Genomic DNA, 100,009 nt, shown 5'->3' with positions numbered 1-100,009 from the left:
AACGGTATTGGGAACTTCAAAGCCGTCTTTCTGTGGTTGAACCCAGACGACCAGATTGGATTTGGAGATATCGATGCCGACCCAGGAAATCATGGCAAAACCCTCTTACACTCAGAAGTGAGAGTGCTCTGGCTTTGCCCACGCTTGTGATTCGAGTGGCGCTCGTCCAACTGTTCGGGCTTATGGGCCAGAGTAGAAAGGTGGATGGCAGCTTTGCTCCCACTCGTGCTTCAAGCACCGCGGACTCACAGCTTGCCATCCACCCCTCTCACCTCAGAGTTTATTCCCTTACTCAGACACAAGCGGACTTGCTCGCGAAAGGGCCCTCATATTCAACTTACCTGTTGAATGACACACCGCTTTCGCGAGCAAGCCCGCTCCCACAGGGATTTGTGTTTGCCACAGGCATTGAGGACATTGGAGGCTCATGAACAAAACCATCGCGATCGTGGTGTTCCCCGGCGTGCAGGCGCTGGATGTCAGCGGGCCGATGGATGTGTTCGCCGAGGCCAACCGGTTTCTGCCGCCCGAGGATCACTACCAGCTGGAGGTGATCGGCCTCGAACGTGGGCCGATGGCTTGCTCCAATGGCCTGAACCTCAGCGCTCACCGACACTTCAGCGAAGCGCACGATGCTTATGACCTGCTGCTGGTGGCCGGCGGGCCGCAGTTACCGTTCATGGATTTCGGCAAGCCATTCGACACCTGGCTGCGCGAGGCCTGCACCCGTGCCCGGCGCTTTGGCTCGATCTGCAACGGCGCGTTCATGCTGGCGCGGGCGGGACTGCTGGAAGGGCGCACCGTGACCACCCACTGGAACGATGCCGAAGCCTTGGCACAGTTGTGTCCATCGACTCAAGTCGAGGCCGATCGCCTGTACGTCGAGGACGGTGCGCTCTACACCTCGGCCGGGGTCACCGCCGGGATCGATCTGTCGCTGTACCTGCTGGCCCGTGATTGCGGCGCTGAAGTGGCGCTGAGCGTGGCCAAGCGGCTGGTGGTGTTCACTCAGCGCTCGGGCGGGCAATCGCAGTTCAGCCCGTTCCTCACGCCGCATGCGGAGCCGACGTCGGCGGTGGCGATGGTGCAGTTGTACGTGCTGGCCAACCTCACCGGCGATCTGACGATTGCCGATCTGGCGAACGCGGCGAACATGAGTGCGCGCAATTTCTCCCGGGTGTTCGCCCGTGAGACTCGGGTCACCCCGGCAGAGTTCGTCGAAAGTGCGCGAGTGGATGCGGCGCGGGTGCTGCTGGAAAGCACCACGGCACCGCTGAAGACCGTGGCCTATCAGTGCGGGTTTCGCGATGCGCAGCACATGCGCAGTGTGTTCAATCGGCGGTTGGGGGTGACGCCGCGGCAGTTTCGGCTGAATTTTGCGTTGATGCTCTGAGAGATGTGTTGAGTTGGCGGGCCCGATCGCGAGCAGGCTCACTCCTACAATTGGAATGCGTTACCTGTAGGAGTGAGCCTGCTCGCGATAGGGCCCATCCGGCTAACCGAGAACTATTGGGCAGCCCGCGCCGGCAACAGCTTCAAGGTACTGCGCGTATTGGCCGTCACCTCTTCCTCGCTGAAGTGCGCCTGCACATACATCCCCTCGACGTATTCCTCGGCCTGATCGTCATAGTGGCTGTCGAACGGCACACCGCTCTGGCCGACCGGGTTGATGGTCAGGCTGTGCGCCGGGTCGGCGAAGTCGACCAGCCGCCGCGTCGAAGGCCCGTAAGTCACCGGCCACGGCGCCGGGCCGAGCTTGGCCGAGAGGTTGTTCGGCACTTCGTGGCTACCCGGCGCGGCGAACGGCCCGACGTTGAAGATGTGATCCAGCGGCTTCTGCTGACCCAACGGATGACCGTGGGTCAGGGTGTGCGCCGTGCCCCATTGCCAGTCGGACGTATTGTCGCCGAGGGTCTGTTTCAGGTGCGTCATGCTCGCCTGCCACGCCGCTTTGACGATGTCGGCGCGAGTCTCCTTGTCCGGTGTGTTGCGGTTGTCCCACCACGGTGAATCGGCGTTCGCCGCCAGTCGCGGCAGGGCGGCATCGATCACCCGGGTCGACAGCAGGGTCTCGAAGAAATCGTTGCCCAGCTCATCACGCATCGCCGCATCGGCGAGGTCGTAGAGGAACTGGTTGAACACTGTGGCGTTGACCGAATCCAGCGGATAGTCGCCTTGCCACTGCGCCAGTTGCTCGACCAGTTTCAGCTGCGCCGGATCGCTCACCACTTCCCGCAGCACCGGCAGCAATGGCGCCAGGGTACGCGGGCCATAACCGGTGGTGGTGCCCAGTTGCAGCTTCTGGTTGGCCTCGTTGCTCCACTTCAGGTTCTTGTCGCTGAGCTGGCGGTTGAGCTGCTGGCCGCGATCGGCGAGGTTGTAGTAACCGGGGATTTCCATTCCGGTCGGCGACAGCGGCTGGAAGTTGGCCGAGACGATGTAGCCGCGCGCCGGGTTTTCTTCCTGCGGGTTGGCGCTGAACGGGTAGTAGCCGTCCTTGTCCGCCTGATTGCTGCTGCCGTCGAGGATGAACTCGGGCTTCACCCCGGCCGGGCGTTTCGGCAACAGCGCCGAGGCCCACCAGGCGATGTCACCCTTGGCGTTGGCGTAGACGATGTTCAGCCCCGGCGCCTGCACCTTGGTCGCAGCGGCGCGGGCCTTGGCCAGGGTGTCGGCGCGGTTGAGCTGGTAGAAACCTTCGAGGATCGGGTTCGGTGTTTCGAGGAACGCCCACCACATGGCGATCGGTGTTTTCCCGGCGGCGGTGCCGAGGGCGTCGTTGACGATCGGGCCGTGGGGCGACTGACGCAAGGTCAGCATCACCGGCGCCTGGCCCTTCACGGCGATCTGCTGCTCGGTGCTGACCAGATCAGTCCACTGGCCGTGGTACCAGACCTGATTCGGGTTGTCCGGGTTGACCTTCTCGGCGATCAGATCCAGATCGTCGTTCTGGAACATGGTCAGGCTCCAGCCGAAATCCAGGTTGTGCCCCAGGAATGCGAACGGCACCAGCGCCTGATGATGGCCGTAGAGCTCAAATCCCGGTGCCGACAGTTGCGCCTCGTACCACACCGACGGCACCGAGAAGCGAATATGCGGGTCACCGGCCAGCAGCGGTTTGCCGCTCTGGCTACGGCTGCCGGCAATCACCCAGGCGTTGCTGCCTTCGAATTGCGGCAGGCCGTTTTCAATCAGCGCCTGCTCGCTGAGGCGGGCTAGGGCATTGAGGTCTTTCCAGTCGCCGGCGGCGAGGGCCGGGGTCTTGTTGGCGTGATCTTTGGCGAGTACGCCTTTGGGCTGCCAGTCGAGGTCGAAGACGTTGAGGTAATCGGCGCCGAGTTGATCGCGCACGTAGGTCAGCAGTGGCTCGGTGCGAAACGCCGCGGCAAAGCTGTAGGCCATGTAACCGGCGACGCTGATGCTGTCTTCGGCGGTGAACGGCCGCTTGGGGATGCCCAGCACGTCGAACTCGATCGGCGCGGCGTGGCTGTCCTGATATTGGTTGATGCCGTCCAGATAGGCTTGCAGGGCCTTCCACGCGGGTGACTGCTTATCGATACTGGCGACATAACGGGCGGCGCGTTCGCGGATACGCAGGCTGCGGAACAGTTTGTCGGTGTCGAGCAACTTCGGCCCGAGCACTTCGGCCAACTCGCCGCGGGCGAGGCGGCGCATGGCTTCCATCTGGAACAGTCGGTCTTGAGCGTGCACGTAGCCGAGGGCGCGATACAGATCGGTTTCGTTTTCGGCGCGGATGTGCGGCACCCCGCGTTCGTCGTAACGCACGGTCACCGAACCCTGCAGATTGCGCAGCTCCACCTGGCCCTGACGCGTCGGTTGCTTGCTATAGACGTACCCGCCGACTCCGGCGAGCAGGACAACGATGAGCAAGGCAAGAACGGTGAAGACGCGTTTCATGGTGACTCCTTGTGCATGCGGGATTGCCGCCCGTCGGGCTGCAAACAATTAGCACAGACCTTCCGTGCCGTGCATCGCTGTCCTCGAAAAGTCCGGAATGCCTTACTGCGCCAGCACCGGCCACGGGCAATAACAACCGACCGCCAGGGTGTGCGTGGCGTTGACCGGGCGATCTTCGGTCAGGGCATTGAGGATCGGTTCGATAAAACTGTTGCTGGAGTTGCAGGTCAGCCCTTCGCTGTAGGGGCCGAAGTACGCCAGTTTGCCGCTGCGATCCCAGATCGCCACCGCGGGGCTGGCCGGGATCTGCTCGGAACCGGGCAATACCGCGATGGTTTTCAGATTGCTCAGGGTGGCGGGTAACTGGCCGTGGGAGCCGGCGCGCTGCACGGCGAAGAATTCCACACCGCGCGCGCCGTACTGCTCGACCATCTCGGTCAGGTGCTGTTGATTGCCGACGTTGCACGGGCAGGCCGGGTCCCAGAAGTGCACGAGACGGATTTTGCCGGGGCCGGCCAGTTCATCCGGCAGGCGCAACGGATCACCGGAAAACACCGCGGTGTGCTGACTGAACGCGCGCAGATAGCGCCCCTGAAACCAGTCGTACGCCGCCCACAGCACCCCGGCACACACAAGCGCGAGCAGGCTGGCAAACAGTGCGGTGCGGTAGGGCGAGCGCATGGTTTTTCGATCCTCGAAGGGGGCTAGCTTGCCATGCTTGCCGCAACAGATGAATATCGCAGGCCGATAAAGTCTGTTTACCGCTTTGGAATACCCGCATGCCTGACACTTTCGATGCCGATCATTTACGCGCCAGCCTCAAGCCTTTGGCCCAGTGGCAGCCGTTGTCGGACGAGGCGAAAGCGTATCAGCGGTTTTATAAAACCGACTTCCCGGAGCGTGATGTCTGGCGCGGCATGGGCCGCTTCGAGGTGGACGGTTACGAGCTGGTCAGCCATTGCTGGTGGCCAGAGAAGGTCAAGGGCACGCTGTTTCTGCTGCACGGTTTTTACGATCACACCGGGCTGTATCGGCATGTGATCGAGTGGGCGCTGGATCAGGATTTTGCCGTCATCGCCTGCGACTTGCCGGGTCATGGTTTGTCGAGTGGGCCGCGGGCGAGCATTCGCGACTTCTCCGAATACCAGGACGCCTTGCAGGCGTTGTTCGCTGAAGCCAGTTCGATTGCCCTGCCGCAGCCCTGGCACCTGTGCGGGCAAAGCACTGGCGGCGCGATCGTCGTCGACCACGTGCTCAATCATGGCGAGAACAGTCCGGCGCAGGGTCAGTTGATTCTGCTGGCGCCGCTGGTGCGTCCGCGCGCCTGGGGCTGGTCGCAGCTCAGTTATTACCTGCTGAGGCCTTTCGTGCGGGGCATCGCCCGGCGCTTCAGCGAGAACTCCAACGACCCGGATTTCCTGCCGTTCCTGCAGGCTGATCCGTTACAGCCCAAACGCTTGCCGACCGCGTGGGTCGGTGCGCTGTCGCGCTGGATCATCCGTGTGGAACACGCGAAAAAAAGTCCGCGACGGCCGCTGATCATTCAGGGGCAGGCGGATATGACCGTGGACTGGCAGCACAACTTGCAGGTGCTGAAGTGGAAGTTCGACCGGCCGCAGATTCTGCTGCTGCCGGAGGCGCGGCATCATCTGGCGAACGAGACGCTGGAAATGCGCGAGGAGTATTTCGAGTTTCTGAACAAGAGAATCAGGGGGCGGAATCTTTAGCGTCTGTTAAGGCCTCTTCGCGAGCAGGCTCGCTCCCACAGGAGACCGCGATCACCTGTGGGAGCGAGCCTGCTCGCGAAGGCGGCCCTTCAGGCAATAGAAATTACTGGCCAAGGTTCGAGGAGCTTTGCCCCACCGCCAACCCCGCCCGAATCGCCGCCAGCGCCGCCTGGTAATACGCCTTGCCCTCGCTGGACTCGGCGAAGGTCGCGAACTGCTCCAGTTCGTCATCCGACAGATCGCGATAAACGTAAAGCAGCGTGTTGTTCAAATCGGCACCGATCTGCTCCATCAGTCGCTGGCGCTGGCCGTTCAACATGCCTTGCGCCTGACCGCCGCCGAGCAGGCCGGGGATCATCGAGCTCAAACTGTCCGCCGCCACCCCGGCAATCGCCAGGCTGACCTCGGCACCGGCCTCGCGCGCCGGCAGCGCTTGCGCCAGATGGCCGATGATCAGCAGGCGGCTGTCGCTGGCCTGCATCTTCGGCAGGCCCTTGGCGTTCTTCGCCAGTTGATCGCGACGGGTGGCGAGCAATTCAGCGGCGACAATTTTTTTGCCCAGCGGCGATTGAAAGAACGTCAGCGCCGGTTGTGGATCGGCCAAGTGCTGGCGCAGTTGCGCTTCGGCACGCTGATCCATGGCCTGGGGGGCGAAGCGCTGGTTGCTGTTGTTGACCAGGGCTTGAAACACCGCCGGCGGCAGGTTGTTCTGGTAGCGCTGCTGCGCGGCACTCAGGGCATCATTGAAATGCGCACGTTGATCTGGCCAGCCGGCGATCTTGTACAGCTGATCGTGGCCGTCCGCCCAGGCGGGCAAAACGCAGAACATCAACAGTGAAAAAAGCAAACGGCGCATAGGGACTCCTGTCAGCAGCGGACTATTCTCCGTGCGGTGCCGGGACTTGTCGAGAATTCGTAGCAAGCCGCTGCGTGGCTCTGTCGGATTTCCTGCCGCCGGCATACTATGCGCGCCATGCAAATATCCTCTGAACACCCGCTGCTGTTACGCATCGTCGACGACCTGGCCGAACACGGCTGGTCGCAGCAGAACATTTTCCTGCCCGCAGGTTTGACCCGCGAGCTGGCGGCCGAGTGCCGCAAACGTGAGGCCGAGGGTGAACTGGCGCCGGCAGCGGTAGGCCGTGGGCCGTTTTCAGAGATTCGCGAGGGTATTCGTGGCGACCACATCCAGTGGATCGACCCGGGCCAGGCCGAGGCCAGCGACCGTTATCTGAACCTGATGGACAGCCTGCGCGAGGCGCTCAATCGCGGGCTGTTCCTCGGGCTCGAGGATTTCGAGTGCCACTTCGCCCTGTATCCGCCGGGCGCGTTTTACCGCAAGCACGTCGACCGTTTTCGCGACGATGACCGGCGCATGGTTTCGGCGGTGGTCTATCTCAATGACGCGTGGCTGCCGGAAGACGGCGGTCAGTTGCGCATGTATCTGGACGAAGACCGGGTCCACGACGTGCAACCCACCGGCGGCTGTCTGGTGGTGTTCCTCTCCGGTGAGGTGCCGCATGAAGTGCTGCCGGCGCACCGCGAACGCCTGTCGCTGACCGGCTGGTTCCGCCGCCGTGGCAACGAGCCGTTCTGATATGCAGAAAATTCTGGTCAGCCGCTGCCTGTTGGGCCACCGCGTGCGTTACGACGGCGGAGCCAGCGGGCCGTTCGATCTGCTCGAACAGTGGATCGCCGAGGGCCGTGTAGTGCCGCTGTGTCCGGAAGTGGCTGGCGGTTTGCCAACCCCGCGTGCAGCGGCGGAAATCCCCGGCGGGCAGGGTGCCGAAGTGCTCGATGGCAAGGCGGCGGTGATCACCACCGAGGGCGAGGACGTCAGCGCGCAGTTTCTCGATGGTGCGCGGCAGGCGCTGGCGCTGGTGCAAAAGCACGGCATCCGCGTGGCAGTGCTCAAGGCCAACAGTCCTTCTTGCGGGAATTTGCTGACCTATGACGGGACGTTCAGTGGCGTCAAAGTCTCTGGCGAAGGCGTGACGGCAGCATTGCTCAAGCGCCATGGTGTGCAGGTCTTCAGCGAGCTCGAACTGCCTGAAGCCGCAGTGGCCCTGACCCAGCTCGACTGAAAGCCCCCCACAAAGCCCATGTGGGAGCAAGCCCCCTCCCACAGGGTTTATGTGTTCATTTGGGTTCGGTGAACCACTTTTGCGACAATGCCGCCAAGCGTCCATCTGCCTTGATCCGCTCCATCGCGCTCGCAAGACTGGCCTGAAACGCCGGATTACCCTTCTGAAACGGAATCGCCAACTCCACCGGCACCGCGGCCTTCGGCTTCTCCTCGGTCAACGCCTGTACCAGCACCATCGGTCGCGGCTGCTCATCCTTCTTCGCCAGCAGCTGCGAATCGACCTTGCCGTAAGGCTCGCTGACGTCGAAACGATCCTTGAGTTCAGGTGTCAGTGCTATGTGGTTGAGCGCAACGTCGTACTTGCCGCTTTCAACGCCCTGGAGCAGGTCGGCTTCGTCGGTGACGATGAAGTCGGCGCGCACATCCAGCTCGTTGGCCAGCAGTTGCCCAAGCTCGACCTCGAACCCCGTGAGTGTGTCGCCATCCTTGAAATTGAAGGGCGGTGTATTAGCCTCAAGGGCAATGCGCAACTCGCCACGGTCGTTGACGTCATCAATCAGTTCGGCGTGAGCCAGAGGGCTCAGAAGGGGTAGCAGGCAGATCAGGCCAGGCAGAAAGCGCATGGTCACTCCTTTGAAATCATTATTGCGATGCTCTGAGTCAGGCTCGCTTTGCTATGGTTGTCGAGTGCCTTCGACAACGAATGGTCATGAAGTTGTCATGACCGCGCGGATTTTACGGAAAAACTGGAGAAGAGAATGAAAACGTTTATGTCACGAGCAGCCTTGGCTGGCCTGTTGATGGGTGTTTCAGTGCTGGCCAGTGCAGCGACCCCGGCACCCAAGGGCGCCGAAGTGTTCATCGTTTCTCCCGAAGACGGGGCCACGGTTTCTCAGGAGTTCAAGGTCAAGTTCGGGGTCAAGGACGTTGCGCTGGCACCCGCCGGTGACGTCACCAAGAACACCGGGCACCATCACCTGCTGATTGATGCCAAGGAAATCGTTCCGGCCGGTTCCGTCGTGCCGACCGACGCCAACCATATGCACTTCGGCAAGGCGCAAACCGAGGCCACAATCAAACTGGCCCCGGGCAAGCACACCTTGCAACTGGAGCTGGGCGACAGCGGCCACATGGCGTTCGATCCGCCGATCGTGTCGAAAAAGATCACCGTCAACGTCGAATGACGTTTTCGCACGCATGAAAAAGGGAGCCCGAAGGCTCCCTTTTTTTGTCGCTCAGCGTCGGATCAGAACAACACGCGGCTACGGATGGTGCCGTTGACGTGTTGCAGTTTCTCTTGCGCCAGCTCCGAGTACTCGGCGTCGACGTCGATCACCACGTAACCGACTTTCTCGTTGGTCTGCAGGAACTGACCGGAGATGTTGATACCGTTTTCGGCGAAGACCTTGTTGATCTCGCTCATCACACCCGGGATGTTCTCGTGGATGTGCAGCAGGCGGTGCTTGCCAGGGTGAGCCGGCAGGGCCACTTCCGGGAAGTTCACCGACGAAACGGATGTGCCGTTGTCGCTGTACTTGACCAGTTTTTCCGCCACTTCCAGACCGATGTTGGCCTGCGCTTCGGCAGTCGAGCCACCGATGTGCGGGGTCAGGATCACGTTGTCCAGGCCACGCAGCGGGCTTTCGAACTCTTCGTCGTTGGAGCGAGGCTCCACCGGGAACACGTCGATGGCCGCGCCGATCAGGTGCTTGTCCTTGATCGCGTCCGCCAGGGCGTCCAGCTCGACCACGGTGCCGCGCGCGGCGTTGATCAGGATGCCGCCCTTCTTGATGGCGCGGATTTCCTTCTCGCCGATCATCCACTGGGTCGCAGCGGTTTCCGGAACGTGCAGGGTGACGATGTCGGACATGCCCAGCAGCTCGTGCAGGTTGCCGACCTGAGTGGCGTTGCCCAGCGGCAGCTTGGTCACGGTGTCGTAGAAGAACACCTGCATCCCTAAACCTTCCGCCAGAACCGACAGCTGAGTACCGATCGAGCCGTAGCCGACGATGCCGAGTTTCTTGCCACGGATCTCGAAGGAGTTGGCTGCGGATTTGATCCAGCCGCCACGGTGGCAGGACGCGTTTTTCTCCGGAATGCCGCGCAGCAGCAGGATCGCTTCGGCCAGCACCAGTTCCGCGACGGAGCGGGTGTTGGAGTACGGCGCGTTGAACACGGCGATACCGCGCTCGCGGGCAGCACTCAGGTCAACCTGGTTGGTGCCGATGCAGAAACAGCCGACCGCGACCAGCTTCTTCGCGTGATCGAAGATCTCTTCGGTCAGTTGGGTGCGCGAACGAATGCCGATGAAGTGAGCGTCAGCGATCTTTTCCTTGAGCTCGGCTTCCGGCAAGGAGCCTGTCAGGTATTCGATGCTGGTGTAGCCCGCCGCCTTGAGGACGTCGACAGCCGATTGGTGGACGCCTTCGAGAAGAAGGAACTTGATCTTGCTCTTATCGAGAGAAGTCTTGCTCATCTGCGTAAACCTGTATCCCGGAGAAAAATGGCAGGAAATGGTCAACAGACATTGACCTGGACGACAAGAAAGCCGTCACCGCAGAACTGGCCTTGGGCACTGGCCTGCGGGGTCGGTATGCTAGCATAGCCACCCTGCTAAACACTCATTCCTGCGACGTGAAGCGTCTTCAGGATGACCATGAATTGTTCGAGAGTTCTGTCGATGACCAATCCTGCCCTGATTGATGAACTGAAGACCCTGGTCGAGCCTGGCAAGGTCCTGACCGACGCCGACTCCCTGAACGCGTACGGCAAGGATTGGACCAAGCACTTCGCGCCCGCGCCAAGCGCCATCGTGTTTCCCAAGACCATCGAACAGGTGCAGGCCATTGTCCGTTGGGCCAACACCCATAAGGTGGCGCTGGTGCCATCCGGCGGGCGCACCGGGCTGTCCGCCGCCGCCGTCGCCGCGAATGGCGAAGTGGTGGTGTCGTTCGACTACATGAACCAGATTCTCGACGTGAACCTCACTGACCGCACCGCCGTGTGTCAGCCGGGCGTGGTCACCGAGCACCTGCAGAACGTCGCCGAAGAGAACGGCTTGTATTACCCGGTGGACTTCGCCTCCGCTGGTTCGAGCCAGATTGGCGGCAATATCGGCACCAATGCTGGCGGGATCAAGGTGATTCGCTACGGCATGACCCGTAACTGGGTCGCCGGCCTGAAAGTGGTTACCGGCAAGGGCGATGTGCTGGAGCTGAACAAAGACCTGATCAAGAACGCCACCGGCTACGATTTGCGCCAGTTGTTCATCGGCGCCGAAGGCACCCTCGGCTTTGTGGTCGAAGCGACCATGCGTCTGGATCGCGCGCCGAAAAACCTCACTGCGATGGTCCTCGGCACCGCCGACTTCGACTCGATCATGCCGGTGCTGCACGCCTTCCAGGGCAAGCTTGATCTGACCGCGTTCGAATTCTTCTCCGACAAGGCATTGGCCAAAGTGCTGGGGCGTGGCGACGTACCTGCGCCGTTCGAAACCGGCTGCCCGTTCTACGCGCTGCTGGAATTCGAAGCGACCAGCGAAGCAGTGGCCAACACGGCGCTGGAAACCTTCGAGCATTGCATTGAGCAGGGCTGGGTACTGGACGGCGTAATGAGTCAGAGCGAAACCCAGCTGCAGAACCTGTGGAAGCTGCGCGAGTACATCTCCGAGACCATCTCGCACTGGACGCCGTACAAGAACGACATCTCGGTCACCGTGTCGAAAGTCCCGGCATTCCTGCAGGAAATCGACGCGATCGTCGGCGAATACTACCCGGACTTCGAAATCGTCTGGTTCGGCCATATCGGCGACGGCAACCTGCACCTGAACATTCTCAAGCCGGATAATCTGAGCAAGGACGAGTTCTTCGCCAAGTGCGCGACCGTCAACAAGTGGGTGTTCGAAACCGTCGAGAAGTACAACGGTTCGATCTCCGCCGAGCACGGCGTGGGCATGACCAAGCGCGACTACTTGACCTACAGCCGTTCTCCGGTCGAAATCGAGTACATGAAAGCGGTCAAAGCGGTGTTCGACCCGAACGGCATCATGAACCCGGGCAAGATCTTCGCGGTTTGATTGGCAATCCCCTGAATCAATGAAGGCAGGAGTCGGTAAATGAGCTATCAGCACCAGTACGTCGACGGCACGCGCATTCACTTCCCGATCGGGAAAGTGGTGTGCATTGGCCGTAATTACGCCGAACACGCCAAGGAACTGGACAACCCGGTGCCTACCGAGCCGTTGCTGTTCATCAAGCCGGGCAGTTGCGTGGTGCCGCTGGAAGGCGGGTTCAGCATTCCGACCGAGCGCGGTTCGGTGCACTACGAAGCGGAAATCGCCGTGTTGATCGGCAAGCCGCTGTCGACCAAGCCGAGCCGTGAAGAAGTGCTGGATGCGATCTCCGGTTTCGCCCCGGCGCTGGACCTGACCCTGCGTGACAAGCAGGCCGAGCTCAAGTCCAAGGGCCTGCCGTGGGAAATCGCCAAGTCGTTCGACGGAGCGGCGGTGATTGCCCCGTTCGTGGTCGGCAGCACTTTCCCTGACCTGACCGACATCGGCATTCGTCTGACCATCAACGGTGAAGTACGCCAGGACGGTAACAGCAGCGCGATGCTCAACCCGATCGTGCCGATGATCCAGCACATGGCCGGCTGCTTCTCGCTGCAGGCCGGCGACGTGATCCTCACCGGCACGCCAGTGGGCGTCGGCCCGCTGAATGTCGGCGACGACATCGTGCTGGAACTGGTTGGCGCGAGCAGCTTCAGCAGCAGCGTTCGCTAACCGCGAAACCGTAACACCCTGTGGCAGCGAGCCTGTTGTGGTGAGGGGATTTATCCCCGATGGCCTGCGCAGCAGTCCCAGTTTTTGGGGCCGCTTCGCAGCCCATCGGGGATAAATCCCCTCACCACAGTGCTCGCTCCCACATCGCTTTGTGGTGTCCTGAAGAAGGTTGGCGGCACACGCCAATCCCGCCATTTGCCGTTTTTTTCACATCCTGTCCGGATAATTCCTCGCATTCTGGCGTCTGAGCCGGCCTCTTTGTGCTATTACCCTTAGCCTGAATTTTCGGAACGCGTCCCTGATGTCAGCTCACACTCAGCTCAATCCTCCTCGTCGCTCACGTTTCGCCCTGCGCTGGTATGTCTGGCTGTTGCTCGTACTTGCCGTCGCGTATGGCCTGGCGTTTGCCATGCATTGGGACGACCGTGGCCTGCTGTGGCTGCGCGAGCGCTTCGAGAGCCAGACCGAGCAAAAGGCGAGTATCTGGCTGCCGGACTATCGGGCGGTGATCGATGGCAAACTGCTGCCGGGCATGGAAAAGGACGAGGCCTCGGACCTGTCCTACAACCCGCAGACCAAAACCCTGTTTTCGGTGATGGGCAAGAATCCGTTTCTGGTCGAACTGACCCTGCAGGGTGATGTGCTGCGCAAGATGCCGCTGGTGGGCTGGAGCAATCCGGAGGGCGTGACCGTGATGGAAAACGGCCTGATGGCGATCGTCGATGAGCGCGAACACCTGCTGAGCATCGTCAAGGTCGATGCCAACACCCGCGAGCTGAATATCGCCGACTTCCCGAAATACGATCTCGGTCCGTCGAAAAACCAGAACAAGGCATTCGAAGCAATCACCTGGGATCCGCACAATCAACAGCTACTGCTGGGCGAAGAGCGTCCGCCGGCGCTGTTTACCTGGAAGAGCGACGGCAGCCAGATCCTCAAGGGCGACAAGCAGAAGCTGGCCAGCGATGAACTGGATATCCGCAACCTGTCGGCGCTGGCGATCGACCCGCGTACCGGCCACACCCTGGTGCTGTCTGCCGATTCGCATCTGTTGTTGGAGCTGGACGAGAAGGGTGAGCAGGTCAGCTTCATGACCCTGCTTGGCGGCTTCAATGGTTTGAAGGACACCATCCCCCGCGCCGAAGGCGTGACCATGGACGACGCCGGTACGCTGTACATGGTCAGCGAGCCGAACCTGTTCTATCGCTTCGAAAAGCAGAAATAACCACCTTTCACTAATCCTCATGTAGGAGCTGCCGCAGGGTTGTCTTGTGGCCTGAGGCAAGTGGCCATTAAGCTTCAGTTCAGACAGGCGTGATATTTCATCCGCCTGTTTTGATCCCGAGCCTGCCTGAATGCGTCGACTTGCCCGCCCCAAGCCCCTGTTTATCATCCTGTCGGTTGTTGTCCTGATCGTGTTGATCGCGATCGGCCAATACCTGCGCCTGTTCGAGCGCGCCTGGTTCAATCTGCATACCTTGTGGCAGCCGTTGAGCAGCGAGGCCATTGGTCTGGATCAATACCGGGTCGAGGTCGAGGCCAGGATCATCGACGGCCTGAACGACGATGTCTCGGCGCTGACCTACGATCCGGTGCGCAAAAGCCTGTTCACCGTGACCAACAAGAATGCCGAGCTGGTCGAGTTGTCCCTCGACGGCAAAATCCTGCGGCGCATCGCGCTGATCGGCTTCGGCGATCCTGAAGCGGTGGAGTTCATCAGCGCCGACACCTATGTGATCACCGACGAGCGCCAGCAACGCCTGATCAAGGTTCATCTTGAGCGGGACACCACGTTCCTTGATGCGGCGGACGCTGAACAGATGACTCTGGGCGTGCACATGAGCGGCAACAAGGGCTTCGAAGGCCTGGCGTACGACTCAGTGGGCAAGCGTCTGTTCGTCGCCAAGGAGCGCGATCCGATGCTGATTTATGAAGTGCACGGATTTCCGCACTTCAATCCGGAAAAGTCCTACGCGGTGCACGTGATCAACAACCCCAAGCGCGATGCCGGGATGTTCGTGCGCGATCTGTCGAGCCTGCAATACGACGAGCGCAGCGGCCATTTGCTGGCGCTGTCCGACGAGTCGGGGCTGATTCTGGAACTGGACGTGGACGGGCGGCCGTTGAGCACATTGTCACTGAACAAGGGGCGGCAGGGTTTGCAGAAGAGCGTGCCGCAGGCCGAAGGCATTGCGATGGATGACGACGGGACGTTGTATCTGGTGAGTGAGCCGAACTTGTTCTACGTCTTCAAAAAGCCTGCGCAAAACTGACTGACACCCAAAAAACCAAATGTGTGGGAGCGGGCTTGCTCGCGAATGCGGTGTATCAGACAAATTAATGTATCTGACACACCGCATTCGCGAGCAAGCCCGCTCCCACAGGGGGTAATGCATTTGCCTGCAAGAGTGTGGGCAGTCTCGGCTTACTCAGCCTTCAGCGTCTTCACACCTTCGCTGGTACCCAGCAACAGCAGATCCGCCGGACGCGCCGCGAACAGGCCATTGGTGACCACGCCGACGATCGCATTGATCTGCGCTTCCAGCTCCACCGGGTTGGTGATCTGCAGGTTGAACACGTCGAGGATGATGTTGCCGTTGTCGGTCAGCACGCCTTCGCGGTACACCGGGTCGCCGCCCAGTTTCACCAGTTGGCGGGCGACGTGGCTGCGGGCCATCGGGATCACTTCGACCGGCAGCGGGAATTCGCCCAGCACCGGCACCAGTTTGCTGGCGTCGGCGATGCAGATGAAGGTCTTGGCCACGGCCGCGACGATCTTCTCGCGGGTCAGGGCCGCGCCGCCGCCCTTGATCAGGTTCAGGTGCGCGTCGCTCTCGTCGGCGCCGTCGACGTAGAACTCCAGGTCGCTGACGGTGTTCAGCTCATACACCGGAATCCCGTGGCCCTTGAGGCGCGCCGCAGTGGCTTCGGAGCTGGCAACCGCGCCATCGAATGCGCCCTTGTGCTGGGCCAGTGCATCGATGAAGCAGTTGGCGGTGGAGCCGGTGCCGACCCCGACGATGCTCTTGTCGTCGAGTTTCGGAAGGATGAAGTCGACGGCGGCCTGAGCCACTGCCTGTTTGAGTTGATCCTGGGTCATGCGGGCTCCGGAAGCGGGCAAGGTGAGTGCGGAAAGGCCGGCATTATAGCCGCAAGCCGGGCTAAAACCTCCTGATTCGTGTGGTCGCACGGGCAAAAGCCGGGTTAGACTCGTCGGTCCCGCCCAATCGCCAGTGATGCTTTCCGATGCTCGAACAGTACGTCAAAAAGATCCTCACCTCGCGCGTTTATGACGTTGCCGTAGAAACCCCGCTGCAGAACGCTCGCCAGCTCTCCGAGCGGCTGGGCAATGACATTTGGCTCAAGCGCGAAGACTTGCAGCCGGTGTTCTCGTTCAAGATTCGCGGCGCGTACAACAAGTTGACCCAGCTGACTGACGAAGAGCGCGCCCGTGGCGTGGTCACCGCGTCGGCGGGCAACCATGCGCAGGGTCTGGCGCTGGCGGCGAAAGTGCTAGGCGTGAAAGCGACCATCGTGATGCCCAAGACTACTCCGGAGATCAAGGTCGAAGGCGTGCGTTCGCGCGGCGGCAAAGTCGTGCTGCACGGTGATTCGTTCCCGGAAGCCTTGGCGTACTCGCTGAAACTGGTCGATGAAAAGGGCTACGTCTACATCCACCCGTACGACGATCCCCACACCATTGCCGGGCAGGGCACCGTGGCGATGGAAATTCTGCGTCAGCACCCGCAACCTCTGGACGCGATCTTCGTGCCGGTCGGCGGCGGCGGGCTGATTGCCGGTATTGCGGCGTACGTGAAATACCTGCGTCCGGACATCAAGGTCATCGGCGTCGAGCCGGACGACTCCAACTGCCTGCAAGCGGCCATGGCCGCCGGCGAGCGCGTGGTGCTGCCGACCGTAGGCATCTTCGCCGACGGCGTGGCCGTGGCGCAGATCGGCCAGCACACCTTCGACATCTGCAAGGATTACGTCGACGAAGTGATCACCGTCAGCACCGACGAGATCTGCGCGGCCATCAAGGATATTTACGACGATACCCGCTCGATCACCGAACCTGCCGGCGCCTTGGGCGTGGCCGGGATCAAGAAGTACGTCGAGTTGCGCGGCGTCAGTGGCCAGACCTTCGTCGCCATCGACTCCGGGGCCAACGTCAACTTCGATCGCCTGCGCCACGTCGCCGAGCGCGCCGAGCTGGGCGAGGGTCGCGAAGCGATCATCGCCGTGACCATCCCGGAGCAGGCCGGCAGCTTCAAGGCGTTTTGCGAAGCGATCGGCAAGCGCCAGATCACCGAATTCAACTACCGCTACAACACCGGCAGCGAAGCGCACATCTTCGTCGGCGTGCAGACTCACCCGGAAAACGACCCGCGCAGCGCACTGCTGGCGAGCCTGACCGAGCAGGGCTTCCCGGTACTCGACCTGACCGATAACGAATTGGCCAAGTTGCACATCCGCCACATGGTCGGCGGCCACGCGGCGCACGTGATCGACGAAGTGGTGTTTCGCTTCGAATTCCCGGAACGTCCGGGCGCGCTGTTCAACTTTCTCAACAAGCTCGGCGGGCGCTGGAACATCTCGATGTTCCACTATCGCAATCATGGCGCGGCGGATGGTCGTGTCGTCGCAGGCCTGCAAGTACCGCATGACGAGCGTCATCTGGTGCCGGCGGCACTTGAAGAAATCGGCTACCCGTACTGGGATGAAAGCGAGAACCCGGCCTATCAGCTGTTTCTTGGCTGAGCGGCTACGCTGATGGGCAGGCCCTGAGGAAATCGAACAATGGAAACGTTAACTGCCCTGAAAGCCGCGCACATGGTCGCCACTGTAGTATTGCTGGCTGGTGCGCTCGGGTTGGGAGTCTGGGTTTTTCTGGCGCGCCGCAAAGGTGATGCAACGGCTGGCAGCCGCACCTTGCAACGGCCACGGGTGTTCATCTGGCTGTTGATGGGCCTGGCGTTGTTGAGCATGCCGTTCACCGGCTGGGGCATGGTGCATCTGGTCGGCTGGCCGCTGGGGCAGACCTGGCTGCTGGCCTCCAGCGTGCTGTACACCGTGGCGGCGCTGGCGTGGTTCTGGTTGCTGGTGCGGTTGAATCGCTTGCGCAAGGCGCCGGGCGGCGTTGGCAGGTTCACTTTTGCCTTGGCGTTGTTCAGTGTTGTCTGCTTTATCGCCATTGCCGGGTTGATGGGCGCCAAGCCTGTTTAAGGCTTGAGACCGCGTCGAGCCCATTCGGGAGCAAGCCCCCTCCCACATTGGATTTGTGTTGTGAACACCATCCCCTGTGGGAGCGAGCCTGCTCGCGAAGGCGTAATCAGCCGCGCAACGAAATCACCGGCCATCCGCGCTTCTCGGCCTCGGCGCGCAGATTCGGATCTGGATCCACCGCCACCGGGTTCGCCACCTGCTCCAGCAGCGGCAGGTCATTCATCGAATCGCTATAGAAATAGCTGTCATCCAACGAATACCCAGTCTCCTCCAGCCAGCGATTCAGGCGCGTCACCTTGCCCTCACGGAAGCACGGAATGTCGGTGCTGCGCCCGGTGTAGCGGCCATCGACCATCTCGCACTCGGTGGCGATCAGGGTTTCGACGCCCAGGCGCACCGCAATCGGCGCGGTGACGAAGCGGTTGGTGGCGGTGATGATCACCAGTTTGTCGCCGGCGTCGCGGTGCTGTTTGAGCAGTTCCAGCGCCTTGGGCAGCACGATCGGCTCGATGCAGTCGCGCATGTAGTCGTTGTGCCACTGTTCAAGCACGGCCATTTCGGTGCGGCCGAGGATTTCCAGGCAGAAGTTCAGGTACGCGGCGTTATCCAGTTGGCCGGCCAGGTAATCCTGGTAGAACTCGTCGTTGCGCTGCTTGTATGCAACCGGGTCGAGGAAGCCGCGTTCGCACAGATAGTCGCCCCAGGCGTGATCGCTGTCGCCGCCCAGAAGGGTGTTGTCCAAATCGAATAGAGCCAGGCGCATTGCAGTTACCCGCTGAAAAGTCAGTAAAAAGGCGACAAGAATACGGTCTTTTCACAAGAGTGCACATAAGGTAGGAACCTTCGTTGCCGCCTTATCAAGCTTTGTGGAACAATGCGGCGACATGCGTTTGCGAGGTTGTTGCCGTGATCGACCCCGATGGTTTCCGCCCTAATGTCGGGATCATTCTGACGAATGACGCCGGCCAGGTGCTATGGGCTCGCCGTATCAATCAAGATGCCTGGCAGTTTCCACAAGGGGGAATCAACCCCGAGGAGACGCCGGAAGACGCCTTGTACCGCGAGCTGAACGAAGAAGTTGGCCTGGAACGTGAAGATGTTGAAATACTGGCCTGTACCCGGGGCTGGTTGCGCTATCGTTTGCCGCAACGTCTGGTGCGTACCCACAGCCAACCGCTGTGCATCGGCCAGAAGCAGAAATGGTTTCTCCTGCGCCTGATCTCCAACGAGCAGCGGGTGCGGATGGATTTGACCGGTAAACCGGAGTTCGATGGCTGGCGCTGGGTCAGTTATTGGTATCCGTTGGGCCAGGTGGTGACATTCAAGCGCGAGGTGTATCGACGCGCCCTCAAAGAGCTTGCCCCGCGCCTTTTAGCGCGCGACTGACGACGGAGTTCGACCCCGAGCCATGCTCAATACGCTGCGCAAGATCGTCCAGGAAGTTAACTCCGCCAAGGATCTCAAGGCGGCGTTGGGGATTATTGTGTTGCGCGTCAAAGAGGCCATGGGCAGCCAGGTCTGCTCGGTCTACCTGCTTGATCCCGAGACCAACCGCTTCGTCCTGATGGCCACCGAGGGCTTGAACAAGCGCTCGATCGGCAAGGTCAGCATGGCACCCAACGAAGGTCTGGTGGGTCTGGTCGGCACGCGTGAAGAACCCCTGAACCTCGAAAACGCCGCGGATCACCCGCGCTACCGCTACTTCGCCGAAACCGGCGAGGAGCGCTACGCCTCTTTCCTCGGGGCGCCGATCATTCACCACCGTCGAGTCGTCGGCGTGTTGGTCATCCAGCAGAAAGAACGCCGCCAGTTCGATGAAGGTGAAGAAGCCTTCCTCGTGACCATGAGCGCGCAGCTCGCCGGCGTAATCGCCCACGCCGAGGCCACCGGGTCGATCCGTGGCCTGGGCCGTCAGGGCAAGGGCATTCAGGAAGCCAAGTTCGTCGGCGTACCGGGTTCGCCGGGTGCGGCGGTCGGTACTGCGGTGGTCATGCTGCCGCCGGCGGATCTGGACGTGGTGCCAGATAAAACCATCACCGACATCGACGCCGAGCTGGCGCTGTTCAAGACCGCCATCGAAGGCGTGCGCGCCGACATGCGCGCGTTGTCCGCCAAGCTCGCGACCCAGCTGCGCCCGGAAGAGCGTGCGCTGTTCGACGTCTACCTGATGATGCTTGACGATGCTTCGCTGGGCAGCGAAATCACCACCGTGATCAAGACCGGCCAGTGGGCTCAGGGCGCACTGCGTCAGGTGGTCACTGAGCACGTCAACCGTTTCGAACTGATGGATGACGCCTACCTGCGCGAGCGTGCGTCGGACGTCAAAGACCTCGGTCGGCGCCTGCTGGCCTACCTGCAGGAAGAGCGTCAGCAGAACCTGGTCTACCCGGAAAAAACCATTCTGGTCAGCGAAGAGCTGACGCCGGCGATGCTCGGCGAGGTGCCGGAAGGCACGCTGGTCGGTCTGGTGTCGGTACTCGGTTCGGGTAACTCCCACGTCGCGATCCTGGCCCGGGCCATGGGCATTCCGACGGTGATGGGTCTGGTCGACCTGCCGTACGCCAAGGTCGATGGCATCGAGGTGATCGTCGATGGCACCCGTGGCGAGGTCTACACCAACCCCAGCGATGTGCTGCGCAAGCAGTTCGCCGAGGTGGTCGAAGAAGAGAAACAGCTGGCGCTGGGCCTCGACACCCTGCGTGATCTGCCGTGCGTGACCCTCGATGGCCATCGCATGCCGTTGTGGGTCAACACCGGCCTGCTGGCGGACGTGGCGCGGGCGCAGAAGCGCGGCGCCGAGGGTGTCGGCCTGTACCGCACCGAAGTGCCGTTCATGATCAACCAGCGTTTCCCGAGCGAAAAGGAACAACTGGCGATCTACCGCGAGCAACTCGCCGCGTTCCACCCGCAACCGGTAACCATGCGCAGCCTGGACATCGGCGGTGACAAGTCGCTGTCGTACTTCCCGATCAAGGAAGACAACCCGTTCCTCGGCTGGCGCGGGATTCGCGTGACCCTCGACCACCCGGAAATCTTCCTGGTGCAGACCCGTGCGATGCTCAAGGCCAGCGAAGGCCTGAACAACCTGCGGATCCTGCTGCCGATGATCTCCGGCACCCACGAACTCGAAGAAGCCCTGCACCTGATCCACCGGGCCTGGGGCGAAGTGCGTGACGAAGGCACCGACGTGCCGATGCCGCCGATCGGGGTGATGATTGAAATTCCGGCTGCGGTGTACCAGACCAAGGAGCTGGCGCGGCAGGTGGACTTCCTGTCGGTCGGCTCCAACGACCTGACCCAGTACCTGCTGGCGGTGGATCGCAACAACCCGCGAGTGGCCGACCTCTACGACTACCTGCACCCGGCGGTGCTGCAAGCCCTGCAAACCGTGGTCCGCGACGCGCATGCCGAAGGCAAACCGGTGAGCATCTGCGGCGAAATGGCCGGTGATCCGGCAGCGGCGGTGCTGTTGATGGCGATGGGCTTCGACAGCTTGTCGATGAACGCCACCAACCTGCCGAAAGTGAAGTGGATGCTGCGCCAGATCAACCTGAGCAAGGCCAAGGATCTGCTGGCGGAGCTGATGAAGATCGATAACCCGCAAGTGATCCACAGCTCGCTGCAACTGGCGCTGAAGAATCTCGGGTTGTCGAAGATGAATCCGCCGGCGGTCAACAAGGCCCTCTGAAAGGCTGATGGCCCCTTCGCGAGCAAGCCCGCTCCCACAGGGATTTGTGTCGATCACAGAACCAATGTGGGAGCGGGCTTGCTCGCGAAGGCGTCAGTCCCGCTACCGCTAAACCTGAACCTCCACCTCACCCAAATGCCCGCCATACGGCCCGAAACTGCGCTCGACCATCCGCCGCGTGCCGTCCGCCTGCACGATCAACGCCGTACTCGCCCGTGTCCCGTAACTTTGACTGGCAATAAACACACTCGACAGCAGTGATTCAGTGGCCAGCCCGACCCCGGTGTCCGGCAATTCGTTAAACGGCGCGGCCTGAGCATCGCCCAGCAGTTCCAGCAACCGCGCAGGCTGCGGATCATCCAGCACCGCACTCAGTGCAGCCTTGGCCTTGAGCAACTTCGGCCACGGCGTATCCAGCCCGGCATTCGACAGCCCGTAAACCCCGGGTTGGAGCATCACCGGCTCAGACGTCCGCGCATTGAAGTGCCACAGCTCGTGGGCATTGCCCAGCAGCAGGTTGAACCCGGCGTACTCCGGCGCGCGACCGGCCACATCGCGCAAATAATCATCAATCGAAGCATCACCCGTGAGAAACCGCGCCACCAGCTCTCCCCGCGACTTGCGCGCCGGCGGCTGGTGCGGATCGCGGATATTGGTCAGCGCGGCGAAGCGCCCGTTGGCGCCGATCCCCAGCCAGGTGCCGCCAGCCTCAAGATCGCGGCCGGCATGTACGTGCGGCGCGTCGGTCCATGGCGCCAGCGGCAGGCTCGGGCGGGCGTAGAACTCGTCACGGTTGGCCGCGACGATCAGCGGCTGGGCATGGCCCGGGCGCCAGGCGAAAACGATCAGGCACATAAGGTGGTCCTTGTGTGTTTTCTGTTCACTCTACGCAGTCGGCGTCCGTGCATCCATCGTCAGTGGAGCCAAAGGGCATGCATCCGTTACCATGCCGCTCCGGTTTTGGGGATGCGTCTGGGAGACGGTCATGGAATTTCTGCTCTATCTGGCGTTGGGCGCCTGTGCGGGCGTGCTGGCCGGGCTGTTCGGGGTGGGCGGCGGGATCATTATTGTCCCGGTGCTGGTGTTCAGTTTTACCTTGCAGGGATTCGATCAGTCGATCCTCACGCATCTGGCGGTAGGGACATCGCTGGCAACCATCATCTTCACTTCGGTCAATGCCGTACGTGAACACCATCGACGTGGTGCGGTGCGCTGGCCGATCTTCATGTGGATGACCGTGGGCATTCTGCTCGGCGCCGGTTTTGGGGCGCTGACGGCCGAGGCGATTTCCGGGCCGAACCTGCAGAAGATCATCGGCGTGTTCGCCTTGGTGATTGCCGTGCAACTGGCGCTGGAAGTCAAACCCAAGGCCAGTCGAACGGTGCCGGGCAAACTCGGTCTGACCGTGGCCGGCAGTGTGATCGGCTGGGCCTCGGCGATTTTCGGAATCGGCGGCGGTTCGCTGACCGTGCCGTTCCTGGCCTGGCGCAGCGTGCCGATGCAGCAGGCGGTGGCAACGTCGTCGGCCTGTGGCTTGCCGATTGCTGTGGCGAGTGCGTTAAGTTTCATGATTCTGGGCTGGCATGATCCGCTGTTGCCGCCGCATAGTCTCGGTTTTGTCTATTTGCCGGCGCTGCTGGGCATTGCCCTGACCAGCATGGTGTTCGCCCGTCTCGGCGCGCGCCTGGCACACAGATTGTCGCCGCGCTTGCTGAAACGGCTGTTCGCCGCTTTGCTGTTCTGCGTGGGCCTGAATTTCCTGCTCTGATCCGCTGGGTCAGAACGGGCCGCAATCCTGGCTTAATCCTGAGGTGGCAGCGTCGCCCGGGAATTTTGGTTTCAACTCTAACGAGGAGTCGCAATGCTGCCTTACCCGCAGATCGACCCGGTGGCCCTGGCCATCGGTCCGCTGAAAATCCACTGGTACGGCCTGATGTACCTCGTCGGCATCGGCGGCGCATGGCTGCTGGCGTCGAGCCGGCTCAACCGTTTCGACCCGACCTGGACCAAGGAGAAGCTCTCCGATCTGGTGTTCTGGCTGTCGATGGGGGTGATTGTCGGTGGACGTCTGGGTTACGTGCTGTTCTATGATCTGAGCGCCTACATCGCCAACCCGACGCTGATTTTCGAAGTGTGGAAGGGCGGTATGTCGTTCCACGGCGGCTTCATCGGGGTGATGCTCGCCGCGCTGTGGTTCGGCAAACGTAACGGCAAGACCTTCTTCCAATTGATGGACTTCGTTGCGCCGATGGTGCCGATCGGTCTGGGTGCCGGGCGAATCGGCAACTTCATCAACGCCGAGCTGTGGGGCAAGGCCACCGACGTGCCGTGGGCCATGGTGTTCCCGCCGTTCAGCGATCCGGCGCAACTGCCGCGTCACCCGTCGCAGCTGTATCAGTTCGCGCTCGAAGGCGTGGCGCTGTTCCTGATCCTGTGGCTGTTCTCGCGTAAACCGCGTCCGACCATGGCCGTATCCGGCATGTTCGCGCTTTTTTACGGCATTTTCCGTTTTATTGTCGAGTTCGTCCGCGTTCCGGACGCTCAACTGGGCTACCTGGCCTGGAACTGGCTGACCATGGGTCAGGTGCTGTGCGTACCGATGATCGTCGGCGGTCTGTTCCTGATCTGGCTGGCCTATCGTCGTGCGCCGGCAGCGCCGCTCGCGCCGACCGCTTAAACTACGAACCCCGGCGCGCGACGCCGGGGCTCAAAGGACACAGGTAACTCATGAAGCAATATCTCGAACTGGTCTCGCACGTCATCCAGAACGGCACCAAACAGGCCAACCGCACCGGCATCAACACCATCAGCTTCCCGGGTGCGATGCTGCGTTTCGATCTGCAGGAAGGCTTTCCGGCGATCACCACCCGCAAGATGGCCTTCAAATCGGCCATCGGCGAGATGTGCGGTTTTCTGCGTGGCGTGAACAACGCCGCTGAATTCCGTGCGCTGGGCTGCAAGGTCTGGGACCAGAACGCCAACGAAAATGCGCAATGGCTGGCCAACCCGTTCCGTCAGGGCGAGGACGACCTCGGCGAAATCTACGGTGTGCAATGGCGCAAATGGCCGGCGTACAAGCAGATCCCGCTGAGCAACACCGCCGCCATCGAACAAACCCTGAGCAATGGCTACAAGCAGATCGCCCAGGGCGAAGAAGACGGTCAGGCCTACGTGGTGCTGTACAAAGCCATCGATCAGGTGCGCCAGTGCGTCGACACGATCATCAAGGACCCGGGCAGCCGCCGCATCCTGTTCCACGGCTGGAACGTCGCCCAGCTCGATGAAATGGCCCTGCCGCCATGCCATCTGCTGTACCAGTTCCACCCGAACGTCGAGACCAAAGAGATCTCCCTGACCCTGTACATCCGCTCCAACGACCTGGGCCTGGGCACGCCGTTCAACCTCACCGAGGGCGCCGCCCTGCTAAGCCTGATCGGGCGCCTGACCGGTTACACGCCGCGCTGGTTCACCTATTTCATCGGTGATGCGCATGTCTACGAGAACCACCTGGACATGCTCAACGAACAGCTCAAGCGCGAGCCGTTCGCCATGCCGAAACTGAAAATCTCCGACCGCGTGCCGGAGTTTGCCAAGACCGGTGTGTACCAGCCGGAGTGGCTGGAGTTGGTAGAACCGAGCGATTTCTCGCTGGAAGGCTATGAGCACCACGCGCCAATGACCGCGCCGATGGCGGTCTGAGCCGTTGCACAAAACCCCTGTGGGAGCGAGCCTGCTCGCGAAGAGGGCGTGTCAGTCATAGAGATGTCGACTGATACACCGCTTTCGCGAGCAGGCTCGCTCCCACATTGGGTTCTGTGTAAGCCTCAGTGGCCGTGACTGCGGCCGACATGCGAATGCTCAACCTCCGTCGCCACAACCCCGCCACTCACCTCCAGCCGCTGCAAGATCCCGCACTGATCCGCCCCCGGCCCTTCGCCACAGCGTTGGCGCAGGTCGAGCAGTTGTGTCTGCAACGCCAGCAACCCGTCAATCCGCGCTTTCACATGCTGGATGTGCTCGTCGATCAGCGTATTGACGCTTGCACACTGATCCTGCGGGCTGTCGCGCATGGCCAGCAGGCTGCGGATTTCTTCGAGGGTCATGTCGAGGGTGCGGCAGTTGCGGATGAAGGTCAGGCGTTCGGCATGCGCCTGGGTGTAGACGCGGTAGTTGCCGTCGCTGCGCGCCGGCTCCGGCAGCAGGTTTTCGCGCTCGTAATAGCGGATGGTTTCCACGGCGCAGTCGGTGAGTTTGGCCAGTTCTCCGATCTTCATGACGGCAATCTCCAAAAGGGTGCTTGACCCTATAGTGGCTACAGGGTCTTTACTTGGCAACAGGCACCTTCATGGACGCGACCCGATGAGCGATTCCCAGCACACCCACAAGCCCGGCGACGGGCACGATCATAGCCACAGCCATAAATTGCAGCCTGTGCATAAGCACGAACATGGCGGCGATTCCTGCTGCGGGTCGAAAGCCGCAGCATCGGCACCGGTTCATTCGCACGAAGATTCTTGCTGCTCGTCGACAGCTGCCGCGCCTGCGTTGGTGCAACTGAGCGAGAAAACCAGCGCTGACGCCCGACTGAGCAGTTTCCGCATCGAAGCGATGGACTGCCCGACCGAGCAGACGCTGATCCAGAACAAACTCGGCAAACTGGCCGGTGTGCAGCAGCTGGAATTCAACCTGATCAACCGCGTGCTCGGCGTGACCCACAATCTGCCGGACACCGCGCCGATCACCGAGGCGATCACCTCGCTGGGCATGCACGCCGAGCCGCTGGAGGCGGGCGTCGAAGCCCCGGCCCCGGCGCCGGTAAAAAAACACTGGTGGCCCCTGGCGCTGTCCGGCGTCGGTGCGCTCGCCGCCGAGGTGATCCACTTCACCAACGCTGCACCGACCTGGGTGGTGGCGATCATTGCGTTGGTGTCGATCCTCAGCGGCGGCCTGACCACCTATAAAAAGGGCTGGATCGCCCTGAAAAACCGCAACCTCAACATCAACGCGCTGATGAGTATCGCGGTGACCGGTGCGGTGCTGATCGGGCAGTGGCCGGAAGCGGCGATGGTGATGTTCCTGTTCACCGTGGCCGAGCTGATCGAGGCGCGCTCGCTGGATCGTGCGCGCAATGCCATCAGCGGCCTGATGCAGATGACCCCGGAACAGGCCACGGTGCAGCAAGCCGACGGCAACTGGCTCGAACAAGAGGTTAAAAGCGTCGAACTCGGCGCCCGCGTGCGGGTAAAACCCGGCGAGCGCATTGCGCTGGACGGCGAGGTCGTCAGCGGCAGTTCGACCATCGATCAGGCGCCGATCACCGGTGAAAGCCTGCCGGTGGAGAAAACCGTGGGCGACAAAGTCTTCGCCGGCACCATCAACCAGGCCGGTTCGCTGGAATACTCGGTGACTGCGGCGGCGAACAACTCGACCCTGGCGCGGATCATCCACGCCGTCGAACAGGCTCAGGGCGCACGGGCACCGACTCAGCGCTTCGTCGATCAGTTCTCGAAAATCTACACCCCGGTGGTGTTCGTCCTGGCGCTGGCGGTGGCGATCATTCCGCCGCTGTTTATGGGCGCGTTGTGGTTCGATTGGATCTACCGTGCGCTGGTGTTGCTGGTGGTGGCGTGTCCTTGTGCGCTGGTGATCTCCACCCCGGTGACCATCGTCAGCGGCCTCGCGGCAGCGGCGCGCAAAGGCATTCTGGTCAAGGGTGGCGTGTACCTGGAGGGCGGCTTCAAGCTCGACTATCTGGCGCTGGATAAGACCGGCACCATCACTCACGGCAAACCGGTGCAGACCGATTACCTGTCGCTCGACCCGACCGCCGACGCCAGCGCTCCGGCAATCGCCGCCGCACTGGCGGGGCGCTCCGATCACCCGGTGTCGCTGGCCATCGCCAATGCGGCTGTGGATAAAAACCTCGCCGTGCTGACTGTGGATAACTTCGAAGCGCTGGCCGGTCGTGGCGTGAAGGGACAGGTCAACGGCCAGACCTATCACTTGGGCAACCATCGTCTGGTCGAGGAGCTGGGCCTGTGCTCGCCGCAACTGGAAGAGAAGCTGTTTGCGCTGGAGAAACAGGGCAAATCCGTGGTGTTGCTGCTCGACAGTTCTGGTCCGCTGGCGCTGTTCGCCGTGGCCGACACGGTCAAGGAATCCAGCCGCGAAGCGATCCGCCAATTGCACGCGCTGGGCGTGAAAACCATGATGCTCACCGGTGACAACGTGCACACCGCGCAGGCGATTGCCGCGCAGGTCGGCATCGATCAGGCCAAGGGCGACTTGCTGCCAACCGACAAGCTGCAAGCCATCGAAGCGCTTTATGCACAGGGTCATCGGGTGGGCATGGTTGGCGACGGCATCAACGACGCCCCGGCACTGGCCCGCGCCGAGATCGGTTTCGCCATGGCGGCCGCCGGCACCGACACCGCGATTGAAACCGCCGATGTCGCCCTGATGGACGACGATCTGCGCAAAATTCCCGCGTTCATCAGCCTGTCGCGTGACACCGCGAGCATCCTGAAACAGAACATCGCCTTGGCACTGGTGATCAAGGCTATCTTTCTTGGGGTAACCTTCGCCGGACTCGCCACCATGTGGATGGCGGTGTTCGCCGACATGGGCGTGAGCCTGCTGGTGGTGTTCAACGGTTTGCGCCTGCTGCGCAAATAAACGATGAGGGATGGTTGTGCTGAGTGCCGAGCTGAAAGCGTTTTATATGGTCGCCCGCCTGGGCAGCATTACGCTGGCGGCGAAAAAGCTCGGCCTCAGCCAACCCACCGTGACCACGCAGATTCGTAATCTGGAAAGTCAGTACTCGGTGGAGCTGTTCTACCGTGGCGGCCGACGCTTGAGTGTCAGCGACGAAGGCGCGCGGTTGCTGCCGATGGTCAAGGCGCTGTTGCAGCAGGAGGCCGACATCGAGTTCTTCCTGCGCAACAGCGGTCAGGTGCAGGGCACGTTGCGCATCGCTGCCACTGCGCCGTATTACATCCTCGATCTGGTGAAGACCTTCCGCGAGCGTCTGCCGCAGGTGGAAGTATCGGTGGAGATCGGCAACTCGCAGCAGGTGCTCGAAGCGCTGGAGGATTACCGGGTCGATGTCGCGGCGTCGTCGCAGTTGCTTGAGGATGCGCGGCTGATTCGCCGGGTGCTGGGCAGCGATCCGCTGGTGCTGGCGGTGCATCGCAACCATCCGCTGGCGGCGCAGGAGCATGTGGCGTTGAGTGCGCTGGCCGGGCATACGTTGTTGATGCGCGAGTCGGGTTCGACCACCCGCCGTTTGACCGAGGAGTTGCTGGAAAGCGCCGGGGTCAGTTTCGGCCCGTTGCTGGAGATCGGCAGCCGTGAGTCGATCCGCGAGGCGGTGTTGCGCAACATCGGCATCAGCATCATTGCCCGCCAGGAAGTCCCGCACGATCCGCAATTGCGGGTGCTGACCATCGAGAATGCGCCGCAGATTCCCGAGTACCTTTACTGCTTGAAAGAAAGGAAGGGCGCGCGGTTGCCGGCGGCCTTCCTCGGCTTGGCCCAAGAGATGTCTCCGGCCTGAGATCTCCATCTATCTTGCTGGCCTCATCGCGAGCAGGCTCACTCCTACAATGGAATGCGTTCCCCTGTAGGAGTGAGCCTGCTCGCGATGGCGCCAGTCCAGACACCGAATGACCTGAACCAAAATCCCCGAATACCACTATCAGCCGTTTTTGCCCTACTGCCACATGACGGACGCATTACAACTCTAGGATTGGCCCCATCAGCTTGATGAGGTCTGTCCATGAATCCTGCAATCGCAACTGCCCTGACCAACCCCGGTGCGCCGATGAAAGTGCGCGGCGTGCAGAAGCGCTTCGGCGCCTTCACCGCACTGGACAATGTCTCGCTCGATGTCGCGGCCGGTGAGCTGGTGTGCCTGCTCGGCCCGTCGGGCTGCGGCAAGACCACCCTGCTGCGCTGCATCGCCGGTCTGGAAAAACAGGACAGCGGCGAGTTGTACCTCGGTGACCGCGACGTTTCCCACCTCGCACCGCAAGCCCGGGACTACGGCATTCTGTTCCAGTCCTACGCGCTGTTCCCCAATCTGACCGTCGAAGCGAACATTGCCTACGGCCTCGCCGGCAGCGGTCGCGACGAAGTCCGTCGCCGCGTCGGGCAGATGCTGGAACTGGTCGGCCTCACCGGCAGTGAGAAAAAGTACCCGGGCCAGTTGTCCGGCGGCCAGCAACAGCGGGTTGCCCTGGCTCGTGCCCTGGCCCCGGCGCCGTCGCTGCTGTTGCTCGATGAACCGATGTCGGCGCTGGACGCCCGGGTACGTGAGCATCTGTGCACCGAACTGCGCCAACTGCAGCGCAACCTCGGCATCACCACCCTGATGGTCACCCACAATCAGGACGAAGCCATGCTGATGGCCGACCGCATCGCCGTGATGAACAACGGCCGGGTCGAGCAGTACGCCACCCCGCAGGAAATCTACAACCGCCCGGCCACGCCGTTTGTCGCCGAGTTTGTCGGGCAGGGCAACTGGCTGCCGTTCCAGCGCAGCAGCGCCAGTCACGCCCGGGTTGGCGGGATGGATGTGCGTCTGGCCGATGGTAGCGTCAGCGGCGCCTCGGGCCGACTGTTCTGCCGTCCGGAAGCAATCAGCGTCAATCCGTTGGTGCACGAAGAAAACCTGTTTCCGGCGAAAGTCCGTGAGATCACCTTTCTCGGCAATCGCTGCCGCATGAGCTTCGAACTCGACCAATTGCCGGGCCACGCGCTGCTTGCTGAACTGGCGCCGGAAGCCATGCCACGCCTTGGCGCCCAGCAGATCATGGTCGCCTTGCCACCGCGCAGCCTGCAGGTGTTTGCCTGATGAGCGCGAACATCGCACTGCCGCTACCGCACAAGCAAGCGCGGCGAGTGTCCGGGGCCGAGGTCGGTGACCGGATCTTCGTCCTCGGCGGCAAACTCCTGCTGCTGTTGCTGCTCGGTATCGCCGTGCTGCTGCCGTTGCTGGCGATCTTCTGGCGTGGCTTCAGCAGTGAGGCCGGGCAGGGCGGTGGCTGGCTCGCCGCTAAGGAGTTGGTGAGCAGCGCGAATTTCCACTGGCTGCTCGGCAACAGCCTGAAAGTTTCCCTCAGCGTCGCGGCCATCGTCGTACCGCTGGCCTACCTGTTTGCCTACGCCCTGCAACGCACACTGATTCCGGCCAAGGGCATTTGGCGCGGGATTTCCCTGCTGCCATTGATGGCGCCGTCGATGCTGCCGGGGATTGCACTGGTCTATCTGTTCGGTAACCAGGGCATGCTGCGTGGATTACTTTCGGACAACATCTACGGCTTCTGGGGCATTGTGCTGGGTGAGGTGATCTACACCTTTCCCCATGCGTTGATGATTTTGTTGTCGGCGCTGTCGCTGGCCGATGCGCGGCTGTTTGATGCGGCGTCGAGCATGGGCGCCAGTCCGGCGAAAGCCTTTCGCAGCATCACCTGGCCGGCGACCCGGCAGGCAGTGTTCGCCGCGTTCTGTCTGGTGTTCACCCTGACCATCACCGATTTCGGCGTGCCGGTGGTGGTCGGTGGCGACTATCAAGTGCTGGCACTGGAAGCCTACAAAGCCGTGGTCGGTCAGCAACAATTCGGACGCGGGGCGTTGATCGGCATGGTGCTGTTGCTGCCGGCGCTGTTCAGCTTCGGCGTCGATGCCTGGTTGCGTCGGCGTCACGGTGATTCCATGAGCGGCCGCGCCCAGGTGTTCAAACCGGCGCCGTCGAAATTGCGTGATGGCTGCTATCTGGCGATTGTTTTGTTGATCAGCGCGGCGCTGCTGCTGGTGTTCGGCATGGCAGTGTTTTCGTCGCTGGTGAAGTTCTGGCCGTACAACCTGTCGCTGTCGCTCAATCACTACCAGTTCAACGAGACCGCCGGCGGTGGCTGGCTGGCGTACAGCAACAGCTTGAAGATGGCGCTGGGCACGGCGCTGATCGGCAGCGTGCTGATCTTCACTGGCGCTTACCTGATGGAGAAAACCCGCAGCCAACGCGGCCTCAACCTGACGTTGCGCATGCTCAGTTTCGTGCCGATGGCAGTGCCGGGGCTGGTGCTCGGTCTGGGTTACGTCTTCTTCTTCAACCTCAGCGGCAACCCGCTGCACGTGCTGTACAGCACGATGACCCTGCTGATCGTCTGCACCATTGCTCACTATTTGACCACCGCACAAATGACCGCAACCACCGCGCTGCGCCAGCTCGACGCCGAGTTCGAGGCCGCCGCGCTGTCGCTCAAGGCCCCGCTGTACCGCCACTACCTGCGCGTCACCGTGCCGATCTGCCTGCCGGCGCTGCTGGACATCGTGCGCTACCTGTTTGTCTCGGCGATGACCACGGTGTCGGCGGCGATCTTCCTCTACAGCCCCGACACCATCCTCGCGGCGGTCGCGGTGCTGAACATGGATGACGCCGGCAACGTCGGCGGTGCGGCGGCGATGTCGACCCTGATTCTGTTCACCTCGGCAGGCGTGTCCTTGCTGCTGGCGTGGACTTCGCGCGGCTTGCTGCGCCGTTCCCAGGCCTGGCGGCAAACCGCGCCCGGTCACTGATTGACGACTTATCCCTACAGCCTCAACTCACCGACAGGAAAACGATCATGTTCAAGCCTATGGCTCTGGCCGCTGCTGTGCTCGCTACTTTCAGCCTGAATGCCTTCGCGGCAAAAACCGAGTTGACGGTGTATACCGCCCTCGAAGCCGAGCAACTGACCGCTTACAAAGCCGCGTTCGAGAAGGTCAACCCGGACGTCGAGATCAAGTGGGTGCGTGATTCCACCGGGATCATCACCGCCAAACTGCTGGCCGAAAAGGCCCGTCCGCAGGCTGACGCGGTGTGGGGCCTGGCCGCTTCGAGCCTGGCGATCCTTGATCAGCAGGGCATGCTGCAAAGCTACGCACCGAAGGATCTGGGCAAGATCGGCGCGAACTACCGCGATGCTGCCAACCCGCCAGCCTGGGTCGGCATGGACGTGTGGGCCGCGACTATTTGCTTCAACACCGTGGAAGCCGAGAAGCAGGGCTTGAGCAAACCGGTGAGCTGGCAGGATCTGACCAAGCCTGAGTACAAGGGCAAGATCGTCATGCCGAACCCGGCGTCCTCCGGCACCGGTTTCCTCGACGTCAGCGCATGGCTGCAAACCTTCGGTGAGAAACAGGGCTGGGCCTACATGGACGGTCTGCACCAGAACATCGGCCAGTACGTTCACTCCGGTTCCAAGCCTTGCAAATTGGCGGCGGCAGGCGAATTTCCGATCGGCATTTCCTTTGAGTATCCAGCCGTACAGCTGAAGCGCCAGGGCGCGCCGCTGGACATTATTCTGCCGAAGGAAGGCCTGGGCTGGGAGATCGAAGCGACGGCCGTGATCAAAGGCACGCCGCATGAAGAAGCAGCGAAGAAACTCGCGGACTTCTCCGCCAGCGCCGAGGCGATGGATCTGTACAAGGAGAACTTTGCAGTTCTTGCGCAGCCGGGTATCGCCAAGCCACAGACCGAACTGCCGGCCGACTACGAGCAGCGCCTGATCAAGAATGACTTTGCCTGGGCCTCGAAGAACCGCGACGAGATCCTGACCGAATGGCGCAAGCGCTATGACGGCAAGTCCGAGAAAGTTGTCGCCAAGTAAGATCTTTATCGACTGACAGGGCCTCTTCGCGAGCAAGCCCGCTCCCACATTCGACCGAGTTCCACCGAAAGGAATGCGATCAAACTGTGGGAGCGGGCTTGCTCGCGAAGGCGGTCTCCCATTCAGGGAAAATCTCCATGACTCAACACAAAGACCTGCTGATCGTCGGCGCCGGCATCCTCGGCCTGTCCCACGCCTACGCTGCCGCCAAACGCGGCCTCAAGGTCAGCGTTTTCGAACGCACCGCCACGCCCCTTGGCGCTTCGGTGCGCAACTTTGGTCAGGCGCTGGTCACCGGTCAGCCACCGGGGCCGATGCTTGAACTGGCCAAGGCCAGCCGCGAGATCTGGCGCGACTGGGCGCAACTTGCCGGTCTGCAGCTCAAGCGCAACGGCTCGTACCTGTTCGCCCGCAGCGAAGCCGAAGAACACTTGCTCGAAGCTTTCTGCAACGGCCGCGCCGTGGAGCACGGGTACAACGTCGCTTTGCTGCGTGGCGCCGCCCTGCGTGATCTGTATCACGGTCAGTTCAGCCACCACCGCGCGGCGCTGCACGGCATGGACGATCAACAGCTGTACTCGCCTGAAGCGATTCCGGCGTTGATCGACTATCTGCGCCGCGACCTCGGCGTCGAGTTTCACTTCTCGACGCTGGTACGCGATGTCGAGCCGGGGTACCTGCACAGCACCGCCGGCAGCTTCACGGCGAAGCAGATCATCGTCTGCTCCGGCCACGATTATCAGACCCTGCTGGCCGAGCCGATTGCCGCGCTCGACCTGCAGATCTGCCGCCTGCAAATGCTCCGCGCCAAACCGCAGATCGAGCTGAATCTGCAACACGCCTTGCTCACCGGTCTGAGCTGCGTGCACTACGGCGCCTTCGCCGATTTGCCGCAAGCGGCGGCGGTGCAGGCGCAGATCCTGCGCGAACAACCACATCTGCACGACAACGGCATTCACCTGCTGATCAGTCCGACGCCGTATGGCGAGCTGATCATCGGCGACTCGCACCATTACGGCAGCGATCCGTCGCCGTTCAATACCGAGCAGGTCGACAACTGGATGCTGGAGCTGGCCGAACAAACGCTGGGCTGCAAGGTGCAAGTGGTCGAGCGCTGGCAGGGCGTCTACGGTGCCCGTGGGCCGGGACCGTTTTCGTTGCTGCGCCCGGCACCGGGGCTGAGTGTGGCGCTGATGCACACCGGCGTCGGCATGAGCGTCGGCCCGGCACTGGCCGAGCGCAATGTCGCGCAGTGGCTGGAGGAAATGTGATGGCGGGGCATGCGCAAGTCGTTGACCGGGTGTTTGCGCTGTATGAACGCTTTGGTGCTAGTGATTACATCGGCGAGCCGGTGTCGCAGATCGAGCACATGTCCCAGGCCGCGCAGTTGGCGATGGCTGAAGGGTTTGATGATGAAGTGGTGCTGGCAGCGTTCTTCCATGACATCGGTCATTTGTGTGCCGAAGGTGCCGAGAGCATGGGCGGTTATGGCGTGGTCAGCCATGAGCGATTGGGTGCGGACTACTTGCGTGAGGCGGGTTTTAGTGAGCGTATGGCCCGGCTGGTGGAATATCACGTGCAGGCCAAACGTTATCTGACGCTGCGTGAGCCGGGGTATTTCGAGCGCTTGAGTGAAGCGAGTCGCCGCACGCTGGAGTATCAGGGCGGGGTGATGAGCGAGGCTGAGGCGGATGTGTTTGAGCGGGATCCGTTGTGTGCCGTCAGCTTGCGCATGCGCCAGTGGGACGAGCTGGCCAAGGAGAGGGCGGTGCCGGTGATTGACCTTCAGGTGTTGAAGGAGAAAGCGGCGCGGCTGCTGGCTGCGTAATCCATGTCACCGAGTCGCGCCATTCGCGAGCAGGCTCGCTCCCACAGGGTTTTGTGTTCTGACCACGATCCAATGTGGGAGCGAGCCTGCTCGCGAAGAGGCCAGATCAGGCGCTACAAATCTGCAGCCAGAAACTCAATCTGCTCCTGCCGCTCCGCCTGATTCAACTTCGCATGCGGATTGAGCGAAGACCACTGCGGATGCGCCCGCGCCTTGCTCAGCGCATCCGGCAACTTGCCTTCACGCCAGGTCTTGTCCTGCGGGGTGGCGACCTGAACCGCCTCCATCGCCGCATGCCCGCGCTGATCGAGCGCCAGCAACAGTTGGCGCTGACGCAACGCCAGCAGCCGCAACACCCCGTCATCCACGGTCAACTCCCGCTGGCCCCTGATCTTGCCGAGCAGGCGGCTGCCATAACTGCGCGCGGTTTGTAGCGCACCACCGGCAATCGCACCGGCCAAAGCCGCCGCACCGAGGGTAATCCCGCCGACCAGCAAATCCACGCCAGCCCCGGCAGCGGCACCGGCCGCAATCCCGCCGCCCACCCGCACGCCGAGTTGCTTCAGGGTTTCCGGGTTGAACAGATCATCGCCCCAACGCCCATCCAGCAGCGGCAAGTCACTGGCCGCCGCGTCCTGCGGGCGAAACGCATAGAGCTTGAGCAACGCTTCGACGCATTTCTGTTCACGCTGGCGCACGGCTTTGCGCAGTTCGCTGATCGCTTGCTGTTCCTGCTCGGCCTCGCTGACCACGCTGCGTCGGCAGGCGGCGCAGTCGATCAGCAATTCGGCGATCAAACGCGCCGCACTTTGTTGGCGGGCGAGGCGCTGGGCCTGTTGATCGGCGATCAAGCGCTCCAGTTGCGGACGGGCGTTTTCCAGCAGCAGCGCAAGGCTTTCGTACAGGCGCCGCTCGCCATCTTCCGGCGGCGCAACGCTGTCGAACCGCACCAGTGCATGCAGGCCGAGCCGCGCCAACGCTTCGCGCCAGTCCGGCTCGCGATGGTTGGCGCTGCTGACGAAATTCAGCACCGGCAGCAGTGGTTTGCCGCAACTGGCGAGTACTTCGAGTTCGTCGCGGTACTTGGCCAGCACCGGTTCGCGGGCGTCGATCACATACAGACCGGCGTCGGACGCGAGTAGCTGTCGCAGGACTTTCGCCTCCTGTTCGAAACGCTGACGTGCTTCGCTGCCGTCGAGAAACCGCGCCAGTCGCGCCGGGCCGTCGAGACGTTCGCCGGGGCGCTCCAGACGCTCAAGGAAATCCAGCAGGGCGATGGCGTCTTCCAGCCCCGGCGTGTCGTAGAGATCGAGCAACGGCTCGCCGTCCACCGACAACCGCGCACCCTCGACATGTCGAGTGGTGCTCGGCCGGTGCGAGACTTCGCCGAAGCCGACGTCGCGGGTCAGGGTGCGCAGCAGCGAAGTCTTGCCGACGTTGGTGTGGCCGACCACCGCGAGTTTCAGCGGCGCTTTCCGGGCATCAGTCATGACCGCTCTCCAGCCAGTTCATCGGCGCGCAATCGGCGAACGGCAACTCCAGTTGTTGCAGCGCAACGTGCCAGTCGCCGAGACGGGCACTGTCCAGCGCTTCGCCGGGCGGTGCTTGCAGCAGCCAGACCCGGGTGGCGTTGGCGTTGCGCGCCAGTTCGGCGATCAGCGCGAGGCTGCCGCGATCCGGCGAGCGTCGCGGGTCGCAGGCGATCAGCAGGCGCGCCGGAGGGAAACGGCTGAGCTGTTCGAGCAGTTTGTGCCGTGATTCGCGGCTGTCGAGGATTCCGGCGTTGCTCACGGTTTTCGGCAGGGCCGGTGGCCACGGGCGCTGATCGTCGAGTTCGATGGCGACCAGCAAAGCACCCTCGCTGGTCTGTTCGCTGACGCTGCTTTCGACCCGATGCAACTGCGCAGGCGCGGCGTCGTTGATGCCGAGGCGTTCGCTGGTCGGCATCAGCCGTTCACGCAACTGGGCGTAACCGGGCAGGTTCAGGTCCAGCGTCAGCGCGGCTTTGCCGCGACTCCAGCGCCAGAAACACAACAGCGCCAGCAGCAGACGCGGCAGTACGCCGTAGACCACCAGCACGCCGACCAGCCAGGTTGCCCAGGCCTGTCGCGCGCTTTCGATATCCAGCGCTGCGCCGCCGCTGGCGCGGATCATTTCTACGGTCGGCACGTTGAAGCCGAGCAGCGCCGGCAGCGCGCCGAGGGCTTGGGTCAGGTTGATGAAGGTGTCGGCGCCGAGAATCGTGGTTTCCCAGACGAAGCCGTAGCGCCGGGTCGCCATCAGTGTCAGCAGCAACAGCAGGGCGCTGAGCATCGCCAGCAACCACAGACCGTTGACCAATGTGCCGAGCGCCCAGCGATTGAGTTTTTTGCGTTGCAGCATCAGCAGCAGGGCCGGCGCGAGTTGCGCGGCTTTGGCGTCGCGGGCGAATTTTTCGCTGAGCCACAGCCACAAGCGGCCGAGGGTGGCGCCGTGTTCTCCGGCAAAGATCAGCCCCAGTGCCCAGCTCAGTAGCAGAATCAGGTTCAACCCGAGCAGGCTGCCCAAGGCCCAGAACACATTCACCGGTGACTGGCTCAGCGCGGCGAAGGCCAGACCGGCGCCGCTCAGCAGCGCGAAAATCACCAACAGCACCAGCGCCAGACGCGCGCCTTGCAGCCAGTGCCTGAGTGCTGCGCTCAGCCCGTCGCGCTCGGCCAGCCACACGGCGCGGCGCTGAATACGGCCCGGCAGATCGCCGCCGGCCGCGCGGGCCAGACGATTGGCTTCCAGATCTTCCAGGGGGCCTGCGTGTTCTTCGCGCAGGCGGATGGTTTCAGTCAGCCAGAGGTTTTGCAGTGGAGTCAGTTCAGTCACGCGCCATTCCGTTGCTCGATTGAGCAGTGAGCATAACCGCTGTGGCGCTTATCGGGTCAAGCGAGGCTCTGGTATCCTCGCCGGCATGACTAAATCACTCCCCCTCAGCCTGATCGCAGCCCTCGGTGAAAACCGCGTGATCGGCGTCGACAACAGCATGCCCTGGCACCTGCCGGGGGACTTCAAATACTTCAAGGCCACGACCCTCGGCAAGCCGATCATCATGGGCCGTAAGACCTGGGACTCCCTCGGCCGTCCGCTGCCGGGCCGCTTGAACATCGTGGTCAGCCGTCAGCCGGATCTGCTGCTGGAAGGGGCGGAGGTGTATCCGTCGCTGGAAGCCGCGGTGGTTCGCGCCGAGGAATGGGCGAAAGCGCAGGGTGTCGATGAGTTGATGCTGATTGGCGGCGCGCAGTTGTATGCGCAAGGGCTGGCGCAGGCCGATCGTCTGTATCTGACCCGAGTGGCGCTGAGCCCGGAAGGCGATGCGTGGTTTCCGGAGTTCGATCTGAACCAGTGGAAGCTGGTGTCGAACGTGTCGAATCCGGCTGAGGGCGATAAGCCCGCGTACAACTTCGAAGTCTGGGAAAAGGCTTGAATTGTGGTGAGGGGATTTATCCCCGATGGGTCGCGCAGCGACCCCGTGCTTTGGGGCTGCTACGCAGCCATCGGGGATAAATCCCTCGCCACAAGACCGTGTTGCTGTCAGGCCTGAGCCAGCTCCGCATGCTCATCCGCATCCAGCAGTGCTTTATCGGTCTGCTGCATTACTTGGCTGGTAATCGCACCGGCAGTGATCGAACCACTCACGTTCAACGCCGTACGACCCATGTCGATCAGCGGCTCAACCGAAATCAGCAGCGCAACCAGTGACACCGGCAAACCCATCGCCGGCAGCACGATCAGTGCCGCGAACGTCGCGCCGCCACCGACCCCGGCCACACCGGCCGAGCTCAGAGTGACAATCGCCACCAGTGTCGCGATCCACAGCGGATCCAGCGGGTTGATGCCGACCGTTGGCGCAACCATCACCGCCAACATCGCCGGGTACAGACCGGCGCAACCGTTCTGGCCGATGGTCGCACCGAACGAGGCGGCGAAACTGGCGATCGACTGCGGAATGCCCAGACGACGGGTCTGCGCTTCGATGCTCAGCGGAATGCTCGCCGCGCTGGAACGGCTGGTGAACGCGAACGTCAGCACCGGCCAGATCTTGCGGAAGAACCGCAGCGGATTGATCCCGGCCGCCGACACCAGCAGGCCATGCACCACGAACATCAGGCCCAGGCCGAGGTACGAGACCACGACGAAACTGCCGAGCTTGATGATGTCCTGCAGGTTGGAACCGGCGACCACTTTGGTCATCAGCGCCAGCACGCCGTACGGGGTCAGCTTCATCACCAGACGCACCAGACGCATCACCCAGGCTTGCAGGGTGTCGATGGCGTTGATCACTTTCTGACCTTTCTCGGCATCATCCTTGAGCAGTTGCAGCGCCGCGACCCCGAGGAAAGCAGCGAAGATCACCACGCTGATGATCGAGGTCGGCTTGGCGCGGGCCAGGTCGGCGAACGGGTTCTGCGGAATGAACGACAGCAGCAACTGCGGCACATTCAGGTCGGCAACCTTACCGGCATAGTCGGTCTGGATGGTTTGCAGGCGGGCCATTTCCTGCGTGCCGGCGACCAGGCCTTCGGCGGTGAGGCCGAACAGGTTGGTCAGGCCGATACCGATCAGCGCCGCAATCGCGGTGGTGAACAGCAGGGTGCCGATGGTCAGGAAACTGATCTTGCCCAGCGACGAGGCGTTGTGCAGACGCGCAACCGCGCTGAGGATCGAGGCGAACACCAGCGGGATCACGATCATTTGCAGCAGCTGCACGTAGCCGTTGCCGACCAGATCGAACCAGCCAATCGAGGCTTTCAGTACCGGGTTGCCGGCACCGTAAACAGTGTGCAGGGCAACACCGAAGGCTACGCCGAGCACCAGCGCGAGCAGGACTTTTTTCGCCAGGCTCCACGTCGTGTGGCGGGTTTGCGCCAGACCGAAGAGCAGGGCGAGGAACACCAGCAGATTGAGGATCAGCGGCAGATTCATGAAGACTCCGATAAGACTTGTGCCAGTCGCCTTCGGGGGCAACTGCGAACCGGCAAGCCTAACAGTTTGATTTCCAATGAATTAATACCGAAATCGCAGGTTGTCCGTCGTTTTTGGAATAAGCGCTTGTCGCTCTCGGCAATGCAACTGGCGTTGAGGAGACGTAAGCGGTCGCTGACAGACGAGGACTGTCACACTTATTTGTTAGCGTCGATGTCTTTCAGTCAGGGAGAAAACGCCGATGAAGTTCGCACCGAAAATGCTCGCTGTGGTTCTTGGATTGGGCTTGGCCGCTCACGCATTCGCCACCGACCTGAAGCACTGGCCGGCGGATCAGGCCAAGGCACTCGACGCGATGATCGCGGCCAACGCCAACAAGGGTAACTACGCGGTGTTCGACATGGACAACACCAGCTACCGATACGACCTTGAAGAGTCTTTGCTGCCGTTCATGGAAAACAAGGGCCTGATCACCCGCGACAAGCTCGATCCCTCCCTGAAACTGATGCCGTTCAAGGACACCGCTGACCATAAGGAAAGCCTGTTCAGTTACTACTATCGCCTGTGCGAAGTCGACGACATGGTCTGCTACCCGTGGGTAGCGCAGGTGTTCTCCGGCTTCACTCTCAAGGAACTCAAGGGCTACGTCGATGAGCTGATGGCGTCGGGCAAACCGGTGCCGGCCACTTACTACGAAGGCGACGTAGTGAAGAACATCGATGTGCAGCCGCCGAAAGTCTTCACCGGCCAGGCCGAGCTGTACAACAAGCTGATGGAGAACGGCATCGAGGTTTACGTGATGACCGCCGCCTCCGAAGAACTGGTGCGCATGGTCGCGGCCGATCCGAAGTACGGTTACAACGTCAAACCGCAGAACGTGATCGGCGTGACCACGTTGCTGAAAAACCGCGAAACTGGCGAGCTGACTACTGCGCGCAAGCAGATCACCGCCGGCAAGTATGACGAGAAGGCCAACCTCGGCCTCGAACTGACCCCGTACCTGTGGACCCCGGCAACCTGGATGGCCGGCAAACACGCGGCGATTCTGACCTATATCGACGAGTGGAAAAAACCGGTGCTGGTGGGCGGCGACACACCGAGCAGCGACGGCTACATGCTGTTCCACGATGTGGATGTAGCCAAGGGCGGCATTCACTTGTGGGTCAACCGCAAGGACAAATACATGACTCAGTTGAACGGCATGATGGCCAAGCATGCGGCGGCGCAGGCCAAGGAAGGGTTGCCGGTGACGGCGGACAAAAACTGGGTGATCGTTAAACCCGAGGAAATCCAGTAAGCCCACAATCCTTGTGGGAGCGCAGATTCTGGATGCACTGACAGCCCCCTGTGGGAGCGGGCTTGCTCGCGAAGAGGGAGTGTCAGGCGGGAGATTTTTTGACCGGTAGACCGCTTTCGCGAGCAAGCCCGCTCCCACAGTTTTGATCTTCATTGTTTTTGGATCAGGCAAAAAAATGCCCCGCACTTTGGCAGGGCATTTTTGTTTTTGCGATTGACGCTTACAGCCCGTCGAGCATCGCCTTGTTACGCACCGCACCCTTGTCGGCGCTGGTCGCTAGCAGGGCGTAGGCCTTCAAGGCAGTGGTCACTTTGCGTGGACGCTGCTCGACCGGTTTCCAGCCTTTCTTGTCCTGTTCGACCCGGCGCGCAGCCAGTTCTTCATCGCTGACCAACAGGTTGATCGAGCGGTTCGGGATGTCGATCAGCACTTTGTCGCCGTCCTGCACCAGACCGATCGCGCCACCGGCCGCAGCCTCTGGCGAAGCGTGGCCGATCGACAGGCCGGAAGTACCGCCAGAGAAACGACCGTCGGTGAGCAACGCACAGGCTTTGCCCAGACCTTTGGACTTCAGGTACGAGGTCGGGTAGAGCATTTCCTGCATGCCCGGGCCGCCTTTCGGGCCTTCGTAGCGAATGATGACGATGTCGCCTTCCTTCACTTCGTCGGCGAGGATGCCGCGCACCGCGCTGTCCTGGCTTTCGAAGATCTTCGCGTTGCCTTCGAAGACGTGGATCGACTCGTCGACGCCGGCGGTTTTCACCACGCAACCGTCGAGAGCGATGTTGCCGTACAGCACGGCCAGGCCGCCTTCTTTCGAATAGGCGTGTTCGAAGCTGCGGATACAGCCGTTTTCACGGTCGTCATCGAGGGTTTCCCAACGGGTCGACTGGCTGAACGCGGTCTGGGTCGGGATGCCCGCCGGGCCGGCCTTGAAGAAGTGGTGCACGGCTTCATCGTCGGTCTGGGTGATGTCCCACTTGGCGATGGCTTCTTCCATGCTGCGGCTGTGCACGGTCGGCAGGTCGGTGTGCAGCAGGCCGCCACGGGCCAGCGAACCGAGAATGCTGAAGATGCCGCCAGCGCGGTGCACGTCTTCCATGTGGTACTTCTGGATGTTCGGCGCGACCTTGCACAGTTGCGGCACGCTGCGCGAGAGACGGTCGATGTCGCGCAGGTCGAAATCGATCTCGGCTTCCTGGGCGGCAGCCAGCAGGTGCAGGATGGTGTTGGTCGAACCGCCCATGGCGATGTCGAGCATCATCGCGTTCTCGAACGCCTTGAAGTTGGCGATGTTGCGCGGCAGCACGGACTCGTCGTTTTCGCCGTAGTAGCGCTTGCACAGCTCGACGATGGTGCGGCCGGCCTGCAGGAACAGCTGCTCGCGGTCGCTGTGGGTCGCGAGGGTCGAACCGTTGCCCGGCAGTGCCAGGCCCAGGGCTTCAGTCAGGCAGTTCATCGAGTTGGCGGTGAACATGCCGGAGCACGAACCGCAGGTCGGGCAGGCGCTGCGCTCGTACTCGGCAACCTTCTCGTCAGAAGCGCTGGAGTCGGCGGCGATCACCATGGCGTCGACGAGGTCGAGGCCGTGGGAAGCGAGTTTGGTCTTGCCGGCTTCCATCGGGCCGCCGGAAACGAAGATCACCGGAATGTTCAGGCGCAAAGCGGCCATCAACATGCCCGGGGTGATCTTGTCGCAGTTGGAGATGCAGACGATGGCGTCGGCACAGTGGGCGTTGACCATGTATTCGACAGAGTCGGCGATGATCTCGCGGCTCGGCAGCGAATAGAGCATGCCGTCGTGCCCCATGGCGATGCCGTCATCCACGGCGATGGTGTTGAATTCTTTCGCTACGCCACCGGCGCGTTCGATTTCCCGGGCAACCAGTTGACCGAGGTCTTTGAGGTGCACGTGGCCCGGCACGAACTGGGTGAAGGAGTTGGCAATGGCGATGATCGGCTTCTTGAAGTCGTCATCTTTCATCCCGGTGGCGCGCCACAATGCGCGGGCGCCGGCCATGTTGCGGCCGTGGGTGGATGTTTTCGAGCGGTAATCTGGCATGGAGCACTCCGGGCGGCTAATCAGGTATCAAAAGGGAGTGAGCTTCTATTGACGTCTGGAACACTCAGAAATGGCCGTGTGTCCTGGATGTTGCCGATGACTTTGCGGGATCGCCGCTTGCCTCAGCCTGAGCTCATAAACCCGCCGGGGGATGAATGGCGATGAATCAGCCGATTCTACACCGCTGGCGTCTGGAGGGAATGGCGCAAAGTGTTGTTCCAGTGCCGACGGTGCGTATGGCATGACGACCGGCAGGCTCAATCGCTGCCGAAGGGCGTGACCGCGCCGTTCTCGATAATGCTGGCGCGATGGCTGATCCGCTTGTTCAGCGCCAGCGCGATGCAACTGAGCAGGACAAAACAGTAGCCGAGGGTGGCCTGCAGGTTGCCTGGACTCAGGCTGATCAGCGCACTGATCAACCCGCCGCAAATGAAGATGATCGTGCTACCGGCCGAGGCCGAAGTACCGGCGTTCTCCGGGAACAGGCCCATGGCGCGTGAGGTGGCGGCCGGGCGTGCAATGGTGGTGCCGGCGGTGCAGATCAGCATCGGGATCAATACCGTGACGGGCGAGAGTGCGAAGTACTGCGACAGTAATAGCATCACCAGCCCTGCCAGCAGAATCAGGCCCAACCCGGCCACGATCTGTTGCGCAGAGCTGATGCGCCGGCTCAACAGCGTGGCGGCAATCCCGCCGGTCACATACGCCGCACCGTAGATCAGCAGGATCAGTGAGAAGTCATAGGCTGAGAGCTGCAACTGATCCATGAAGATCAACGGCGAAATGACGATGAACGAGAAGTGGCAGGCGAATGCGAAAGCCGAAATCAGCCAGTAGCCGACGAACTCGAAATCCCCCAGCACTCGCCGGTAGGCGCTGAGAAAGTTGAGCGGTGTGCCTTTGGCGGCTGGCCGACCGCCGTCCAGAAACAGCCAGGCCTTGAGCAGCACCACCGCCGCCAGTGCGATGAACAGCCAGAAGCTGCCACGCCAGCCCAGGGTCGCCTGCAGAAAGGTTCCGGCCAGCGGTGATATGGAGATGAAGATCCCGGTGGCGGTCACCATCAGGATCCGCAGGCGATCGCGCTCTGCGCCCTCGAACAGATCCTGCACCAGCGCCTGTGACAGGACGAAACAGCCACAACCGATGGCCTGCACGATGCGAAAAGTCATGAACAATGTGTAGTCGCTGGTCATTACGCAGCCGATGGCGCCGAGGATCGAGACAGCCATGCCGGCGAGCAGTAACCCCTTGCGCCCGATGACGTCGGACAACGGCCCGATCAACAGTTGGGCAAAGGCAATACCCACCGCGAACAGGCTGATCGACAGGGCGATGTCAGTCGGGGTGCTGGCGAAGTGTTCAGCCAGCGCCGGGAACGACGGCAGCAGGACGTCCAGCGGAAACACCCCCAGCAGCACCATGGCCAAAAGCAGGCTGATCGCCCCGCGTCGTTGTCGGGTCGTTACCACCGTTCTTCCTTCAAGCATCGATCAGTCCTGCCTTGGCGAAAAGTTTGCGGTTGTTGGGTAGCGCGAAGAATCCGGCTTTTTCGAGTGCAGCAAGCGTAGCCGTGGCTCCGGATCGGGCACGCTGGCGGCTGGCCTGTACGTTGGTCAGGCTGTCGAGGATTTCCTTGATCGCACCTTCGCCAATGCCGGCGCGGCGCAGGCTTTGGTGCAGCCATTGCTCGTCGACTTCGAAGAAGGTCGCCAGGGTCTCCAGCAAGGTTCTCGCCGCAAAGGCGCGCTGGCGGCTGTTCAGGGTCAACCAGAGGTAGTGAAAGACCTCGGAAAAAAAACGACTGTGGCGCGCTTCATCAGCGAGGTGGTCGCGCAGCATGTCGTTCACGCTGCTGACCAGCGTTTCCCGACACACATCCAGCAACTCCCGGGCAATGATGGTTTCGGAGACGAAGCCGAGCAGAAACCATGCCAGCGGGCGTTTGCTCTCCGGCGTTCGGGCGATCTGACCGGTCAGGCGGGTGATACGCAGCGGCATCTGTGGACGACCGGTGAAACCATGCAGTTCGGCGATCTGTTCGGCCAGATGATGGGAGAACAATGCGTGATAACCCTCGTCGGTATAGAGCTGCAGCGCGGCGGTTTTCATCCTTGACGGAATGTGCGCGGGCAACTCACCGTGGACGATGGTTTCCACGGCGCGGTTGACGATGCGGTGTTCCAGCAGCGTGGTGTAGTCGAGAAAGTGCACCAGGTGGTTGGCAGCCAGCCGATGCATGACCTTGCTGCCTGCGGCTTCGATCGCCGGGTGGGACAGATACGGCAGGAATGCCGGCGGAAACCAGAAGCGGGTTTGCAGTTGCAACTGCAGGTCTGCCGGCAACTGGTAGTCGTGCCGGCTGGTGCGTACCGAAGCGTGGTTGTTCCAGTCGCCGAGGGTGAATCGAAGTGCCCAGGACTCTGGCGCTTCGGGCTGATCCACGGTTGATGTGCTCATTTGCGCGTCTCCTGCAACAGGTCGCGCATTTCTTGACACATCGCCTGACCGTCGCTGGCGCCGCAGCCGACAAAGAACAACGGTTGTTCAGCGCTGCCTTCGAGTTTGAGCAGGGCTTCGACCTGGCGGTCGGCGAATGCCCCGGTCAGCCACGTTCCCAGGCCCAGCGCTGTGGCCACCAGTTGAAAGGTTTGCGACAGATGACCCGCCTCGACAAACGCCATGCGATAGGCGCGTGAGTGTTCATACTTCCACCAGAGCTTGTCGAAACGAGCGGTGATGAACAGGCCCAGCGGCAGGTTATTGATGAAGTGCTGACCCGCCAGCAAATGGCCGAGCGCGGGTTCGGGCAATGGATTGACCCGGCTGAGTGCATGTTCTGCAGGGTGATAGGCGTAAATGCCCGGTTCCAGGCCCTCGATATTGCGTGCCAGAAGAAATCCTTCACAGGCATTCAACCCGCCACCTGAAGGACTGCTGCGACGGGCGCCGAGGCCTTCGGCGATGCTCTCGTCGCGGTCATTGTCGCGATGGCGAAGAAAGCCCAGCGAGAGGTACAGCAGTGTACCGACGTCATTGAGGGTGATCGCTGCGCCAGTAAAGGAGCGGCAGGTTTTTCTCAGGCGCAGGACATTGCCCAAGCTGGCAACGGTCAGGGCCGCGGAGGCGGGCAGGGCGATTCGAGGTTCGTCTTGAGGTGTCGACCGATCTAGTGCGGGGGCCGGTGTAGTCAGCACCGCGTTGCAATGGTTCAGGTATTGCCTGGACCACTCGTGAATATTCTGGGGTATCTGTTCGCAGGGAATGTTCTGGGTGCCAATATGATAAATCTTCGACAATTCATCCCAGCCCCATGGCGGAGTGTCTATTTTTGCAACGGTTAATATGCCCGCGTTCAGAAGTTGTGAGTCTATGATGTTGCGTCTGTCGAACTGTTCCGGGTTGTTGATAAGTTGTGCAAGTCGACAAGAGTAAGTCAGGTCAAGTTCATGTTGGGTGTGGTCTTTATAGTTCCAGACTATTTGTCCGGGCGTGCGCGGCAATATGAATAAATAGGGATTGATATGCATGTTGTGTTCATCGCTCTGGAACGGGTCGGAAGAACGCTGGGGTGCCGGCACTCCTCAGCGTTCTGGCTCACTTAGCGGGCTTTAGGCGCAACCAGGAAGGCCAGGTTTGCGATTTGGTTGGTTTCCAGAGTAATTGCTTTCATAAGTATGAACTCCTTGTTCATTGAGAGTGAATGTCACCGTCGTGGTGACAACTTAATAATAGGTTGTAATGAATTATTGGCAAGCGATACTTGGGTAGGAAATTTCTATTAATTTTGTCGGAGTGGGCGTGCTGCAAGGGCAAACTTGTAAGTATTAGATGTTGAAATGTAATGCGCAGGGAAATGTCCTGCATGCATGTAGGAAGTTAGTTGTAGGAAAGAGGAAGAAATTCGACGACATTGCATCGCCGTAAAGCCAACGGGAAGCCCGCAGGCTCCCCGTTTTATGGGCCGATCAGCTGTTTGGCAGCAGGCGGCAGGTGATGCTCTTGATGTAGCGAGTCTCGGCGATGGCCGGGTGTACCGGGTGGTCCGGGCCCTGACCGCCGCGCTCGAGCATCTGGATGTTGCGGTCCAGGTGACGGGCGCTGGTCAGCAGGATGTTCTGCAGATCGTCTTCCGGCAGGTGCATGGAGCACGAAGCGCTGACCAGAATGCCGTCCTTGGTCAGCAGGCGCATGGCTTGCTCGTTCAAGCGGCGGTACGCGCCTTCACCGTTCTTCATGTCTTTCTTGCGCTTGATGAACGCTGGCGGGTCGGCAACGATCACGTCGAAACGTTCTTCGCTGGCCTTGAGTTCCTTCAACGCTTCGAAGACGTCGCCTTCGATGCAGGTCATCTTGTCGGCGAAGCCGTTCAGCGCGGCGTTACGCTCGACGCCGTCGAGGGCGAAGCCCGACGCGTCGACGCAGAACACTTCGCTGGCACCGAACGCCGCAGCCTGCACGCCCCAGCCACCGATGTAGCTATAGAGGTCGAGGACGCGTTTGCCTTTGGCGTAGGGGGCGAGGCGGGCGCGGTTCATGCGGTGGTCGTAGAACCAGCCGGTTTTCTGGCCACCAATGACCGGCGCTTCGAACTTCACGCCGTTCTCTTCCAGTGCGACCCATTCCGGCACCAGGCCGAACACGGTTTCGACGTAACGGTTGAGGCCTTCGGCATCACGGGCGGCAGAATCGTTCTTGAACAGGATGCCGCTTGGCTTGAGCACTTGGGTCAGTGCAGCGATCACGTCATCTTTATGCGCTTCCATGGTCGCCGAGGCGATCTGCACCACGAGGATGTCGCCGAAACGGTCGACCACCAGACCCGGCAGCAGGTCGGAGTCGCCATAGACCAGGCGGTAGAACGGTTTGTCGAACAGACGCTCGCGCAGCGACAGGGCCACGTTCAGGCGGTGCACCAGCAGCGACTTGTCCAGCGCCAGCTTGATGTCACGCGACAGCAGGCGCGCGCAGATCAGGTTGTTCGGGCTCATCGCGACGATGCCCAGCGGCTTGCCGCCCGCGGCTTCGAGGATCGCCTGATCGCCGGCCTTGAAGCCGTGCAGTGGCGTGGCGGCCACATCGATTTCGTTGCTGTAGACCCACAAGTGGCCGTTGCGCAGGCGACGGTCGGCGTTGGCTTTGAGGCGCAGGCTAGGCAGGGACATGACGTCGCTCCGGAAAAAAGAGCGGGAGTATACCGTGTTGCTCGGCCTGATTGGCTGGTGAGTGGACATGTGGCAAGTCATTGCCGGTGGAAGACATTACCTGTGGCGAGGGGATTTATCCCCGATCGGCTGCGCAGCAGCCGCAAACCCCCAACGCAGTTTTCTGACTGACCGCGTGAGTCGATCTGGGACAGCTGCGCTGTCCATCGGGGATAAATCTCCTCACCACATAAACTCACAAGCCCACAGATCAGGCAGAGAGCGCGTCGATCAACTCACGGTTGAACGCTGGAATATCGTCCGGCTGACGGCTGCTGATCAGGTGACCGTCCTTGACCACTTCCTTGTCGACCCAGTTGGCCCCGGCATTGACCAGGTCATCCTTGAGTGTCTTGAAACTGGTCATGGTCTTGCCGTTGACCAGCCCGGCGGAAATCAGCAACCAGCCGCCATGGCAGATCACCGCAATCGGTTTGCCGGCGGAGGCCCCGGTTTTCACCAGATGCTGGGCGTCCTGGTCGATGCGGATGGTGTCGGAGTTCTGTACGCCGCCCGGCAGGACGATCGCGTCGTACTGCTCGCTGCTGGCGCCTTGAAAGGTCTGATCGACCTTGAAGTCATCCGCCGGTTTGTCGTGGTTCCAGCCTTTGACCTTGCCGGCCTCGGCCGAAAGGATGTCGACCTGGGCGCCGGCCTGCTCCAGTGCTTGCTTGGGCCCGGTCAGTTCGACCTGTTCGAAACCGTCTGTTACTAAAATGGCGACGCGTTTGCCAGTGAGGGAAGTAGCCATCGATAAGCTCCTGAGTCTGCGGGAAATTACCGCCGAGCCGGTGCTTGATTGTCCGGTCGGCGTTACAAAGTCCGAAGCCTGAGCGTGAATGAAAGTTCCTGACAATTGCCCACTGGTGTGTCGTCCTGCGGTTTTTAGAGGTTAGAATCGCCGCCTGTCCCAGAGTGTGTACTTATGTCCCAAGAGCTGACCACCGAACAGATTCAACAATCCCTGCAAGGCATCAGCGTGCCCGCGCAGCCGCAGATCATGGTGGATCTGCAGATGGAGCAGTACATGCCCGACCCGGACCTGGAGGTGATCGCCAAGCTGATCGCCCAGGATCCCGGCCTGTCCGGTTCTCTGCTGAAAATCGTCAACTCGCCGTATTACGGCCTGAGCAACAAGATCACTTCGATCCAGCGTGCGGTGAATCTGTTGGGCAGCCGTTCGATCATCAACCTGATCAACGCGCAGTCGATCAAGGGCGAGATGAACGATGACACCATCGTCACCCTCAACCGTTTCTGGGACACCGCCCAGGACGTGGCGATGACGTGCCTGACCCTGGCCAAGCGCATCGGCACTCAGGCCGGCGACGAAGCCTATGCCTTGGGGCTGTTCCACGACTGCGGCGTGCCGTTGATGCTGCAGCGCTTCCCCAACTACATGTCGGTACTGGAAAAGGCTTACGCCAATGCCAGCGCCGAATGCCGGGTGGTGGACACCGAGAACGCCGAGTTCAATACCAACCACGCCGTGGTCGGCTACTACACCGCCAAGTCGTGGCGCCTGCCGGAACACGTCAGCACGGCGATCGCCAATCACCACAATGCGCTGGCGATCTTCAGCGACGAATCCTCGCGCAACAGCCAGATGAAGAATCTGCTGGCGATCCTGAAGATGGCCGAGCACATCTGTGCGTCTTATCGGGTGCTGGGCAACCAGACCGAAGACCACGAGTGGAACAGCATTGGCCCGCTGATTCTCGATTACGTGGGCCTGTCGGACTACGATTTCGAAACCCTCAAACAGACGATCCGCGACCTCGGCGCGCATTGATTCGAGAACGCCATGCCTGAATTGCCGGAAGTCGAAACCACCCGCCGGGGCATTGCTCCGCACCTGGAGGGCCAGCGCGTCAGCCGGGTGATCGTGCGTGACCGCCGGCTGCGCTGGCCGATCCCTGAAGACCTCGATGTGCGCCTGTCCGGGCAGCGCATCGTGCTGGTCGAGCGGCGGGCCAAGTATCTGTTGATCAATGCCGAAGTCGGCACGTTGATCAGTCACTTGGGCATGTCGGGCAACTTGCGGCTGGTGGAAGTCGGGTTGCCGGCGCTCAAGCATGAGCACGTCGATATCGAGCTGGAATCCGGTCTGGCGTTGCGCTACACCGATCCGCGCCGCTTCGGTGCGATGCTGTGGAGTACCGATCCGCTCAATCACGAACTGCTGATTCGCCTCGGGCCGGAGCCGTTGACCGATCTGTTCGACGGCGAGCGCCTGTTCCAGCTGTCGCGTGGGCGTTCGATGGCGGTCAAGCCGTTCATCATGGACAACGCGGTGGTGGTAGGCGTCGGCAATATTTACGCGACCGAAGCGCTGTTCGCCGCCGGGATCGATCCGCGCCGCGAAGCCAAGAGCATCTCCCGCGCGCGGTATCTGAAGCTGGCGATCGAGATCAAACGCATCCTCGCCGCAGCCATCGAGCGCGGCGGCACCACGTTGCGGGATTTCATCGGCGGTGACGGGCAGCCCGGCTACTTCCAGCAGGAACTGTTTGTCTATGGTCGCGGTGGTGAACACTGCAAGGTCTGCGGTACTGGCCTGCGGGAAGTGAAGCTGGGGCAACGGGCCAGTGTGTTCTGTCCGCGCTGCCAGACCTGAGGCAAAAATCTGAAAAAGTCCTACGGTCTATAGTGAGTTGTCTCACTGTTCAGCCCGAAGGATCGTGCCATGAAGTCCTTGCAAGTCCTGTTTGCCGCACTGCTGCTGTGTTCCAGCCTGGCCGTTCAGGCCACGGAAAACGGCAGCGGTGATCCGCGCTACACCATCCAGAACCCTCCCGCCTACGCCATGATCGGCGATTTGCTGATTGCCCGACCTTTATTGGTGGTGGCAACGGTGCTGGGTGCGGGGGTGTTTGTGGTGTCATTGCCGTTTACCGCGCTGGGTGGCGGGGTAGGTGATGCGGGGCAGGCGCTGGTGGTGGATCCGGCGAAGGCGGCGTTTGTGCGGTGTCTGGGGTGTACGGGGGAGGGGTTTGAGCAGCGCGAGTAAGCTGATCCGAGATCAGCGGTGTTACTGATGGCCTCATCGCGGGCAAGCCCGCTCCCACAAGGATTTCGGTGTTCACACGATTTGTGTATCACCACACAACCCTGTGGGAGCGGGCTTGCCCGCGATGGCGTCGGAACAGGCGCTGAAGGACTCAGGCCTTGCCGGTAATCTTGCGGTACTTCTCCATCAACTGTTCTTCAGTTTCCGGATGCGCCTCGTCCAGCGGAATGCAATCCACCGGGCAGACCTGTTGGCACTGCGGCTCGTCGTAGTGGCCGACGCACTGGGTGCACAGGTTCGGGTCGATCACATAGATCTCTTCGCCTTGGGAAATCGCGGCGTTCGGGCACTCGGGTTCGCAGACGTCGCAGTTGATGCAATCGTCGGTGATGATCAGGGACATGCTAACTCCAGCCGGGGCGGCAGGCCCGGGCGCTATAAATCAATGCGCGCAATTGTGCCGCATTGGCGCCCGCAGTGCACGCGGGCGCCGTTTGAACGGTCGTTACTTCTTGAAGCGCAGGGTCAGGGCATCGGCCACGGCCGGGTGCACGAACTTGCTGATATCGCCGCCCAGCGCGGCAATTTCCCGCACCAGCGTCGAGGAAATGAACGAATAACGCTCGGACGGGGTGAGAAACAGGCTCTCGACGTCCGGGGCCAACTGGCGGTTCATGTTGGCCAGCTGGAATTCGTATTCGAAGTCCGACACCGCACGCAGGCCACGAAGGAACACATTGGCGTTCTGTTCCTTGGCGAAATGCGCCAGCAGCGTCGAGAAGCCGACCACTTCGACGTTGGGAAGGTGTTTGGTGACCTCGCGAGCCAGCTCAACCCGTTGTTCCAGCGGGAACAGTGGGTTTTTCTTCGGGCTGGCGGCGACCGCAATGATCACGTGATCGAACAGGCGCGAGGCGCGTTCGACCAGATCGCCATGCCCTTTGGTAATAGGGTCGAAGGTACCTGGGTACAACACTCGGTTCATCGCGTCGTCCTGGCGGGAGTCCGTTGGGGAGTCGGATGGTATCGCAGCCGTCCCGGTCGGCCAAGTCGCCTGTTGGGTAAGAAAGCACTATAGACGACGCGATAAACCGGTTTTTTCACGGATTTCTCAGCCGATCGGCGAGGGCAGTCGCCAATTGTGCTGTCAGCCCATACACCGACAATTGCGGGTTGGCGCCAATGCTGGTGGGGAACAGCGAGCCGTCGTGAATCGACAGATTGCTCAGTTGATGATGCCGGCCAAGGCTGTCGGTGACTGCGTTTTTCGGGTCTTCACCCATTGCGCAACCGCCCATCACGTGGGCACTGCCCAGCCGCGTGCGATACAGCTCAAGGCTCAGAACGTTGATCAGCGTGCGGGCTTCGGCCAGGGTTTTCACGTAGCGCGCATCGGCGTGCATCGGCATTACGGCTTTGGCGCCGCCGGCAAACTGGATCTCGGCCATGCTGTGAAAGGCGCGGCGCAGGCCCTCCCAGGCATAAGGCGAGACTTGATAGTCGAGCACCGGCGAGCCATCACCGCGCAGTTCGACACTGCCGCCGGGGCTGTCCGGGTGGAAACCGTCGCGCAGCAACGCGAGCATCGCGTGGGTGTGCGGCAGGTCGGCCATGTGTTCGGCATTCTGCTGGCCGAAACCGCCGAGCAAGGTCGCGGCCAGTGCCGGTTGCAGCGGTGGCACTTCGAGTTTGTAGCCCATCGGCCCACTGGTGCCGTCCTTCCACTGGAAATGATCCGAGTAGATCGACTGCGGCGCGCCGTAGAACGGGTTGATCACCTCGTCGAAACGCCCGGCGGACATGTTCACCAGATGCAGGAACGTGCGTTTGCCGAGGCGCTGATGCGGATCCGGTGCATCCGAGCGCAGCAGCAGTGCCGGGCTGTTGATGCCACCGCCGGCCAGCACGTAATGCCGGGCCTTGACCGTGATGGTGTGGCCGGTCGGCGCGACGCAACGCTCGTCCATCGCTACGCATTGCAGGCCAGTGATCTTGTCGCCACTGATCAGCAGTTTTTCCGCGCGGGCCAGGTACAGCAACTCGCCGCCCTTTTCCAGGGTCGCCGGGATGGTCGTGACCATCATCGACTGCTTGGCGTTGGTCGGGCAGCCCATGCCGCAGTAACCGAGGTTCCAGCAGCCGCGCACGTTGCGCGGGATCACGTGCCAGCTGTAGCCGAGTTGTTCACAGCCTTTGCGGATTACGTCGTTGTTGGCATTGGGCGGAACCATCCACGGCGCGACGCCCAGACGCTGTTCCATTTTCTCGAACCATGGCGCCATTTCGGCCGGGCTGTGGCCTTTGACGTTGTGCTCTTTCGCCCAGTGTTCGAGGGTCGGCTCGGGTGTGCGGAAGCTCGATGTCCAGTTGATCAGCGTGGTGCCGCCCACCGCACGGCCCTGGAGGATGGTGATCGCGCCGTCCTTGCTCATGCGGCCGATGCCTTCCTGATAGAGGCTGCTGTAGGCCTGGTCTTCGAGCATCTTGAAGTCGGAGCTGGTCTTGAGCGGGCCTTCCTCGATCAGCAGCACCTTGTAGCCGGCGGCGCTGAGGATTTCTGCGGTGGTGCCGCCACCGGCACCGCTGCCGATGATGGCCACGTCGGCTTCCAGCGTCAGGTCGCCGGTCAGTTGTGCGCCGTTGTAGGTTTTCCAGCCACGGGCGAGGCCTTCGCGGAACGGGTCGGGTACGGGCATTGATCAGGTTCTCTTGTTCTTGTTGTTCTTGGGGGCCCCTTCGCGAGCAGGCTCGCTCCCATATTTGCACCGCATTCCCTTGTGGGAGCGAGCTTGCTCGCGAACGGCCCGACTCGATTTCAGACCGTGGGCGGGCCGGGGTAGCCGCAATGGCCCCAGGACTCGGCGCGGGTGTACCAGGCCATCATCACCATCTGCTGCAATGAGCTGTGGCCCATGCGCAGCAGGCTCAATGAACTGTTCTGCCAGCGCTCGAGGAAGTGGCGCATGGCCTCGTGGCTGGCGTTTTCCCAACTGCCCCAGATCCCGGTGAGCGGACCGCGGGTGACGGTCATGCCGAGCACATCGAACAATTGCCGGGTGAGTTTGAGCATTTCCGGCGACAGGTGATCGAGGCTGTAGTCCAGCGATTTGAGGGTGCCATCGACGGCGCCGGGCATTTTTTCGGCGGCCACGGCGCCTTCGAGCATCACCGGAATCAGTGCGCGCAGAAACAGCAGGTCGCCGTCGCGCAAAGTGACGAAGCCGTTGGCCGCGACACTCGATGAGCAGCCACTGAGGCTGGCGCCGAGGCCGGCGGTGGCGAGAAAAGCCGTGGCGCCGAGGCTGAACTTCAGCAGGCCACGGCGCGACAGGGCAGGTGTTTCGGTCAGGCTTGGGTGCATTGTTGTTATTACCCGGCGGTGACGACGATTAGCGGATGAACAGCTTCTGGATCAGTTTCTGAATCGATTTGCCGTAGGGCGGATAAATCAGCTTCGCTGCATTGAAGCGCTGTTTGATCAGCACACCCTTGGCCTTGCTGAAGGTCAGGAAGCCTTCGTGGCCGTGGTAATGACCCATGCCCGACGGGCCGATGCCGCCGAACGGCATGTCGTCCTGCGCCACGTGCAGCAGGGTGTCGTTCAGGCACACGCCGCCGGAGTGGGTTTCGTGCAGCACGCGATCCTGCTCGCGCTTGTCGTAGCCAAAGTAGTAAAGCGCCAGAGGACGCGGGCGCTGATTGATGTAGGCAAACGCCTGATCCAGATCCTGATACGGCACGATCGGCAGCAGCGGGCCGAAGATTTCGTCCTGCATCACGGTCATCTCGTCAGTGACATTGAGCAGCAGGCTGTGCGGCATGCGCCGGCCCTGGCCCTGTTCGAACAGCGGGATCAGCAGCGCGCCCTTGCTCGTGGCATCGCTGACATAACCGTTGAGCCGGGCCAGTTGGCGCTCGTTGATGATCGCGGTGTAGTCCGGGTTGTCGGCGAGGGTTGGATAGAAATTGTTCACCACCTGGCGATAGGCTTCGACGAACGCGCCGACGCGGTCTTGCGGCACCAGCACGTAATCGGGGGCGACGCAGGTCTGCCCGGCGTTGAGGGTCTTGCCGAAGGCGATGCGTTCGGCGGCGTCCTTGAGCGGCACGTCGCGAGAGACGATGGCCGGGGATTTGCCGCCCAGTTCGAGAGTCACCGGAGTCAGGTTTTCCGCCGCAGCGCGCATCACGTGTTTGCCGATGCTGGTGGCGCCGGTGAACAGCAGGTGATCAAAGCGCAGACGGGAAAACGCCACGCCGATGTCGGCCTCGCCCAGCACCACGCAGACCAGATCTTCGGGAAAAATCCGTCCCAGCAGGGTCTTGAGCAACTGGCCGGTGGCCGGGGTCGATTCGCTGAGCTTGAGCATCACCCGGTTGCCCGCCGCAAGCGCCCCGACCAGTGGGCCGATGGCCAGATACAACGGGTAGTTCCACGGGACGATGATGCCGACCACGCCAAGCGGCTGGTACACGACTTTCGCCGACGCTGGCTGAAAGGCCATGCCGACTTTGCGTCGCGACGACTTCATCCAGCCCTTGAGGTGGCGGCTGGCGTAATGGATCCCGTGCAGGCTGGGCATCAGTTCGGCGAGCAGGGTTTCATCGGCGCTGCGATGACTGAAATCCGCGCTGATGGCCTCGACCAGCGCCTGCCGCTCCTGGCTGAGCAATTCGCGCAACGCCTTGAGCCATTGCTGGCGCTGATCTGCCGCTGGCATCGGGTTGGCGGCATAGGCGGCGCGCTGTGCCGCGAACAGCCGATCCAGCTCTTCCAGGGGCTGTTGCAGCGTTTGCAGATAAGCAATGTCGGCAGTCATCGTCGGCTCCGGATTTATTGTAGTGATGACGTTCTAGAGTCTATGCTCTAGAAAGTCAAATGACTTCCCGACACAGCTTTGTTTTATCCAGTTCCGGTTAGGTCGTAAGATGCCCCTCACCGCACTCTGAATTAAAGCTCAAGCCATGGCCCCACGAATAAAAACCAGCGAGCGCATCGTGCAGAACAGCCTTGAACTGTTCAATCAGCAGGGCGAGCGCAGCATCAGCACTAATCACATCGCCGCGCACATGGAGATTTCTCCGGGCAATCTGTACTACCACTTCCCGAACAAGCAGGCGATCATCGCCGTGCTGTTCAGTGAGTACGAGACGCTTGTGGACAGCTTTCTGCGCCCGCCGCAGGGGCGTGCCGCCACCGTCGAAGATAAGCGCTATTACCTCAAGGAGCTGCTGTCGGCGATGTGGGGCTACCGCTTTCTGCATCGCGATCTCGAACACCTGCTCGACAGCGACCCGGACCTGGCCGCGCGCTACCGGCGTTTCTCTCAGCGCTGCGTGATTCAGGGCATGGCGATCTACGAGGGCTTTGTCGCCGCCGGCATCCTCAAGATGGATCGGGTGCAGATCGAATCCCTGACGATCAATGCCTGGATCATCCTCACCTCGTGGGTGCGCTTTCTGTGCACCACCCGGGAAAACTCCAATCACCTCAGCGAACAGGCCATCAAGCGTGGCGTGTATCAGGTGCTGGTGCTGGAAGCCGGATTCGTCACCGATCAGGCCCGTGAAGAGGTGAATGCCTTGTTCGACGAGTTCTACGTGCCGCTGGCTCAGGCCCTCGAGGAAGGGCGGTAACCCATTTCGAAGTCGCTCACAGGAGTCCGTTATGCCGATTGCGCAACTGCTCAGCCCGAATGCACTGGATGCCCGCAAGGAGCAGCCGGGGCTGGTGATTCTCGATTGTCGTTTTGCCCTCGAAGACCCGGACTACGGGCAGCGCAGCTATGCCGAAGGGCACATTGCCGGCGCCCGCTTCGCCGACCTTGAGCGTGACCTCAGTGGCAAGGTGGTCAAAGGCGTCACCGGACGTCACCCGTTGCCTGAGCCTGCGGCGCTGATCGAGCGTCTGCAGGCGTGGGGCATCAATGCCGACAGCGATGTGGTTTTGTACGACGACGGCCCCGGTGTCTATGCGGCCCGCGCCTGGTGGTTGCTGGCGTGGCTGGGCAAGCGCGATGGCGTGTTCATTCTCGACGGCGGGCTCAAGGCCTGGCACGCGGCGGGTCTGCCGCTGAGTCTGGACGCGCCGTCGGTCAGCCGGGGCAACTTCAGCGGTCAGCCGGACATGAAACTGCTGCTGAGCGCCGAGCAATTGCAAAAGCGCCTCGGTCAGCCGTCCCTGACCCTGATCGACGCCCGGGCCTTGCCGCGCTTCAAGGGTGAGGTGGAGCCGATCGACCCGATTGCCGGGCACATTCCCGGCGCGCAATGCGCAGCGTTTACCGAAAACCTCGGCAGCGACGGACGCTTCCTGCCAGCAGAGCAGCTCAAGCAACGCTTTGCTGCGAAACTCGGCGAGCGTTCGCCTTCGGAGCTGGTCGCTTACTGCGGCTCCGGGGTGACGGCGTGTCACAATCTGTTCGCGTTGTGCCTGGCGGGGTATCCGCTGGGTTCGCTGTATGCCGGGTCGTGGAGTGAGTGGATCAACGAGCCTTCCCGAGGCATCGCCACGGGCGAATAAAGTCACCATACCCCCAATGTGGGAGCGGGTTGCTCGCGAAAGCGGTTTGTCAGTCAACCATGATGTCTGCTGAAACATCGCTTTCGCGAGCAAGCCCGCTCCCACAGGGGTTAATCGTCGCCGATAGATTGTCGGGCACTGCGATACGCCGCCGGCCCCACGCCATACACCTGCTTGAACTGCCGGCTCAGATGACTCTGGTCGGCGAAGCCCAGTTGCATGGCGACTTCCACCGGCAGGCAACCGTGCTGCAATAAACCCCGGGCCGTGGCGATGCGCTGTTGCATCAGCCAGGTGTGTGGCGGCATGCCGGTAGCGCGGCGGAACATCCGGGCGAAGTGGAAGGGCGACAGATTCACCGCAGCCGCCAGTTCTTCCAGCGATGGCGGCGCAGCCAGTTGGGCATGCAGCAGCTCCTTGGCCATCACCACCGCGCGGTGTTCTTTTCCCGGTTTGCCGTTGATCTGCACCGCCGCATGCCGCTGCAACAGCAGCATCATCATCTCGCGCCATACCGTTTGCTGTTGCAGCGCGGTGGCGGGGCTTTCCAGCAAGCGATGCAACTGACAGAAACCGTTGACCAGATCCGGGTCGCGGTACAGCGTTGCGCCGAAGGCCGGCATCGGCGCGGTGGGCAGTTCCAGTTCTTCGAGCAGTGAAACGATCTGTCCGGTATCGGGATAAAACGCCCGGTACAGCCAGCCGTCCTCGGTGCCCTTGTGCCCGGTGTGCAATTCGTCCGGGTTGATCAGCACCAGCGTGCCGCTGCCGGCCAGGTGTTCGGCACCGCGATAGCGATAACGCTGGGCACCGGCCATGATCATGCCGATCACATAGCCGTCGTGCACGTGTGGGGCGAAGCGATGCTCGATGTAGCGCGCCGACAGCAACTCGACCCCGGCCAGCGGCGCGGTTTGCCAGAAGCGGATCGACTCGCCCTGATCGTTCATGACGTCACACGGGCCAGCCACTGCGGGATGCGCCGTTCCAGGTAGTAACCGGGCTGGCGCAACGTGCCATCGACAAAGCCGACATGCCCACCCTTGGCCTGCAGCTCGAACCGGGTGCTGGCGGACAGCTCTTCGGCCGTCGGCAGGCTGTGGGGAAACACGAACGGATCGTCAGCCGCCTGAATGATCAGAGTCGGGGTGCGGATTTCACCGAGAAAGTAGCGACTCGATGCCTGTCGATAGTAATCCTCGGCATCGGTAAAACCATGCAACGGCGCAGTGATCCGGCCATCGAAGTCCCAGAAGGTGCGCATGTTCTCCAGCGAACCGAGCGCCGCCAGAGCCGCCAGGCCATCCTCGCGTCCGTCATGCTGGAACTGACGTTGCTTGTTCTTGATGTAGGCGACCATCTCGCGCATGAAGTGCGCCTGATAGACCTTGGAGAAGCCTTGACCGATGCGGTCGGCGCACTGATCAAGGCGAAACGGCACCGACACCGCCACTGCACCGAGCACGCCGCTGTCGCTGCCGGTCTCGCCGAGATGCTTGAGCAACACATTGCCGCCCAATGAGTATCCGACTGCATACAGCGGCGCCAGCGGGCGCTTGGCGCGCAGGTGTCTGATGGCTTCGGCGAGGTCTTCGCTGGCGCCGGAGTGGTAACTGCGCGGCAGCAGGTTGGGTTCGCCGGAGCAACCGCGCCAGTTCAGCGCGACGCTGGCCCAGCCTTGCGTGGCGATTGCCGCCTGAATCCCGGCGACGTAGGGTGAATTTGAAGAGCCGGTCAGCCCGTGCAGCACCAGCACCAGCGGCGCCTCGGCGCTGTGCGGGCCATGCCAGTCGAGATCGAGGAAATCCCCGTCGTCCAGCCACAAGCGTTCACGCTCGCGATCAAGGTGGACGGTTTTGCGCCAGAGCGGCCCCCACAAGGTTTGCAGGTGCGGATTGCCGAGGCCGAAGGCGGGGGTGAAGCGTTCAGTTTCCAGAGGGCACACACCTTTTGTGGCGAGGGAGCTTGCTCCCGCTGGGGCGCGAAGCGGCCCTTTTTTGGGACTGCTGCGCAGTCCAGCGGGAGCAAGCTCCCTCGCCACAGGTTGTTCAATATGTTCAGTTAGCTGCCATACGTTGCCACAACGCGTAGTACACCCGCCCGGATTTCTGCTCGCGGTGCAGGCGCCAGTTGCCCGGCAGGCCCAGCGTCGAAGGCGCGGTCTCGCTTTCAGTGTAGATCCACGAATCCGGCGCCAGCCATTGGCGCTCTTCCAGCAGGGTGCAAACGGCCGGCAGCAGGTTCTGGTTGAACGGCGGATCGAGGAACACCAGGTCGAACGGCGTGGCGACCTGGGTTTCCAGATAACGCAGCGCATCGGCGGTCTGCACCTGGCCGTTGGTGCAGCGCAGGGTACCGAGGTGTTCTTTCAGGCTCGACACCGCAACGTGGCTGGCATCCAGCGCCTGACCCATGGCCGCGCCACGCGACAGTGCCTCGAGAAACAGCGCGCCACTGCCGGCGAACGGGTCCAGCACCTTGGCCCCGGCCACATACGGCGCGAGCCAGTTGAACAGGGTTTCGCGCACACGGTCCGGTGTCGGGCGCAGTCCCGGTGCATCGGGGAAGCTCAGTTTGCGGCTGCGCCATTCGCCGCCGATGATGCGCAGCTGGTTCACACCGTTGTGGACGTTCTGCGCAGGTTTTTTAGGACGAGTAGCCATTAATGCTCCGGAACCCCGAGCGGTTGCTCGGCAGGTTTATCAGATGGGGCCGGTAACGGCTTTTGCGGCACGGTCGGGCCAGCGCTGACGATGACCAGTTTGTCCGTGCTCAGGTGTTTGTTCATCGCGTCTTTGACTTGCTCGACAGTCAGGCTCTGGGACTGACGCATGAAGTCATCCAGATAGCTCAACGGCAGATTATAGAAGCCCATGGCGCCCAGTTGGCCGACGATATCGGCGTTGCTTGCGGTGGACAGCGGGAAGCTGCCGGCCAGCTCGCGCTTGGCGTCGTCGAGTTCTTTCTGGGTCGGGCCGGTCTTCAGATAATCGGCGAGCACGTCCTGCACCAGTTTCAGCGTGCCTTCGCTCATTTCCGCGCGGGTTTGCAGGTTGATCATGAACGGGCCGCGAGCCTGCATCGGGCTGAAACCCGAGTACACGCCGTAGGTCAGGCCACGCTTCTCGCGCACTTCGCTCATCAGGCGCGTACCGAAACCGCCGCCACCGAGGATCTGGTTACCCATCGACAGCGCCGCGTAATCCGGGTCGTCACGGTCGATGCCCAGCTGCGCGAGCAACAGGTTGGTCTGCTTCGACGGGAACTCGATGTGATTGACGCTGGCCTTCGGTTCCTGCGGCTGGGCGATTTTCGCCAGCGCCGGGCCTTTGGGCAGGGCGCCGGAGACCTGATTGGCAATCGCCTCGGCCTCGGCGCGAGACAAGTCACCGACCAGCGCGATCACCACGTTGCCGGCCGCGTAGGCCTTGGCGTGGAATTCACGCAGTTGCGCCAGAGTGATCTTCGGCACGCTCTGCGCATTGCCGTCACTGGAGTGCGCGTATGGGTGATCGCCGTACAAACGCTTCATCAGCTCGAGGCTGGCGAGTTTGCCGGGGTTCTGTTTCTGGTATTCGAAACCGGCGAGCATCTGGTTCTTGATGCGCGCAAAGGAGTCGGCCGGAAAGGTCGGTTTGCCCACCACTTCGGAGAACAGCTTCAACGCCGGCTCGCGCTGGTCGGCGGCGCTCAAACTGCGCAGCGAAGCCAGCGCCATGTCCTTGTAGGCGCCGTTGCCGAAATCCGCACCGAGGCCTTCGAAGCCTTGGGCGATGGCGCCAACGTCCTTGCCGGCCACGCCTTCGTTGAGCATGGCGTTGGTCAGGATCGCCAGGCCCGGCGCGTTGCCGTCCTGACTGCTGCCGGCGGCGAAGATCAGGCGCATGTCGAACATCGGCAGCTCATGGGCTTCGACGAACAGCACCTTGGCGCCTTCGGCGGTGTTCCAGGTCTGCACGTCGAGCTTGCGGCTGGCAGGGGCCTTGCCGTCGAGTTCGGCCAGCGATTGCAGCTTCTGGCTGGTCTTGGCGTTGTCCAGTGCTTCGCTGGCGTCGGTTTTGACACCGGGCATCAGATAGAACGCGGCGGAGCCGATGACCGCCACAGCGATCAGACCAAGCAACAGGCGTGGGGATTTGCGCTCACTCATGAGTCGTCTCCAGTGGCAGGACGTGGGCGACGCTGAGACGTTCGCGGGTGAAATACAGCTTGGCGGCGTTCTGGATGTCTTGCGGGGTCACGCTTTCCAGGTCGGCGAGTTCGGTGTCCATCAACTTCCACGACAGCCCGACCGTTTCCAGTTGGCCGATGGCGGTGGCCTGACTGGTGATCGAATCACGTTCGAACACCAGACCGGCAATCACTTGTGCCCGCACGCGCTCGAGTTCTTCGGCGGACGGTGCGGTGGTTTTCAGCTGTTCCAGCAGTTTCCACAGACCGGCTTCAGCTTGCGCCATGGTCTTTTTCTTCTGGGTGTTCGGCGTCGCCGACAGGGTGAACAGGCTGTCGCCACGGGTGTAGGCGTCGTAGCTCGACGAACCGCCCGAGACCAACTCTTCACCGCGCTCCAGTTGCGTCGGGATGCGCCCGCTGTAACCGCCGTCGAGCAGCGCCGAGATCAGGCGCAGGGCGTTGACCGAGCGCTTGTCTTCAGCAGTGGCAATGCTTGGCACGTTGAAGCCGAGCATCAGGCTGGGAAGTTGGGTCTGCACATGCAGGGTGATCTGGCGCTCACCCGGCTCGGCCAGTTCCAGCGGTTTCTTCGCCGGTGGCACGTCGCGCTTGGCAATCGGCCCGAAGTAGCGTTGGGCGAGGGTCTTCACTTCATCGGGGGTGACGTCGCCGACCACTACCAGCGTGGCGTTGTTTGGCACATACCAGGACTGATACCAGTGGCGCAGCTCTTCGACCTTCATCCGGTCCAGGTCGGCCATCCAGCCGATGGTCGGTGTGTGGTAGCCGCTGGCCGGGTAAGCCATCGCCTTGTAACGCTCGTAAGCCTTGGACATCGGCTTATCGTCAGTGCGCAGGCGACGCTCTTCCTTGATGACTTCGATTTCCTTGGCGAACTCGTCAGCCGGCAGGCGCAGATTGGCCATGCGGTCGGCTTCCAGTTCGAACGCTACGCCCAGACGGTCGCGGGCCAGCACTTGGTAATAAGCGGTGAAATCGTCGCTGGTGAAGGCGTTTTCTTCGGCGCCCAGGTCGCGCAGGATCAGCGAGGCTTCGCCGGGACCGACTTTCTCGCTGCCCTTGAACATCATGTGCTCAAGCGCGTGGGACAGGCCGGTCTGGCCCGGAGTTTCGTAGCTGGAACCGACCTTGTACCAGACCTGCGACACCACCACCGGCGCGCGATGGTCTTCGCGCACGACGACCTTCAGGCCATTGTCGAGGGTGAATTCGTGGGTCGGTTGCGGGTCGGCCGCCAGGGCCGAAAGGGGCAGGCAGACTGTGCTGAGCAGCAGGCCTGCAGCGCGGCGGGCTAGAGCATTCATTCGTTTTTTAACCTGTTGGGCTGCCCGCTTGGTCTTAGCGTCGGCGGGCGAGAGGGTGCTAGGATACTGATCCGTTTTACCGGCGACCACGCCTATCAGGTTTTCAGGCCTGATGCGGTTGTATAGGTTGGCGGCAGAAAGCTGCGGTTTATCGACTAGACTTCGCTTTTTCGCCGATTTTGCCGGTTTAGTCCTTCGTTAATACGAATCTTTGGGGTGCCGCTGGCGCCTCGACAAAATGTTGCGCGTGAACAAGCTGGATGAAACACAGTCTGTTCTGCATCGAATATTTATTTGCCGGGGCGCCCTTATGGCGCGTCGCTACCGTGAGATAGCCGTCCTCCATGTTTGGTTCCAACGACGACAAGAAGACCCCAGCTGCGGCTGGCGAGAAGAAAAGCCTGTTCGGATGGCTGCGTAAGAAACCGCAGGAACCCGTCGTCGAACAGCCGCCCGCGATTCCTGAACCGGCTCCGACGCCAGCGCCTGCTATAGAAGAAGAGCCGGCGCCGATCGTGCTGCCGATTGCCGAGCCGGTGCTGCAACCGGTCGAGCCCGAGCCAGAACCTGAAACCCCGGTAGCGGCCGAGCTGCCACTGACTCCGGCAGCCGAGCCGTGGCTGACCTTGCCGGTGGCGGAAGAGCCGGTGGCCTTGGTCGAAGAGGCCGCGCCGCATGTGACGCCGCCGATTCCTGCGCCTGCCGCGTTCGTTCCTGAAGTCGCTCCGGCGCCATTGGTTGAGCCGGTTGTCGAGCCTGCTCCGGTTGTTCCCGAGCCAGAGGCCCCGGTGTTCGTTGCCCCTGTTGCGCCGGTCGTGCAGCAGCCTGCACCTGCACCTGCACCGGTCGTCGCTGCTCCGGTGGTGCCGGTAGACGTGGTTGCTGAAACGCCAGTGGAAGCCCCGCGCAGCGAAGAAACCAAAGTCGGCTTCTTCGCCCGCCTCAAGCAAGGCCTGTCGAAAACCAGCGCCAGCATCGGCGAGGGTATGGCCAGCCTGTTTCTCGGCCGTAAAACCATTGATGACGACCTGCTCGATGAGCTGGAAACCCGACTGCTGACCGCCGATGTCGGTGTCGAAGCCACCACGCAGATCATCCAGCGCCTGACCCAGAAGGTCGCCCGCAAAGAATTGGCCGACGCCGACGCGCTGTACAAGTCGTTGCAGGCCGAGCTGGCGGCGATGCTCAAGCCGGTCGAGCAGCCGCTGAAAATTGCCTCGCAGAGCAAGCCGTTCGTGATTCTGGTGGTCGGCGTCAATGGCGCTGGCAAGACCACCACCATCGGCAAACTGGCGAAGAAGCTGCAACTGGAAGGCAAAAAAGTCATGCTCGCCGCCGGTGACACCTTCCGCGCCGCTGCCGTTGAGCAGCTGCAGGTCTGGGGCGAGCGCAACAAGATCCCGGTGATCGCCCAGCACACCGGCGCCGACTCTGCTTCGGTGATCTTCGACGCCGTGCAGGCCGCCAAGGCCCGTGGCATCGACGTGTTGATCGCCGACACCGCCGGTCGTCTGCACACCAAAGACAACCTGATGGAAGAGCTGAAGAAAGTTCGCCGGGTGATCGGCAAGCTCGACGCCGACGCACCGCACGAAGTGCTGCTGGTACTTGATGCCGGCACCGGTCAGAACGCGATCAACCAGGCCAAGCAATTCAACCAGACCGTCGAACTGACCGGCCTGGCGCTGACCAAGCTTGACGGTACCGCCAAGGGCGGGGTGATTTTCGCCCTGGCCAAGCAGTTTGGCCTGCCGATCCGCTACATCGGCGTCGGTGAAGGCATCGACGATCTGCGTACCTTTGAAGCCGAACCCTTTGTCCAGGCACTGTTTGCCGAACGGGAGCGTTCATGATTCGTTTCGAACAGGTCGGTAAACGCTACCCGAACGGTCACGTCGGCTTGCATGAGCTGAGCTTTCGAGTGCGTCGTGGCGAGTTTCTGTTTGTCACCGGTCACTCCGGTGCCGGTAAGTCCACGCTGTTGCGCCTGTTGCTGGCGATGGAGCGTCCGACCAGCGGCAAACTGCTGCTGGCCGGGCAGGACCTGAGCACCATCAGCAACGCGCAGATTCCGTTTCTGCGTCGGCAGATCGGCGTGGTGTTCCAGAATCACCAGTTGCTGTTCGATCGCACGGTGTTCAACAACGTCGCGCTGCCGCTGCAGATTCTCGGCTTGTCCAAGGCCGAAATCGCCAAGCGCGTCGATTCGGCGCTGGAGCGCGTGGCGTTGTCGGATAAAACCGATCTGTACCCGGGCGACCTGTCCACCGGTCAGCAACAGCGCGTCGGCATCGCCCGCGCCATCGTCCACCGTCCAGCCCTGCTGCTGGCGGACGAACCGACCGGTAACCTCGACCCGCGTCTGGCGGCCGAGATCATGGGCGTGTTCGAAGACATCAACCGCCTGGGCACCAGCGTGCTGATCGCCAGTCACGACCTGGCGCTGATTGCGCGCATGCGCCACCGCATGCTGACCCTGCAACGCGGCCGACTGATCGGCGACGGGGAGGCCGGCGTATGAGTGCGACACGCAGTCCGAAGGTATCCGAGCGCGTGGCCCCGAAAGCCGCCGACCCGCAACCGCCAAAGAAGAAAAAACACGACGATGACGACGGCCCGGACTTTTCCACGCTGTTGCGTTCGTGGATCGAAAGTCACCGTGCCAGCCTGCTCGACAGCCTGCGGCGCCTCGGCAAGCAGCCGATCGGCAGCTTCTTCACCTGCATGGTGATGGCTGTGGCGCTGAGCCTGCCGATGGGCTTGTCACTGCTGATCAACAACGTCGAGCGTCTCGGCGGTTCGTGGCAGCGTGCGGCGCAGATTTCGCTGTACCTGCAGCTGGATGCCACGCCCGCGCAGGGTGAATCGTTGCGCGAGCAGATCAAAGGCATGCCCGGCGTCGCTGATGCCGAATATGTCGGTCGTGATCAGGCGCTGGAAGAGTTTCAGCAGCAGTCCGGTCTGGGCGAAGCCCTGCGCGAGCTGCCGGAGAACCCGCTGCCGGGCGTGGTGCTGGTGACCCCGAACGAGGTCGACAAGCCGACTCTGGAAGCATTAAGACAAAAACTTTCCGAGCTGCCGAAGGTACAACAGGCGCAACTTGATCTAGTCTGGGTCGAGCGTCTGGCCGCCATCCTCAAGCTCGGTGACCGTTTTGTCTTCGGTCTGACGGTGCTTTTGGTGTCTGCATTACTTTTGGTGATAGGCAATACCATTCGTCTTCATATTGAAAACCGCCGCACAGAGATAGAAGTGATTAAACTCGTCGGCGGCACTGACAGCTATGTACGTCGCCCCTTCCTTTATATGGGCGCGTTGTATGGCTTCGGTGCGGGGGTTCTGTCCTGGGGTGTGCTGGCGTTCGGCCTGAACTGGCTGAACGACGCGGTGGTTGGACTGGCCGGCTTGTACGGCAGTGATTTCGCGCTGGCCGGAGTGCCAGTTGCCGACGGTCTGTCGCTCTTGCTTGGCGCGGTGCTGTTGGGTTATATCGGTGCATGGATTGCAGTCGCACGTCATCTCAGGGAGCTGGCGCCGAAGTAGAATCTTTTTTGCGCGTGATTGACCTTGCGGTTTTTTTGGGAACTTGTACTTGAATTCCCGGTCAATTTTTCGCAGTGCCGAGAGGCACGAGTATGTAAGTGGGAGGTTTTTTCGCATGACCAATTCTTTGCAACCTGCGTACGCGTTGGTTCCGGGTGCGAACCTGGAAGCCTATGTGCACACCGTCAACAGCATTCCATTGCTGACGCCGGAGCAGGAGCGTGAACTGGCCGAGAGTCTCTACTATGAGCAGGATTTGGGGGCGGCTCGGCAGATGGTGCTCGCCCACCTGCGATTTGTCGTACACATTGCCCGTAGCTATTCCGGCTACGGTCTGGCTCAGGCTGACCTGATCCAGGAAGGCAACGTCGGTCTGATGAAGGCGGTAAAACGCTTTAACCCGGAAATGGGTGTGCGTCTGGTGTCGTTCGCCGTGCACTGGATCAAGGCGGAAATTCACGAGTTCATCCTGCGCAACTGGCGCATTGTGAAGGTCGCGACCACCAAGGCCCAGCGCAAGCTGTTCTTCAACCTGCGCAGCCAGAAGAAACGTCTGGCGTGGCTGAACAACGAGGAAGTCCACCGTGTGGCGGAAAGCCTTGGCGTCGAACCACGTGAAGTGCGCGAGATGGAAAGTCGCCTGACTGGCCATGACATGGCCTTCGACCCGGCTGCAGAGGCCGATGACGACAGCGCTTTCCAGTCGCCGGCCAACTACCTGGAAGACCACCGGTACGACCCGGCGCGTCAACTGGAAGATGCCGACTGGAGCGACAACTCCAACCACAACCTGCACGAAGCGCTGGAAGTGCTGGACGAGCGTAGCCGCGACATCCTCTACCAGCGCTGGCTGGCAGAAGAGAAAGCCACGCTGCACGACCTGGCGCAGAAGTACAACGTGTCGGCCGAGCGGATCCGTCAGCTCGAGAAGAGCGCGATGAACAAGCTCAAGTTGTCGATCGCCGCATAACCGGCGCTCAGGCAAACAAAAACGCCCCGATCAGCGATGATCGGGGCGTTTTCATTTCTGTTTCAACACAAATCCCTGTGGGAGCGGGCTTGCTCGCGAAGTCGTCGTGTCAGTCACCGACAATGCTGGCTGACCCACCGCCTTCGCGAGCAAGCCCGCTCCCACAGGGATTGATGGTGTCTGAATGATTGAATGTAGTTATTGGGCCCAAGGCGCCCGGCGCGAATCATCAAGCCCCAGCAGGTAACTGGTCCCACCCAGCTGGCTCATCTGCTGGCGAATCCACCCGGCCCGGCGCGATACATAAGCCGTCGGATGGCTGGCGCTCCACACGCGCGGGTTAGGCAGCACCGCCGCCAGATAACTCGCCTGCTGCCGCGACAGTGACTTGGCGCTCACGCCAAAGTGATGACGTGCTGCGGCTTCGGCACCAAACACCCCGTCATCCCACTCGACGCTGTTCAGGTAAACCTCAAGAATCCGCTGCTTGGGCCAGAACACTTCGATCAGTCCGGTAAACCAGGCTTCCAGGCCTTTGCGCAGATAGCTGCGCCCCGACCACAGAAACAGGTTCTTCGACACTTGTTGGCTCAAGGTGCTGGCGCCGCGAATCGAACCGCCGAGTTCGTTGTGGGCCAACGCCGCCTCGATCGCGCCGAAGTCAAAACCCCAGTGCTCGGGAAATTTCTGATCTTCGCCGGCCATGACCGCGACTTTGAGATCGTCGGAGATCTCGTCCCACGGTTTCCAAGTGCGCTGCAGGTCAATCGGCTCGCCGTCGACCCAGGATTCGATCTTGCGCTCGACCATCAGCGCCGTGCCCGGCGGCGGCACGAAGCGAAACAGCAACACCAGCAATACACTGCCGCCCGCGAACCAGAGCAGGGCCTTCGTGAGACGACGCAAAAGTGAACGCAGCATAGAGATGGCTTGGCCGAACCGATAGAGCGGGCCATTATACAGACCCTGCCGAACGAGTCTGACTGGAGTTCCACATGCTGCGTGGCTTTCTGATGCTGGCCGCTTTCTTTGGTTTTACCGGTGTGGGCCTTGGCGCCTTCGCCGCGCATGGCCTGAAGAGCCGCCTGACCCCCGAGTATCTGGCGATTTTCCACACCGGCGTGACCTATCAACTGGTGCACACCCTGGCGCTGTTCGGCGTTGCGCTGCTGGCCACGCAGATTCAGGGACGGCTGGTGACCTGGGCTGGTATCTCGTTCGCCGTCGGCATTCTGCTGTTCTCCGGGAGCCTGTATGTGCTGACCACCACAGGTATCAGCAAGCTCGGCATCATCACTCCGTTCGGCGGTCTGGCGTTTCTGGTTGGCTGGCTGTGTCTTGGACTTGCCGCCTGGCGCCTGCAGTAAACCGCTTGACGCTTGGTGCTGACCTTTAGGTCATGATCGGGCTAGAATGCCACCCCCTAAAAATGATGGCGGCCAGGCGCATGCGCATTCAGTTGAACGGCGAATCCCTTGAACTGCCCGACGGTGAAACCGTTGCGGCCCTGATTGCCCGTATGGACCTGACCGGTCGCCGGGTGGCAGTCGAACTCAATCTGGATATCGTCCCGCGCAGCCAGCATGCCGACACCATCCTGAACGACGGCGACAACGTCGAAGTGGTGCACGCCATCGGCGGCGGCTGATCGCCGGCCCGCAAGGGCACAGAATTCTGCAAGACCCTCACCCCTAAAGAGGATTCCCCATGAGCATCGTTCGCAGCGACAAGCCTTTTGTTCTGGCCGGTCGTACTTACCAGTCGCGTTTGCTGGTCGGTACCGGCAAGTACCGTGACATGGAAGAAACCCGTCAGGCCATCGAAGCCTCGGGTGCCGAGATCGTCACCTTCGCCGTGCGCCGTACCAACCTCGGCCAGATCGAAGGCGAGCCGAACCTGCTCGAAGTGCTGTCGCCCGATCGCTACACCTTCCTGCCGAACACCGCCGGTTGCTACGACGCCATCGAAGCCGTGCGCACCTGCCGCCTGGCCCGTGAGCTGCTCGATGGTCACAACCTGGTGAAGCTGGAAGTGCTGGCTGATCAGAAAACCCTGTTCCCCAACGTGATCGAAACCCTCAAGGCCGCCGAAACGCTGGTCAAGGAAGGCTTCGACGTGATGGTTTACACCAGTGATGACCCGATCATCGCTCGCCAACTGGCGGAAATCGGCTGCATCGCGGTCATGCCGCTGGCCGGTCTGATCGGTTCCGGTCTGGGGATCTGCAACCCGTACAACCTGCAGATCATCCTCGAAGAAGCCAAGATTCCGGTGCTGGTGGATGCCGGTGTCGGTACCGCCTCCGACGCCACCATCGCCATGGAACTGGGCTGTGACGCGGTGCTGATGAACTCGGCCATCGCCCATGCTCAGCAACCGGTGATGATGGCCCAAGCCATGCAACACGCGATCGTCGCAGGCCGCTTGGCCTACCTCGCCGGCCGCATGCCGAAAAAACTCTATGCCAGCGCCTCTTCGCCGCTGGATGGTCTGATCAAGTAAGAGCCATTGATGACTGAATCGAACGACACGCCTATCCAGACGGAAGAGGGCGACGAGCGCCAACACCGCCGCATCAAGAGCTTCGTGATGCGCGCCGGGCGCATGACCGAAGGCCAGCAACGGGGTCTGGACCAGGGCGCGCCGCTGTACGTGCTGCCGCTGGCCGACGCGCCGGTGGATTACGATCAAGTGTTCGGCCGTTCGGCACCGCGCTCGCTGGAGATCGGTTTCGGCATGGGCCACTCGCTGTTGGAAATGGCTGCGGCGGCGCCGGATCAGGACTTCATCGGTGTGGAAGTGCACCGTCCGGGTGTCGGCGCGCTGCTCAACGGCGTGCTGACTCAGGGCCTGACCAACCTGCGGGTCTACGATTGCGACGCGATTGAAGTGCTCAACCGCTGCATCGCCGACAACAGCCTCGATCGCCTGATGCTGTTCTTCCCGGATCCATGGCACAAGAGCCGTCACCACAAGCGTCGTATCGTTCAGGCGTCCTTCGCCGAACTGGTGCGCAGCAAGCTGAAGGTTGGCGGCATCCTGCACATGGCCACCGACTGGGAGCCGTACGCCGAGTACATGCTGGAAGTGATGAACGTCGCCCCGGGCTACCGCAACCTCGCCGAAGACGGCAAATGCGTACCACGCCCGGCCGAACGGCCGATCACCAAGTTCGAACGCCGCGGCGAACGTCTTGGGCATGGCGTGTGGGATCTGAAGTTCGAGAAAATCGCTTAAGCAACATGCAATAAAAACGGTGGGAGCGAGCCTGCTCGCGAAAGCGGTCTGACATTCAACGATGAGGTTGAATGTTAAGACGTCTTCGCGAGCAGGCTCGCTCCCACAGTTGTTTTAGGTCTACGGTGCAAGCGGTGTAGGAGCTGCGGCGCGCTGCGATCTTTTGATTTTGATTTTTTAAGATCAAAAGATCGCAGCGTGCCGCAGCTCCTACAGTTGTTTTGGGTGTGCTGAAAGATCAGCGGCGGTCAGCGACTACGCCGATAAGCACCAGCACCACCAGCAGCACCGGTGCCAGGCTGTAGTTGTTGAACTGGCTCAGGCCCTTGACCACCCACGGCGTCGCATAGATCAGCGCGGCGCCGCTGCCGATCACGCACAGCAGGGCCATCAGTGGTACGCGCAGGGCGCCGGCGATGCTGCCCAGACGCTGCTCGACCCAGCCCTTGAAGTCGGCGCCGAACAGCACCAGCAGGCAGCCCACCAGCGCCAGGGCGATTTCCGAGAGGTTGCTGCGGCTCCAGCGGGACACGGTGGCGAGCAGATCGAGTATCAAATCCATGCGGTTTTCCTTGGGGCGGCCGTTAGGGCTCAGCTCAGAAATTTCTGCAGCAAGTCGTTGAGAAACAGTTGTCCGCGCTCGGTGGCCGCCAGACGTGACGGTTCGACCTGCATCAGGCCACTTTGTTCGGCCTCGCGACGGTGTTCGGCGAGACTTTCCAGCGGCAGGCCGGTGCGTTCGGGATACAGGCGTGATTCCACCCCGGCAGTCAGGCGCAGGGCGTTCATCAGGAACTCGAACGGCATCTCGTCATTGCTCAGGGCTTTCTCGCCGGCCTGGAAACTCTTGGCTGGGTTGAGATAGTCCTTCGGCAGGCGTGTCTTCCAGGTGCGGACGATGCGCCCGTCCGGATGACTGAGCTTGCCGTGGGCGCCAGCACCGATGCCGATGAAGTCGCCGAAACTCCAGTAATTGAGGTTGTGCCGTGCCGGCCGCCCGGGCTGGGCATAGGCCGAGACTTCGTATTGCGCGTAACCGTGCGCGGCGAGCAGCGCTTGCCCGGCTTCTTGAATGTCCCACAGCGTGTCGTCTTCCGGCAGCACCGGCGGCTGGTTCCAGAACACCGTGTTCGGCTCCAGTGTCAGCTGATACCAGGAGATGTGCGTCGGTTGCAGTTCGATGGCCTGACGCAGGTCGCTCAAGGCATCTTCCAGCGACTGATCGGGCAAGCCGTGCATCAAGTCGAGGTTGAAGTTATCGAACCCGGCCTGACGCGCCATACCGGCCGCGCGCACCGCTTCGTCGCCGTTGTGGATACGTCCGAGGGCTTCGAGTTTCTGCTGCTGGAAGCTCTGAATGCCGATCGACAGGCGATTGATCCCGAGCTTGCGATACGCAACGAACTTCTCTTGCTCGAAGGTGCCGGGATTGGCTTCCAGGGTGATCTCGATGTCGTGGGCGAACGGGATGCGCTGCTCGACGCCTTTGAGCAAGCGCCCGAGGGCTTGCGCGCTGAACAGGCTCGGCGTACCGCCACCGAAGAAGATCGAACTGATTTCACGGCCATACACCGCGTGCAGGTCCTGATCGAGATCGGCCAGCAACGCGTCGACGTATTCCTCTTCTGGCAGCACCGGGCTGGCGGTGTGCGAGTTGAAATCGCAATACGGACATTTGCGCACACACCACGGAATGTGGATGTACAGCGCCAGAGGCGGCAGCACAGGCAGCGGCGCCCGAGGCGAAGAGGCGGCGCCGCCGATGATCAGCGACGACGCGGGGTGGCTGTCGGTCATTTCAGGCCCAGACGCTGGCGCAGCAGATCCATTGCACGGGCGCGGTGGCTGATCTGGTTCTTGTCGGCCGGGCTCAGTTCGGCGCTGGACATTTCACGCTCCGGCACCCAGAACAGCGGGTCGTAGCCGAAACCGTGCTCGCCGCTGGCGGCGGTCAGGATGCGCCCGTGCCACAGGCCTTCGCAGAGGATCGGCAGCGGATCATCGGCATGCCGCACCAGTGCCAGCACGCAGACGAACTGCGCGCCGCGCTCGGCTTGCGGCACGTCTTTGAGGGCCTCGAGCAGTTTGGCGTTGTTCGCCGCATCGCCCTTGCCGTCGGCATAGCGCGCCGAGTAGATGCCCGGTGCACCGCCGAGGAAATCCACCGCCAGACCGGAATCGTCGGCCAGCGCCGGCAGGCCGGATATGCGCGCGGCATTGCGCGCCTTGAGGATCGCGTTCTCGACGAACGACAGACCGGTTTCCTCCGGTTCGACCTTGCTCCATTCGCCGATCGAGCGCAGTTGCACCGAGTCGCCGAGCATGGCCTGGAGTTCCTTGAGTTTGCCGGCGTTATGGCTGGCCAGTACGAGTTGCGTGAGGTTCATCATTCGCCGGGAAAGAGTTCTTGGTTGAAGTTGATGGTGTTGATCTTGTCACCGTTCTGCACCTTGATTTCAAAGGTGCGGGTTTCCTGCTGCTCCACCGGGTACTGGGCGATGTAGTAGATCGCGCCCTGTTCGGTGACCTGGCGGAAGTTCAGCGGCACGCTCTGGCTGGTCAGGTCTTTGACCGTGCCGGTGACGTTGGCGATCAGCGGTTTGCCGTCCTTGATCACCGAGACGTTGATCACGCCCTGGTTCTTGCTGCGGATCAGCTCGGCTGCTTTGGCGATGTCGGGTGTCAGGAAGGTCGAGTTGAAGGTGTTGTAGTGCACGGTAACGTCACCGAACACTTCCTTGCGTTCGCCCTTGATGGCATCGGCGGCCACCGCCGACAGACTCAGGCAGGCGGCCAATAGCACAGTAATCAAGCGACCCATGATCGTTCTCCTCGAAATGTCGTGGTTCAGACCGCGACCCGATGATCTGCAAGCACCGGGCTGCTGACGCGGTAGATACCAATCTCACCTAACAGATTAGGCCATAGCTTACTGGCCCACCCGTGGCGGTGCTGTTGATCCACGGCAAGCCGATCAATGACCTTCGCATCACGTTCGCGACAAAGTTCTTCAAAGTCTTCGAAGGTGCAGAAGTGAATGTTCGGCGTGTTGTACCAGGTGTACGGCAGAAACTCCGACACCGGCATCCGGCCCTTGCTCGCCAGGTACCAGCGGCAGCGCCAGTGACCGAAGTTGGGGAAGGTGATGATGCACTGACGACCGACCCGCAGCATCTCGTCGAGGATCTTGTCCGGGTAATGCACGGCTTGCAGGGCCTGGGTCATGACGACGATGTCGAAACTGTTGCTGGCGAAGTTGCCCAGCCCCTTGTCCAGGTCCTGCTCGATGACGTTGATGCCCTTGGCCACGCACTCGGCGATGTTGTCGGCGTCGTTTTCCAGGCCATAACCGGTGACGTTCTTGTTGTCGCGCAGCCAGGTCAGCAGTTCGCCGTCGCCGCAACCGAGGTCGAGCACGCGGCTGCCGGCGGGGATCCATTCCTGGATGATTTCCAGATCAGCTCTCATGGCTTGTTCACACCGTAATTCGGTTCATGTAATTGCCGAACGCCTGCAAATAGCGCGGGATCGGAATCAGGAAGGCGTCGTGGCCCTGTGGCGCGTCGATTTCCAGATAGCTGACGTCTTTGCGTGCCGCCATCAGCGCGTCCACCAGCTCCCGCGAGCGGGCCGGGGAGAAGCGCCAGTCGGTGGTGAACGACATCACGCAGAACTTGGCGGTGGCGTTTTCGAAAGTTTTCGCCAGGTTATCGTCGAAGTTCGCCGCCGGATCGAAGTAGTCCAGTGCCTTGGTCATCAACAGATAGGTATTGGCGTCGAAACGCCCGGAGAACTCTTCACCCTGATAGCGCAGGTAGCTTTCGACCTGGAACTCGACGCTGTGGAAGTCGTAGTTGAGCTTTTCGCTCTTCAGGCCGCGGCCGAATTTTTCGCCCATCGAGTCGTCGGACAGGTAGGTGATGTGCCCGACCATCCGCGCGAGCATCAGCCCGCGCTTGGGGATCACACCTTGTTCCTGGAACGAACCACCGTGGAACTCCGGGTCGGTGAGGATCGCCTGGCGCGCCACTTCGTTGAAGGCGATGTTCTGCGCCGACAGCTTGGGGGCCGAAGCGATGGCCAGGCAGTGGCGCACGCGATCCGGGTAAGTGATGGTCCATTGCAACGCCTGCATGCCGCCGAGGCTGCCGCCGATGACGGCGGCGAACTGACGAATGCCGAGCAGGTCCGCCAGACGCGCCTGACTGTGCACCCAGTCTTCGACGGTGAGCACCGGGAAATCGGCGCCGAACGGCTTGCCGGTCTCCGGGTTGATACTGCTCGGGCCGGTGGAGCCGTTGCAGCCGCCCAGATTGTTCAGGCTGACCACGAAGAACTTGTTGGTGTCGATCGGTTTGCCCGGGCCGATGCAACTGTCCCACCAACCGGGCTTGCGGTCGTCGGGGCTGTGATAGCCGGCAGCGTGATGATGACCAGACAAGGCGTGGCAGATCAGCACGGCGTTGCTCGCCTGCGCGTTCAGCGTGCCATAGGTTTCGTAGATCAGGTCGTAGGCGGGCAGCGAACGGCCACAGGCCAGGGCCAGAGGTTCACTGAAGTGCGCCGTTTGCGGCGTCACCAGACCAACAGAATCGGGGGGAAAGGCAGCTGGCATCGACCCTGCTCTCGTTGAAATGAGGCGTAAGTCTAAAGACCGGGGGGGTTAGCGGCAAGCAACGATAAGGCCTGATCGTTGATTGAGCGAAGTCCTTGTGGTGAGGGGATTAATCCCCGATGGGCTGCGTAGCAGCCCTGTAATCTTTGGCCGTGCCGAGAGAATGGGGTTGGCAACAACCAGGGGGCCGCTTCGCGACCCATCGGGGATAAATCCCCTCACCACAGTGGATCAGGCTGGACGCACCAGATCAGGCAACTCCGGCAGCTTCTTCGGCGAACAGATCTTCACCCGTTTCTGCCGGTTCAACTCGCCGCTGAGCAAACTGACCTGGCTTTTGGAAACCCCAAACGCCTTGGCCAGAAAGCCCATCAGATACGCATTGGCCTTGCCCTCGACCGGCGGTGCGGTGAGGCGGATCTTCAGGCGGTCACCGTGCAGCCCGGCGAAATCATCGCTGCGGGCTGCCGGTTGCAGATGACATTCGAGGATCAGATCGTCGCCGTCCCAGCGAAACCAGCTCACATCAGCAGGCGCAGGATGTCCGGCATCATGGTCATCGCCGCCAGATTGTTGATCACCAGCATGTCGATCAGCTTCAGCGCCAGGAAGGCGAAAATCGGCGACAGGTCCAGACCGCCGAGGTTCGGCAGAATCTTGCGGAACGGTGCCAGCGCCGGCTCGCAGATCTGGTTCACCAGTTCAGCGCCCGGGTTGTGGCTGCCCGGGGCGACCCACGACAGGATCACGCTGATGATCAGGGCGAAGAAGAAGATCTTCAGGAACAGCGCGGTCACGCCGATGATCGACCAGATGAACAGTTGCAGCGGGTTGCCGGTGGTGCCGTAGGTCAGCAGCAGGGTCAGGGCCATCAGGGCCAGTTGCACCAGAATCGCCAGCACCAGCGACGACATGTCGAGGCCGAAGATGCTCGGGATGATCCGGCGCAGCGGCTTGAGCAGCGGCTGGGTAGCCTTGACCACGAACTGGCACAGCGGGTTGTAGAAGTTTGCGCGCACCAGTTGCAGGACGAAGCGCAACAGCACGATCAGCAGGTACAGGCTGCCGAGGGTTTGCAGCACGTAAACCGCTGCGGTGTTCAATCCAATCATGTAAGGCTCCTTATTTGCCCAGTTGTTCGGCCATTTCGGTCGAGCGGTGCGCGGCGGCGCCGAGTGCTTTTTCTACCAGGGCTTCGAAGCCGTTAGCCTGGAATGATTTGATCGCGGCCTCTGTGGTGCCATTTGGCGAGGTCACGCGGCGGCGCAGTTCGGCAGCGTCGACATCGCTGGATACCGCCATGTGCGCGGCGCCCAGAGCCGTTTGCAGGGTCAGTTGCTCGGCGATTTCCTTTGGCAGGCCGAGTTTGACGCCAGCGGCGGTCATCGCTTCGATCAGCAGGAAGAAATACGCCGGGCCGGAACCGGAGACGGCGGTCACGGCATCGAGTTGCTGCTCTTCGTCCAGCCACAGCGCAATGCCCACGGCGGACAGCAGCTCTTCAGCCTGCTGACGCTGTTCGGCAGTCACTTCGCTGGTGGCGTACAAACCGCTGACGCCCTGACGCAGCAGCGCCGGGGTGTTCGGCATGCAGCGCACGATCGGCTGCTCGCCGAGCCATGCGGTCATGCTCGCGCAGGTGATGCCGGCGGCGATCGACACCACCAGTTGCTGCGGTTGCAGGCTTGGGCGGATGGCTTCGCACACGGCTTTCATCGCCTGTGGCTTGACCGCCAGTACGATCACGTCGACGCCGTCGATGGCCTGGGCGTTGTCGGCGAAGGTTTCGATGCCGTGTTCGGCGCTGACGCGTTGGCGGGTCTCTTCGCCCGGATCGCTGGCGCGAATCTGGCTGGCTTGCAGACCCTTGGCCCGCAGGCCGCCGATCAGGCTGGCGGCCATGTTGCCGGCACCGATAAAGGCAATGCGTGTGTTGCTCATGTCAGGTCCTTTTTCAGATGGCTGTCGGTCATTGCTGACCGTAATCTCTGGCGCCAAACAGCGCGGTACCGATCCGCACCCAAGTGGCGCCTTGAGCGATGGCCGACTCGAGGTCGTGGCTCATACCCATGGAAAGTGTGTCGAGCGGCAGATTCAGGCTGGCCTGCAAACGTTGCACGGCAGCAAAAGCGGCATCTTGTTCGGCGCGATCTTCGGTCGGCTCGGGAATCGCCATCAGCCCGCGCAGTTTCAATCGGGGCAGGGCGCTGATGGCCTCGGCCAGCGCCGGCAGGTCGGCCGGGGTGCAGCCGGACTTGCTGGCCTCACCACTGACGTTGACCTGAATGCAGATGTTCAGCGGCGGCAGCTCGGCCGGGCGCTGTTCGGACAGGCGTTGGGCGATTTTCAGGCGATCCACGGAGTGCACCCAGTCGAAATGCTCGGCGATGGCGCGAGTCTTGTTCGATTGAATGGGGCCGATGAAGTGCCAGATCAAGGGCAGGTCGGCCAATTCGAGCTGTTTGCCCAGGGCTTCCTGCAGATAGTTCTCGCCAAAGTCACGCAGGCCGGCGGCGTAGGCTTCACGCAGGTCCTGCGCCGGTTTGGTCTTGCTCACGGCCAGCAACTGGATGCTGTGTTCATCGCGGTTTGCAGCTTTGGCCGCTGCCTGGATACGCGAACTAACCTGAAGAATGTTGTCTGCTATCGTGGACATCAAGAGGCGCCGGCGGTCTGAAGGTTCGCGGCATTCTACTGGAATTGAGGGACGCTATGGATATCACTGAACTGCTGGCGTTCAGCGCCAAACAGGGCGCTTCCGACCTGCACCTGTCGGCCGGTCTGCCGCCGATGATCCGCGTCGATGGCGATGTGCGGCGGATCAATCTGCCGGCGCTGGATCACAAGCAAGTGCACGAATTGATCTACGACATCATGAACGACACCCAGCGGGTCGACTTCGAGAAACACCTGGAAACGGATTTCTCCTTCGAAGTCCCCGGCGTGGCGCGCTTTCGGGTTAATGCGTTCAACCAGAACCGGGGCGCCGGCGCGGTGTTCCGCACCATTCCCTCGAAAGTGCTGAGCATGGAAGACCTCGGCATGGGCGACGTCTTTCGCAAGATCACCGATGCGCCGCGCGGGCTGGTGCTGGTGACCGGGCCGACCGGGTCCGGCAAGTCGACCACGCTGGCGGCGATGATCGATTACCTCAATACCCATCGCCATCACCATATCCTCACCATCGAAGACCCGATCGAATTCGTCCACGAATCGCGCAAATGCCTGATCAATCAGCGCGAAGTCCATCGCGATACCCGCAGCTTCGCCACGGCGTTGCGCTCGGCGCTGCGCGAAGACCCGGATGTGATCCTGGTGGGTGAGATGCGCGACCTGGAAACCATTCGCCTCGCACTGACCGCTGCCGAGACCGGGCATCTGGTGTTCGGCACGCTGCACACGACGTCAGCCGCCAAGACCATCGACCGTGTTGTCGATGTGTTCCCCGGCGACGAGAAGTCCATGGTCCGTTCGATGCTGTCGGAGTCGTTGCTGGCCGTGGTGTCGCAGACGCTGATCAAGAAGATCGGCGGCGGACGGGTGGCCGCGCACGAGATCATGCTGGGAACGTCGGCGATCCGGAACCTGATCCGCGAGGACAAGGTGGCGCAGATGTATTCGGCGATTCAGACCGGAGGGTCGTTGGGGATGCAGACACTCGACATGTGCCTGAAGGAACTGGTGACCAAGGGCTTGATCAGCCGCGAGCATGCGCGGGAAAAGGCGCGTACGCCGGATAATTTTTAAGAGAGGCTTGTGTTGCTTTCACTGGCCTCTTCGCGAGCAAGCCCGCTCCCACATTGGATCTGTGTCGTTCACAAATCAAATGTGGGAGCGGGCTTGCTCGCGAAGGGGTCAGTACTGCTTGAGCAGATTCCGGATCAGTCGACTCAGCGCTGAACCACACGCATCTGCTTGCCGGCCGGTTCTTTCGGCAGCACACGCTTGGCAACCACGTAATGCTGTTCCCAGTACGGCTTGTTCAGCGTATCGATGCTCACCGCTTTGCCACGACGCGGTGCGTGGATGAAGCGGTCGTTGCCCAGGTAGATGGCAACATGGTTGACCCGACGACTCTTGATGTTGAAAAAAATCAGGTCGCCCGGCTTCAGATCCTTGCGTTCGACTTTCTCGCCATGCCCGCTGGCCATCGCGTTGGAGGTGCGTGGCAGGTCGAATGTGGCGTCGTTGAACGCATATTTCACCAGACCACTGCAATCGAACCCTTTACTTGGGCTGCTGCCGCCCCAACGGTAGGGAGTACCGAGGACGTTCACCGCACGGCTCAGGACGTTGCTGCTTTCCTTGTTGGCCATCGGTGGCACCAGCTTGCCGTGATTCTTGCTGGCGTGCGTGGTGTGTTTCGTTTGTTTGCTGCTCTTGCTCGAAGGAGCCGAAGCATGGGATTTAGGGGTGAAACCGTTAACGTTGGGAAGACGTTGCTCACGATTGGTGGCGTGGGCGGCCAGTGGCATTAATAGGCAAATAGTTAGCCATGTCTTGAAAAATGGTCGCATTAGGCGTGGCTCTTATGTGTTAGCGCGCAACTTTATAACAGCTTTTTTGTCCCTTCCGAGGCCGTTGGTCGATTCCATCGGAGGGTAACGGAACCAAACAAGCGGCAAGCGGACGCAATCGTCGGACAGAAGTCCGGTGCTATAAGGCTTTGACGGACGACACGGTAACATTTGCCGTACGTCGGCTACATGTAAAAAAGTCACAAAGAATTAAAGAAAATTTATCTATCGTGTGAATCGAGGTCTTCATGAACCGCTATCAGCAGGTCGCTGCACCGCAGGATACGCACAGCAAAATCATCGGTTATCTGCTGTGGATTTTTGGTTTCACCGGCGCTCACCGCTTCTATTACGGCAAACCGGTGACCGGGACGATCTGGTTCTTCACCTTCGGTCTGCTGGGCATTGGCTGGCTGATCGACGTGTTCCTGATCCCGGCAATGGATCGCGAGGCGGATCTGCGTTTCACCGCAGGGCCGATCGAATACAACGTGGCGTGGATTCTGCTGACGTTCCTGGGCGTGTTCGGCGTGCACCGGATGTACCAGGGCAAGTGGATCAGCGGGTTGCTGTATCTGCTGACCGGCGGGTTGTTCTTTATTGGTGTGCTGTATGACTTCTGGACGCTGAATGATCAGGTTTCGGTGCGTAACGCGCAGAATCGCGGCGCCTTTCAGTAACCTGTGGCGAGGGGATTTATCCCCGATGGGGCGCGTAGCGGCCCTAAAACATTCAACCGCGGAGGAATTGAATCACCGCGGTTGTAGATTGAGGGCTGCTGCGCAGCCCATCGGGGATAAATCCCCTCGCCACAATGTCCCTCAGCAGCCGGTTACGCCTGGTGACTGATCCGCCCATCCACCAAGGTGTAACGCACCACACCCGGCAGGGTGTGACCGAGGAACGGGCAGTTCTCGCCCTTCGACAGCCAGCCTTCACCAGCCACGGTGGATGCTTTCGGATCGAACAGCACGATATCCGCCGCACTGCCCACCGCCAGTTTGCCCGCCGGCAGACGCAGCGCGTCAGCAGGCCCAGCGCTCAGGCGCGCCAGCAGGGTCGGCAGATCCAGCAGACCATCCTCAACCAGCGTTATCGCCAGCGGCAGCAGCAATTCCACACTGCTGATGCCCGGCTCGGTCGCGCCGAACGGTGCCAGTTTGGCGTCGCGCTCATGCGGTTGGTGATGGCTGGAAATCGCCGAAATCACCCCGGACTTCACCGCTTCACGCAGGCCGTCGCGGTCGGCGCGGGTGCGCAGCGGCGGTTGCACGTGATACAGGCTGCTGAAGTCGATCAGCGCTTCATCGGTGAGGATCAACTGATACAGAGCGACATCGGCGGTGACCTTCAAGCCACGGGCCTGCGCCTGAGCGATCAGGGCCACGCCGCGCGCGCTGGTCAGTTGGCTGAAGTGCGCGCGCACGCCGGTCTGCTCGACCAGCAGCAGATCGCGGGCCAGGGCCACGGTCTCAGCGGTTTCCGGAATCCCCGGCAGGCCGAGGAAACTGGCGACCGCGCCTTCATGCGCCAGACCGCCATCGGCCAGGTCGTGATCCTGCGAATTGAAAATCACCGTCAGGTCGAAGGTCGCCGCGTATTCCAGCGCCCGGCACAGGGTGCGGGTGTTGCGGAAACTCTCCAGACCATTGCCGAACGCCACACAACCGGCGTCGCGCAGCGCCACCAGTTCAGCCAGTTGCTCGCCGTCCAGGCCTTTGCTCAGTGCGCCAATCGGGAACACCTTGGTGTTGCCGGCCTCGCGGGCGCGGTCGAGGATCAGTTCGGCCACGGCCGAAGTGTCGAGCACCGGTTTGGTCTTCGGCGGGCAGCACAGGCTGGTCACGCCGCCGGCCGCAGCGGCACGGGTTTCGCTGGCGATGCTGCCTTTGCGGCTGTAGCCCGGCTCGCGCAGGGCCACATTCAGGTCGACCAGGCCCGGTGCTGCAACCAGACCGTTGGCGTCGATGGTTTCCACAGCGGTGAAACCGGCCGGTGCGGCGCCGAGGGCGACGATCTTGCAGGCTTCAACGTGAATGTCGGTGATTTGATCCAGGCCGCTGCTTGGATCGATGACGCGGGCGCCGAGAATGCTGAGCTTCACTGGGCGTTCTCCTGCTCGAATTGACGTTGCGCTGTTTGCCCGCTCATGGCCATCGACAGCACGGCCATGCGGATGGCGATGCCGTAGGTGACTTGATTGAGGATCACCGAGTGCGGGCCGTCGGCCACCGCGGACTCGATTTCCACGCCACGGTTGATAGGCCCCGGGTGCATGACGATGCAATCGGGCTTGGCCCCGGCCAGACGCGCAGTCGTCAGGCCGAACAGGCGGTAGAACTCGCCTTCGCTCGGCAGCAGGCCGCCGGTCATGCGCTCACGCTGCAGGCGCAGCATGATCACCACGTCGACGTCCTTCAGGCCTTCGTTCATGTCGGTGTAGACCTTGACGCCGTACTGCTCGATGCCGATCGGCAGCAGGGTCTTCGGCGCGATCACGCGGATGTCAGGGCAGCCGAGGGTCTTCAGGGCCAACATGTTCGAGCGCGCCACCCGCGAGTGCAGGATGTCGCCGACGATCGCCACCGAGAGGTTTTCGAAACCGCCCTTGTGCCGACGGATGGTGAGCATGTCGAGCATGCCCTGGGTCGGGTGTGCGTGCCGGCCGTCGCCGCCGTTGATGATCGCCACCTGCGGGCAGACGTGTTCGGCGATGAAGTGTGCGGCGCCGGAGTCACCGTGGCGCACGACGAACATGTCGGCGGCCATCGCTTCGAGGTTGCGCAGGGTGTCGAGCAGGGTTTCACCTTTGCTGGCCGACGAGGTCGACACGTTCAGGGTGATCACGTCCGCCGACAGCCGCTGGGCCGCCAGTTCGAAGGTGGTGCGGGTGCGGGTGGAGTTTTCGAAGAACACGTTGCACACGGTCTTGCCGCGCAGCAACGGGACCTTCTTCACCGCCCGGGCACCGACTTCGAGGAACGAGTCGGCAGTGTCGAGGATTTCCGTCAGCAACTCGCGGCGCAGGCCGTCGAGCGAGAGGAAGTGGCGCAGCTGGCCCTGATCATTGAGCTGCAGCGGGCGCTTGGTATCTAGAGGCGTCATCGCGAGGGGGACTCTCAATAAGGGCGGGTTAGGAATTCAGGTCTTGCAGTTCGAGCGTCAGCGGCTCCGGGCCGGACAGCTTGACCCGCTCATTGGCGGCCAGCGACAGCGTCGCGCCGACCACGTTCGGGCGGATCGGCAGCTCGCCGGCGTCCAGGTCGAGCAGGCAGACCAGGGTCACGCTGGCCGGGCGGCCGTAGTCGAACAGTTCGTTCATGGCGGCGCGGATGGTCCGGCCGCTCATCAATACGTCATCGATCAGCACCAGATGCTGGCCTTCGATCTCGAAGGGCAGGGCCGAGGGGCGCACTTGCGGGTGCAGGCCGTTCTGGCTGAAGTCGTCGCGGTAGAAGGAAACATCCAGCGTGCCCAATGGCGCGTCGCTGGCCAATTCCTTGAGCAAGGCCTGCGCGACCCAGATGCCGCCAGTGCGGATGCCGATGTAACGCGGTTCGCTGATATCACGCTGTGCAAGGTGCGCCTTGAGGCGGGTCGCCATCTGGCTGATCAGATCGGCGGGATTGGGCAGGCTCATGGTTGCTCCTTCGTGATTCCGAGCCGCGTCCTGCCGGACGTGGCTGGGTTTATAACCAAAAGAAAAGCGCCGAAGCGCTTGTCAGGATTCAAACAATGCAGTGTTTTCATCGAGCCAGCCCTGCAGCAGCAGAGCGGCGGCGATGGCGTCCACCGGGTTGTCGCGGTAACTGCCTTTCTGCCCGCCACGCACCAGTCGCTCACCCTTGGCTTCAAAGGTAGTCAGGCGTTCGTCGTGGGTATAGAAGGGCACATTGAAGCGGCCATTGAGGCGTCGGGCGAATTTCTCCGCGCGCAGGCACATCTCGCTGGGCGTACCGTCCATGTTCAGCGGCAGGCCGACCACCACGGCGTCGGGTTTCCATTCCTTGAACAGCGCTTCGACCTGATTCCAGTCGGGCACGCCGTTCTGCGCTTTCAGGGTGCACAGCTCACGGGCCTGGCCGGTAATCACCTGGCCGACCGCAACGCCGATCTGTTTGGTGCCGTAGTCGAAGCCGAGAATCAGGCGCAGGGCCATCAGGCGTGCCCCGCCTGACTGGTCAGCAGGCTGAGGTTGATCCCCAGATGCCGTGCCGCCGCTTCCAGACGCAGCTCGCTGCTGGTGTTGAACAGGATGTCGGCGTCGTACGGGCAGGTCAGCCAGGCGTTGTCGGCCAGTTCAGCCTCCAGTTGCCCGGCTTCCCAACCGGCATAACCAAGGGTGATTACGCTTTTCGCCGGGCCTACGCCGTCGGCGATGGCGAACAGCACGTCCTGCGAGGTGGACAGCGCCAGATCACCGTCCAGTTCGACGGTGGCCTGAAAGGTCTTGCCCGCCGGGTGCAGGACGAAACCGCGATCGGTCTGCACCGGGCCACCAATGAAGATCGGCACATGCTGGCACAGCGCTGGCGGATCGATGTCCGGGCGCAATTGCTCGAGAATGTCAGCCAGATTCAGCTCTTGCGGTCGATTGACCACCAGCCCCATGGCGCCATTGGCCGTGTGCTCGACGATGTAGGTCAAGGTGTGGGCAAAGTTCGGGTCGGCCATGTGCGGCATGGCGATCAGGAAGTGATGCTTGAGGTAGCTGGGGCTGACGTTTTTCATGAGCGATAGTGTGGCGTTCAAGGGGCGAACTGACAAGCTGAGGATCAGAGAACAACGCAGATCCATTGTTGAAGCTGAACCTTTGTGGTGAGGGGATTTACCCCCGATGGGGCGCGAAGCGGCCCTGAATCCATTGACGTGATATGCCTGACATACCGCGCATGCTGGTTTTGCGACTGCTTCGCAGCCGATCGGGGATAAATCCCCTCACCACAAAAAACCTGTATGCCGGCGGTCAGTTACTGGAGAGCTTGTCGCCCCGGGCGAATTTCCAGGTGCGGATGATTTCCAGTCGGTCGATATCCGACAGATCGCCGGTAAACGGTGCAAACGGTGCCGCCAGCCGGACGATGCGCTGCGCCGCCTGATCCAGCAGCGGCTGGCCGGAGGACTCGAGCACCAGCACTTCATACAGCGAGCCATCGCGGTTGATCGAGACCATCAGCCGCAGGTTGCCGTAAATCTGCTTGCGCCGCGCTTCTTCCGGGTAATTGAGGTTGCCGATGCGCTCGACCTTCTTGCGCCAGTCATCCTTGTACCAGGCGCCCTTGTCGCGCATGGTCGAGGCCGCGCTCAAGCGGTGAATGCGCGGGCGTTTGGCGTACAGCTGTTGTTCGTTGGCCAGTTCCGCTTCGAGGCTGGCGATGTCGCTGGACAGCTGCGAGCTGTCGAACGTCGGCGCGTTGACCGCAGGTTTGGTCTCGGTCTTGGTTTCTTCTTTCTTGGTCGGCGCCTTTTGCTGTTTCGGCGCCACCGTGGTCACTGCAGCCTTGGGTGCTGCTTCGCGCACTTCCGGTTTGGCGGCCGGGGGCGGGGTGACCTTCTTGACCTGATTGTCCTGGAACGGCGCGACCTCGGTGGTCTTGGGAATCGCCTTCTTGTCGAGGGTGCCGCTGCCTTCCTGGTTTTCCTGAGCGAGGAAATCAGCCTTTTTCGGCTTGGTTTCGCTCTTGAAGGTGGCGAGGGTGATTTCCAGGGTTTTGCTGATCTGCTTGGGCTCGACCATGGTAAAGCCGACGCCAAGCAGCAGCGCCAAATGAATCAGCGCCGCGAGAAACAGGGTAAATCCGAGGCGATCGGCCGGGCGCACGCCACGGTGGGCGAGTTCTGCGGGCAGATCGGACGGGAGGGTCATGACAAGAAAACCAACATCGCGTTTTTCAGAGGCTGCGCATGATAACGCAATGTTGGTTTCGCGCCTTGGGCTTCACGCTTCAAGCGACAGGCTGCATGTGACACACGTCAAGCTTGCGGCTTTTTGCCGGCGGCTTGCAGCTTCTTGTCGATGGCATCCATCAGCATGCCGCCGATGTCGGTACCGAAAGCGTTGTCGATTTCGCGGATGCAGGTCGGGCTGGTGACGTTGATTTCGGTGAGGTTTTCACCGATCACGTCCAGACCGACGAACAGCAAACCTTTCTCGCGCAGGGTCGGGCCAACCTGGGCGGCGATCCAGCGATCCTTGTCGGTCAGCGGCCGCGCTTCGCCACGACCACCGGCCGCGAGGTTGCCACGGGTTTCGCCTTGCGCCGGAATTCGCGCCAGGCAGTAATCCACCGGCTCGCCGTCGATCATCAGGATGCGTTTGTCGCCGTCCTTGATTGCCGGCAGGTAGGCCTGGCCCATGATCTGCTGATTGCCGAGGGCGGTCAGGGTTTCCAGAATCACCGACAGGTTCGGGTCGCCGACGCGGTGACGGAAAATCGAAGTGCCGCCCATGCCGTCCAGCGGCTTGAGGATTACGTCGCCATGCTTGGCGGCGAATTCACGCAGCACATCGGCGCGGCGGCTGACGATGGTCGGCGGGGTGCACTGCGGGAACAGCGTGGCGAACAGTTTTTCGTTGCAGTCGCGCAGGCTCTGCGGCTTGTTGACCACCAGCACGCCGGCGGTTTCGGCCTGTTCCAGCAAATAGGTGGAGTAGACGAACTCCATGTCGAACGGCGGATCCTTGCGCATCAGGATCACGTCGAGGTCGCTCAGCAGGTTGTCCTGCTCGGCGTCCAGTTCGAACCATTTTTCCGGGTTGGCGAAGACTTTCAGCGGCTTCATGCGCGCCCGGGCCTGACCTTCGGCCTGATACAGGTCGCGCTGCTCCATGTAGAACAGTTCCCAGCCACGTTTCTGCGCGGCCAGCAGCATGGCCAGCGAGCTATCCTTTTTATAGGAAATGCTGGCGATAGGGTCCATGACAATCCCGACGCGAACGCTCATTGGGTTTTCCTCGAAAATTGGCTACCGGATCGGTATTGAAAAAGTGCCGCCAGAGTGGCGCTGGCAGGGTTTTCGGTCAAGGAAAAACCCGTCGATAGATTGCATCTGGAGACTGTGCTAAAAAGGCTGGCATAGCGTGCTGGCCCTTGAGCATCAAGGGTTTCCAGCCATTACTCATCGCAAAACGGACAATTTGATTCGCAAAGGCGACGGTAGAGCCCTCTTATGGAACAGCAGTCCAGCGCCTTGAAGGTCATGGTGATCGATGACTCGAAAACGATTCGTCGCACCGCCGAAACGCTGTTGAGAAATGTGGGCTGCGAAGTCATCACGGCCATCGACGGTTTCGACGCGTTGGCCAAGATCGCCGACCACCACCCCGGGATCATTTTTGTCGACATCATGATGCCGCGTCTGGATGGTTATCAGACCTGCGCTTTAATCAAGAACAACAGTGCGTTCAAGGCCACTCCGGTGATCATGCTGTCGTCGCGTGACGGGCTGTTCGACAAGGCCAAGGGGCGGATTGTCGGTTCTGATCAATTTTTGACCAAGCCTTTCAGCAAGGAAGAACTGCTCGACGCGATTCAGGCCCATGTTCCGGGCTTCGCCGCCGTTTTGCCGCAGTAAGACACGTACAGTGACGCTCGGCCAGCGGGCCGGGGGTCGACAAGAAAAATGGGGAAGACCATGGCACGTATCCTGATCGTCGATGATTCGCCGACTGAAATGTACAAACTCACCGGCATGCTGGAAAAGCACGGCCATGAAGTGCTCAAGGCCGAAAACGGCGCCGACGGCGTGGCCCTGGCCCGTCAGGAAAAGCCTGACGCGGTCTTGATGGACATCGTCATGCCCGGCCTCAACGGCTTCCAGGCTACCCGGCAACTGACCAAGGATGCCGAGACCAGCCACATCCCGGTGATCATCATCACCACCAAGGATCAGGAAACCGACAAGGTCTGGGGCACGCGCCAGGGCGCGAAGGATTACCTGACCAAACCGGTCGAAGAAGACATGCTGATCAAGACCCTGAACAACGTGCTGGCCGGTTGATCGCGCGGCCATGAACCAGTCGCTGACCGCGTTCGAGCTGCTGTGGCAGATCGACCAGCGCTGCCGTCTGCTGGCGGCGGACCTGCCGTCGCAGCCCGGCCGTCAGGATCGCTGGAGCGGCATCGGTTTTCGCCTCGGCGAGCATTGGTACGTGACGCCGATGGGCGAAGTCAGCGAAGTGCTGCACGAACCGCGTTGCACGCAGTTGCCCGGGGTCAAGCCGTGGGTCAAAGGGGTGGCTAACCTGCGTGGGCGCTTGCTGCCGATCATGGACCTGTGCGGCTTCTTCGGCCATGAGCTGTCGCCGCTGCGCAAACAGCGGCGGGTATTGGTGGTGGAGCACAACGACGTGTTCGCCGGGCTGCTGGTTGATGAGGTGTTCGGTCTGCAGCACTTCGAGCAGGACAGCTTCGAACCGATCTCGATCAGCAAACGCCAGGGTTCCAAGGCCGAGTTCGTCAAAGGCTATTTCCGACGTGAGCAGAACTGGCGGGTGTTCAGCCTGTTTGCGCTGGCCAAATCGCCGGTGTTCATGAGCGTCGCGATATAACAGATTCAACACTGTCCCCTGTGGGAGCGAGCCTGCTCGCGAAGAGGGCGTGTCAGGCAAGATAAATATTGGCTGACCCGACGCTTTCGCGAGCAGGCTCGCTCCCACAGGGATTGCAGCAGGCCTCAAAGAAGTGGGTTAAGGGCGAGGACCGATGACAAAAGCAAAAACAGGCAAGTCGGCAGAAGGATCGCGCAGTCGCTCGCAGATCATCGTGCTGTTCATCGCACTGATCGTGTTCATCATGCTGCTGTTCGCCAACTTCGCCTACCTCAACACCCAGGCCAACTACGACAAGCAGTACATCGGCCACGCCGGTGAGCTGCGCGTGCTGTCGCAACGCATCGCCAAGAACGCCACCGAAGCGGCTGCCGGGAAGTCGGCAGCGTTCAAGCTGCTGAGCGATGCGCGCAACGATTTTGCCCAGCGCTGGGGTTACCTGAAGAAGGGCGACCCGGCCACCGGCCTGCCACCCGCGCCGGCCACCGTGCGCCCGGAAATGCGCGCGGTGCAGCTGGATTGGGAACGCCTGCTGAAAAACACCGATGCGATTCTCTCAAGTGAGCAGACCGTGCTCTCGCTGCATCAGGTCGCCGCGACCCTGGCTGAAACCGTGCCGCAGTTGCAGATCGAATACGAAAAAGTCGTCGAGATCCTCCTGCAGCGCGGCGCGCCAGCCGCCCAAGTGGCGATGGCCCAGCGCCAATCGCTGCTCGCTGAACGCATTCTCGGCGCGGTCAACACCGTGCTCGCTGGCGACGAGAATTCGCAGCAGGCTGCCGATGCGTTTGGCCGCGACGCCACCCGTTTCGGCCAAGTCCTCAACGGCATGTTGCAGGGCAACCCGACCCTGAAAATCAGCCAAGTCGAAGACCGTGATGCCCGTGCGCGGCTGAGTGAAATCTCCGAGCTGTTCCAGTTCGTCTCCGGCTCGGTGGACGAAATCCTCGAAACCTCGCCGGAGCTGTTCAAGGTCCGGGAGTCGGCGAGCAATATCTTCAGCCTGTCGCAGACCCTGCTCGACGAAGCCTCGCACCTCGCCAGCGGTTTCGAAAACCTTGCCGGCGGGCGCAGCACCGACACTATCGGCGGCTACGTGCTGGGCTTGCTTGCGCTGGCTTCGATCATCCTGATCGGCATGGTCATGGTTCGTGAAACCAACCGCCAGTTGCGCGAGACCGCCGAGAAGAACGAACGCAATCAGAACGCGATCATGCGCCTGCTCGATGAGATCGAAGACCTCGCCGACGGTGACCTGACCGTGACCGCCTCGGTGACCGAAGACTTCACCGGGACCATCGCCGATTCGATCAACTACTCGGTCGACCAACTGCGCGATCTGGTCGCCACCATCAACCTCACCGCCGGCCAGGTCGCCGCCGCCGTGCAGGAAACCCAGGCCACCGCCATGCACCTGGCCCAGGCCTCGGAACATCAGGCGCAGCAGATTTCCGAAGCCTCGACCGCGATCAGCGATATGGCTCAGTCCATCGATCAGGTCTCGGCCAACGCCGCTGAATCATCGGCGGTGGCCGAGCGTTCGGTGGAAATCGCCAACAAGGGCAATGAGGTGGTGCACAACACCATCCACGGCATGGACAACATCCGCGAACAGATTCAGGACACCGCCAAACGCATCAAGCGTCTGGGCGAGTCGTCGCAGGAAATCGGCGACATCGTCAGCCTGATCGACGACATTGCCGACCAGACCAACATCCTCGCGCTCAACGCGGCGATTCAGGCTTCGATGGCCGGGGATGCCGGGCGCGGCTTTGCCGTGGTCGCCGACGAAGTGCAGCGGTTGGCCGAACGTTCGTCCGCCGCCACCCGGCAGATCGAAACCCTGGTGCGGGCGATTCAGACCGACACCAACGAAGCGGTGATTTCCATGGAACAGACCACCACCGAAGTGGTGCGCGGCGCGCGACTGGCGCAGGATGCCGGTGTGGCTCTGGAAGAAATCGAAGGTGTATCGAAAACCCTCGCCGCGCTGATTCAAAGCATCTCCAACGCGGCGCAGCAGCAGACCTCGTCGGCCGGTCAGATCTCGCTGACGATGAACGTGATTCAGCAGATCACCACGCAGACCTCGTCCGGCTCCACCGCCACCGCCGAGAGCATCGGCAATCTGGCGAAAATGGCCAGTCAGCTGCGCCGTTCGGTATCCGGTTTCACCTTGCCGTCGGCGTCCGCGACGGACAAGGCGTGAGTGGAGTGGTTATGGGTGACCGGCACGACTACGTGGCCCTCGAATGGGTCAAGGGTGAAATTGCCGAAACGCTGAAACAGGCGCATCAGGCGATTGAAACCGTGCTCGATGACCCGCAGGCCACGCCGGGGCTGGATGAGTGTCTGGCCTATATCCATCAGGTGCACGGCAGTTTGCAGATGGTTGAGTTCTACGGCGCGGCGTTGCTCGCCGAAGAAATGCAGCATCTGGTCGAAGCCTTGCAGCAGGGGCGCGTCGCCCATCGCGATGAAGCCCTGCACTTGCTGCTGCAAGCCCTCGGGCAATTGCCGATTTACCTCGATCGCGTGCAGAGCGCCCGCCGCGACTTGCCGCTGGTGGTGCTGCCGCTGATCAACGATCTGCGCAGTGCGCGCGGCGACAGCCTGCTCTCGGAAACCAGCCTGTTCAGCCCGCCACTGCCGGACTTGCCGCCGTTGAGCGCAGAAGCCTTGGCCGCGCTCGAGCCGGCCGAGTGGCCCAACGTGCTGCGTAAGTTGCGCCAGATGCTGCAAATGGCGCTGGTCGGGTTGCTGCGCGAGCAGGATGACCAGACCCACCTCGAATACCTGGCGAAAGTCTTCCAGCGCCTCGAAGCGCTCAGCGCCAATGCGCCGTTGAGCCCGCTGTGGCAGGTCGCATCCGCGCTGGTCGAAGGCATGCGCGAAGGCGCCATTGCCAACAGTCCGGCGTTGCGCAGCCTGTTCAAGGACGCCGACAAGGAACTCAAGCGCCTGCTCGAACAAGGCCCGCGCGGCCTCAATCAGCCGCCCCCGCCGGAGTTGCTGAAAAGCCTGCTGTTCTATATTGCCAAAGCCGAACATCCCACCGGGCAGATGCTGACCATGAAAGATCGCTACTCCCTGGACGACGCGTTGCCCGACAGCGCGATGGTCGACGAAGAACGCGCGCGTCTGGCCGGCCCCGACCGCGATGCGATGCGCTCGGTGCTGGCGGCGCTGTGCGAAGAATTGGTGCGGGTCAAGGAACGCCTCGACCTGTTCGTCCGTAGCGACCGTCAGCACACCTCCGATCTGGAGAGTCTGCTGGCGCCGCTGCGGCAGATCGCCGACACCCTCGCGGTGCTCGGTTTCGGCCAGCCGCGCAAAGTCATCATCGATCAACTGGCGGTGGTGCTCAGCCTCGCTCAGGGCCAGCGCGAACCTAATGACGCGACCCTGATGGACGTTGCCGGCGCGCTGCTTTACGTCGAAGCCAACCTCGCCGGAATGGTCGGCACCGTCGAGCCGGAAAGCCCCGAAGACGCGCGCCTGCCGACCACCGACCTGACGCAGATCCATCAGATCGTGATCAAGGAAGCACGCATCTGCCTGCAACAGGCCAAGGACATGATCGTCGATTACATCGACGCCGACTGGGATCGCCAGCAACTGCAACCGTTGCCGGAGTTGCTGACCCAGGTGCGCGGCGCGCTGGCGATGATTCCGCTGAGCCGGGCGGCGAGTCTGGTCGAGGCCTGCAACAGCTTCATCCGCGAACACCTGCTGCTCGATCCGCATCAGCCGGGCTGGCAGCAACTGGATAATCTGGCCGACGTCATCACCAGCCTCGAGTATTACCTCGAACGCCTGAGCGACGACCCGCAGGCGCCGAATGAGCAACTGCTGGATGTCGCACAGAAGAGCCTCGCCAGCCTCGGTTTCTTTCCACACGAACAGCACGTGCCGCTGCTCGACGACGTGCTCAGCCCCAGCGAAGCGCTGGTGATGCAGGATCTGCAGGCGCTGGACGATCCGCAGACCGTGCAGTCGCTGGCGGAGGTGCTGGCCAGTCCGGTATCGGCAGTCAACCCGCCGGCCTTGATCACCCCCGGCAGCCTGATGCCACCGCCGCTCGATGAAGCACCGGTGGACGATGAACTGCGCGAAGTGTTCCTCGAAGAGACCGACGAGGTGCTTGAGGTTCTGCACGAATACCTGCCGCGCTGGACGGCTGACACTCATGACCGCGCCGCCCTGACCGAGCTGCGCCGCGCCTTTCACACCTTGAAGGGCAGCGGGCGCATGGTGCGCGCGTTGATCCTTGGCGAACTGGCCTGGGCGGTGGAAAACCTGCTCAACCGCGTGTTGGAGCACAGCGTCGAACCCGGCGCGCAGGTGCAGCAGTTGCTCACCGACACGGTGTTGTTGCTGCCGGAACTGATCAGCGAATTCGCCACTCAGCGCCAGCGGCAGCGCAGCGATGTCGATCAACTGGCGGCCCGCGCGCATGCGCTGGCCAAAGGCGTCGAGCCGCTGGCGGCCGAAGACGTCGACGACGTGGCGGCTCTCGACCCGCTGTTGCTGGAGATCTTTCGCAACGAGGCCGAAACCCACCTCGCCAGCCTCAACCGCTTCCTCGATCAGGCCGCCGAACATGTGCCGCTGCCGGCCAGCGACGAATTGCAGCGCGCCTTGCACACGCTCAAGGGCAGTGCGTCGATGGCCGGCGTATTGCCGATTGCCGAACTGGCGGCGCCGCTGGATAAACTGGCGCGCGAGTTCAAGGCGCATCAGTTGCCACTGGATCTGGATGAAGTGGAATTGCTCCTCGAAGCCGAAGGTCTGTTCCGCGTCGGTTTGCGCCAGCTCAAGCACGATCCGCTGGCGCCGATTGTCGGTGCGCAGTCGCTGATCAAACGCACCGAAACGCTGCTGGCCGAACGTCTGGAAGCGATCCTTAACGCGCCGACCACCGGCCTGCGGATCAAGCGCGATCCGCAACTGATCAACAACTTCCTCGCCCAGGGCATGGACATCCTGCTCGACGCCGAAAGCCTGTTGCAACGCTGGCAGCAACACCCCGGCGAGCGTCAGGAGCTCAGCGCGCTGCTCGATGAACTGACCACCCTCGGCGAAGGCGCACACCTCGCCGACCTGCTGCCGGTGGACGTGCTCTGCGAAGCCTTGCTCGACCTCTATGGCGCCGTCGAAGAAAGCAGCCTGGCGGTCAGCGACAGGTTTTTCCACGAAGCGCAGAACGCCCATGAAGCGCTGATCAACATGCTCGACGAACTGGCCGCCGGCCAGGAAGTCACCCCGCAGCCGCAGCGCATTCGTGCCCTGCACGAGCTGCTCGATGAAAGCCTCGATCCGACCGCCATGGGGCTGATTCGCAGCGACGGCAGCAGGACCTTGAGCATCAGCGAACTGGGCGCCGCGACTGCCGAACTCGCCCACGCCAATGCCGAGACCGCACCGGACGACGAGATCGTCGAGATCTTTCTCGAAGAAGCGGTGGACATTCTCGACAGTGCCGGACAAGCCTTGCAGCGCTGGTTGAGCGACCCGGACAACGCTGCGCCGCTGTCGTCGTTGCAGCGCGATCTGCACACCCTCAAGGGTGGCGCGCGGATGGCCGAGGTCGATGCCATCGGCGATCTGGCCCATGAGCTGGAAAGTCTCTACGAAGGTCTGGTAGATCGTCGCCACAGCTACAGTGAGCTGCTCGGACGCTTGCTGCACAAGAGCCACGACCGCTTGGCCCAGTTGCTTGAACAGTTGCACAACCATCAGCCACTGACCCCGGCGCAAGACTTGATCGAAGCGATCCGCCAATTCCGTCAGGGCCAGTCCGGCAGTGCCGAAACGGCGCAGCCGACGGCTGTACCCGACAGCGCGGCGCATGATCCGGAACTGCTGGAAATCTTCCTCGAAGAAGGTTTCGACATCATCGAAAGCTCCGGCGCGGCGTTGTTGCGCTGGCAGGCCGAGCCGGGCAATCGGCAGGAAGTGGAAACCCTGCTGCGCGATCTGCACACCCTCAAGGGCGGCGCGCGGATGGTCGAGATCGGCCCGATCGGCGACCTCGCCCATGAGCTCGAATACCTTTACGAAAGCCTCGCCACCGGCGTGCTGCAACCGTCCGCCGAACTGTTCGCGCTGGTGCAGCGCGGGCATGACCGCCTGGCGCAAATGCTCGATGGCGTGCGCGCCGGGCAGCCATGCCCGCCGGCGGATCGGCTGATCAACGCGATCCAGAATTTCAGCCACCCGGCGACTCCTGACACACCGTCGCCGTTGCCGATTCCGACCAAGACCGAGCCTGCAGCACCCGCCGCTGATGCCGGCGCGGACATGGTCAAGGTCTCCGCCGAACTGCTCGATGAGCTGGTCAATCTGGCCGGGGAAACCTCGATTTTCCGTGGACGTATCGAGCAGCAAGTCAGCGATGCGCAAACCGCGCTGAACGAGATGGAAACCACCATCGAACGCATGCGCGATCAGTTGCGCCGGCTCGACACCGAAACCCAGGGGCGGATCCTCAGCCGTCAGCAAGTCGATGCCGAACGCCTCGGTTACGAAGAGTTCGACCCGCTGGAAATGGACCGCCATTCGCAGTTGCAGCAACTGTCGCGGGCGCTGTTCGAATCCGCCTCCGACTTGCTCGATCTCAAGGAAACCCTCGAGCGCCGCAACCACGACGCCGAGAACCTGTTGCAGCAACAGGGGCGGATCAACACCGAGTTGCAGGAAGGCCTGATGCGTACGCGCATGGTGCCGTTCGAACGCATGCTGCCGCGCCTGAAACGTATCGTGCGGCAGGTCGCCGAAGAGCTGAACAAAGACGTCGCGTTCATCATCGGCAACGCCGAAGGCGAGATGGATCGCAACGTGCTGGAGCGCATGGCCGCGCCGCTGGAGCACATGCTGCGCAACGCCGTCGACCATGGTCTGGAGTCGGCCGAAGTGCGGCTGGCGGCGGGCAAACCGGCGCAGGGCACGATCACCCTGGACCTGACCCGCGAGGGTGGCGACATCGTTTTCGATATTCGCGACGACGGCGCCGGGGTGCCGCTGGAAGCGGTGCGGCGCAAGGCGATCAAGCGCGGCCTGCTGGCACCGGACGCCGAACTCAGCGACCGCGACGTGCTGCAATTCATCCTGCAGCCGGGGTTCTCCACGGCGGAAAAGATCACCCAGATTTCCGGGCGCGGCGTCGGCATGGACGTGGTTCATGAGGAAGTCCGGCAGCTCGGCGGCACCATGAGCATCGACTCGGTGCCGGGGCAGGGCGTGCACTTCCGCATTCGTCTGCCGTTCACCGTGTCGGTCAACCGCGCGCTGATGGTGCAATGCGGCGAGGATCAATACGCGATTCCGCTGAACACCATCGAAGGCATCGTCCGCGTCCTGCCGAATGATCTGGAAGGGCACTTCCGTAACGATCCACCGAGCTACCACTACGCCGGCCAGCGCTATGAGTTGTGCTACCTGGGCGAGCTGCTGAAAACCGCGCCGCGCCCGAAACTGCTCGGCCAGAGCCTGCCGTTGCCGGTGCTTCTGGTGCAGTGCAATGACCGGCACATCGCGGTGCAGGTCGATGCGATGGCTGGCACCCGCGAGATCGTGGTCAAGAGCCTCGGCCCGCAGTTCGCGGCAGTGCAGGGCGTGTCCGGGGCGACGATTCTTGGCGATGGCCGGGTGGTGCTGATTCTTGATCTACTCGCACCGATCCGCGCGATGCAGGCGCGGGTTGCACAGCGTCCGGCGCAGGCGGAAATCGACAGCGAACCGCAGAAGCCGTTGCTGGTGCTGGTGGTCGATGACTCGGTGACCGTGCGCAAGGTCACCAGCCGATTGCTCGAACGCCACGGCATGAACGTGCTGACCGCCAAGGACGGTGTCGACGCGATGCTGCTGCTCGAAGAACACATGCCCGACCTGATGCTGCTCGACATCGAAATGCCGCGCATGGACGGCTTCGAAGTCGCCACTCAAGTGCGCAACGATGAGCGCCTGCAGCACCTGCCGATCATCATGATCACCTCGCGCACCGGGCAGAAACACCGCGACCGCGCGATGGCCATCGGCGTCAACGACTACCTCGGCAAGCCGTATCAGGAATCGGTGCTGCTCGAAAGCATTGCCCACTGGAGCAAGAAACATGCATGAGCGCCGCCACAACGCGCGCACCAGCCAACTCACCGGCTTGCTGCTGCCATTGGCCGACCGCAACCTGATCCTGCCCAACGTCGCCGTCGCCGAGCTGATCGACTATCAGGCCAGCGCCTTCGACCTCGACACACCGCCGTGGTACCTGGGGCGGGTGAGCTGGCGTGAGCGACAGATTCCGCTGCTGAGTTTCGAGTCGGCCTGCGGGCAGAAAATCGTCATCGGCGAACGCGCGCGGATCGTCATCCTCAACGCCCTCGGCGGCTTGCCGCAGCTGAAATTCATTGCGCTGCTGGTGCAGGGGATTCCGCGTTCGTACAAGCTCGACAGTCAGTTGAGTTATGTCGATGTGCCGTTGTGTGCGCTGGAGCAGGCGGCGGTGCAGGTCGGGGAGCAGGTGGCCAAGGTGCCGGATTTGTTGGGGTTGGAGCAGTTGTTGGTGGATGCCGGACTTATCCACTGATCCGGAGTCTTCAGTGGCCTGACTGGCCTCATCGCGAGCAGGCTCACTCCTACAATTGGAATGCGTTCCCCCTGTAGGAGTGAGCCTGCTCGCGATAGCGCCTGCGGAATCCCCCAAAATCCGACAGACAAATCTCAATCCATTCAGTGCAATAAACACTTTCCAGCACAGCTGTTTAAAGACACTCAGTGTTACGCCTCACCGGCCTACAAATCCTTGCGCCGCTGCCTACGCATGCACCAGAATCCGCCGGCTTGTGCGCCCTCGGCAGGCTGCGTAACTTGATTGCGTCACTGATTCCCAGTGATCGGGTTTAGCAGCCCGGCTTTGTCCTTTCCCCGGTGCACGAGATTCATCCAGTCAGGCATTCGCCTGCGCTTGATGGTGGCTGTGCGCATGGCACCTTCGGGTGCGCCGGGTTGGGGATTGACCGGTCTGCTAACTTGCGCATAGCCGCCACCCTATCGTTTAGCAGCGGGATGGTGCGGCCTAATAGAGGTTTATCCCCATGTTCAAAGTAACGCCAAACCCGCCGGTCACCGACACGGCATCCCCCTACGAAGCCCCCGAATCAAAGAAATTCCACGAAGCCGCCGAACGCGCCCTCGACCATTACCTCGGCCCGCCAAAACCCGACCTCATGGCCACGCCCTACACCCCCAACACGCTGTACATGGCCAACCCCGACGCCGACAGCGAATCCCTGCTGGCCGACGCCAGCGAATCCCTTGGCTCCGCTACGGTCATGCTCAACAACCATGCGGCGCTGGTGTAAGGCACGCACCGCAAGACGCTGCAGGGCATTGCTCAGGTGGTGATGGTGGCGGAGATGGCGGTCAATCGGGTGTTGGACAAATTGGTGCCCACGGACTGATTGATGCGGTGTTCCGACTGGCCTCTTCGCGAGCAGGCTCGCTCCCACATTGGATCTTCAGTGATCCGGGATTTTGAGCACGACACAGAACCCCTGTGGGAGCGAGCCTGCTCGCGAATGCGGCAGTGAACGTTACGCTCAGCGTAATGATTCACCACCGCGCTTGATTGATGCCCCCACCCCACACGCCTACCTTAGCTCCACGACAGCGAACCCCGTGGAGTGAGCATGACAACAACAATTTCCCCCGACTCGCGCTGGACGCGGCGGCGTGACGAGAAGCAGCGGCGTCTCGACAAGGTGCGCGGGCTGGCCGACGGTGTGGTGTTGCCCAGCGACAAGATCGTCGCCGCGCTTGAAGCGTTGATCCATCCCGGCGACCGGGTGGTGCTGGAAGGCAACAACCAGAAGCAGGCGGATTTCCTTTCCCGTTCGCTCGCCAAGGCTGACCCGGCCAAGCTGCATGATCTGCACATGATCATGCCCAGCGTCGGTCGCTCCGAGCACCTTGATCTGTTCGAACGCGGCATCGCCCGCAAGCTCGATTTCTCCTTCGCCGGCACCCAAAGCCTGCGCATCAGCCAGTTGCTTGAAGACGGCCTGCTGGAAGTCGGCGCGATTCACACTTACATCGAACTCTACGCGCGGCTGGTGGTGGACCTGATCCCCAATGTCGTGCTCTCGGCCGGGTTCATGGCCGACCGCGCCGGCAACATCTACACCGGCCCCAGCACTGAAGACACCCCGGCACTGATCGAACCGGCCGCGTTCAGCGACGGCATCGTCATTGTCCAGGTCAACCAGTTGGTCGACGACGTCAGCGAACTGCCGCGCGTCGACATCCCGGCGTCATGGGTCGATTTCGTCGTGGTGGCCGACAAGCCGTTCTATATCGAACCGCTGTTCACCCGCGACCCACGGCACATCAAACCGGTGCACGTGTTGATGGCGATGATGGCGATTCGCGGGATCTACGAAAAACACAACGTGCAGTCGCTGAACCACGGCATCGGTTTCAACACCGCTGCCATTGAGTTGATCCTGCCGACCTACGGCGAATCCCTCGGCCTCAAAGGCAAGATCTGCCGCAACTGGACGCTCAACCCGCACCCGACCCTGATCCCGGCGATCGAGAGCGGTTGGGTCGAGAGCGTGCATTGCTTCGGCACCGAACTGGGCATGGAAAACTACATCGCCGCGCGCCCGGACGTGTTCTTCACCGGGCGCGACGGCTCGCTGCGTTCCAACCGGATGTTCTGCCAACTCGCCGGGCAGTATGCGGTGGATCTGTTTATCGGCGCGACGTTGCAGGTCGATGGCGACGGCCATTCCTCGACCGTGACCCGTGGTCGCCTCGCCGGTTTCGGCGGTGCGCCGAACATGGGCCACGACCCGCGCGGTCGCCGTCACGGCACCCCGGCTTGGCTCGACATGCGCCACGACGATTCACAGCAACCGATGCTCGAACGCGGCAAGAAACTTGTGGTGCAAATGGTCGAGACCTTTCAGGAGGGCGGCAAACCGACCTTCGTCGAAACCCTCGACGCGGTGGAAGTGGCGAAGAAAAGCGGTATGCCGCTGGCACCGATCATGATCTACGGCGACGACGTTACCCACCTGCTCACCGAAGAGGGCATCGCCTACCTGTACAAAGCGCGCTCGCTGGA

The 100,009-nt window shown here is 61.8% G+C and carries 94 protein-coding genes and 1 pseudogene (1 of these 95 only partly in view); 48 read left to right on the top strand and 47 right to left on the bottom strand.

Features of this window, described 5'->3' with window-relative positions; genetic code table 11:
* Window positions 1-427 precede the first annotated feature (427 nt).
* Entirely contained in the window at window positions 428-1,393 is a 966-nt protein-coding gene (locus tag CRO59_RS18260; protein WP_097088896.1) for a GlxA family transcriptional regulator, read from the top strand.
* Window positions 1,394-1,506: 113 nt separating this feature from the next.
* On the opposite strand, the gene CRO59_RS18255 is transcribed toward CRO59_RS18260, so the two are convergent.
* Both CRO59_RS18255 and CRO59_RS18250 read right to left on the bottom strand, forming a co-directional pair.
* Window positions 1,507-3,918: a penicillin acylase family protein gene (locus tag CRO59_RS18255; RefSeq protein ID WP_097088898.1), complete on the bottom strand. Its 2,412-nt coding sequence runs from the start codon at window positions 3,916-3,918 to the stop codon at window positions 1,507-1,509.
* Window positions 3,919-4,020: 102 nt separating this feature from the next.
* Window positions 4,021-4,599 (bottom strand): DUF6436 domain-containing protein, encoded by a 579-nt coding sequence (locus CRO59_RS18250; RefSeq protein ID WP_097088900.1) that lies wholly within the window; start codon window positions 4,597-4,599, stop codon window positions 4,021-4,023.
* A gap of 98 nt (window positions 4,600-4,697) precedes the next feature.
* On the opposite strand from CRO59_RS18250, the gene CRO59_RS18245 reads away from it, so the two are divergent.
* Entirely contained in the window at window positions 4,698-5,645 is a 948-nt protein-coding gene (locus CRO59_RS18245) for an alpha/beta hydrolase (RefSeq protein WP_097088902.1), read from the top strand.
* A gap of 103 nt (window positions 5,646-5,748) precedes the next feature.
* Here the strand turns inward: CRO59_RS18245 and CRO59_RS18240 are convergent, their stop codons facing one another.
* Window positions 5,749-6,501 (bottom strand): DUF2059 domain-containing protein, encoded by a 753-nt coding sequence (locus tag CRO59_RS18240; protein ID WP_097088904.1) that lies wholly within the window; start codon window positions 6,499-6,501, stop codon window positions 5,749-5,751.
* Between the two features lie 108 nt (window positions 6,502-6,609).
* Here CRO59_RS18240 and CRO59_RS18235 point away from each other — a divergent pair, with 108 nt between their 5' ends.
* Window positions 6,610-7,242 carry a 2OG-Fe(II) oxygenase gene (locus CRO59_RS18235; RefSeq protein ID WP_027610525.1) on the top strand — a complete coding sequence of 211 codons (633 nt, stop codon included), beginning with the start codon at window positions 6,610-6,612 and terminating at the stop codon, window positions 7,240-7,242.
* Window position 7,243: 1 nt separating this feature from the next.
* Window positions 7,244-7,729, top strand: coding sequence for a DUF523 domain-containing protein (locus CRO59_RS18230; RefSeq protein ID WP_097088905.1), 486 nt, complete (start codon window positions 7,244-7,246; stop codon window positions 7,727-7,729).
* Between the two features lie 55 nt (window positions 7,730-7,784).
* On the opposite strand, the gene CRO59_RS18225 is transcribed toward CRO59_RS18230, so the two are convergent.
* Window positions 7,785-8,354: a transporter substrate-binding domain-containing protein gene (locus CRO59_RS18225; protein WP_097088908.1), complete on the bottom strand. Its 570-nt coding sequence runs from the start codon at window positions 8,352-8,354 to the stop codon at window positions 7,785-7,787.
* Between the two features lie 135 nt (window positions 8,355-8,489).
* Here CRO59_RS18225 and CRO59_RS18220 point away from each other — a divergent pair, with 135 nt between their 5' ends.
* Entirely contained in the window at window positions 8,490-8,915 is a 426-nt protein-coding gene (locus tag CRO59_RS18220) for a DUF4399 domain-containing protein (RefSeq protein ID WP_027610528.1), read from the top strand.
* 62 nt (window positions 8,916-8,977) lie between these two features.
* Here CRO59_RS18220 and serA read toward each other — a convergent pair whose 3' ends face one another.
* Window positions 8,978-10,207: a phosphoglycerate dehydrogenase gene (gene serA, locus CRO59_RS18215; protein WP_003229219.1), complete on the bottom strand. Its 1,230-nt coding sequence runs from the start codon at window positions 10,205-10,207 to the stop codon at window positions 8,978-8,980.
* A 204-nt stretch (window positions 10,208-10,411) separates the two neighbouring features.
* Here serA and CRO59_RS18210 point away from each other — a divergent pair, with 204 nt between their 5' ends.
* From CRO59_RS18210 to CRO59_RS18195, 4 genes are all read left to right on the top strand, one after another.
* Window positions 10,412-11,806 carry an FAD-binding oxidoreductase gene (locus CRO59_RS18210; RefSeq protein ID WP_097088910.1) on the top strand — a complete coding sequence of 465 codons (1,395 nt, stop codon included), beginning with the start codon at window positions 10,412-10,414 and terminating at the stop codon, window positions 11,804-11,806.
* 39 nt (window positions 11,807-11,845) lie between these two features.
* Window positions 11,846-12,511: a fumarylacetoacetate hydrolase family protein gene (locus CRO59_RS18205; RefSeq protein WP_027610530.1), complete on the top strand. Its 666-nt coding sequence runs from the start codon at window positions 11,846-11,848 to the stop codon at window positions 12,509-12,511.
* A gap of 301 nt (window positions 12,512-12,812) precedes the next feature.
* Complete coding sequence (locus CRO59_RS18200; RefSeq protein WP_097088912.1) at window positions 12,813-13,736, top strand: SdiA-regulated domain-containing protein; 924 nt, start codon at window positions 12,813-12,815, stop codon at window positions 13,734-13,736.
* A 130-nt stretch (window positions 13,737-13,866) separates the two neighbouring features.
* Window positions 13,867-14,784 carry an SdiA-regulated domain-containing protein gene (locus CRO59_RS18195; protein ID WP_097088913.1) on the top strand — a complete coding sequence of 306 codons (918 nt, stop codon included), beginning with the start codon at window positions 13,867-13,869 and terminating at the stop codon, window positions 14,782-14,784.
* Window positions 14,785-14,936: 152 nt separating this feature from the next.
* On the opposite strand, the gene rpiA is transcribed toward CRO59_RS18195, so the two are convergent.
* Complete coding sequence (rpiA, locus tag CRO59_RS18190; RefSeq protein WP_007913886.1) at window positions 14,937-15,611, bottom strand: ribose-5-phosphate isomerase RpiA; 675 nt, start codon at window positions 15,609-15,611, stop codon at window positions 14,937-14,939.
* A 146-nt stretch (window positions 15,612-15,757) separates the two neighbouring features.
* Here rpiA and ilvA point away from each other — a divergent pair, with 146 nt between their 5' ends.
* Together ilvA and CRO59_RS18180 are read left to right on the top strand one after the other, a co-directional pair.
* On the top strand, window positions 15,758-17,272 hold the full coding sequence (ilvA, locus tag CRO59_RS18185) for a threonine ammonia-lyase, biosynthetic (RefSeq protein WP_027610533.1): 1,515 nt from the start codon (window positions 15,758-15,760) through the stop codon (window positions 17,270-17,272).
* Window positions 17,273-17,311: 39 nt separating this feature from the next.
* Window positions 17,312-17,737 (top strand): DUF2269 domain-containing protein, encoded by a 426-nt coding sequence (locus CRO59_RS18180; protein ID WP_097088915.1) that lies wholly within the window; start codon window positions 17,312-17,314, stop codon window positions 17,735-17,737.
* A gap of 106 nt (window positions 17,738-17,843) precedes the next feature.
* On the opposite strand, the gene CRO59_RS18175 is transcribed toward CRO59_RS18180, so the two are convergent.
* Window positions 17,844-18,500 carry an HAD family phosphatase gene (locus tag CRO59_RS18175; RefSeq protein WP_097088917.1) on the bottom strand — a complete coding sequence of 219 codons (657 nt, stop codon included), beginning with the start codon at window positions 18,498-18,500 and terminating at the stop codon, window positions 17,844-17,846.
* Window positions 18,501-18,643: 143 nt separating this feature from the next.
* Here CRO59_RS18175 and CRO59_RS18170 point away from each other — a divergent pair, with 143 nt between their 5' ends.
* A complete protein-coding gene (locus CRO59_RS18170) occupies window positions 18,644-19,123 on the top strand; it encodes an RNA pyrophosphohydrolase (RefSeq protein ID WP_003229203.1) in 480 nt (159 codons plus the stop codon).
* Window positions 19,124-19,145: 22 nt separating this feature from the next.
* A complete protein-coding gene (ptsP, locus tag CRO59_RS18165; RefSeq protein WP_047596633.1) occupies window positions 19,146-21,425 on the top strand; it encodes a phosphoenolpyruvate--protein phosphotransferase in 2,280 nt (759 codons plus the stop codon).
* Window positions 21,426-21,533: 108 nt separating this feature from the next.
* On the opposite strand, the gene CRO59_RS18160 is transcribed toward ptsP, so the two are convergent.
* Window positions 21,534-22,280 carry an NRDE family protein gene (locus tag CRO59_RS18160; RefSeq protein WP_097088919.1) on the bottom strand — a complete coding sequence of 249 codons (747 nt, stop codon included), beginning with the start codon at window positions 22,278-22,280 and terminating at the stop codon, window positions 21,534-21,536.
* 130 nt (window positions 22,281-22,410) lie between these two features.
* Between CRO59_RS18160 and CRO59_RS18155 the strand changes: the two genes are divergently transcribed.
* The 3 genes from CRO59_RS18155 to CRO59_RS18145 all read left to right on the top strand — a co-directional run bounded on the left by CRO59_RS18155 (window position 22,411) and on the right by CRO59_RS18145 (window position 25,124).
* Window positions 22,411-23,193 carry a sulfite exporter TauE/SafE family protein gene (locus tag CRO59_RS18155; RefSeq protein ID WP_097088921.1) on the top strand — a complete coding sequence of 261 codons (783 nt, stop codon included), beginning with the start codon at window positions 22,411-22,413 and terminating at the stop codon, window positions 23,191-23,193.
* Between the two features lie 93 nt (window positions 23,194-23,286).
* Entirely contained in the window at window positions 23,287-24,102 is an 816-nt protein-coding gene (gene lgt, locus CRO59_RS18150; RefSeq protein ID WP_097088923.1) for a prolipoprotein diacylglyceryl transferase, read from the top strand.
* A 50-nt stretch (window positions 24,103-24,152) separates the two neighbouring features.
* The gene (locus CRO59_RS18145) at window positions 24,153-25,124 is read left to right on the top strand and encodes a thymidylate synthase (RefSeq protein WP_047596629.1); all 972 of its coding nucleotides are present in this window, start codon (window positions 24,153-24,155) and stop codon (window positions 25,122-25,124) included.
* 125 nt (window positions 25,125-25,249) lie between these two features.
* Here CRO59_RS18145 and cadR read toward each other — a convergent pair whose 3' ends face one another.
* Window positions 25,250-25,699 (bottom strand): Cd(II)/Pb(II)-responsive transcriptional regulator, encoded by a 450-nt coding sequence (gene cadR, locus CRO59_RS18140; RefSeq protein WP_007964189.1) that lies wholly within the window; start codon window positions 25,697-25,699, stop codon window positions 25,250-25,252.
* An 85-nt stretch (window positions 25,700-25,784) separates the two neighbouring features.
* Between cadR and CRO59_RS18135 the strand changes: the two genes are divergently transcribed.
* The 7 genes from CRO59_RS18135 (at window position 25,785) to CRO59_RS18105 (ending at window position 34,904) form a co-directional block, all read left to right on the top strand.
* Window positions 25,785-28,100: a heavy metal translocating P-type ATPase gene (locus CRO59_RS18135; protein ID WP_097088924.1), complete on the top strand. Its 2,316-nt coding sequence runs from the start codon at window positions 25,785-25,787 to the stop codon at window positions 28,098-28,100.
* 16 nt (window positions 28,101-28,116) lie between these two features.
* Window positions 28,117-28,980, top strand: a complete 864-nt coding sequence (locus tag CRO59_RS18130; protein WP_041072184.1) for a LysR family transcriptional regulator — start codon at window positions 28,117-28,119, stop codon at window positions 28,978-28,980.
* A gap of 222 nt (window positions 28,981-29,202) precedes the next feature.
* The gene (locus CRO59_RS18125) at window positions 29,203-30,279 is read left to right on the top strand and encodes a putative 2-aminoethylphosphonate ABC transporter ATP-binding protein (RefSeq protein WP_003229183.1); all 1,077 of its coding nucleotides are present in this window, start codon (window positions 29,203-29,205) and stop codon (window positions 30,277-30,279) included.
* Entirely contained in the window at window positions 30,279-32,003 is a 1,725-nt protein-coding gene (locus tag CRO59_RS18120) for a putative 2-aminoethylphosphonate ABC transporter permease subunit (RefSeq protein WP_097088926.1), read from the top strand. The genes CRO59_RS18125 and CRO59_RS18120 overlap by 1 nt, the downstream gene beginning before the upstream one ends.
* A gap of 47 nt (window positions 32,004-32,050) precedes the next feature.
* Window positions 32,051-33,076, top strand: a complete 1,026-nt coding sequence (locus CRO59_RS18115) for a putative 2-aminoethylphosphonate ABC transporter substrate-binding protein (protein ID WP_097088928.1) — start codon at window positions 32,051-32,053, stop codon at window positions 33,074-33,076.
* Between the two features lie 137 nt (window positions 33,077-33,213).
* On the top strand, window positions 33,214-34,347 hold the full coding sequence (locus tag CRO59_RS18110; protein WP_097088930.1) for a TIGR03364 family FAD-dependent oxidoreductase: 1,134 nt from the start codon (window positions 33,214-33,216) through the stop codon (window positions 34,345-34,347).
* The gene (locus CRO59_RS18105) at window positions 34,347-34,904 is read left to right on the top strand and encodes a phosphonate degradation HD-domain oxygenase (protein ID WP_097088932.1); all 558 of its coding nucleotides are present in this window, start codon (window positions 34,347-34,349) and stop codon (window positions 34,902-34,904) included. Before CRO59_RS18110 ends, CRO59_RS18105 begins: the two co-directional genes overlap by 1 nt.
* A 113-nt stretch (window positions 34,905-35,017) precedes the next feature.
* Here CRO59_RS18105 and CRO59_RS18100 read toward each other — a convergent pair whose 3' ends face one another.
* Entirely contained in the window at window positions 35,018-36,394 is a 1,377-nt protein-coding gene (locus CRO59_RS18100) for a GTPase/DUF3482 domain-containing protein (protein WP_027610546.1), read from the bottom strand.
* On the bottom strand, window positions 36,387-37,760 hold the full coding sequence (locus CRO59_RS18095; RefSeq protein WP_097088934.1) for a DUF2868 domain-containing protein: 1,374 nt from the start codon (window positions 37,758-37,760) through the stop codon (window positions 36,387-36,389). Before CRO59_RS18095 ends, CRO59_RS18100 begins: the two co-directional genes overlap by 8 nt.
* A gap of 85 nt (window positions 37,761-37,845) precedes the next feature.
* Between CRO59_RS18095 and CRO59_RS18090 the strand changes: the two genes are divergently transcribed.
* On the top strand, window positions 37,846-38,358 hold the full coding sequence (locus CRO59_RS18090; RefSeq protein ID WP_097088936.1) for a dihydrofolate reductase: 513 nt from the start codon (window positions 37,846-37,848) through the stop codon (window positions 38,356-38,358).
* 107 nt (window positions 38,359-38,465) lie between these two features.
* Here the strand turns inward: CRO59_RS18090 and CRO59_RS18085 are convergent, their stop codons facing one another.
* On the bottom strand, window positions 38,466-39,857 hold the full coding sequence (locus CRO59_RS18085; protein WP_097088937.1) for an L-cystine transporter: 1,392 nt from the start codon (window positions 39,855-39,857) through the stop codon (window positions 38,466-38,468).
* A 241-nt stretch (window positions 39,858-40,098) separates the two neighbouring features.
* On the opposite strand from CRO59_RS18085, the gene CRO59_RS18080 reads away from it, so the two are divergent.
* A complete protein-coding gene (locus tag CRO59_RS18080; protein ID WP_097088939.1) occupies window positions 40,099-41,154 on the top strand; it encodes a phosphorylcholine phosphatase in 1,056 nt (351 codons plus the stop codon).
* Window positions 41,155-41,374: 220 nt separating this feature from the next.
* Here the strand turns inward: CRO59_RS18080 and ilvD are convergent, their stop codons facing one another.
* The 6 genes from ilvD to CRO59_RS18050 all read right to left on the bottom strand — a co-directional run bounded on the left by ilvD (window position 41,375) and on the right by CRO59_RS18050 (window position 49,171).
* Window positions 41,375-43,216, bottom strand: coding sequence for a dihydroxy-acid dehydratase (gene ilvD, locus CRO59_RS18075; protein ID WP_086792292.1), 1,842 nt, complete (start codon window positions 43,214-43,216; stop codon window positions 41,375-41,377).
* A gap of 257 nt (window positions 43,217-43,473) precedes the next feature.
* Window positions 43,474-44,706 (bottom strand): MFS transporter, encoded by a 1,233-nt coding sequence (locus CRO59_RS18070; protein WP_097088940.1) that lies wholly within the window; start codon window positions 44,704-44,706, stop codon window positions 43,474-43,476.
* Entirely contained in the window at window positions 44,699-45,676 is a 978-nt protein-coding gene (locus tag CRO59_RS18065; RefSeq protein WP_097088942.1) for a diiron oxygenase, read from the bottom strand. The genes CRO59_RS18070 and CRO59_RS18065 overlap by 8 nt, the downstream gene beginning before the upstream one ends.
* Window positions 45,673-46,746, bottom strand: a complete 1,074-nt coding sequence (locus CRO59_RS18060; protein WP_097088944.1) for a SagB family peptide dehydrogenase — start codon at window positions 46,744-46,746, stop codon at window positions 45,673-45,675. Before CRO59_RS18060 ends, CRO59_RS18065 begins: the two co-directional genes overlap by 4 nt.
* Before the next feature lie 438 nt (window positions 46,747-47,184).
* Complete coding sequence (locus tag CRO59_RS18055) at window positions 47,185-48,381, bottom strand: class I SAM-dependent rRNA methyltransferase (RefSeq protein WP_047596614.1); 1,197 nt, start codon at window positions 48,379-48,381, stop codon at window positions 47,185-47,187.
* A gap of 250 nt (window positions 48,382-48,631) precedes the next feature.
* On the bottom strand, window positions 48,632-49,171 hold the full coding sequence (locus tag CRO59_RS18050) for a type 1 glutamine amidotransferase domain-containing protein (RefSeq protein ID WP_097088946.1): 540 nt from the start codon (window positions 49,169-49,171) through the stop codon (window positions 48,632-48,634).
* Between the two features lie 228 nt (window positions 49,172-49,399).
* On the opposite strand from CRO59_RS18050, the gene CRO59_RS18045 reads away from it, so the two are divergent.
* The 3 genes from CRO59_RS18045 (at window position 49,400) to CRO59_RS18035 (ending at window position 51,430) form a co-directional block, all read left to right on the top strand.
* Window positions 49,400-50,212 (top strand): HDOD domain-containing protein, encoded by an 813-nt coding sequence (locus CRO59_RS18045; protein ID WP_171061892.1) that lies wholly within the window; start codon window positions 49,400-49,402, stop codon window positions 50,210-50,212.
* A 12-nt stretch (window positions 50,213-50,224) separates the two neighbouring features.
* Window positions 50,225-51,037 (top strand): bifunctional DNA-formamidopyrimidine glycosylase/DNA-(apurinic or apyrimidinic site) lyase, encoded by an 813-nt coding sequence (mutM, locus tag CRO59_RS18040; RefSeq protein WP_003229159.1) that lies wholly within the window; start codon window positions 50,225-50,227, stop codon window positions 51,035-51,037.
* Window positions 51,038-51,106: 69 nt separating this feature from the next.
* Window positions 51,107-51,430 (top strand): multidrug transporter, encoded by a 324-nt coding sequence (locus CRO59_RS18035; RefSeq protein WP_096795774.1) that lies wholly within the window; start codon window positions 51,107-51,109, stop codon window positions 51,428-51,430.
* Between the two features lie 151 nt (window positions 51,431-51,581).
* On the opposite strand, the gene CRO59_RS18030 is transcribed toward CRO59_RS18035, so the two are convergent.
* The 5 genes from CRO59_RS18030 to CRO59_RS18010 form a co-directional block, all read right to left on the bottom strand.
* Complete coding sequence (locus CRO59_RS18030) at window positions 51,582-51,833, bottom strand: YfhL family 4Fe-4S dicluster ferredoxin (protein ID WP_003195146.1); 252 nt, start codon at window positions 51,831-51,833, stop codon at window positions 51,582-51,584.
* A gap of 102 nt (window positions 51,834-51,935) precedes the next feature.
* On the bottom strand, window positions 51,936-52,415 hold the full coding sequence (gene coaD, locus CRO59_RS18025) for a pantetheine-phosphate adenylyltransferase (RefSeq protein WP_003229157.1): 480 nt from the start codon (window positions 52,413-52,415) through the stop codon (window positions 51,936-51,938).
* Window positions 52,416-52,530: 115 nt separating this feature from the next.
* Window positions 52,531-54,126, bottom strand: coding sequence for a GMC family oxidoreductase (locus CRO59_RS18020; RefSeq protein WP_097088948.1), 1,596 nt, complete (start codon window positions 54,124-54,126; stop codon window positions 52,531-52,533).
* 119 nt (window positions 54,127-54,245) lie between these two features.
* Window positions 54,246-54,791, bottom strand: a complete 546-nt coding sequence (locus tag CRO59_RS18015; protein ID WP_096795772.1) for a twin-arginine translocation pathway signal protein — start codon at window positions 54,789-54,791, stop codon at window positions 54,246-54,248.
* 28 nt (window positions 54,792-54,819) lie between these two features.
* Window positions 54,820-56,250, bottom strand: a complete 1,431-nt coding sequence (locus tag CRO59_RS18010; RefSeq protein ID WP_097088949.1) for a coniferyl aldehyde dehydrogenase — start codon at window positions 56,248-56,250, stop codon at window positions 54,820-54,822.
* Between the two features lie 145 nt (window positions 56,251-56,395).
* Here CRO59_RS18010 and CRO59_RS18005 point away from each other — a divergent pair, with 145 nt between their 5' ends.
* The gene (locus CRO59_RS18005; RefSeq protein WP_027610562.1) at window positions 56,396-57,067 is read left to right on the top strand and encodes a TetR/AcrR family transcriptional regulator; all 672 of its coding nucleotides are present in this window, start codon (window positions 56,396-56,398) and stop codon (window positions 57,065-57,067) included.
* 31 nt (window positions 57,068-57,098) lie between these two features.
* Window positions 57,099-57,953, top strand: coding sequence for a sulfurtransferase (locus CRO59_RS18000; protein ID WP_097088951.1), 855 nt, complete (start codon window positions 57,099-57,101; stop codon window positions 57,951-57,953).
* Between the two features lie 110 nt (window positions 57,954-58,063).
* Here CRO59_RS18000 and CRO59_RS17995 read toward each other — a convergent pair whose 3' ends face one another.
* The 5 genes from CRO59_RS17995 to CRO59_RS17975 all read right to left on the bottom strand — a co-directional run bounded on the left by CRO59_RS17995 (window position 58,064) and on the right by CRO59_RS17975 (window position 63,451).
* Window positions 58,064-58,903, bottom strand: a complete 840-nt coding sequence (locus CRO59_RS17995; RefSeq protein WP_097088953.1) for an AraC family transcriptional regulator — start codon at window positions 58,901-58,903, stop codon at window positions 58,064-58,066.
* Entirely contained in the window at window positions 58,900-59,898 is a 999-nt protein-coding gene (locus CRO59_RS17990; protein WP_097088955.1) for a hydrolase, read from the bottom strand. Before CRO59_RS17990 ends, CRO59_RS17995 begins: the two co-directional genes overlap by 4 nt.
* Before the next feature lie 112 nt (window positions 59,899-60,010).
* The gene (rsmD, locus tag CRO59_RS17985; RefSeq protein WP_097088957.1) at window positions 60,011-60,616 is read right to left on the bottom strand and encodes a 16S rRNA (guanine(966)-N(2))-methyltransferase RsmD; all 606 of its coding nucleotides are present in this window, start codon (window positions 60,614-60,616) and stop codon (window positions 60,011-60,013) included.
* Window positions 60,616-62,103 (bottom strand): pitrilysin family protein, encoded by a 1,488-nt coding sequence (locus tag CRO59_RS17980; RefSeq protein ID WP_097088958.1) that lies wholly within the window; start codon window positions 62,101-62,103, stop codon window positions 60,616-60,618. Before CRO59_RS17980 ends, rsmD begins: the two co-directional genes overlap by 1 nt.
* Window positions 62,096-63,451, bottom strand: a complete 1,356-nt coding sequence (locus tag CRO59_RS17975; protein WP_025112091.1) for a pitrilysin family protein — start codon at window positions 63,449-63,451, stop codon at window positions 62,096-62,098. The genes CRO59_RS17980 and CRO59_RS17975 overlap by 8 nt, the downstream gene beginning before the upstream one ends.
* A 344-nt stretch (window positions 63,452-63,795) precedes the next feature.
* Between CRO59_RS17975 and ftsY the strand changes: the two genes are divergently transcribed.
* The 4 genes from ftsY to rpoH all read left to right on the top strand — a co-directional run bounded on the left by ftsY (window position 63,796) and on the right by rpoH (window position 67,964).
* On the top strand, window positions 63,796-65,304 hold the full coding sequence (gene ftsY, locus CRO59_RS17970) for a signal recognition particle-docking protein FtsY (RefSeq protein ID WP_097088961.1): 1,509 nt from the start codon (window positions 63,796-63,798) through the stop codon (window positions 65,302-65,304).
* The gene (gene ftsE / locus CRO59_RS17965) at window positions 65,301-65,972 is read left to right on the top strand and encodes a cell division ATP-binding protein FtsE (protein ID WP_003229148.1); all 672 of its coding nucleotides are present in this window, start codon (window positions 65,301-65,303) and stop codon (window positions 65,970-65,972) included. The genes ftsY and ftsE overlap by 4 nt, the downstream gene beginning before the upstream one ends.
* The gene (gene ftsX / locus CRO59_RS17960) at window positions 65,969-66,994 is read left to right on the top strand and encodes a permease-like cell division protein FtsX (protein ID WP_007964135.1); all 1,026 of its coding nucleotides are present in this window, start codon (window positions 65,969-65,971) and stop codon (window positions 66,992-66,994) included. The genes ftsE and ftsX overlap by 4 nt, the downstream gene beginning before the upstream one ends.
* A gap of 115 nt (window positions 66,995-67,109) precedes the next feature.
* Window positions 67,110-67,964, top strand: a complete 855-nt coding sequence (gene rpoH, locus CRO59_RS17955) for an RNA polymerase sigma factor RpoH (RefSeq protein WP_003229146.1) — start codon at window positions 67,110-67,112, stop codon at window positions 67,962-67,964.
* A 198-nt stretch (window positions 67,965-68,162) separates the two neighbouring features.
* Here rpoH and mtgA read toward each other — a convergent pair whose 3' ends face one another.
* A complete protein-coding gene (gene mtgA, locus CRO59_RS17950; RefSeq protein WP_097088962.1) occupies window positions 68,163-68,885 on the bottom strand; it encodes a monofunctional biosynthetic peptidoglycan transglycosylase in 723 nt (240 codons plus the stop codon).
* Between the two features lie 74 nt (window positions 68,886-68,959).
* Between mtgA and CRO59_RS17945 the strand changes: the two genes are divergently transcribed.
* From CRO59_RS17945 to trmB, 4 genes are all read left to right on the top strand, one after another.
* Window positions 68,960-69,331: a DUF423 domain-containing protein gene (locus CRO59_RS17945; protein WP_003229144.1), complete on the top strand. Its 372-nt coding sequence runs from the start codon at window positions 68,960-68,962 to the stop codon at window positions 69,329-69,331.
* 80 nt (window positions 69,332-69,411) lie between these two features.
* A complete protein-coding gene (gene thiS / locus CRO59_RS17940) occupies window positions 69,412-69,612 on the top strand; it encodes a sulfur carrier protein ThiS (RefSeq protein ID WP_167734067.1) in 201 nt (66 codons plus the stop codon).
* Window positions 69,613-69,671: 59 nt separating this feature from the next.
* Window positions 69,672-70,466, top strand: a complete 795-nt coding sequence (locus CRO59_RS17935; protein WP_007964131.1) for a thiazole synthase — start codon at window positions 69,672-69,674, stop codon at window positions 70,464-70,466.
* 9 nt (window positions 70,467-70,475) lie between these two features.
* A complete protein-coding gene (gene trmB / locus CRO59_RS17930; protein ID WP_027610572.1) occupies window positions 70,476-71,201 on the top strand; it encodes a tRNA (guanosine(46)-N7)-methyltransferase TrmB in 726 nt (241 codons plus the stop codon).
* Window positions 71,202-71,439: 238 nt separating this feature from the next.
* Here the strand turns inward: trmB and CRO59_RS17925 are convergent, their stop codons facing one another.
* From CRO59_RS17925 to CRO59_RS17880, 10 genes are all read right to left on the bottom strand, one after another.
* A complete protein-coding gene (locus CRO59_RS17925) occupies window positions 71,440-71,763 on the bottom strand; it encodes a DUF3392 domain-containing protein (protein ID WP_003229134.1) in 324 nt (107 codons plus the stop codon).
* Between the two features lie 29 nt (window positions 71,764-71,792).
* The gene (hemW, locus tag CRO59_RS17920) at window positions 71,793-72,998 is read right to left on the bottom strand and encodes a radical SAM family heme chaperone HemW (RefSeq protein ID WP_097088964.1); all 1,206 of its coding nucleotides are present in this window, start codon (window positions 72,996-72,998) and stop codon (window positions 71,793-71,795) included.
* Window positions 72,995-73,591 carry an RdgB/HAM1 family non-canonical purine NTP pyrophosphatase gene (gene rdgB, locus CRO59_RS17915; protein ID WP_097088966.1) on the bottom strand — a complete coding sequence of 199 codons (597 nt, stop codon included), beginning with the start codon at window positions 73,589-73,591 and terminating at the stop codon, window positions 72,995-72,997. The genes hemW and rdgB overlap by 4 nt, the downstream gene beginning before the upstream one ends.
* Window positions 73,588-74,022, bottom strand: a complete 435-nt coding sequence (locus CRO59_RS17910) for a DUF4426 domain-containing protein (protein ID WP_027610575.1) — start codon at window positions 74,020-74,022, stop codon at window positions 73,588-73,590. Before CRO59_RS17910 ends, rdgB begins: the two co-directional genes overlap by 4 nt.
* Window positions 74,023-74,048: 26 nt before the next feature.
* Window positions 74,049-74,669: a methionine biosynthesis protein MetW gene (metW, locus tag CRO59_RS17905; protein ID WP_003229126.1), complete on the bottom strand. Its 621-nt coding sequence runs from the start codon at window positions 74,667-74,669 to the stop codon at window positions 74,049-74,051.
* 7 nt (window positions 74,670-74,676) lie between these two features.
* Window positions 74,677-75,816, bottom strand: coding sequence for a homoserine O-acetyltransferase (locus CRO59_RS17900; RefSeq protein WP_083367664.1), 1,140 nt, complete (start codon window positions 75,814-75,816; stop codon window positions 74,677-74,679).
* A gap of 231 nt (window positions 75,817-76,047) precedes the next feature.
* Window positions 76,048-76,341, bottom strand: a complete 294-nt coding sequence (locus CRO59_RS17895; protein ID WP_096795761.1) for a DUF167 domain-containing protein — start codon at window positions 76,339-76,341, stop codon at window positions 76,048-76,050.
* On the bottom strand, window positions 76,338-76,928 hold the full coding sequence (locus CRO59_RS17890; protein WP_096795760.1) for a YggT family protein: 591 nt from the start codon (window positions 76,926-76,928) through the stop codon (window positions 76,338-76,340). The genes CRO59_RS17895 and CRO59_RS17890 overlap by 4 nt, the downstream gene beginning before the upstream one ends.
* A 10-nt stretch (window positions 76,929-76,938) precedes the next feature.
* On the bottom strand, window positions 76,939-77,757 hold the full coding sequence (gene proC, locus CRO59_RS17885; protein WP_097088968.1) for a pyrroline-5-carboxylate reductase: 819 nt from the start codon (window positions 77,755-77,757) through the stop codon (window positions 76,939-76,941).
* Between the two features lie 28 nt (window positions 77,758-77,785).
* A complete protein-coding gene (locus CRO59_RS17880; RefSeq protein ID WP_003229116.1) occupies window positions 77,786-78,472 on the bottom strand; it encodes a YggS family pyridoxal phosphate-dependent enzyme in 687 nt (228 codons plus the stop codon).
* A gap of 56 nt (window positions 78,473-78,528) precedes the next feature.
* Here CRO59_RS17880 and CRO59_RS17875 point away from each other — a divergent pair, with 56 nt between their 5' ends.
* Window positions 78,529-79,563 (top strand): type IV pilus twitching motility protein PilT, encoded by a 1,035-nt coding sequence (locus CRO59_RS17875; RefSeq protein ID WP_003229114.1) that lies wholly within the window; start codon window positions 78,529-78,531, stop codon window positions 79,561-79,563.
* Window positions 79,564-79,706: 143 nt separating this feature from the next.
* On the opposite strand, the gene CRO59_RS17870 is transcribed toward CRO59_RS17875, so the two are convergent.
* Window positions 79,707-80,333, bottom strand: a complete 627-nt coding sequence (locus CRO59_RS17870) for a C40 family peptidase (RefSeq protein ID WP_097088970.1) — start codon at window positions 80,331-80,333, stop codon at window positions 79,707-79,709.
* 248 nt (window positions 80,334-80,581) lie between these two features.
* Here CRO59_RS17870 and CRO59_RS17865 point away from each other — a divergent pair, with 248 nt between their 5' ends.
* Window positions 80,582-81,013 carry a TM2 domain-containing protein gene (locus CRO59_RS17865; RefSeq protein WP_007964113.1) on the top strand — a complete coding sequence of 144 codons (432 nt, stop codon included), beginning with the start codon at window positions 80,582-80,584 and terminating at the stop codon, window positions 81,011-81,013.
* 152 nt (window positions 81,014-81,165) lie between these two features.
* Here the strand turns inward: CRO59_RS17865 and CRO59_RS17860 are convergent, their stop codons facing one another.
* The 7 genes from CRO59_RS17860 to gshB form a co-directional block, all read right to left on the bottom strand.
* Window positions 81,166-82,437 carry a dihydroorotase gene (locus tag CRO59_RS17860; protein WP_097088972.1) on the bottom strand — a complete coding sequence of 424 codons (1,272 nt, stop codon included), beginning with the start codon at window positions 82,435-82,437 and terminating at the stop codon, window positions 81,166-81,168.
* Complete coding sequence (locus CRO59_RS17855) at window positions 82,434-83,438, bottom strand: aspartate carbamoyltransferase catalytic subunit (RefSeq protein ID WP_003229107.1); 1,005 nt, start codon at window positions 83,436-83,438, stop codon at window positions 82,434-82,436. The genes CRO59_RS17860 and CRO59_RS17855 overlap by 4 nt, the downstream gene beginning before the upstream one ends.
* A gap of 28 nt (window positions 83,439-83,466) precedes the next feature.
* A complete protein-coding gene (gene pyrR / locus CRO59_RS17850; protein ID WP_027610583.1) occupies window positions 83,467-83,973 on the bottom strand; it encodes a bifunctional pyr operon transcriptional regulator/uracil phosphoribosyltransferase PyrR in 507 nt (168 codons plus the stop codon).
* Window positions 83,974-84,054: 81 nt separating this feature from the next.
* Window positions 84,055-84,492 carry a Holliday junction resolvase RuvX gene (ruvX, locus tag CRO59_RS17845; RefSeq protein WP_003229101.1) on the bottom strand — a complete coding sequence of 146 codons (438 nt, stop codon included), beginning with the start codon at window positions 84,490-84,492 and terminating at the stop codon, window positions 84,055-84,057.
* Window positions 84,492-85,064 (bottom strand): YqgE/AlgH family protein, encoded by a 573-nt coding sequence (locus CRO59_RS17840; protein ID WP_097088974.1) that lies wholly within the window; start codon window positions 85,062-85,064, stop codon window positions 84,492-84,494. Before CRO59_RS17840 ends, ruvX begins: the two co-directional genes overlap by 1 nt.
* Window positions 85,065-85,299: 235 nt before the next feature.
* On the bottom strand, window positions 85,300-86,199 hold the full coding sequence (locus CRO59_RS17835) for an energy transducer TonB (RefSeq protein ID WP_007964106.1): 900 nt from the start codon (window positions 86,197-86,199) through the stop codon (window positions 85,300-85,302).
* A gap of 107 nt (window positions 86,200-86,306) precedes the next feature.
* Window positions 86,307-87,278, bottom strand: coding sequence for a glutathione synthase (gshB, locus tag CRO59_RS17830; RefSeq protein WP_027610584.1), 972 nt, complete (start codon window positions 87,276-87,278; stop codon window positions 86,307-86,309).
* 225 nt (window positions 87,279-87,503) lie between these two features.
* Between gshB and pilG the strand changes: the two genes are divergently transcribed.
* The 8 genes and pseudogenes from pilG to mdcA all read left to right on the top strand — a co-directional run.
* The gene (gene pilG, locus CRO59_RS17825) at window positions 87,504-87,908 is read left to right on the top strand and encodes a twitching motility response regulator PilG (protein ID WP_097088976.1); all 405 of its coding nucleotides are present in this window, start codon (window positions 87,504-87,506) and stop codon (window positions 87,906-87,908) included.
* Between the two features lie 60 nt (window positions 87,909-87,968).
* The gene (pilH, locus tag CRO59_RS17820) at window positions 87,969-88,334 is read left to right on the top strand and encodes a twitching motility response regulator PilH (protein ID WP_025109154.1); all 366 of its coding nucleotides are present in this window, start codon (window positions 87,969-87,971) and stop codon (window positions 88,332-88,334) included.
* Between the two features lie 10 nt (window positions 88,335-88,344).
* Window positions 88,345-88,884: a chemotaxis protein CheW gene (locus tag CRO59_RS17815; RefSeq protein WP_007964098.1), complete on the top strand. Its 540-nt coding sequence runs from the start codon at window positions 88,345-88,347 to the stop codon at window positions 88,882-88,884.
* A gap of 154 nt (window positions 88,885-89,038) precedes the next feature.
* Window positions 89,039-91,093 (top strand): methyl-accepting chemotaxis protein, encoded by a 2,055-nt coding sequence (locus CRO59_RS17810; protein ID WP_097088978.1) that lies wholly within the window; start codon window positions 89,039-89,041, stop codon window positions 91,091-91,093.
* An 11-nt stretch (window positions 91,094-91,104) separates the two neighbouring features.
* Window positions 91,105-97,005: an Hpt domain-containing protein gene (locus CRO59_RS17805; RefSeq protein ID WP_097088981.1), complete on the top strand. Its 5,901-nt coding sequence runs from the start codon at window positions 91,105-91,107 to the stop codon at window positions 97,003-97,005.
* Window positions 96,998-97,468, top strand: coding sequence for a chemotaxis protein CheW (locus tag CRO59_RS17800; RefSeq protein WP_003229084.1), 471 nt, complete (start codon window positions 96,998-97,000; stop codon window positions 97,466-97,468). The genes CRO59_RS17805 and CRO59_RS17800 overlap by 8 nt, the downstream gene beginning before the upstream one ends.
* A gap of 508 nt (window positions 97,469-97,976) precedes the next feature.
* Window positions 97,977-98,342 (top strand): annotated as a pseudogene (locus CRO59_RS17795) (DUF6124 family protein).
* 228 nt (window positions 98,343-98,570) lie between these two features.
* A protein-coding gene (gene mdcA, locus CRO59_RS17790; RefSeq protein ID WP_097088983.1) for a malonate decarboxylase subunit alpha crosses the window boundary here: on the top strand, window positions 98,571-100,009 show its 5' portion. 232 nt of this gene lie beyond the right edge of the window; 1,439 of the gene's 1,671 nt are visible here — the first part of the coding sequence; the start codon lies at window positions 98,571-98,573; the stop codon falls past the right edge of the window.

Source organism: Pseudomonas sp. LAMO17WK12:I5, from assembly GCF_900215165.1.
Classification (GTDB): Bacteria; Pseudomonadota; Gammaproteobacteria; order Pseudomonadales; family Pseudomonadaceae; genus Aquipseudomonas; species Aquipseudomonas putida_A.
Note: the sequence above shows the minus strand (reverse complement) of the source record. Positions and strands in the feature narration are given on the sequence as shown.

Coding starts and splice junctions, on each gene's coding strand:
- CRO59_RS17935 (WP_007964131.1), top strand. CDS start 69,672: ATGAGCATCGTTCGCAGCGACAAGCCTTTTGTTCTGGCCGGTCGTACT.
- CRO59_RS18060 (WP_097088944.1), bottom strand. CDS start 46,746: ATGCATATCAATCCCTATTTATTCATATTGCCGCGCACGCCCGGACAA.
- CRO59_RS17835 (WP_007964106.1), bottom strand. CDS start 86,199: ATGACCCTCCCGTCCGATCTGCCCGCAGAACTCGCCCACCGTGGCGTG.
- CRO59_RS17980 (WP_097088958.1), bottom strand. CDS start 62,103: ATGAGTGAGCGCAAATCCCCACGCCTGTTGCTTGGTCTGATCGCTGTG.
- CRO59_RS18070 (WP_097088940.1), bottom strand. CDS start 44,706: ATGCTTGAAGGAAGAACGGTGGTAACGACCCGACAACGACGCGGGGCG.
- CRO59_RS18090 (WP_097088936.1), top strand. CDS start 37,846: ATGACTAAATCACTCCCCCTCAGCCTGATCGCAGCCCTCGGTGAAAAC.
- CRO59_RS18055 (WP_047596614.1), bottom strand. CDS start 48,381: ATGTCCCTGCCTAGCCTGCGCCTCAAAGCCAACGCCGACCGTCGCCTG.
- CRO59_RS18205 (WP_027610530.1), top strand. CDS start 11,846: ATGAGCTATCAGCACCAGTACGTCGACGGCACGCGCATTCACTTCCCG.
- pilG (WP_097088976.1), top strand. CDS start 87,504: ATGGAACAGCAGTCCAGCGCCTTGAAGGTCATGGTGATCGATGACTCG.
- mutM (WP_003229159.1), top strand. CDS start 50,225: ATGCCTGAATTGCCGGAAGTCGAAACCACCCGCCGGGGCATTGCTCCG.
- rdgB (WP_097088966.1), bottom strand. CDS start 73,591: ATGATGAACCTCACGCAACTCGTACTGGCCAGCCATAACGCCGGCAAA.
- pilH (WP_025109154.1), top strand. CDS start 87,969: ATGGCACGTATCCTGATCGTCGATGATTCGCCGACTGAAATGTACAAA.
- CRO59_RS17810 (WP_097088978.1), top strand. CDS start 89,039: ATGACAAAAGCAAAAACAGGCAAGTCGGCAGAAGGATCGCGCAGTCGC.
- ptsP (WP_047596633.1), top strand. CDS start 19,146: ATGCTCAATACGCTGCGCAAGATCGTCCAGGAAGTTAACTCCGCCAAG.
- CRO59_RS17910 (WP_027610575.1), bottom strand. CDS start 74,022: ATGGGTCGCTTGATTACTGTGCTATTGGCCGCCTGCCTGAGTCTGTCG.
- CRO59_RS18260 (WP_097088896.1), top strand. CDS start 428: ATGAACAAAACCATCGCGATCGTGGTGTTCCCCGGCGTGCAGGCGCTG.
- CRO59_RS18200 (WP_097088912.1), top strand. CDS start 12,813: ATGTCAGCTCACACTCAGCTCAATCCTCCTCGTCGCTCACGTTTCGCC.
- gshB (WP_027610584.1), bottom strand. CDS start 87,278: ATGAGCGTTCGCGTCGGGATTGTCATGGACCCTATCGCCAGCATTTCC.
- CRO59_RS18175 (WP_097088917.1), bottom strand. CDS start 18,500: ATGCGCCTGGCTCTATTCGATTTGGACAACACCCTTCTGGGCGGCGAC.
- CRO59_RS17995 (WP_097088953.1), bottom strand. CDS start 58,903: ATGAACGATCAGGGCGAGTCGATCCGCTTCTGGCAAACCGCGCCGCTG.
- CRO59_RS18235 (WP_027610525.1), top strand. CDS start 6,610: ATGCGCGCCATGCAAATATCCTCTGAACACCCGCTGCTGTTACGCATC.
- metW (WP_003229126.1), bottom strand. CDS start 74,669: ATGAGAGCTGATCTGGAAATCATCCAGGAATGGATCCCCGCCGGCAGC.
- CRO59_RS18160 (WP_097088919.1), bottom strand. CDS start 22,280: ATGTGCCTGATCGTTTTCGCCTGGCGCCCGGGCCATGCCCAGCCGCTG.
- CRO59_RS17855 (WP_003229107.1), bottom strand. CDS start 83,438: ATGACGCCTCTAGATACCAAGCGCCCGCTGCAGCTCAATGATCAGGGC.
- CRO59_RS18000 (WP_097088951.1), top strand. CDS start 57,099: ATGCCGATTGCGCAACTGCTCAGCCCGAATGCACTGGATGCCCGCAAG.
- CRO59_RS17975 (WP_025112091.1), bottom strand. CDS start 63,451: ATGAATGCTCTAGCCCGCCGCGCTGCAGGCCTGCTGCTCAGCACAGTC.
- CRO59_RS18250 (WP_097088900.1), bottom strand. CDS start 4,599: ATGCGCTCGCCCTACCGCACCGCACTGTTTGCCAGCCTGCTCGCGCTT.
- CRO59_RS18050 (WP_097088946.1), bottom strand. CDS start 49,171: ATGGCTACTTCCCTCACTGGCAAACGCGTCGCCATTTTAGTAACAGAC.
- rpiA (WP_007913886.1), bottom strand. CDS start 15,611: ATGACCCAGGATCAACTCAAACAGGCAGTGGCTCAGGCCGCCGTCGAC.
- CRO59_RS18230 (WP_097088905.1), top strand. CDS start 7,244: ATGCAGAAAATTCTGGTCAGCCGCTGCCTGTTGGGCCACCGCGTGCGT.
- CRO59_RS17840 (WP_097088974.1), bottom strand. CDS start 85,064: ATGAAAAACGTCAGCCCCAGCTACCTCAAGCATCACTTCCTGATCGCC.
- trmB (WP_027610572.1), top strand. CDS start 70,476: ATGACTGAATCGAACGACACGCCTATCCAGACGGAAGAGGGCGACGAG.
- CRO59_RS17900 (WP_083367664.1), bottom strand. CDS start 75,816: ATGCCAGCTGCCTTTCCCCCCGATTCTGTTGGTCTGGTGACGCCGCAA.
- CRO59_RS18195 (WP_097088913.1), top strand. CDS start 13,867: ATGCGTCGACTTGCCCGCCCCAAGCCCCTGTTTATCATCCTGTCGGTT.
- CRO59_RS17805 (WP_097088981.1), top strand. CDS start 91,105: ATGGGTGACCGGCACGACTACGTGGCCCTCGAATGGGTCAAGGGTGAA.
- CRO59_RS18115 (WP_097088928.1), top strand. CDS start 32,051: ATGTTCAAGCCTATGGCTCTGGCCGCTGCTGTGCTCGCTACTTTCAGC.
- mtgA (WP_097088962.1), bottom strand. CDS start 68,885: ATGCTGCGTTCACTTTTGCGTCGTCTCACGAAGGCCCTGCTCTGGTTC.
- pyrR (WP_027610583.1), bottom strand. CDS start 83,973: ATGAGCCTGCCCAATCCCGCCGATCTGATCAGCCAGATGGCGACCCGC.
- thiS (WP_167734067.1), top strand. CDS start 69,412: ATGCGCATTCAGTTGAACGGCGAATCCCTTGAACTGCCCGACGGTGAA.
- cadR (WP_007964189.1), bottom strand. CDS start 25,699: ATGAAGATCGGAGAACTGGCCAAACTCACCGACTGCGCCGTGGAAACC.
- CRO59_RS17890 (WP_096795760.1), bottom strand. CDS start 76,928: ATGATTGGATTGAACACCGCAGCGGTTTACGTGCTGCAAACCCTCGGC.
- hemW (WP_097088964.1), bottom strand. CDS start 72,998: ATGACCGACAGCCACCCCGCGTCGTCGCTGATCATCGGCGGCGCCGCC.
- CRO59_RS18030 (WP_003195146.1), bottom strand. CDS start 51,833: ATGTCCCTGATCATCACCGACGATTGCATCAACTGCGACGTCTGCGAA.
- CRO59_RS17800 (WP_003229084.1), top strand. CDS start 96,998: ATGCATGAGCGCCGCCACAACGCGCGCACCAGCCAACTCACCGGCTTG.
- CRO59_RS17925 (WP_003229134.1), bottom strand. CDS start 71,763: ATGGATTTGATACTCGATCTGCTCGCCACCGTGTCCCGCTGGAGCCGC.
- CRO59_RS18110 (WP_097088930.1), top strand. CDS start 33,214: ATGACTCAACACAAAGACCTGCTGATCGTCGGCGCCGGCATCCTCGGC.
- CRO59_RS18080 (WP_097088939.1), top strand. CDS start 40,099: ATGAAGTTCGCACCGAAAATGCTCGCTGTGGTTCTTGGATTGGGCTTG.
- CRO59_RS18100 (WP_027610546.1), bottom strand. CDS start 36,394: ATGACTGATGCCCGGAAAGCGCCGCTGAAACTCGCGGTGGTCGGCCAC.
- CRO59_RS18135 (WP_097088924.1), top strand. CDS start 25,785: ATGAGCGATTCCCAGCACACCCACAAGCCCGGCGACGGGCACGATCAT.
- CRO59_RS17815 (WP_007964098.1), top strand. CDS start 88,345: ATGAACCAGTCGCTGACCGCGTTCGAGCTGCTGTGGCAGATCGACCAG.
- ilvD (WP_086792292.1), bottom strand. CDS start 43,216: ATGCCAGATTACCGCTCGAAAACATCCACCCACGGCCGCAACATGGCC.
- CRO59_RS18015 (WP_096795772.1), bottom strand. CDS start 54,791: ATGCACCCAAGCCTGACCGAAACACCTGCCCTGTCGCGCCGTGGCCTG.
- CRO59_RS18125 (WP_003229183.1), top strand. CDS start 29,203: ATGAATCCTGCAATCGCAACTGCCCTGACCAACCCCGGTGCGCCGATG.
- ilvA (WP_027610533.1), top strand. CDS start 15,758: ATGCTCGAACAGTACGTCAAAAAGATCCTCACCTCGCGCGTTTATGAC.
- CRO59_RS17880 (WP_003229116.1), bottom strand. CDS start 78,472: ATGTCCACGATAGCAGACAACATTCTTCAGGTTAGTTCGCGTATCCAG.
- CRO59_RS18240 (WP_097088904.1), bottom strand. CDS start 6,501: ATGCGCCGTTTGCTTTTTTCACTGTTGATGTTCTGCGTTTTGCCCGCC.
- CRO59_RS18145 (WP_047596629.1), top strand. CDS start 24,153: ATGAAGCAATATCTCGAACTGGTCTCGCACGTCATCCAGAACGGCACC.
- CRO59_RS18210 (WP_097088910.1), top strand. CDS start 10,412: ATGACCAATCCTGCCCTGATTGATGAACTGAAGACCCTGGTCGAGCCT.
- proC (WP_097088968.1), bottom strand. CDS start 77,757: ATGAGCAACACACGCATTGCCTTTATCGGTGCCGGCAACATGGCCGCC.
- coaD (WP_003229157.1), bottom strand. CDS start 52,415: ATGAACCGAGTGTTGTACCCAGGTACCTTCGACCCTATTACCAAAGGG.
- CRO59_RS18105 (WP_097088932.1), top strand. CDS start 34,347: ATGGCGGGGCATGCGCAAGTCGTTGACCGGGTGTTTGCGCTGTATGAA.
- CRO59_RS18225 (WP_097088908.1), bottom strand. CDS start 8,354: ATGCGCTTTCTGCCTGGCCTGATCTGCCTGCTACCCCTTCTGAGCCCT.
- CRO59_RS18020 (WP_097088948.1), bottom strand. CDS start 54,126: ATGCCCGTACCCGACCCGTTCCGCGAAGGCCTCGCCCGTGGCTGGAAA.
- CRO59_RS18035 (WP_096795774.1), top strand. CDS start 51,107: ATGAAGTCCTTGCAAGTCCTGTTTGCCGCACTGCTGCTGTGTTCCAGC.
- CRO59_RS18155 (WP_097088921.1), top strand. CDS start 22,411: ATGGAATTTCTGCTCTATCTGGCGTTGGGCGCCTGTGCGGGCGTGCTG.
- ftsX (WP_007964135.1), top strand. CDS start 65,969: ATGAGTGCGACACGCAGTCCGAAGGTATCCGAGCGCGTGGCCCCGAAA.
- CRO59_RS18255 (WP_097088898.1), bottom strand. CDS start 3,918: ATGAAACGCGTCTTCACCGTTCTTGCCTTGCTCATCGTTGTCCTGCTC.
- rpoH (WP_003229146.1), top strand. CDS start 67,110: ATGACCAATTCTTTGCAACCTGCGTACGCGTTGGTTCCGGGTGCGAAC.
- lgt (WP_097088923.1), top strand. CDS start 23,287: ATGCTGCCTTACCCGCAGATCGACCCGGTGGCCCTGGCCATCGGTCCG.
- ruvX (WP_003229101.1), bottom strand. CDS start 84,492: ATGGCCCTGCGCCTGATTCTCGGCTTCGACTACGGCACCAAACAGATC.
- ftsE (WP_003229148.1), top strand. CDS start 65,301: ATGATTCGTTTCGAACAGGTCGGTAAACGCTACCCGAACGGTCACGTC.
- CRO59_RS17875 (WP_003229114.1), top strand. CDS start 78,529: ATGGATATCACTGAACTGCTGGCGTTCAGCGCCAAACAGGGCGCTTCC.
- ftsY (WP_097088961.1), top strand. CDS start 63,796: ATGTTTGGTTCCAACGACGACAAGAAGACCCCAGCTGCGGCTGGCGAG.
- CRO59_RS18120 (WP_097088926.1), top strand. CDS start 30,279: ATGAGCGCGAACATCGCACTGCCGCTACCGCACAAGCAAGCGCGGCGA.
- serA (WP_003229219.1), bottom strand. CDS start 10,207: ATGAGCAAGACTTCTCTCGATAAGAGCAAGATCAAGTTCCTTCTTCTC.
- CRO59_RS17945 (WP_003229144.1), top strand. CDS start 68,960: ATGCTGCGTGGCTTTCTGATGCTGGCCGCTTTCTTTGGTTTTACCGGT.
- CRO59_RS18180 (WP_097088915.1), top strand. CDS start 17,312: ATGGAAACGTTAACTGCCCTGAAAGCCGCGCACATGGTCGCCACTGTA.
- CRO59_RS18220 (WP_027610528.1), top strand. CDS start 8,490: ATGAAAACGTTTATGTCACGAGCAGCCTTGGCTGGCCTGTTGATGGGT.
- CRO59_RS18065 (WP_097088942.1), bottom strand. CDS start 45,676: ATGAGCACATCAACCGTGGATCAGCCCGAAGCGCCAGAGTCCTGGGCA.
- CRO59_RS18245 (WP_097088902.1), top strand. CDS start 4,698: ATGCCTGACACTTTCGATGCCGATCATTTACGCGCCAGCCTCAAGCCT.
- CRO59_RS18085 (WP_097088937.1), bottom strand. CDS start 39,857: ATGAATCTGCCGCTGATCCTCAATCTGCTGGTGTTCCTCGCCCTGCTC.
- CRO59_RS17865 (WP_007964113.1), top strand. CDS start 80,582: ATGAACCGCTATCAGCAGGTCGCTGCACCGCAGGATACGCACAGCAAA.
- CRO59_RS18005 (WP_027610562.1), top strand. CDS start 56,396: ATGGCCCCACGAATAAAAACCAGCGAGCGCATCGTGCAGAACAGCCTT.
- CRO59_RS17870 (WP_097088970.1), bottom strand. CDS start 80,333: ATGCGACCATTTTTCAAGACATGGCTAACTATTTGCCTATTAATGCCA.
- CRO59_RS18010 (WP_097088949.1), bottom strand. CDS start 56,250: ATGACTGCCGACATTGCTTATCTGCAAACGCTGCAACAGCCCCTGGAA.
- rsmD (WP_097088957.1), bottom strand. CDS start 60,616: ATGGCTACTCGTCCTAAAAAACCTGCGCAGAACGTCCACAACGGTGTG.